At 64.6% G+C, this 115343-nt stretch carries 104 protein-coding genes and 8 pseudogenes (2 of these 112 running past the window's edge); 58 read left to right on the top strand and 54 right to left on the bottom strand.

Going from position 1 to position 115343, the window contains the following annotated elements; genetic code table 11:
- The 3 genes from ERC79_RS10880 to ERC79_RS10870 all read right to left on the bottom strand — a co-directional run.
- A protein-coding gene (locus tag ERC79_RS10880; protein ID WP_242676814.1) for a hypothetical protein crosses the window boundary here: on the bottom strand, positions 1 to 238 show its 5' portion. It extends 671 nt beyond the left edge of the window; 238 of the gene's 909 nt are visible here — the first part of the coding sequence; it begins with the start codon at positions 236 to 238; its stop codon lies off the left edge, out of view.
- Positions 225 to 923 (bottom strand): hypothetical protein, encoded by a 699-nt coding sequence (locus tag ERC79_RS10875; protein WP_131578082.1) that lies wholly within the window; start codon positions 921 to 923, stop codon positions 225 to 227. Before ERC79_RS10875 ends, ERC79_RS10880 begins: the two co-directional genes overlap by 14 nt.
- A 143-nt stretch (positions 924 to 1066) precedes the next feature.
- Positions 1067 to 2518 carry an Abi family protein gene (locus tag ERC79_RS10870; protein ID WP_165497091.1) on the bottom strand — a complete coding sequence of 484 codons (1452 nt, stop codon included), beginning with the start codon at positions 2516 to 2518 and terminating at the stop codon, positions 1067 to 1069.
- 497 nt (positions 2519 to 3015) lie between these two features.
- On the opposite strand from ERC79_RS10870, the gene ERC79_RS10865 reads away from it, so the two are divergent.
- The 3 genes from ERC79_RS10865 to ERC79_RS10850 all read left to right on the top strand — a co-directional run bounded on the left by ERC79_RS10865 (position 3016) and on the right by ERC79_RS10850 (position 7493).
- Positions 3016 to 5124, top strand: a complete 2109-nt coding sequence (locus ERC79_RS10865) for a hypothetical protein (RefSeq protein ID WP_131578078.1) — start codon at positions 3016 to 3018, stop codon at positions 5122 to 5124.
- A complete protein-coding gene (locus tag ERC79_RS10860) occupies positions 5124 to 5519 on the top strand; it encodes a hypothetical protein (RefSeq protein ID WP_131578076.1) in 396 nt (131 codons plus the stop codon). Before ERC79_RS10865 ends, ERC79_RS10860 begins: the two co-directional genes overlap by 1 nt.
- 720 nt (positions 5520 to 6239) lie before the next feature.
- Complete coding sequence (locus ERC79_RS10850; RefSeq protein ID WP_131578074.1) at positions 6240 to 7493, top strand: hypothetical protein; 1254 nt, start codon at positions 6240 to 6242, stop codon at positions 7491 to 7493.
- A gap of 256 nt (positions 7494 to 7749) precedes the next feature.
- On the opposite strand, the gene ERC79_RS10840 is transcribed toward ERC79_RS10850, so the two are convergent.
- Positions 7750 to 8109 carry a hypothetical protein gene (locus ERC79_RS10840; protein ID WP_131578073.1) on the bottom strand — a complete coding sequence of 120 codons (360 nt, stop codon included), beginning with the start codon at positions 8107 to 8109 and terminating at the stop codon, positions 7750 to 7752.
- A gap of 117 nt (positions 8110 to 8226) precedes the next feature.
- On the bottom strand, positions 8227 to 8457 hold the full coding sequence (locus ERC79_RS23440) for a helix-turn-helix domain-containing protein (RefSeq protein ID WP_242676872.1): 231 nt from the start codon (positions 8455 to 8457) through the stop codon (positions 8227 to 8229).
- Here ERC79_RS23440 and ERC79_RS23435 point away from each other — a divergent pair.
- The 3 genes and pseudogenes from ERC79_RS23435 to ERC79_RS23425 all read left to right on the top strand — a co-directional run bounded on the left by ERC79_RS23435 (position 8377) and on the right by ERC79_RS23425 (position 10043).
- Positions 8377 to 8580, top strand: coding sequence for a hypothetical protein (locus tag ERC79_RS23435; protein WP_242676935.1), 204 nt, complete (start codon positions 8377 to 8379; stop codon positions 8578 to 8580). The two genes, ERC79_RS23440 and ERC79_RS23435, sit on opposite strands and share 81 nt — an antisense overlap.
- A 58-nt stretch (positions 8581 to 8638) precedes the next feature.
- A pseudogene (locus ERC79_RS23430) lies at positions 8639 to 9523 on the top strand (MFS transporter); the annotation flags it as partial.
- Between the two features lie 172 nt (positions 9524 to 9695).
- Positions 9696 to 10043 carry a hypothetical protein gene (locus tag ERC79_RS23425; RefSeq protein WP_242676934.1) on the top strand — a complete coding sequence of 116 codons (348 nt, stop codon included), beginning with the start codon at positions 9696 to 9698 and terminating at the stop codon, positions 10041 to 10043.
- Between the two features lie 4 nt (positions 10044 to 10047).
- Here ERC79_RS23425 and ERC79_RS10825 read toward each other — a convergent pair whose 3' ends face one another.
- Positions 10048 to 10428 carry a hypothetical protein gene (locus ERC79_RS10825; protein WP_242676813.1) on the bottom strand — a complete coding sequence of 127 codons (381 nt, stop codon included), beginning with the start codon at positions 10426 to 10428 and terminating at the stop codon, positions 10048 to 10050.
- A 170-nt stretch (positions 10429 to 10598) separates the two neighbouring features.
- On the opposite strand from ERC79_RS10825, the gene ERC79_RS23080 reads away from it, so the two are divergent.
- Together ERC79_RS23080 and ERC79_RS10820 are read left to right on the top strand one after the other, a co-directional pair.
- Positions 10599 to 10760 carry a hypothetical protein gene (locus ERC79_RS23080; RefSeq protein ID WP_165497090.1) on the top strand — a complete coding sequence of 54 codons (162 nt, stop codon included), beginning with the start codon at positions 10599 to 10601 and terminating at the stop codon, positions 10758 to 10760.
- Positions 10761 to 10780: 20 nt separating this feature from the next.
- Complete coding sequence (locus tag ERC79_RS10820) at positions 10781 to 11098, top strand: hypothetical protein (protein ID WP_131578070.1); 318 nt, start codon at positions 10781 to 10783, stop codon at positions 11096 to 11098.
- A gap of 201 nt (positions 11099 to 11299) precedes the next feature.
- On the opposite strand, the gene ERC79_RS10815 is transcribed toward ERC79_RS10820, so the two are convergent.
- Complete coding sequence (locus ERC79_RS10815; RefSeq protein WP_131578068.1) at positions 11300 to 11650, bottom strand: hypothetical protein; 351 nt, start codon at positions 11648 to 11650, stop codon at positions 11300 to 11302.
- A gap of 352 nt (positions 11651 to 12002) precedes the next feature.
- On the opposite strand from ERC79_RS10815, the gene ERC79_RS23075 reads away from it, so the two are divergent.
- The 3 genes and pseudogenes from ERC79_RS23075 to ERC79_RS10805 all read left to right on the top strand — a co-directional run bounded on the left by ERC79_RS23075 (position 12003) and on the right by ERC79_RS10805 (position 14365).
- The gene (locus ERC79_RS23075) at positions 12003 to 12149 is read left to right on the top strand and encodes a hypothetical protein (protein ID WP_165497089.1); all 147 of its coding nucleotides are present in this window, start codon (positions 12003 to 12005) and stop codon (positions 12147 to 12149) included.
- 452 nt (positions 12150 to 12601) lie between these two features.
- Positions 12602 to 13592 (top strand): annotated as a pseudogene (locus ERC79_RS10810) (DUF1524 domain-containing protein).
- Positions 13593 to 13603: 11 nt separating this feature from the next.
- Complete coding sequence (locus ERC79_RS10805) at positions 13604 to 14365, top strand: helicase associated domain-containing protein (RefSeq protein WP_165497087.1); 762 nt, start codon at positions 13604 to 13606, stop codon at positions 14363 to 14365.
- A gap of 205 nt (positions 14366 to 14570) precedes the next feature.
- On the opposite strand, the gene ERC79_RS23730 is transcribed toward ERC79_RS10805, so the two are convergent.
- Positions 14571 to 14696, bottom strand: coding sequence for a hypothetical protein (locus ERC79_RS23730; protein ID WP_261340504.1), 126 nt, complete (start codon positions 14694 to 14696; stop codon positions 14571 to 14573).
- Between the two features lie 344 nt (positions 14697 to 15040).
- Between ERC79_RS23730 and ERC79_RS10800 the strand changes: the two are divergent.
- A pseudogene (locus ERC79_RS10800) lies at positions 15041 to 15253 on the top strand (SOS response-associated peptidase family protein); the annotation flags it as partial.
- A 129-nt stretch (positions 15254 to 15382) separates the two neighbouring features.
- Here the strand turns inward: ERC79_RS10800 and ERC79_RS10795 are convergent.
- The 8 genes from ERC79_RS10795 to ERC79_RS23070 form a co-directional block, all read right to left on the bottom strand.
- Positions 15383 to 17098 (bottom strand): hypothetical protein, encoded by a 1716-nt coding sequence (locus tag ERC79_RS10795; protein ID WP_131578061.1) that lies wholly within the window; start codon positions 17096 to 17098, stop codon positions 15383 to 15385.
- 200 nt (positions 17099 to 17298) lie between these two features.
- Positions 17299 to 17628: a hypothetical protein gene (locus ERC79_RS10790; RefSeq protein ID WP_131578059.1), complete on the bottom strand. Its 330-nt coding sequence runs from the start codon at positions 17626 to 17628 to the stop codon at positions 17299 to 17301.
- Between the two features lie 61 nt (positions 17629 to 17689).
- A complete protein-coding gene (locus ERC79_RS10785; protein ID WP_131578057.1) occupies positions 17690 to 18997 on the bottom strand; it encodes an IS256 family transposase in 1308 nt (435 codons plus the stop codon).
- 528 nt (positions 18998 to 19525) lie between these two features.
- Positions 19526 to 20578 (bottom strand): DUF4365 domain-containing protein, encoded by a 1053-nt coding sequence (locus ERC79_RS10780; protein ID WP_165497086.1) that lies wholly within the window; start codon positions 20576 to 20578, stop codon positions 19526 to 19528.
- 481 nt (positions 20579 to 21059) lie between these two features.
- Complete coding sequence (locus ERC79_RS10770) at positions 21060 to 22913, bottom strand: exonuclease domain-containing protein (protein WP_207390464.1); 1854 nt, start codon at positions 22911 to 22913, stop codon at positions 21060 to 21062.
- A gap of 101 nt (positions 22914 to 23014) precedes the next feature.
- Complete coding sequence (locus tag ERC79_RS10765) at positions 23015 to 24028, bottom strand: ImmA/IrrE family metallo-endopeptidase (protein ID WP_165497085.1); 1014 nt, start codon at positions 24026 to 24028, stop codon at positions 23015 to 23017.
- 4 nt (positions 24029 to 24032) lie between these two features.
- Positions 24033 to 24908, bottom strand: coding sequence for a hypothetical protein (locus ERC79_RS10760; protein ID WP_131578049.1), 876 nt, complete (start codon positions 24906 to 24908; stop codon positions 24033 to 24035).
- A 55-nt stretch (positions 24909 to 24963) separates the two neighbouring features.
- A complete protein-coding gene (locus ERC79_RS23070) occupies positions 24964 to 25137 on the bottom strand; it encodes a hypothetical protein (RefSeq protein WP_165497084.1) in 174 nt (57 codons plus the stop codon).
- A gap of 553 nt (positions 25138 to 25690) precedes the next feature.
- Between ERC79_RS23070 and ERC79_RS10755 the strand changes: the two genes are divergently transcribed.
- The 3 genes from ERC79_RS10755 (at position 25691) to ERC79_RS10745 (ending at position 28890) form a co-directional block, all read left to right on the top strand.
- Positions 25691 to 26947 (top strand): IS256 family transposase, encoded by a 1257-nt coding sequence (locus tag ERC79_RS10755; RefSeq protein WP_131578047.1) that lies wholly within the window; start codon positions 25691 to 25693, stop codon positions 26945 to 26947.
- Positions 26948 to 27182: 235 nt separating this feature from the next.
- A complete protein-coding gene (locus tag ERC79_RS10750; RefSeq protein ID WP_131578045.1) occupies positions 27183 to 28199 on the top strand; it encodes a hypothetical protein in 1017 nt (338 codons plus the stop codon).
- A 10-nt stretch (positions 28200 to 28209) separates the two neighbouring features.
- Positions 28210 to 28890, top strand: coding sequence for a hypothetical protein (locus tag ERC79_RS10745; protein ID WP_131578043.1), 681 nt, complete (start codon positions 28210 to 28212; stop codon positions 28888 to 28890).
- Between the two features lie 4 nt (positions 28891 to 28894).
- Here ERC79_RS10745 and ERC79_RS23420 read toward each other — a convergent pair.
- Positions 28895 to 29031 (bottom strand): annotated as a pseudogene (locus ERC79_RS23420) (IS481 family transposase); the annotation flags it as partial.
- A 79-nt stretch (positions 29032 to 29110) separates the two neighbouring features.
- Here ERC79_RS23420 and ERC79_RS10740 point away from each other — a divergent pair.
- Complete coding sequence (locus ERC79_RS10740) at positions 29111 to 29278, top strand: alpha/beta hydrolase (protein WP_242676812.1); 168 nt, start codon at positions 29111 to 29113, stop codon at positions 29276 to 29278.
- 649 nt (positions 29279 to 29927) lie between these two features.
- Entirely contained in the window at positions 29928 to 30743 is an 816-nt protein-coding gene (locus ERC79_RS10735) for an alpha/beta hydrolase (protein WP_165497083.1), read from the top strand.
- Between the two features lie 450 nt (positions 30744 to 31193).
- Here the strand turns inward: ERC79_RS10735 and dnaN are convergent, their stop codons facing one another.
- Complete coding sequence (gene dnaN / locus ERC79_RS10730; RefSeq protein ID WP_207390463.1) at positions 31194 to 32441, bottom strand: DNA polymerase III subunit beta; 1248 nt, start codon at positions 32439 to 32441, stop codon at positions 31194 to 31196.
- Between the two features lie 472 nt (positions 32442 to 32913).
- Between dnaN and ERC79_RS10725 the strand changes: the two genes are divergently transcribed.
- The 3 genes from ERC79_RS10725 to ERC79_RS10715 all read left to right on the top strand — a co-directional run bounded on the left by ERC79_RS10725 (position 32914) and on the right by ERC79_RS10715 (position 34872).
- Positions 32914 to 33423: a hypothetical protein gene (locus ERC79_RS10725; RefSeq protein ID WP_131578037.1), complete on the top strand. Its 510-nt coding sequence runs from the start codon at positions 32914 to 32916 to the stop codon at positions 33421 to 33423.
- A 64-nt stretch (positions 33424 to 33487) separates the two neighbouring features.
- Positions 33488 to 33976, top strand: a complete 489-nt coding sequence (locus ERC79_RS10720) for a hypothetical protein (RefSeq protein ID WP_131578035.1) — start codon at positions 33488 to 33490, stop codon at positions 33974 to 33976.
- A 137-nt stretch (positions 33977 to 34113) separates the two neighbouring features.
- On the top strand, positions 34114 to 34872 hold the full coding sequence (locus ERC79_RS10715) for a MerR family transcriptional regulator (RefSeq protein ID WP_131578033.1): 759 nt from the start codon (positions 34114 to 34116) through the stop codon (positions 34870 to 34872).
- 80 nt (positions 34873 to 34952) lie between these two features.
- Here the strand turns inward: ERC79_RS10715 and ERC79_RS10710 are convergent, their stop codons facing one another.
- Positions 34953 to 36149 (bottom strand): hypothetical protein, encoded by a 1197-nt coding sequence (locus ERC79_RS10710; protein WP_131578031.1) that lies wholly within the window; start codon positions 36147 to 36149, stop codon positions 34953 to 34955.
- A gap of 46 nt (positions 36150 to 36195) precedes the next feature.
- Positions 36196 to 36366 carry a hypothetical protein gene (locus tag ERC79_RS23065; RefSeq protein ID WP_165497082.1) on the bottom strand — a complete coding sequence of 57 codons (171 nt, stop codon included), beginning with the start codon at positions 36364 to 36366 and terminating at the stop codon, positions 36196 to 36198.
- 241 nt (positions 36367 to 36607) lie between these two features.
- Between ERC79_RS23065 and ERC79_RS10705 the strand changes: the two genes are divergently transcribed.
- The 5 genes from ERC79_RS10705 to ERC79_RS10685 all read left to right on the top strand — a co-directional run bounded on the left by ERC79_RS10705 (position 36608) and on the right by ERC79_RS10685 (position 42810).
- Positions 36608 to 37741, top strand: coding sequence for a helix-turn-helix domain-containing protein (locus tag ERC79_RS10705; protein WP_131578029.1), 1134 nt, complete (start codon positions 36608 to 36610; stop codon positions 37739 to 37741).
- 147 nt (positions 37742 to 37888) lie between these two features.
- Positions 37889 to 39190, top strand: coding sequence for an MFS transporter (locus tag ERC79_RS10700; RefSeq protein ID WP_242676811.1), 1302 nt, complete (start codon positions 37889 to 37891; stop codon positions 39188 to 39190).
- A gap of 2 nt (positions 39191 to 39192) precedes the next feature.
- Positions 39193 to 40440 carry a thiolase family protein gene (locus ERC79_RS10695; protein ID WP_242676810.1) on the top strand — a complete coding sequence of 416 codons (1248 nt, stop codon included), beginning with the start codon at positions 39193 to 39195 and terminating at the stop codon, positions 40438 to 40440.
- The gene (locus tag ERC79_RS10690; RefSeq protein ID WP_131578025.1) at positions 40437 to 41990 is read left to right on the top strand and encodes an AMP-binding protein; all 1554 of its coding nucleotides are present in this window, start codon (positions 40437 to 40439) and stop codon (positions 41988 to 41990) included. The genes ERC79_RS10695 and ERC79_RS10690 overlap by 4 nt, the downstream gene beginning before the upstream one ends.
- On the top strand, positions 41974 to 42810 hold the full coding sequence (locus ERC79_RS10685) for an SDR family oxidoreductase (protein WP_242676809.1): 837 nt from the start codon (positions 41974 to 41976) through the stop codon (positions 42808 to 42810). Before ERC79_RS10690 ends, ERC79_RS10685 begins: the two co-directional genes overlap by 17 nt.
- Before the next feature lie 93 nt (positions 42811 to 42903).
- On the opposite strand, the gene ERC79_RS10680 is transcribed toward ERC79_RS10685, so the two are convergent.
- The 5 genes from ERC79_RS10680 to ERC79_RS23415 all read right to left on the bottom strand — a co-directional run bounded on the left by ERC79_RS10680 (position 42904) and on the right by ERC79_RS23415 (position 47858).
- Positions 42904 to 44445, bottom strand: coding sequence for an AMP-binding protein (locus ERC79_RS10680; RefSeq protein ID WP_131578023.1), 1542 nt, complete (start codon positions 44443 to 44445; stop codon positions 42904 to 42906).
- Positions 44442 to 45683: a thiolase family protein gene (locus ERC79_RS10675; protein ID WP_131578021.1), complete on the bottom strand. Its 1242-nt coding sequence runs from the start codon at positions 45681 to 45683 to the stop codon at positions 44442 to 44444. Before ERC79_RS10675 ends, ERC79_RS10680 begins: the two co-directional genes overlap by 4 nt.
- Complete coding sequence (locus tag ERC79_RS10670; RefSeq protein ID WP_131578019.1) at positions 45680 to 46612, bottom strand: fumarylacetoacetate hydrolase family protein; 933 nt, start codon at positions 46610 to 46612, stop codon at positions 45680 to 45682. The genes ERC79_RS10675 and ERC79_RS10670 overlap by 4 nt, the downstream gene beginning before the upstream one ends.
- A gap of 43 nt (positions 46613 to 46655) precedes the next feature.
- Positions 46656 to 47447 carry a cyclase family protein gene (locus ERC79_RS10665; RefSeq protein ID WP_131578017.1) on the bottom strand — a complete coding sequence of 264 codons (792 nt, stop codon included), beginning with the start codon at positions 47445 to 47447 and terminating at the stop codon, positions 46656 to 46658.
- 165 nt (positions 47448 to 47612) lie between these two features.
- A complete protein-coding gene (locus tag ERC79_RS23415) occupies positions 47613 to 47858 on the bottom strand; it encodes a hypothetical protein (RefSeq protein ID WP_242676808.1) in 246 nt (81 codons plus the stop codon).
- A 46-nt stretch (positions 47859 to 47904) separates the two neighbouring features.
- Here ERC79_RS23415 and ERC79_RS10660 point away from each other — a divergent pair, with 46 nt between their 5' ends.
- From ERC79_RS10660 to ERC79_RS10650, 3 genes and pseudogenes are all read left to right on the top strand, one after another.
- On the top strand, positions 47905 to 48312 hold the full coding sequence (locus tag ERC79_RS10660; protein ID WP_242676807.1) for a TetR family transcriptional regulator C-terminal domain-containing protein: 408 nt from the start codon (positions 47905 to 47907) through the stop codon (positions 48310 to 48312).
- Between the two features lie 177 nt (positions 48313 to 48489).
- A pseudogene (locus ERC79_RS10655) lies at positions 48490 to 48591 on the top strand (zinc finger domain-containing protein); the annotation flags it as partial.
- Positions 48592 to 48730: 139 nt separating this feature from the next.
- Complete coding sequence (locus tag ERC79_RS10650; RefSeq protein WP_131578011.1) at positions 48731 to 49222, top strand: DinB family protein; 492 nt, start codon at positions 48731 to 48733, stop codon at positions 49220 to 49222.
- 177 nt (positions 49223 to 49399) lie between these two features.
- Here the strand turns inward: ERC79_RS10650 and ERC79_RS10645 are convergent, their stop codons facing one another.
- From ERC79_RS10645 to ERC79_RS10625, 5 genes are all read right to left on the bottom strand, one after another.
- Positions 49400 to 50473 carry a trypsin-like serine protease gene (locus tag ERC79_RS10645; protein ID WP_131578009.1) on the bottom strand — a complete coding sequence of 358 codons (1074 nt, stop codon included), beginning with the start codon at positions 50471 to 50473 and terminating at the stop codon, positions 49400 to 49402.
- 166 nt (positions 50474 to 50639) lie between these two features.
- On the bottom strand, positions 50640 to 51452 hold the full coding sequence (locus ERC79_RS10640; protein WP_131578007.1) for a BTAD domain-containing putative transcriptional regulator: 813 nt from the start codon (positions 51450 to 51452) through the stop codon (positions 50640 to 50642).
- 104 nt (positions 51453 to 51556) lie between these two features.
- Entirely contained in the window at positions 51557 to 52723 is a 1167-nt protein-coding gene (locus ERC79_RS10635; protein ID WP_207390462.1) for a cytochrome P450, read from the bottom strand.
- A 313-nt stretch (positions 52724 to 53036) separates the two neighbouring features.
- Entirely contained in the window at positions 53037 to 54002 is a 966-nt protein-coding gene (locus ERC79_RS10630) for a nitronate monooxygenase (RefSeq protein ID WP_131578005.1), read from the bottom strand.
- A 44-nt stretch (positions 54003 to 54046) separates the two neighbouring features.
- A complete protein-coding gene (locus ERC79_RS10625) occupies positions 54047 to 55609 on the bottom strand; it encodes an AMP-binding protein (RefSeq protein ID WP_131578003.1) in 1563 nt (520 codons plus the stop codon).
- A 92-nt stretch (positions 55610 to 55701) separates the two neighbouring features.
- Between ERC79_RS10625 and ERC79_RS10620 the strand changes: the two genes are divergently transcribed.
- The 8 genes from ERC79_RS10620 to ERC79_RS10585 all read left to right on the top strand — a co-directional run bounded on the left by ERC79_RS10620 (position 55702) and on the right by ERC79_RS10585 (position 65573).
- Positions 55702 to 56895, top strand: a complete 1194-nt coding sequence (locus ERC79_RS10620; protein ID WP_131578001.1) for a thiolase family protein — start codon at positions 55702 to 55704, stop codon at positions 56893 to 56895.
- 52 nt (positions 56896 to 56947) lie between these two features.
- Positions 56948 to 57889, top strand: a complete 942-nt coding sequence (locus tag ERC79_RS10615) for a helix-turn-helix domain-containing protein (RefSeq protein WP_131577999.1) — start codon at positions 56948 to 56950, stop codon at positions 57887 to 57889.
- A gap of 183 nt (positions 57890 to 58072) precedes the next feature.
- Positions 58073 to 59734, top strand: a complete 1662-nt coding sequence (locus ERC79_RS10610; protein WP_131577998.1) for an aldehyde dehydrogenase family protein — start codon at positions 58073 to 58075, stop codon at positions 59732 to 59734.
- A 2-nt stretch (positions 59735 to 59736) separates the two neighbouring features.
- The gene (locus tag ERC79_RS10605) at positions 59737 to 60933 is read left to right on the top strand and encodes a thiolase family protein (protein ID WP_131577996.1); all 1197 of its coding nucleotides are present in this window, start codon (positions 59737 to 59739) and stop codon (positions 60931 to 60933) included.
- 26 nt (positions 60934 to 60959) lie between these two features.
- Positions 60960 to 62699: a class I adenylate-forming enzyme family protein gene (locus ERC79_RS10600; RefSeq protein ID WP_131577995.1), complete on the top strand. Its 1740-nt coding sequence runs from the start codon at positions 60960 to 60962 to the stop codon at positions 62697 to 62699.
- 2 nt (positions 62700 to 62701) lie between these two features.
- Positions 62702 to 63229 carry a PaaI family thioesterase gene (locus tag ERC79_RS10595; protein ID WP_165497081.1) on the top strand — a complete coding sequence of 176 codons (528 nt, stop codon included), beginning with the start codon at positions 62702 to 62704 and terminating at the stop codon, positions 63227 to 63229.
- Positions 63230 to 63231: 2 nt separating this feature from the next.
- Positions 63232 to 64713: a carotenoid oxygenase family protein gene (locus tag ERC79_RS10590; protein ID WP_131577993.1), complete on the top strand. Its 1482-nt coding sequence runs from the start codon at positions 63232 to 63234 to the stop codon at positions 64711 to 64713.
- A 155-nt stretch (positions 64714 to 64868) separates the two neighbouring features.
- Entirely contained in the window at positions 64869 to 65573 is a 705-nt protein-coding gene (locus tag ERC79_RS10585) for an SDR family oxidoreductase (protein WP_131577992.1), read from the top strand.
- Between the two features lie 99 nt (positions 65574 to 65672).
- On the opposite strand, the gene ERC79_RS10580 is transcribed toward ERC79_RS10585, so the two are convergent.
- From ERC79_RS10580 to ERC79_RS10560, 5 genes are read right to left on the bottom strand one after another with little or no spacing between them, the layout of a single operon-like run.
- Positions 65673 to 67001 (bottom strand): MFS transporter, encoded by a 1329-nt coding sequence (locus ERC79_RS10580; protein WP_165497080.1) that lies wholly within the window; start codon positions 66999 to 67001, stop codon positions 65673 to 65675.
- Between the two features lie 38 nt (positions 67002 to 67039).
- Positions 67040 to 68524: a 4-hydroxyphenylacetate 3-hydroxylase N-terminal domain-containing protein gene (locus ERC79_RS10575; RefSeq protein ID WP_131577989.1), complete on the bottom strand. Its 1485-nt coding sequence runs from the start codon at positions 68522 to 68524 to the stop codon at positions 67040 to 67042.
- Positions 68521 to 69747 carry an FAD-dependent monooxygenase gene (locus ERC79_RS10570; RefSeq protein ID WP_131577988.1) on the bottom strand — a complete coding sequence of 409 codons (1227 nt, stop codon included), beginning with the start codon at positions 69745 to 69747 and terminating at the stop codon, positions 68521 to 68523. The genes ERC79_RS10575 and ERC79_RS10570 overlap by 4 nt, the downstream gene beginning before the upstream one ends.
- Positions 69744 to 70850: a monodechloroaminopyrrolnitrin synthase PrnB family protein gene (locus tag ERC79_RS10565; RefSeq protein ID WP_131577986.1), complete on the bottom strand. Its 1107-nt coding sequence runs from the start codon at positions 70848 to 70850 to the stop codon at positions 69744 to 69746. Before ERC79_RS10565 ends, ERC79_RS10570 begins: the two co-directional genes overlap by 4 nt.
- A 37-nt stretch (positions 70851 to 70887) precedes the next feature.
- Positions 70888 to 71763: an NmrA family NAD(P)-binding protein gene (locus tag ERC79_RS10560; protein ID WP_131577985.1), complete on the bottom strand. Its 876-nt coding sequence runs from the start codon at positions 71761 to 71763 to the stop codon at positions 70888 to 70890.
- Between the two features lie 71 nt (positions 71764 to 71834).
- Between ERC79_RS10560 and ERC79_RS10555 the strand changes: the two genes are divergently transcribed.
- Positions 71835 to 72806 carry an AraC family transcriptional regulator gene (locus tag ERC79_RS10555; RefSeq protein WP_131577983.1) on the top strand — a complete coding sequence of 324 codons (972 nt, stop codon included), beginning with the start codon at positions 71835 to 71837 and terminating at the stop codon, positions 72804 to 72806.
- 101 nt (positions 72807 to 72907) lie between these two features.
- On the top strand, positions 72908 to 73759 hold the full coding sequence (locus ERC79_RS10550) for an alpha/beta fold hydrolase (protein WP_131577982.1): 852 nt from the start codon (positions 72908 to 72910) through the stop codon (positions 73757 to 73759).
- A gap of 122 nt (positions 73760 to 73881) precedes the next feature.
- Here ERC79_RS10550 and ERC79_RS10545 read toward each other — a convergent pair whose 3' ends face one another.
- Positions 73882 to 75813, bottom strand: a complete 1932-nt coding sequence (locus tag ERC79_RS10545; RefSeq protein WP_131577980.1) for an FtsX-like permease family protein — start codon at positions 75811 to 75813, stop codon at positions 73882 to 73884.
- Complete coding sequence (locus ERC79_RS10540) at positions 75810 to 76514, bottom strand: ABC transporter ATP-binding protein (RefSeq protein ID WP_242676806.1); 705 nt, start codon at positions 76512 to 76514, stop codon at positions 75810 to 75812. Before ERC79_RS10540 ends, ERC79_RS10545 begins: the two co-directional genes overlap by 4 nt.
- A 154-nt stretch (positions 76515 to 76668) precedes the next feature.
- Here ERC79_RS10540 and ERC79_RS10535 point away from each other — a divergent pair, with 154 nt between their 5' ends.
- Together ERC79_RS10535 and ERC79_RS10530 are read left to right on the top strand one after the other, a co-directional pair.
- Entirely contained in the window at positions 76669 to 77949 is a 1281-nt protein-coding gene (locus ERC79_RS10535; RefSeq protein ID WP_165497079.1) for a histidine kinase, read from the top strand.
- Positions 77946 to 78647 (top strand): response regulator transcription factor, encoded by a 702-nt coding sequence (locus tag ERC79_RS10530; RefSeq protein WP_131577976.1) that lies wholly within the window; start codon positions 77946 to 77948, stop codon positions 78645 to 78647. Before ERC79_RS10535 ends, ERC79_RS10530 begins: the two co-directional genes overlap by 4 nt.
- Before the next feature lie 3 nt (positions 78648 to 78650).
- Here the strand turns inward: ERC79_RS10530 and ERC79_RS10525 are convergent, their stop codons facing one another.
- Positions 78651 to 79043, bottom strand: a complete 393-nt coding sequence (locus tag ERC79_RS10525; RefSeq protein WP_131577974.1) for a hypothetical protein — start codon at positions 79041 to 79043, stop codon at positions 78651 to 78653.
- 120 nt (positions 79044 to 79163) lie between these two features.
- Positions 79164 to 79511 carry a hypothetical protein gene (locus ERC79_RS10520; RefSeq protein WP_131577972.1) on the bottom strand — a complete coding sequence of 116 codons (348 nt, stop codon included), beginning with the start codon at positions 79509 to 79511 and terminating at the stop codon, positions 79164 to 79166.
- 190 nt (positions 79512 to 79701) lie between these two features.
- Between ERC79_RS10520 and ERC79_RS10515 the strand changes: the two genes are divergently transcribed.
- The 3 genes from ERC79_RS10515 to ERC79_RS10505 all read left to right on the top strand — a co-directional run bounded on the left by ERC79_RS10515 (position 79702) and on the right by ERC79_RS10505 (position 82323).
- Entirely contained in the window at positions 79702 to 80451 is a 750-nt protein-coding gene (locus ERC79_RS10515) for a TetR/AcrR family transcriptional regulator (RefSeq protein WP_131577970.1), read from the top strand.
- A 15-nt stretch (positions 80452 to 80466) separates the two neighbouring features.
- Positions 80467 to 81156, top strand: a complete 690-nt coding sequence (locus ERC79_RS10510; RefSeq protein ID WP_131577968.1) for a hypothetical protein — start codon at positions 80467 to 80469, stop codon at positions 81154 to 81156.
- A 195-nt stretch (positions 81157 to 81351) separates the two neighbouring features.
- Complete coding sequence (locus tag ERC79_RS10505) at positions 81352 to 82323, top strand: hypothetical protein (RefSeq protein ID WP_131577966.1); 972 nt, start codon at positions 81352 to 81354, stop codon at positions 82321 to 82323.
- A gap of 83 nt (positions 82324 to 82406) precedes the next feature.
- Here the strand turns inward: ERC79_RS10505 and ERC79_RS10500 are convergent, their stop codons facing one another.
- Positions 82407 to 82676 (bottom strand): hypothetical protein, encoded by a 270-nt coding sequence (locus ERC79_RS10500; protein ID WP_131577964.1) that lies wholly within the window; start codon positions 82674 to 82676, stop codon positions 82407 to 82409.
- A 646-nt stretch (positions 82677 to 83322) separates the two neighbouring features.
- On the opposite strand from ERC79_RS10500, the gene ERC79_RS23410 reads away from it, so the two are divergent.
- The 4 genes from ERC79_RS23410 to ERC79_RS10480 all read left to right on the top strand — a co-directional run bounded on the left by ERC79_RS23410 (position 83323) and on the right by ERC79_RS10480 (position 86172).
- Positions 83323 to 83703, top strand: a complete 381-nt coding sequence (locus tag ERC79_RS23410; RefSeq protein ID WP_242676805.1) for a M23 family metallopeptidase — start codon at positions 83323 to 83325, stop codon at positions 83701 to 83703.
- Between the two features lie 40 nt (positions 83704 to 83743).
- Positions 83744 to 84103 carry a BlaI/MecI/CopY family transcriptional regulator gene (locus tag ERC79_RS10490; protein ID WP_131577960.1) on the top strand — a complete coding sequence of 120 codons (360 nt, stop codon included), beginning with the start codon at positions 83744 to 83746 and terminating at the stop codon, positions 84101 to 84103.
- Complete coding sequence (locus ERC79_RS10485) at positions 84100 to 85047, top strand: M56 family metallopeptidase (RefSeq protein WP_131577958.1); 948 nt, start codon at positions 84100 to 84102, stop codon at positions 85045 to 85047. The genes ERC79_RS10490 and ERC79_RS10485 overlap by 4 nt, the downstream gene beginning before the upstream one ends.
- 192 nt (positions 85048 to 85239) lie before the next feature.
- The gene (locus ERC79_RS10480) at positions 85240 to 86172 is read left to right on the top strand and encodes a cytochrome c oxidase assembly protein (protein ID WP_131580985.1); all 933 of its coding nucleotides are present in this window, start codon (positions 85240 to 85242) and stop codon (positions 86170 to 86172) included.
- Positions 86173 to 86262: 90 nt separating this feature from the next.
- Here ERC79_RS10480 and ERC79_RS10475 read toward each other — a convergent pair whose 3' ends face one another.
- The 4 genes from ERC79_RS10475 to ERC79_RS10460 all read right to left on the bottom strand — a co-directional run bounded on the left by ERC79_RS10475 (position 86263) and on the right by ERC79_RS10460 (position 89251).
- On the bottom strand, positions 86263 to 86994 hold the full coding sequence (locus tag ERC79_RS10475) for a DUF305 domain-containing protein (protein WP_131577956.1): 732 nt from the start codon (positions 86992 to 86994) through the stop codon (positions 86263 to 86265).
- Positions 86987 to 87757, bottom strand: a complete 771-nt coding sequence (locus tag ERC79_RS10470; protein ID WP_131577954.1) for a DUF3105 domain-containing protein — start codon at positions 87755 to 87757, stop codon at positions 86987 to 86989. The genes ERC79_RS10475 and ERC79_RS10470 overlap by 8 nt, the downstream gene beginning before the upstream one ends.
- Before the next feature lie 127 nt (positions 87758 to 87884).
- Positions 87885 to 88694 (bottom strand): cytochrome c biogenesis CcdA family protein, encoded by an 810-nt coding sequence (locus ERC79_RS10465; RefSeq protein WP_131577952.1) that lies wholly within the window; start codon positions 88692 to 88694, stop codon positions 87885 to 87887.
- Positions 88691 to 89251: a TlpA disulfide reductase family protein gene (locus tag ERC79_RS10460; protein WP_131577950.1), complete on the bottom strand. Its 561-nt coding sequence runs from the start codon at positions 89249 to 89251 to the stop codon at positions 88691 to 88693. Before ERC79_RS10460 ends, ERC79_RS10465 begins: the two co-directional genes overlap by 4 nt.
- A 382-nt stretch (positions 89252 to 89633) precedes the next feature.
- On the opposite strand from ERC79_RS10460, the gene ERC79_RS10455 reads away from it, so the two are divergent.
- Both ERC79_RS10455 and ERC79_RS10450 read left to right on the top strand, forming a co-directional pair.
- Complete coding sequence (locus ERC79_RS10455; RefSeq protein ID WP_131577948.1) at positions 89634 to 90056, top strand: YciI family protein; 423 nt, start codon at positions 89634 to 89636, stop codon at positions 90054 to 90056.
- Positions 90057 to 90060: 4 nt separating this feature from the next.
- A complete protein-coding gene (locus tag ERC79_RS10450; protein ID WP_131577946.1) occupies positions 90061 to 91368 on the top strand; it encodes an RNA polymerase sigma factor in 1308 nt (435 codons plus the stop codon).
- 65 nt (positions 91369 to 91433) lie between these two features.
- Here ERC79_RS10450 and ERC79_RS10445 read toward each other — a convergent pair.
- A pseudogene (locus ERC79_RS10445) lies at positions 91434 to 92951 on the bottom strand (thioesterase domain-containing protein); the annotation flags it as partial.
- Positions 92952 to 93284: 333 nt separating this feature from the next.
- Between ERC79_RS10445 and ERC79_RS10440 the strand changes: the two are divergent.
- Positions 93285 to 94988, top strand: a complete 1704-nt coding sequence (locus ERC79_RS10440) for a cutinase family protein (RefSeq protein ID WP_131577942.1) — start codon at positions 93285 to 93287, stop codon at positions 94986 to 94988.
- A gap of 249 nt (positions 94989 to 95237) precedes the next feature.
- Here ERC79_RS10440 and ERC79_RS10435 read toward each other — a convergent pair whose 3' ends face one another.
- From ERC79_RS10435 to ERC79_RS10420, 4 genes are read right to left on the bottom strand one after another with little or no spacing between them, the layout of a single operon-like run.
- Positions 95238 to 96728 (bottom strand): NAD(P)/FAD-dependent oxidoreductase, encoded by a 1491-nt coding sequence (locus ERC79_RS10435; protein ID WP_131577940.1) that lies wholly within the window; start codon positions 96726 to 96728, stop codon positions 95238 to 95240.
- A 2-nt stretch (positions 96729 to 96730) separates the two neighbouring features.
- Positions 96731 to 98398 (bottom strand): AMP-binding protein, encoded by a 1668-nt coding sequence (locus tag ERC79_RS10430; RefSeq protein WP_131577938.1) that lies wholly within the window; start codon positions 98396 to 98398, stop codon positions 96731 to 96733.
- Positions 98388 to 99419 (bottom strand): SDR family NAD(P)-dependent oxidoreductase, encoded by a 1032-nt coding sequence (locus ERC79_RS10425; RefSeq protein ID WP_131577936.1) that lies wholly within the window; start codon positions 99417 to 99419, stop codon positions 98388 to 98390. Before ERC79_RS10425 ends, ERC79_RS10430 begins: the two co-directional genes overlap by 11 nt.
- Before the next feature lie 5 nt (positions 99420 to 99424).
- Positions 99425 to 100105 (bottom strand): TetR/AcrR family transcriptional regulator, encoded by a 681-nt coding sequence (locus ERC79_RS10420; protein ID WP_131580983.1) that lies wholly within the window; start codon positions 100103 to 100105, stop codon positions 99425 to 99427.
- 210 nt (positions 100106 to 100315) lie between these two features.
- On the opposite strand from ERC79_RS10420, the gene ERC79_RS10415 reads away from it, so the two are divergent.
- Positions 100316 to 100855 (top strand): MaoC family dehydratase N-terminal domain-containing protein, encoded by a 540-nt coding sequence (locus ERC79_RS10415; protein ID WP_242676804.1) that lies wholly within the window; start codon positions 100316 to 100318, stop codon positions 100853 to 100855.
- A 25-nt stretch (positions 100856 to 100880) separates the two neighbouring features.
- Here ERC79_RS10415 and ERC79_RS10410 read toward each other — a convergent pair whose 3' ends face one another.
- From ERC79_RS10410 to ERC79_RS10395, 4 genes are all read right to left on the bottom strand, one after another.
- Positions 100881 to 101594, bottom strand: a complete 714-nt coding sequence (locus tag ERC79_RS10410) for an ElyC/SanA/YdcF family protein (RefSeq protein WP_131577931.1) — start codon at positions 101592 to 101594, stop codon at positions 100881 to 100883.
- A gap of 7 nt (positions 101595 to 101601) precedes the next feature.
- Positions 101602 to 102081, bottom strand: coding sequence for a hypothetical protein (locus ERC79_RS10405; protein ID WP_131577929.1), 480 nt, complete (start codon positions 102079 to 102081; stop codon positions 101602 to 101604).
- Positions 102082 to 102182: 101 nt separating this feature from the next.
- Complete coding sequence (locus ERC79_RS10400) at positions 102183 to 103736, bottom strand: NAD(P)/FAD-dependent oxidoreductase (RefSeq protein WP_131577927.1); 1554 nt, start codon at positions 103734 to 103736, stop codon at positions 102183 to 102185.
- Positions 103737 to 103878: 142 nt separating this feature from the next.
- Positions 103879 to 104658, bottom strand: coding sequence for an enoyl-CoA hydratase (locus ERC79_RS10395; RefSeq protein ID WP_131577925.1), 780 nt, complete (start codon positions 104656 to 104658; stop codon positions 103879 to 103881).
- 253 nt (positions 104659 to 104911) lie between these two features.
- Between ERC79_RS10395 and pepN the strand changes: the two genes are divergently transcribed.
- The 7 genes and pseudogenes from pepN to ERC79_RS10365 all read left to right on the top strand — a co-directional run.
- A complete protein-coding gene (gene pepN, locus ERC79_RS10390) occupies positions 104912 to 107398 on the top strand; it encodes an aminopeptidase N (RefSeq protein WP_131577923.1) in 2487 nt (828 codons plus the stop codon).
- A 163-nt stretch (positions 107399 to 107561) separates the two neighbouring features.
- A complete protein-coding gene (locus tag ERC79_RS23725; protein WP_278249730.1) occupies positions 107562 to 107693 on the top strand; it encodes a hypothetical protein in 132 nt (43 codons plus the stop codon).
- A 175-nt stretch (positions 107694 to 107868) separates the two neighbouring features.
- Entirely contained in the window at positions 107869 to 108645 is a 777-nt protein-coding gene (locus tag ERC79_RS10385; RefSeq protein WP_131577921.1) for an ABC transporter permease, read from the top strand.
- A 76-nt stretch (positions 108646 to 108721) separates the two neighbouring features.
- The gene (locus ERC79_RS10380; protein ID WP_242676803.1) at positions 108722 to 110431 is read left to right on the top strand and encodes an alkaline phosphatase D family protein; all 1710 of its coding nucleotides are present in this window, start codon (positions 108722 to 108724) and stop codon (positions 110429 to 110431) included.
- A gap of 314 nt (positions 110432 to 110745) precedes the next feature.
- Positions 110746 to 111921 (top strand): IS30 family transposase, encoded by a 1176-nt coding sequence (locus tag ERC79_RS10375; protein ID WP_242676802.1) that lies wholly within the window; start codon positions 110746 to 110748, stop codon positions 111919 to 111921.
- Between the two features lie 655 nt (positions 111922 to 112576).
- Positions 112577 to 113917, top strand: coding sequence for a group II intron reverse transcriptase/maturase (gene ltrA, locus ERC79_RS10370; RefSeq protein WP_347563588.1), 1341 nt, complete (start codon positions 112577 to 112579; stop codon positions 113915 to 113917).
- Between the two features lie 131 nt (positions 113918 to 114048).
- Positions 114049 to 114504, top strand: a pseudogene (locus tag ERC79_RS10365) (IS30 family transposase); the annotation flags it as partial.
- On the opposite strand, the pseudogene ERC79_RS10360 reads toward ERC79_RS10365, so the two are convergent.
- Positions 114497 to 115343, bottom strand: a pseudogene (locus tag ERC79_RS10360) (IS256 family transposase); it runs 430 nt beyond the window's last position. The pseudogenes ERC79_RS10365 and ERC79_RS10360 sit on opposite strands and share 8 nt — an antisense overlap.

The raw sequence follows: 115343 nt of genomic DNA, 5'->3' as shown, positions 1-115343 counted from the left end.
TCCCGCTGAAGGTGGTCGCGCCGGTCTCGATGTGCAGGACCATGTCGACATCGACCGTGGCCCGGCCGATCGGCAGCCCGGCCCGGGCCGCGTGGACCTGCACCATCAACCCGCCGACCAGACTCCACTGCTGCGACGGAATGGCCTGCGCCAGTTCGGCGGCCTGCGGCCACGGCGGACCCCACCCACCCGGCGGGGCCGGAACCTGCCAGCGTGGGCGCGGCTCACCGGAAGTCATCGAGCAACTCCTGCAGGACGCGGGCGCCGGCACTGCGCTCCCGAGTGCTGAGCGACTCCATCAGATCCGCCGCGACCACCGCGACCGGCACCGCCCCCTCGGCGAGGACCGGGGACACCTCCGAGACGACCCGCAGCGTCACGTCGCCCTCGAGGTCGGGGACCAGGCCGAACGCGTCAGCCAGTGTCTCGACGTGCGCGGCGGGGACGTAGCCGTCGACACCCTCGTGGTGGCCGGTCGTCAGCCCGAACCGCTCCGCCAACCCCGGATCCACATCGAGCGCGGAGACACCGCCAGCGATCAGGACCGAGCCGGGGCCGGTCATCTCGCCGCCCCACCCACGCATCCGCAGGATGCGAGCCTGCCGGCGCCGGGCCAGGTAGGCGACCTCGTCAGCGGTCGAGCGCCGCAACCGATCCCGCAACCGGGCCCGGTGCGCCGACGGGAGCCAGTCCACCGACCCACCCGAGAGTAGGGCCAGCGCCCCCCACGCCGCCTCCTCGCTCCACGGCCGTCCCCGGCGACGGCCCATCTGCGCGCACCGGTGCACCGACGACGAATCGAGCAGCAGCGACCGCCCCACCCGACGCGTCACCACGACATCACCGGCCTGCGCGAGCCGCTCGACCTGCCGACTCGTCACCCCCAACGCAGCGGCCGCGTCCACCACCGACATCTCACTCATGCATATATGGTCGCATCAGCGACCATATATTCGCAATGCTCTTCACGGCCTGCCGGGCGTCTACGCGCACCCGCGGGCACCGGACACCCTGCCCACGACTACGTCGAAATGAGCAGGCAGGATCCGGAGCACGGTAGTGGGTTCTACTCGTCGTCCCGTCGCGCGAGTAGCGCGTCGAGCACTTCCTGCTTAAGTGCGCCGCTTTCGAGACCCTGTCGCGGACTGAGATTCTCAGGCATGAGGTTGCACGGGGCGTCCCACCACTTCAGTGCGGCCCAGCGTTCTTTCTCCGAACCAGCTCGCCCCTGCAGGAGACGTCGGTTTGCGATGACGGCGAGGGGGAAGAGATCACCGGTCTCTGCGTCGAACTGAAAAGCCGGGTACCGATGGGCTTCCACACCTGGCACGGACAGTACGGCGCCGTTCTTGCGGTAGTACCCCAGCCGTGAGGAACGTTCTTTGTGGCCTTCCTTGTGCCAAAGCCTGGCGGCCGCGTCAGATGCGTAAAGCAGCTCGACGCCACGTAACAAGTACGCTCGAGCGGCCAGTTCCTCATCCCGGGCGTAATCGACCTGCCAAATTTCCTCGGATTCCCAGCCATCCGGGAACCCCATATCCGACAGACGTGTCGTCCGCTCCGCCGCAAACGCTTCAATGAGCGCACGAATCCTGTCGCGCGTCTCATTCGAGTGGTTGATACGGGCGAGGAGATACGTGATCAGGACCAGGCTGCCGTAGATGCGGCTGGCTGGCCGTGAGACTGGCAGCGCCCCGCTGGCTCCATCGCCTCTCATATGCGCCATCTCCTTCACTGTGAACGGCATCGATAGCGGAGCCGTGTGGTTTCTGTTCCACAGTCGCCCATGATGCGCACAGAAGTTCCGGGTCTGGCGGAGGTGCTCCAACCAGTTTGAGAGTGCTCCTGCGTCGCCGTTCCCGTCTTCTTGGCAGAGGTCGAAGTCCACGGCAATCTGTTGGCGGTCGCGCTGGGTCATTCCACTGAACAGCCGATTGAGATCACCGAAGCTCATGACCTCCGTCGCTGTCCACACAGGCAATGGCTTGCCGTAGTTCGAGTCGAAATGCGCGATGAAGGCCTCATTCGAAACCTCCTCATTCCGCTCCTGCTTGCGCATCCACTCTTCGTGACCGCTCGCGGACCAGGTGCAGTCTGCTGAGCAGTTGGGGCCGTTTCCCTTACGTTCTTCAGACGTGGTCCAGCCGGAGTCAAGCTCCGCTGCCTCGTTGTGAGCGAAGGGACCTCGCCTGCCAAGTAGATGCCCGATCCGAAAGCGCATAGCCACCTCGATATGTGAGAGGGCATGAAGAATCTCGATCCTCAGTCGTTCATCAAAACGGTAGATCTCAAGGACCTCTTTGAGGGTCGCGCCTTCGACGAACTCCGACGGACGTTGCTCGCCCGGAGCCTTCGGCCGCTGCCGAAACGGGTACCAGTACCCCGATAGGCGGTAGTAGCCAATAGCCTGTAGCTCGCGGTACGCGAACTCACGGTCTTCGAAGACCAAGCCACGATCCCGTAGACGATCTAGTTGTCCATCGACGTCGAGGAACGGCTTGTCGTATGTGCTGGTCACATGGCCATAATAGGAAAACTGGCCGCCTCCCCTTGTCGGGAATGACGACCAGTCGTGATGGGCTAGATGGTAGCCGAAGCCGCGAACAATATCTAGTCCGGCTACTGAGCTGGCGGACGATAGAGGTTTCGACGACGGTTCACCAGAACGACGACGTGCTCCACTAGGAGCCTGCATGTTCGTTCGCTTCGGCGGTTGACAGATCCTGCCGGCACATAGATCTGCCTGAGCCAGCGGCCATCCGCGCCCCAGAGCGGTCGCGGGGTTCTTGAAGTAGACGCCGGCCGGGGGGAGCCGGTACGGCCGTACTGACGCTGGAGCTGGTGCGAGGGGAACGGAGTCAGTGGCACCGAAACACGGTGCGCCTCACAGGCCTGATCCGGCACACGGCATCCCGTTTCGCGCACGTTGTCCGCGCGGGCCACCTCTGGCGACACCCGTTCCCCGGGTGGTAGCTTTCGGCCAGCTGTAGCCTTCGGCCGGGGAGTGAGGTCATCATGCCAATCGACACTGCCATCAACGCCAATTGGACGCGAAAGCACGACGACCCGCGGGAGCCCCTTCTTGCGTCGGTGCCACGCACGATGTACCCGAAATCGCTCGAAGAGCTCATCGCAATCTGCCAGGACGAAAGCCTCGGCGCGCTCAAGGCTGCGGGCAGCCACTGGGCGTTGTCGCACGGAGCCATCAGCGACGAGACCTTCATCGAGACGCACGATCCTCACAGCATTCGTCGCGCCATGGGTCGAACACTGAAGGAGGTCGTGCCTCATTGCTTGCATCCGGAACTGCTTAAGCGCATGGCCGATGCAGACCGCCGCCGGCACAACGGGGCGCCCGTGCACGTCGAAGCCGGTAAGCGCGTGTACCAGCTCTACGCAGAGCTCGATCAGATTGACCCGCTCAACACCTCCCCTAAAGACGGGGTCCTCACACTCGGCGCGTACATGCTCAAGCATCACAACACCACGGCGTTCAAAGGACCGTGGGGAATGGTGACCGCCGGAAACGCTGGCGGTCAGACAATCGTCGGGGCCTTCTCGACGGGGACACACGGCGGTGACTTCACGGTCGGGCCGATCACCGACTCAGTGCTCGCAATCCACCTCGTCGCGGACGGCGGGAAACACTACTGGATCGAAAAGGTAGACGAGCGATACTCGCCGCAGCTCACTGACGATGAGCTGCTACGGGCACTGTACGACCCGATCGCGGGCCACGAGAATTTCGAGATCATCCGCGAGGCCGACAACACGATATTCAATGCTGCAGTCGTCTCGGTCGGGCGGTTCGGCGTCATCTACTCGGTCGTACTGCATGCCGTGCCGCAGTACGCAAGGTACGAGCGTCGACGGCTGCATGTCTGGCAGGACTTCAAGCATCAGATCCTGGATCCTGAGAGCCCGTTATACCGCGACACCGCCATCGTGCCGGGCGGGTACGTTCCCTCGGAGGATGTTGTCGGCCCGCAGCGCTTCCTACAGATTGCAGTCTCCCTCACACCGCATGCCAACTTCAATCGAAACCTCGCTGGCGTTACGAAGCAGTGGGCGATGAAGCTGCAGAGCGATCCGCCTGGGCGCGCGGAGCGTGTCGGCTCCGTAGCCACGACCTTCGACGATCGTATCCAAGGCCCGCGGTTCTCGAATGCCGGCCGTGCACACAGCTATCGGCACGATCCCGACAATCCGCTACAGGCCGAGGACGACACCGACCCGATCGCGCTCGCCTGCTCGAATGGCAGTTTTCTCGCGGGGGTCATCGAGGCCGCCATCGCTGAGCTCGAGGACTTCGTTGAGTCCAACGGCGCGGTCGTTGGTGCCAGCATCGCGGGTGTGGTCGCGCTCGGTGGCGCGGGTCTGCTGGCGCTCATCCCGGCGCTCGTGGCGATCCTGCTGATTCTGAAGGCCCTGCTCGAGGCATTCGACGCCGACGACCGCTTCGGCGAGCACATGGAGAAAATCAAGAACGAGCTACTAGATCCGAACGAGCCGGACCCGCTGAAGCGCGCAGCGGGCCTGTTCACGTGGCAACTGATCGTACTGATCGCCTTCCGTGGTCAGCAGGGCGACCGCGACTACGAGGCGATCAACTACGCCGTGCTCGACCAGAAGGACTACCGCAACATCAGCTGCGAGGTGAATGTTGACTCCGTCGAGGTGTTCTTCAACGCCCTCGACCACCGCCTACTCACGTTCGTCGACGCGCTGATCGCCTACGAGATCATGCAGGAGTTCCAGGGCAAGGCCTGCGTCGGCTACGCGTCGCTGCGGTTCATGGGGTCGACCGAGGCAACGATCGGGATGCAGCGGCACGGCCTGACGTGCGCGGTCGAGGTAGCGTGCTTGAAGGATGTTTCCGGCGGGCAGGAGATGGTCGACTACGCAGTCCGCCTCGCGCTCAATCCGAATATCGGGGGCATTCTGCACTGGGGGCAGCGCAACGATGCCACGGCCGCCGACATCCAGCGACTCTTCGGAGATGCCTCCGACCCTAGGAACGGCGACCTCGGGGCTTGGCGTCGAGCCTTGGATGTCCTCACTGCGTCGGGAACGCACAACCGCTTCAGCAGCGACTTCACCCGACGCACAGGTCTGGAACTGTGATGGCCGAGACCTTCTACGGGCCGTGGCGGATCACCCTGCTGAACGCGAACTCACACTTCGCACAGCAGATGGTGATCGAAGGCTCTGACAACGCAGACGGCGGGTACGACATAGCCTATGGCGAGGCTTTGGACATCTCGGTGACCGGCGCCGAGTGGCGGCTGCGGACCGAGTACTTCCCGTTCGGAGGGCCGGCGTGGCTAGAGGGTGACACGCGCGCGATGAGCCGGTTCGAGCCGGGGGCCGGACTGCTCATGCAGATCGACGGGGCGGCGCGGCCGCCCGGAAGCGGCGCCCCGCTCAAGAACCTGCGGCTGCTGTGCAGTTGCCTCGACCCCGAGACGAACCCGATCCCGGCGCCCAACCCTTTCGACTTCACAATTCCGGACCGGTGACGAGGAGAAGCCGCGTCTCGCTGACCTCCCCCCTCGGCTCCCAGTCGGCTCACTCGCCCTGACCGGAGTAGGCCACAGCGAGGGCCGCGCCCTCATGATCAAGTCGCCGACAACCAGGGACACCATTGCGACGAAGGCGTCGACCCCGAGTCCAGCTTCGCTGGCGCGGAGGAAATTTGGTTTTCTAGCGGGATGGATGAGGACTACGACTTTCGCTGATCGAGAAACTACTCGACCACGAAACCCGACCTTTCCACTACTGGGTGTCTGGCCTGCAGATATCCGGTCATCGCGGCCTGGAACAGCGGCGATGCTCAGGTAGACTTTGTTTGCCGATAACCTATATTATGTCATTCAGGCTGGTAGACAGCAGGTTTGATGGTTCACCACATCGCAAGCTGATCGTCGCCGTCCCCCGACCGGCGTCGCCGTTGCGGCCTCTGTGGCGGCTCGGCGACGGGACCAGTGAGGTCTCCGGTATTCGGGTAAGCGACCAAAAAGAAGGCGGGTCGACCGCCGAAGTGGACGAAACGCCAGCTCATCAACGGGATCCGGTGGAGAACCCGTGCCGGGACACCGTGGCGAGGGGTTTACCCCGCATCGCGCACGGCGATCGCCCGCCCCTGCGCCACCAGACCTGGGCAGCGGTTCCGGCCGGGGAACGACGCAGCTCGGCCAATATCAAGCAACCGCTTGGTTCGTTCGAGTAGATTCTCGCGCATGGGTTTTTGGGGCGGGATGTTCGGCTCTGCGAAGCGCGAACAAGGTGAACGTGAACAATTCGGAGCACAGGCGCTGGCGATGGTACGCGCGCAATCGGCGGTCGCCGCGGCGGACTTCGACGCCGAACAGTTCGAGATCCACTACGCGACACACAGCGGGATTCGCGGCCGGATCGACCTGACCACCGCGTTCCGGCGGTGCAGCAAGGTGTCCCCGCGCGAAGCTGCGCACATACTCTTCGAATTCGTCACCCTCGGTCCAGAATTGGGCGGGACCGAGGAGACCGCCACCGGCTGGGACGCTGTTGCCCCGAACCTGCGCCCGCTCATCCGTCCGGCGGGCGAACTCGCCGTGCGCGTCGAGGGCATGCGCGCCGGCGACCACATGCTGTGGCGGCCGATCCTGCCCTGCCTGATGGAAAGCATCGTCCTTGACCTGCCGACCTCCATGCAGAGGGTCCATCCGACCATGCTCGCCGATTGGGGTGTCGACGCCGCCACCGTCTTCGCCGCCGCCCGCGCGAACATGCTCACTTACGCCCACGACACCGTCGCCCGCTACGACCCGAATGCCAAGGACGGCATCCTCCACATCCCCGACACCAGTGGCGACCGCTACGCGGGTTCCCTCCCACTGGTGGACGGCTGGCTGGCCGGCATCGGTGCCAAAGCCGGCGCCCGCCCCATCGTCTTCGTAGCCGAGAACGTCGGCGTCCTCGTCGGCGCCGAATACTCCGAACGCCATGTCCAATACCTCGTGAACGCCGCCCGAGAACTCTTCGACAACGCGGTCCGCCAGGTCTCCCCGGTCCCGTACACCCTCGACGCCACCGGCCGCCTGACCCCCTACCAGGTCCCCCGGAACCACCTGGCCTGGCAGGAAATCCGCTCCGCCGAAGCCACCCTCGCCGCCAACGTCTACGGCCAGCAATACGAAACCCTCCGCGCCGAACTCGACGAAGGCACCCTCGACGACTACGCCGCCAAGCTCCTGCACGCCCGCAAACCCGACGGCATCGAAACCACTATCACCCCCTGGACCGACACCGTCCCCACCCTCCTACCCCGAGCCCACAACGTCACTCTGACCAACCCCACCACCGGCGCAACCTTCGGCGTCCCATGGGAAACCCTCGCCGCCGCCATAGACCTCCACCCGGTCGAAGGGCTCTACCCCACCCGCTACCGCGTCGAACACCACCCCGCCGAACCGGTCATGTCCACCCTCCGCGCCCGCGCCAAAATGATCTGACCTCGCGCGGGAGTCGACGCGCAATGGGCGCGGCTCATTCCGTTTCTGCCCCGGGGAAAGAAGGCGGATCGACCGCCGAAGTGGATGAAACGCCAGCTCATCAAAGGGAGCCGGTGGAGAACCCGTGCCGGGACACCATGGCTAGCAACTTACCTGACACCACGAGCACCTGCCGCCAGGGGCTTCCAGCAGTGACTTCAAATTGCCGATAATTTACCTTGTGTCAACTAGGCTGGTAGAAGGCGTTTTTGACGGGTCACCACATCGACAGTTGATCGTCGCCGTCCCCTGACCGGCGTCGCCGCTGCGGCCACTGTGGCGGCTCGGCGACGGGCTCGCCGGCGAGGATCCCGGCACGCTGGGCGCGCTCGAGCTCCGGGCGCGGATCTACCCCGGCGGCCGCCGCGATCGCGACCTTCACCCGGGTCCGGTGCGCGAGCTCGGCGCGACCGGCCTCGGTGTCGCGGGCGGCCCACGCCTGCTGCCACGCATCCGAGCCGGGCCGCGGTGCTCCCAGCACGGTGTCCGTGGCTCGCTCGAGCAGCACGTCGATCTTCTCCGCGACCGCATCAGCAGCCTCGGCGATCGCCTCGGGTGGCACTTCCCTCGCGCCCATACCGCGCAGTGTAGGACTGCATACCGACTCTCGCGAGCATGCCGAGGATGCCGCCGAGCAGGTCGCACGCCTTGACACTGCAAGAAGGATCCGAGCCCCTCAATGCACGGTGCGGTCCTAGTGCTGCCCGAGGAGGTCGCCAATGTACTCGCGCCCCCACCGGTTCAGCTCCGTCACGAACCCGCGCAGACCCTGGCCTGCCTCAGTGAGTGAATACTCGACGCGTGGAGGCACTTCCGCGTACGCCTGGCGGTGGACGATCCCATCTTGCTCGAGATCACGAAGCTGTCGGGTCAGGACTCGGGGCGTCACATCACCTACTCGGCGGCGAAGCTCGCCGTAGCGCAACGGCCCATCCAGCAGGTGCTTGACGACAGTCATCTTCCAGGCGCCACCGAGGACAGCGATGCTCACTTCGACAGGGCAGACAAGCATCGCGCGTTGAACCGGTTCCCGGATCTCACGTTCTGACGTACCCATCTCCCTCTCCCCTCTGGCGCTCACCTGCAAAGGTATCCGAAGTGTCCATATGGACGAAGAAGTGCATACTTACACCACTGCTCCTTGGAGGCTATACCGGATACGACGTTGTCCTCCGGCGTACAGCCCGCGTTCTGGGCGACCGCCGCGAACGCGAGGGAGTCCGGTGCTGAGTGTCGACGGAGGCCGAATCCGAGCGGTGGGGCCGACGCGCCGGAGAGTGCATCCGGCCTGGCGGATGGTGGCGGTGGCCGCCTTCGCCCTCATCGCGGCGGGCTCGTTCACCACGATCGGTGGCCTCGTCACCAGTCCCCTTGTCGACTCGCGTGAGTGGAGCCGAACGGGAATCGGAGCGGGCGTAGCCATCAACATGGTTCTCTACGGGGCTGTTGCGCCCTTCAGCGCAGCGCTGATGGACAAGTACGGACTTCGCCGCATCACCTCGATCGCCCTCGCGCTTCTCGTCGCGAGCTCACTACTCGTCGTCTTCCTGAGCCCGACCGTCTTCTGGTTCGTGATCTGGTGGGGCTTCATGGTTGGAGTCGGAACCGGATCGGTAACAATGGTTTTCGGAGCAACCGTCGCGAACCGCTGGTTCCACCAGAGAATTGGCTTTGCTACGGGACTACTGACCGCCGCCAGCGTCGTCGGACAGTTCGCGATGCTCCCCCTGCTGTCGATCGTCCTCGACAGGTCGGATTGGCGAGGCCCAATACTGACGTGTGGCGCCCTGGCTGTTGCCGCCCTTGTCGGTGTTCTGCTGTTACTCAAAGACCATCCCCGATGCATCGGCGCGCGGCGCTACGGAGACCTGGCCGAGTCGCCGGCCAGCACAGTTGGACCACCGAGCAATGAGTTCGCCCACCCATTTCGGCGCACCATCAATGCACTCGTCGTCTGCCTGCGTGACTCCCGTTTCTGGGTTCTGGCCTTGATGTTTGCACTCTGCGGGGCGACGACGAACGGCTTGATGTGGAGTCATTTCACCCCCGCCCACACGACCACGGCATGCAAGCGACCGCCGCATCAGGTCTGCTCGCCATCATCGGCGTCGCCAATATCCTCGGCACCGTCACCGCTGGATCTCCCAGAGGGGACAGCACCTCATGCGCAAAGCACTCGCGCTGCTCGGTATCGCGGCCGGACTCATCGTCTACGTCGCCGCGTTCTTCATCAACGCCCCCATCGAAGTGTGCATCGTTCAGCCGACTCCACCGTCCGCCATCCCGCCCGGCGCCGATGGGGTGGTGGCCTCCCCTGCGATCTCCAGCAAGGTCTGGGTCGTTCTCGTCGCCTCCCGCTGCGAGCTGACCTACCCCGCCACAGGCATCCACACCTCCGACCTCATCGTCGAATGGGGCCCGTCAGCGATCGCTATCGCAGGGCTCCTCGGGGCAGCATCAGCCCTCTGGGTCTGGCGTGGCTACCGGGCCGAAGAAGCGGACCACGCCTGACCACTCAGCGATCGGATCGAGGACCGACTCCTTCCAGACGGTAGGTGGGTCCGTCTTTCAACTGGTCGACGGTGAAGGACGGCTGCCGGACGTTGTTACCCACCCACAACTCGTAGCTTCTCTGGTTCGCAGCGATCGCCTCGAAATATGCGGAGTAGGTGCATGTCCCAGCCCCATTGTCGGGATGCGCCTCGATCGATTCGACCCTCAGGGGCGCACTCGATGTGGTCACAGCGGATCCAGCAGAGATGGACACCACGTAGCCCGGCACAAGATGCGCGGCACCGGCCCAGACGCACTCACCGGAATCGACCCTCGCCTCGTCGGCGTCACCAGTAATCGTCACGGTCGCAGCGAACGTCGCCGGCGTATCCACATTGGTCACACAACCAGACAGAGCCCCTGCTCCCACAACTGGCGCCGCCACGGCCGCGATCAGCCCCCGCCTGCACCCCATAGCAACACCATAGGCAGCACCACCGCCACAACTCACGACATGCCGCGTGAGCGTCCCGCGCCCTCCCGACCCGGTCGGCAACGGCGCTCCGGATCGCAGTGGACCAGTTCTTCGTCGCGATGGCCGAACTCCGGCTGGCCGGTGCACCGTTCGACCTCGAAACCGCCGTCAACGCGGAGATATTCAACGGCGAAGCGAGCCGTGACCGGCTGATCCGGCGACGCCGGCGTCTGGAAGCTGCACGCCGCGAGGCGAACTGACCTCGTGTGACAATCCCCAGGTGACCACGACAACCCGCCGAACCCTTGCCGGCCTCGCGGCCGTGGCCATAGTCCTCATCGCTGGTGGGCTCCTGTTCGACCGCCACGAGACCCAGTCCTATTCCGAGTGCATGAACGGCCCGTGGGCGACCTTCAGCGTCGGGCCCTATCCGCCTGACGCGTCGAACGACCTTGTCGTGGACACCGTCTATGCCTTCGGCTGCGAGGATGCGAACCGCGGCGGCCTGATCGCAGCTGGGATCAGCGCAGCCGCACTCGCCGCCTCGGCCATCATCTGGTGGCGGCGTTCGGCGCAGACCCGCCCCGGCGGGCAATGACTACCCCTGCAGAGTGACGCGGCGAAGCCGTCGCCTACAGCTCGATCCCGGTGTCGGGGCTCCGCGGCCCGAGCCCCGACACCTGCCGCTGATCGGCGACGACATACGGACTGAACAAACCGGAAACTGAGACGCGAGAACGCCCGCACCGAAGAGAATCTCGGGGCGGGCGTGCTTTCGGTCACTCGTAGTGGTAAGACTTCACCGGATCCGCTCGTAGTGGCCGAAATTCACGAGATCCGGATTGTGCAGCGGTCCGTAGATCCTGACTGCGGCACCGCCGTTCCCGGGTACGGCAGCCAGGTCGATGGACACCTGGGCCGCGTCGCCCGTGCGGAGCCCGCCTGCGTACACCAGGTGCGGGTACACCAAATTCAGAACTGGACCGGCAATGCGTACCTGTGAGAGCGCAACGGCCTCACCGTGATTGATGTCGATCTGAGTGCCGCCCGCGATCGGCTGCACCGTGAACGCCGACGCGGTGCCGGCGCCGAGCGTCAGTGCCGCGCACGCGGCCGCCGCCGTAGCCGCGATCTTCAATGTCGTCTTCATAGTCCCCACCTGTGAATCCTCCTATCCCCGCCGCCGCGAATCGACGGCGAACTCCTGACACCACCACGCCCGCGAAACTAAAAGCAATCCGACAAGATGGTTTGTGACATGGGACACACCAACTCGCTCGTTGGGCAGGCGGCACGCGACCGACACTCGAATCAGGGGCGGCGAGCTCCAACGGGGCGGAACAGACTAGCTGCTCAGGCCGAGTCGAAGCGCACAGCCACAGTCAGTCAGTCGTCTGGGTGAGTGAGCGACGATAAATGTAGTCGGCGCGAACGCATATGGAACTGCGGCCTCTATAGCGGAAGTACCGGAGCAGACCTTGCCTACTCCTTCTGGAGCGCCCATGGACACCGCTGATTGGGAGCAGGATCCCCCGGTCGTTGGGCAAGAACCCACGATGATCGAAGACTTCGCTCGTGACGCCTACGACTCGTCCGAGATTGGTCGTGAGCCCGCAGTCGGCGGACAGGCCTTTTCGCTGCCCAGCTGATTTCAGCTCCCGATCTCAAGCATCATGACGCCGGCTCCGGTGAACGCCATTCTCGGTCAGGCGATGCAGGCACCGGGCGTCCCGAGTTCACCGTGGCCACCTGCCGCCTCCACCTCGACGCAAACGGCGTACCGATCCGAGGCCCTATCCAGCTACTCACGATGCACCACTACTGGGTCCTGCCCTTGGTATGAGCCCTGTCGCGCGGCCTGCCGGGGTGTCCGGCTTGTCGGGGCGGATCACCTGGTAGACAGAACAGTTCGTGTCGGCGTCGGGGGCCGGCACGGTCTATTCGCATCCGGGTCAGTGCGCCGCACAGGCCCCTGCTTGCAGAAGGAAATGCTGTGTCGCTTGCTCTGACTTCGCTCCGCCCACGTTGGGCCGCTGTCCGTCGTACCCGCACCGCGTTGATTGCCGGCGCAGCGGCAGCGGCAGCGGCGGCGGTGGTGTCGTTGACCGCGTGCGAGGACGCTGACGCGCAGCCGGATGTGGCTGCCGCCTCGTCGGCGCCCGCGAGCATCACCAGCAGCGTGGAGGTGTCGTCGGAAACCGCGCTGCCGCCGCCCACTCCCCTGCTCAAGGCCAGCGACGAGGACGCCCTGCGGGCGGCCGCCGCCACCTTGGACGCGATCCCGGTCAAGGGCAGGGCCCCGAAGACCGGCTACGACCGGGCCCTGTTCGGGCAGGCATGGTCCGACGACGTCACCGTCGAGGGCGGGCACAACGGCTGCGATACCCGCAACGACATCCTGCGCCGGGACCTGGTCGACATCACGATCAAGCCAGGGCCGGGACCTGGTCGACATCACGATCAAGCCAGGATCGAACGGCTGCACCGTCCTGACCGGAACACTGAACGACACCTACACCGGCCGGTCGATCGCGTTCACCCGCGGTGAGGGGACCTCGAACGCGGTGCAGATCGACCACATCGTCGCCCTGTCGGACGCGTGGCAGAAGGGTGCCCAGCAGCTCGACGAGCAGACCCGCCGGAACTTCGCCAACGACCCCTTGAACTTGCAGGCCGTCGACGGCCCCACAAACGGGCAGAAGAGCGACGGCGACGCCGCGACCTGGTTGCCGCCGAACAAGGCGTACCGGTGCACCTACGTCACGCGCCAGTTCGAGGTGAAGCTCAAGTACGGGCTGTGGATGACCCAGGCCGAGAAGGACGCGATCGCACGCGAACTCGCCTCCTGCACCGGCTCCCCGGCACCCGCACCGGCGCCGGTGGCCGCTCCTGCGCCGACCACCGCGGCCCCCGCGCCGGCGCCGCCGGCCCGCCAGCAGGCACCGGCCCCCGCGCCTGCTCCGAGTGGGGCGGGTGTCTCGTACGCGAACTGCGCTGCAGCCCGTGCGGCCGGCGCGGCACCGATCATGCGCGGCGAGCCCGGCTACAGCAGCAAACTCGACCGCGACAACGACGGCGTCGCATGCGAATAGCATCCCAGCCCATGACCTCCACGGATCCGGCAGCGGTGCCGGCCCGCCCGGACCGGCGAGCCGGGAAGACACCCGCGCAGCTGTGGGCGGACGGCATCGCGCACCTCGAGGCGTACGTCGCCGAACACGGGCACGCCCGTGTCCCGGGGACATTCGTGTGCGCGGACGGGATGCGGCTGGGCTCGTGGGTGATGCACCGCCGCGAGGACCGTCGCCTCGGCGCCGACCGCCTCACCCCCGAGCGGATCGCGCAGCTCGACGACCTCGGGTTCGACTGGGCTCCACCCCGGCCCGGCCGATCGGTCGACGACTTCGCGCAGCAGTGGGCGGCCACTATCGAGCGCCTGGTCCGGTTCCGGGATGAGCACGGGCGCCTCGATGTGCCGCACCGGTGGGAGTGCGAGGACGGATTCCGCCTCGGAGCGTGGGTGAGTCGACGTCGCACCGATCGACGACGCGAGACCCCGACGTTGACGCCGGAGCGGATCGCCCAGCTCGACGCGATCGGCTTCGACTGGGGACAGGCCAATCGCGGCACGTTCGAGCAGCAGCGGTGGGCGAACGCCGTCGCCCACCTCGCCGGCTACGTCGCCGAGCACGGGCACGCCCGTGTCCCCCACCGCTTCACCTGCCCCGACGGATTCTGCCTCGGGCTGTGGGTCACCACCCGCCGCGTCGACCGCCGCCACGGCCGGCCGTCACTCACCCCGGAGCGCATCACCGAACTCGACAACCTCGACTTCGACTGGGGCACCACCCGATCGAAACACTGACGGTCAGGGCACCATCCGCCAGCGCCGGCAGCATCAGCCCCGGCCACGCGGCGAGCACGATGTCCGACGGTGTCGCGGCGGCCACGGCCGATTGTCGCTCTGGTCCTACCAGGGAACCGCGCCGTAGTTCAGCCATGCCAGGAACACGTCGATGGCTACGCCGAGCGGACCGAGCCACATTCCGTACGGGGTCATCACTCGCGTCCTAGCAGCGCTTCCACGTGTTGCCGAGCCAGCACGGCACGTTGGCCAGCGCCCAGCCCCGCTGCTCGTCATTGAAGAACGGCGGATACATCAGCCAGATGAACCACGGCCAATCCATCGCGGTCACCTCCTCAACACGGCGGGATTCCCCACAGCCAGAATTGGTACCGACCCCGGCGCAGGCCGACGATGCACGCCAGCCTACGACCGCAGATCAGCAGGCCACGGCGCTTTCGGAATAGGTCAGCCGGTATGGGCGTTGTGCCTGCTGGATCGGTTGCGTTCCGTGTCCCCCGGGCTCACACCCTTGCCCTCGCAGAGTTCCGTACGGCTGGAGCTGCGTTGCGCCGATCGCCGAGAGGCGACCGAACGCATCCGGTCCCTTTTTCATGTCCGCAGCGCGGTGCCGCGCTGGTGTCGGTGACCACAGTTATCGCGCGGCGTGTACCTGCAACGACGGGAGACGCCAGCGTGTGTGGACGGTATGCCTCGACCACGACCGACAAGGAACTGCGCTCACTGTTCGACGTAGTCGACTCCGTGGGCGCCGAACTGCCGCCGTCGTACAACGTCGCCCCCACCCAACAGGTACGCGTGGTGCTCGAACGTGCGCCCCGTGAGGAGCCGACAGCGGGCGCAGAGCAACAGCTCCGGACCGTCAATTGGGGCTTTTTACCGGACTACGAAGTCCCACTTCGGACCATCTCTCCAATCAGGTAGGCGCAGTGCCGAGTTGAGACACCCGAGCTCCAGACTGGACGGACTTCGAGAGGACCGATCGGCAGAAATGGCTTGTCGCAGTCGCGGGCGTGGTCATTCACAACGATGTACCGGCTGGTCGATACCAGGCAAATCCCACGCTGTGGGTGTTTGGAGTCGCATGGCATCTGACATCCGAGACGCCAGCGCGAGGTTGAAGTATGCGTCGTCGCCAGGGCGGAGGTGCACCTTCAGTCCTGCGGCGCGGCCAGCGTCCAGCGCTTCGAGCGCCTCTCCCCCGTTGACGGGGGTCGCGTGAGGGTGAAACGCGTACACATCTCCGAGTACTAGGTGCTTGCCGCAGAAGACGAGTGTGAAGTTGCGTTGGGTGAGCCTGATTTCGGCGCTTCGGCTGAGCAGTGCACGCAATTCAGGTGTATCGGTGCCGGTCAGAGTGACGAATCCGGTGGGCGCTTCTGGAGATGCGACAACGTGTCCCTCGATCAACAGTCGTGCCACTCGCAAGTTGATCCGATCGAGCGGCTCCACTTCGTCGGGCATCACGAACGTTGTCCGACAGTGTGTTTGAACAACTTGGAGGTCGTGAGCGAGGGATTCGATGAAGTCGAGATCCTCATCAGATGCGGAACTCGAGGCAACCGATGAATCGTCGTTCGCGAGCGACATCAGTTCGTTGGCTTCGACGAAGACCTTGAATGTGCCCTGGCGCCGCAGCAGCCTGAGAAGCGACACCACACCTAGAGCGTCCCCTGGTCGGATCCGTCGGAAGTTGTAGCTGATCTTGCCTTCGCCCGGTAGTCCGCGGTCGTGTGGGAACAACAACTCGACGTGGAGGTGCTCGTAGAAGCTGATCTCGAGGGCGAAGCCGTCTGTGCCACGGTTCATGTGGGTGACTTCACCCTCGTGGGTGGCCATCAGAAGTCCGTCTCCGTCGAGAAAGTGCAACTCAGATCGTGACCCGATATATGGACTCTGGGTGAGTCTTGCCAGCCGGACTTCCACGTTCTCATGTCGCCCAGCGAGCAGTGCCGGCCCAGAGATCGCCACACTTCTCACGGTCTCTGCAGGCAGAACCACCGTGCCAGATGCGCCGAACTTCACCGCGCGGTCCATTGCCCGCCGCGCTGCTGAGTGCTCGGGACCGAAAGCACCTTCGAGTGTGATGACGATTGGGGTTCGGACGTGGTCTTGCGGGTGCTTGGGATACACAGAACAGCTGACGCCATCTTGTGTACGTGAGAACTGCACGCCCCAATCGAGATCGGTGGAGTCAGCGATACTTCCTAACTCCCCGATACGCTTCGTGAGATCACCGATACCGCCGAACAAGCTGTCGATCTCACGGTTGTACAACTGTGCGTTCTCACGCATCTGATCGCGTTCGAGGTACCGGTACACGTCGGGGTAGTCACATGCCAGGACATCGAGATCCAGCCGATCGTGGATGGCGATCTTCGGGCCCTCCGTGGTTTCAAGCCCCTGTACGAACTCGCGTTCACCAGGTGTCAGCTTCGACGGGACGACGAGAACCCACTCGGCTACCGGCGGGTCCAATCGAAGCGCAGCTAGGTAGGAATTCCGAACCTGCCGTTGCCGAGTCGACTTCTTGTCTCCCGAGAATCCATCGACGAAGTACTTCAGTTGGTAGATCCTCCGACGGCTTCCGTGCCGTACCTCGATATCGATTCCACCGTCCCCACCACGACCATCAGGGGAGACTACTGTCGCGATGTCGCGCCACTGACGCGCGATCAGAATCTCGACGACTCGGTCGAACTGCGCCTGACCGAGCCGATCCCAACTAATCACCGAGTGGCTCCTTCTGTGGCTCGATACCGATCAGAGCGTATTACCGCAATCGACCAATCCGGTCGACTCCCAGCTACCTGGGCGGTCGCGTCCAGACAGAGAAATAGTCAAATCTTGTGGATCAAGGATCGTCAGGAGGCCTCGGCGCCCGGACTTCACCGATCAGGATCTTGCGGCCCTGAGTTCGTCGCTGGCCTCGATCAAGCCTGTTCGCGGCGCGGATCGGCGTCATCCACGGGATGGGTCGCGCTGTGGTGCAGGTAGATGACCCCGCGATCGGTGTCGAGTGAGAACGGTGACCCGTCGGCGCTGTGGGTGAGTCGCGTCGTCTGCAGTCGATGCTGCTCCTCGACGATATGCCTGGTGGACGGCGTGATCAGTTCTTGTGCGGCGTTGAACATTCCAGCCCCGCTGCTGCCTCCACCCATCCGGCGCCAGTGGATCCAACCACGCTTCTCCGCCCACACCCCCACCTGATCGAGCACCACGCAGAACGCGACGATGCAGACCATGCCCAATAGAAACCCCATGACTCCTCCTTACCAGAGTTCCGAAAGTGGTGAACCGGCTTAACGTCCTGCGCCGCCGTCATCAGGCAACTTCGGACACGGGCGTGTCCGGTGACGGCTGCGGGGTGATGTCGACGGGTCGTTCGAGGAGCTTGCCCTTGTGGAACAGGGCGCCGGCCCGGACTAACGCCACCAGGTGCGGGGCGTTGACCGCCCGCCACCGGGACTGCGCGGCCTCGATCAGCTTGTAGGCCATCGCCATCCCCGCCGCCCTCGACCCAGGACCCTTCGTGACCTTGGTTCGCAAACGCACTGTCGCGAAAGTGGATTCGATCGGGTTCGTGGTCCGCAGGTGCACCCAGTGCTCGGCCGGATACTTGAAATACTCGAGCAGCACGTCGACGTCGTCGGTGATCTTCACGACCGCCTTCGGGTACTTCGCGCCATAGTCGCGACCGAACGCGATGATCGCCAGCTGCGCCTTGTCGATGTCCTCGGCGTTGTAGATGTCCTTCATCGCCGCCAACGCGCCCGGGTGCGCGGACTTCGGGAGCGCGGCAAGAACATTCGCTTGCTTGTGGAACCAGCACCGCTGCTCCCGGGTATCGGGGAATACCTCCCGCAGTGCCTTCCAGGACCCCAACGCGCCGTCGCCGACGGCCAGCGTCGGTGCCCACATCCCACGCCGGCGGCAGTCCCGCAGCAGGTCCGCCCACGACTCGGAAGATTCCCGGAATCCGTCGGTCAGGGCGACAAGTTCCTTCCGGCCGTCGGTGCGGACCCCGAGCATCACGAGCAGGCACAATTTCTCCTGCTCAAGCCGGACTTTCAAGTGGATGCCGTCGACCCACAAGTAGACGTAGTCGACCTGCGAGAGGTCCCGCTTCCCGAACGCGACAGCTTCGTCTTGCCACTGCGCGGTCAGCCTTGTGATGGACGCGGTCGACAGGCCGGCTCCGGTGCCGAGGAACTGCTCCAAGGCCTGGCCGAAGTCGCTGGTCGAAAGGCCGTGCAAGTACAGCAGCGGCAGCACCTCGGACACCTGCGTCGATCTGCGGGCCCACGCTGGCAGGATCGCTGAGGAGAACCGCCTGCGCTCACCCGTCTCGGGGTCGGTGCGTCTGTCGTTCACGCGCGGCGCCTTCACCGCCACCGCGCCTGCCGCAGTCACGACCTCACGTTCGGCGTGGTAGCCGTTGCGCACGACCAGGCGGTGCCCGTTCTCGTCGACCTCACCGGCATGCCGGGCGATGTAGTCGGCGACCTCGGCCTGCAGGGCCGTCGCCAACATTCGCCTGGCGCCATCGCGGACGATCTCGTCGAGCAACGAACGGCCAGCACCACCCGCCTTGCCAGACTCGTCGTTGTTGTTGTCCACTACCGTGAGCAAGGCGGTGCCTTCCCGCCAGCGCGCCAACGCTGGTCTTGATCAGAATCCGGATTCCTCGCAGATCATCTTCCGGGAGGGCACGCCCTCCCGGGATCCACAGGTTCTGATCATTACTCCCACGAAGTAGACACCCGTGGACAGCGCCTTGATACGCATGGAGTCGTTCGTGCCGAAGAGGATCCGACCAGAACTGCTGGAGTTGGCCGGCAGGGAACCAGATCTGATGCACTGGACCTTCTAACTACTCGAGATGTCACCACCCGGGTGGGGTGCTACTTCTCCTCCGGAACCGAAATTGCGTATGGGGATAATGTGTTCGTCGACGATCGTCCATCCGCTTCCAGGCTGGACGCAGTAGTCGAGTCTTTGTGCTCGACGTTGGAGATGTGCTGTGTCGGCACACAAGTCCCAGCTGCATCGCAAGACGTCCCTTAGTTCGGCCGTGGCCGACTCCTCCAACGCCATGATCAAGGGTTTCTTAGACTTAGAGAACGAGATTGCTCCAACCGTCGGCGGCAGTGGAATCCATCAGTAGCGGTAGTTGACAGTCTTGAAGGACAGATCCGGAGCCAGATCGAGATAGACGAGGGTCGCCGCCAGGACAAGACTCGTGAGCGCTTCAGTGCCAAGCATACGCAGCTCTCGGGGGCGCTTCAGCTGAACTTCTTCCCGGAGGAACTGGCGCCATACTCCGCCCGTCCCACTGAGATCTTTGCCGAAGAAGAACAACACAACCGGCGCCTTCGACTTCGTGAGTTCACTGAGCAACTTCATGCGCTCGACCGACGACAGGCCCGCACGGTTGGGCTCGGAATCGAGGACCATGACCACCTGCCCATGCACAGACTCGACTGCGGGATCATCGCGGAAGCCATCGTTCGATCCACGACCGAACTCTGCGAATGCACTCGACTGCCAAACCATCGTGTCGAAGAAGCACCCGTTCATCAACGTTATGTCGGACGTAATGGGTCGCCTCGGCGCGGTTTCCCTGAACCGGTGCTCGCTGAGCAGCCGCTCGACGATGCGAGTCCAAAGCTCACGTGTGTCGATTGCCAGTTCGGACCGAAGCGGGTCGAATCGGTGACCCAGAGGACGGCCTTGAAAAGCAGGACCGTCGATCCGCATGCTCCGGTGATCGAGCATGGCCTTGATCCGACGTTCATCCAAGACGGCGGCCTTGCTCAAGTGAACCGTTACAGTTGTCTGCTTCTCTGTGGCCTTGTAGAAGTCGCCATCGGGCCACGCTCTGTCGACGATCGCGCGTACGTCCTCCGCGATGAACACTTCTGTGGACTCAACGAATACGACCAGGTAGACAGGCTCTGGAGCGGCGTACCAGTAGCGGAGGTGGTCAACTTCAACCGGTGTACTCACTGACGACGCCGAACGGAACTGCTCTGCTGAGAGTGTCTGTGCTCGCTTTCCCTTGGCCTGAAACCAGACACGAGTTTGGGATGCCGAATAGTCCGCATTTGCACCCTCTACGAAGAGGTGCAGACCTGTGTCGATCGCAGCCCGGTCCTGTTCGTACTCGATAGGGACGCCGCAAGCGGTCAGCAGCATTTTGAGCTGCGACATGTAGACCTGTTCAAATCGGTCGTGTCTACCTTGCCTGGGCATACCAACACAATGACATGCGCTGAATGGATGCTGCGATCTGGTCATCAGGAGCGACTTGCGGCAGTTCCGGGATGTCGCGTGGATCCGCAAAATCCCTGTGCGCTCGGGACGCCAGCCCTCAGTCGACCTGTCAAGACCGACAGCTCGACTTCTTCCAGGTCGCAGCATCCCAGAAGCTGGGTTCATGCCGAGTCCGCATCGAACGTATGGCGGCCACGTTGCGCAACGTCTTTTGATGAGGCATCGCGACGGCGAGCCCGCGACAAGGCGTCAGGCATCGTCAACGACCCGACCTACATCGTCGACCTCATCAAGCGAGTCACCACGGTAGCGGTGGAGACGACGAAGATCGTCGACTCACTCGCATGACGGGGTGGAGGCCAGCAGTTCGTCTGCTGCCCTCCATCGTTCTGTCCACTGCCTGCGGCGGTATTCGTGGTCAGCGCAGGGACTTGTCCAGCAGGATCTGGGCTTTCGCCTTCCGCTGCACGATCGGGTGGGTGTCGTCGACCGGTGAGCCGTTGCGGTAGGCGGCGTCGATCCAGCGCTGCAGGATGGCGACTTCGGCGGCGTGGTTCTTCTGCTTGCGGTAGATGATCGCGGCTTGTTCGGTGTACCAGGGTGCCGGTGTTCCGCCGACGCAGTTCTCGGGTCGTTCGACCACTGCGATGACCTCGAGGAGCAGTTCGAGGGCTTCGTCGAGTCGGTTGTCGCGTTTGAGCTGCTTGACCGGCTCGCTCCACGCGCCGTAGTGCCGGCCGCGGACCTGCTGCAGCGGATCGTGGCGATTCTGCGGCGCGATAAGGCTGTCGTCGGCGAGGGCGTAGGCGTCGACTGCCGGGGCTGCCGTCAAATCGGGGAGGTCCACCGACCGGTCACCGGCCAGCAAGGATTCCATCTGTTGCTGGTCGATGATCGCGATTTGCTGTTCGGCGCCTTGTAGGCGGAGGGCTTCGGCCTGCTTCTCCGTCATCTGGGATTGGCCGGTGATGTCGGACCACGTACCGGTGACGAGGATGGTGGTGCGGCGGGTGACGGTCTTGTTCACCCGGGCACCGCATTTCGCGAGCTGGGACCAGGCTTCGTCACGGCTGAGCCCGGACAAGGTTCCGGTGAGCACGACCGTGTGTCCGTGGAGGGGGTGGTCGGGGTCGGCGTCCGGGTTCGGAGGCGGCGGGGTCGCGCTCGCCCGCACCGCCGCCCAGGACGGGACCCCGGGTCGGTTGACGTTGCGCGGACCGGTGACGCCGTCGACGGTGGCGCGGCCGAGAACGATCCCGGTGGCGGTCACGTAGGTGTCCACGGTCGGGGCACCTCGGCGACGCATCAACTCGAGTGCGATCTCGGCTGTAGCCGTAGCATCGGCGGAGGCGTCGTGATGGCGGAGCAGGTCGACCCCGAGCGCCCGGGCAACGGTGGGGAGCTTGTGGTTGACCAGATCCGGCAGGTCGTTGCGGGACCAGAGCAGGGTGCACCCGTAATCCAGCGGCCGCCATGTCACGGCCTCTGCGAGGGATGCCTCCCGCAGTGAGCCGATGTCGAAGGCGGCGTTGTGCGCGACTAACGGAAGATCTCCGACGACGTCGAGCATTTCGGACAGTCGCTGTCGGAAGGTCGGTTGTGTGGCGACGTCATTCGGGGTGATCCCGTGAATGCCGATGTTGCCGGCATCGAACCGGTCAAGACCTGCAGGTGGCCGGCACAGCCACGAGTGGGTGTCGATGACCCGTCCGGCGCGAACCACCGTCAAACCGATCGCGCAGATACTCCCACGGGAACCGTTGGCGGTCTCGACATCGAACCCGACGAAACTCGGCCCGCTGGACACCTCCACCTGCACCTGCGGTGCAGAGGCGGGAAGGTCGGGGACCTGCACCCGCGGAACCTCAATGGTGGTAGCGACGCCTGGCATGCCACGCGTCACCTCGATCTCGGGAACGACAGGATGCGGAGTCGGCACTGACTCCTGCGCCCGGCGGTGATTGAAGTCGACGACCTGCTGCAGGTACTGCAGCAAGGTCCCCACCTGATCGCGCTGGTTGCGTTTGAACAGCACCGTGTGCGGATCGCTCGGCGCGGCGCCGCGCCCAAGTTCCGGACGGATACCGCCGACGCACAATTGAATCCATCCGTTGACCAGGATCGACGGTTGCTTGACGTGGAACCCGACTACGTCGCCGAGCGAAACCACCTGACGAGGACCAACTGTCCGCGCCAGCAGGCCGCTGCGCTCGATCACTAGATGCTGATCAGTGACGGTGACGGCTGCACCATACCCCTGCCAACGAGACAAATCACCCTCCCCGGATCGTTGCCGGGAGGCTATACGAGTCGTGCGAAAGTCGATCTACAGGGCCCGGCAATCCGTCTCGGTTCTGTGCCCGGTATCTGGCATCAGAAGCACTCGTGACTGCCAGATGTCATCTCCGCGGGCGTGTAAGGCATGAAGCATGTGGTGCATAAGGTGGGGCGTTCCAGCACGGTGCACCCACATCGCTGACAGCGCGAACATTTGAAGTCTTGGCAGGTCTCACAGCGGTACGCGGATTCCCTCGACTCAAAGGTCGCCTCACACACTGGATTGGAGCAATCCTGCAGCGGGTAGGTCCTAGTCCCCGACCCGTTCACGGTGGTCGGACGTAGCGCGAGGAAGACGTACCGCTCCTCGAAATCCAGCGCCGCTTCCACACGCATGTCGTCGAGCACCATCCCGGTTCGATATTCGATTCCCTCGTGGAACTCCCGCCTCACGACAGATTGCATCGCCTCAGCGGCAACCTGCTTGAATCCCCTCTGCGGAAGGCCTTTCGGCGGTGGTGCATCGCCATAGGTGGTGGCCGATGTACTCACGATCCCATCGCCGTCAGCGATCGCGAGAATCCAGCGGGACCCGGCGGGGAGCATTTCTCGCACACGCTGAAGAGTGGCAGAACGGGAAGCTCCGGAGCGCGCGAAGAGTCCCGCCATGACATCGGCGGGATGAAGTGACGTGGCGTGGCGATCGGTGTCGCTCACTGGCATGAGGACCTGGGCGGCGAACTGATCGCACACTGCTTCCTCGATCGTGCGCCTGCCAGAATCAGACATGTCGAGGAGCAGGTATCCCCACTGGTCGTGCCACTGCTGGAGGTGGTGTGCGAGTTCGTGGAGAAGGGTGAAGTTGTCCCGGCGCGACGTCGCTGGATGAAGGTGGATTGTGGGCGGGGATGGGCGGTAGTAACCGCCTCCGCCGCAGCCGGTGTCCACGAGGTCGCCCTCGATCGTCACGGTGATCTCAGGGCTGTGCAATAACGTCCCGAAGGGATCATTGCTCAGGGCAGAAAGATTGAACGTGCTGCATTCCTGGATGATTCGAGCGGCGATCGCACGTGCATCTCCGCTTGCCGCGAGTTCGTCCCACCCATCCACCTGGCTACTCCCCGTTGCGTCCGGCTCGTGCGATAGCGTCGCGCAACTTGGTTTCCCGCAGAGCGGCGCCATCGTTGCGTGCTGCAAGCGCGAACTCGCGGCGTGCAGCACGGCGGATCGCCCGTTCGCCGACGCCAGTCTCCAACGTTCGCGCCACGATGTCCCGCTTGAAGTGGGGCATCGCGAGGTCGTGCACGACCTCGGCGAGAGGGTCAGCTCCCACGAGTGATTCCGCCTCGGCGGCGAGTTGGCGGGCGATGGTGGAGAGCTGTTCCCCGGTGACCGGAGTGATACCAGTCAACAGTGGGCGCACTTCCTGTGGGCCGGCACCCAGCGCTGTGCCGATATCCCTCGCGGATCCGCCCGCCAGCTGAATCTTTGCTGCATCGAGAAACAATCCCTCCTCCGTGCCGCCGGTGTTGAAGCACAGCTCAGTCCAGTGGTCGATCATCAGACGGTCAGCGTCGGTGTTCTCCACGTCCTGGGCCGAGCCTGGCGCGAAGGAAAGTCCTGGATCGGCATCGTCATCGAGCGCCCAGGAGATCGGGCGTATTCGTTCGGGCGCAATCAGTCGCCCGAGGCTGCGGTCGAGCAGGTGGTTGCCGATACCGGTCTCCCGAGTCGCCCACACTGTTACCGGTACTTCGAGGGGTGACTCGTCGATGACCAAACCCGGCGCGAAGGATGCTTCGCCGGGAAGGGTGACGGGCCATGCAAGCACGTAGCCGCCCTTCACGGCCGCGATCACGGCGAGACCCGCAATCTCGCCGTTCCAGGAGAGAATCCAGAGATCACCCGCACGGATCTGCGTGTCCGGCAACCCCTCGTCCCACAGTGGGTAGGTGAATTCGGGGATACCCGGCGGGCGTTCGCCGACCACTTTCGAACTCCTTCAGCTGTCGAAAATCAAAGATTGGCCAGAGTACAGGCGGCGCTCAATCGAGGCGACTCCGGTAGACAGCCCTTGCGATGTCCAGCTCGTCCGTGGGTAGCTTGCCCAGGTAGTCGCACATTCCGGCAACCCCGGTGACATTCTTGTGAACCGGATGTATGTAGCGCGCCGTCCACCACCCTGCTTGCCCGAGACGTGTCACGTGAATCTCAGGCATGGCGCGACTCGATTGGTCTCCCGGCTTAGCATCGCTCGTGACACGGGGAAGCCCCGACCACGCCGTGTCATGACGACGCTCCGCCATGCACGTCATCGGACGCGCAGGCTTTCCGACACGCGCGGGGTTCTCAGTCGCGTCTTTGCTCACCCAATACGCATCTCCGAACTTGGCGTCTCGATCAGGCATGGGCGGCATACTACAAGCGCGCACAGACAAGTTCCGCCGACGCCACCAACTGGCTCGCAGTGTCCGACCAGCCAATGAAGAACCGGACTCCCACTCAGGCGGAGCAGGCTCGCGATGGTCACGTTCCGTCCCATTTCCCTCATTGTGGGACGAACCCCGGCAGGCGGGCATCGTGGCGGATCAACCCAGCTCACACCGTCCCACAAGCTGGTTCCAGAAACAGGGTGCCGAAACGGTTGCGTCCATGAGGATGGTGTACGAGCCGGAGCCGATCGAGATGGCCGGCGTGTCGTAGCCGAACGAAAGACGGTCACCGCGTGATTCTTCGAGAGACCTACCAAGTCGACTCGAACAGGACCACACGATGACCACTGCCCACGATATCGACCTGCGCCAGCTCGTCGAAGACCGACTCACCGGAGCAAGTCCGGACCTGCTGCGCGAACTGCTGCGCGAGTTGCTCACGATGTTCATCCACGCGCTGATGGGTGCCGAAGCCGACACGCTGTGCGGCGCCGGCTACGGGCAACGCTCCGATGAGCGCACCAACTCCCGCAACGGGTACCGGCACCGCGACTTCGACACCCGCGTCGGCACCCTCGACGTCGCCATCCCGAAACTGCGGTCCGGCAGCTACTTCCCGGATTGGCTTCTCGAACGCCGCAAACGTGCTGAACGTGCCCTGACCACGGTCGTCGCCACCTGCTATCTGCTCGGGGTGTCGACCCGCCGGATGGAGAAACTGGTCGACACGTTGGGCATCACCTCGCTCTCGAAGTCCCAGGTCAGCATCATGGCGAAGGAGCTCGACGAGCAGGTCGAGGCGTTCCGCCACCGGCCCCTCGATGCCGGCCCGTACACATTCGTCGCCGCCGACGCCCTCGTATTGAAAGTCCGCGAGAACGGGCGCGTGGTCAACGTTCACGCCCTGGTCGCGGTCGGGGTCAACGCCGACGGCTACCGCGAAATCCTGGGCGTCGACGTCACCTCCGCCGAGGACGGCGCCGGCTGGCTCACCTTCTTCCGCGGCCTGGTCGCCCGCGGCCTGTCCGGGGTGAAACTGGTGACTTCCGACGCCCACGCCGGCCTGGTCGCGGCGATAGGCGCCACCCTGCCCGGCGCCTCGTGGCAGCGTTGCCGCACCCACTACGCGACCAATCTGATGTCGGTCACCCCGAAAACCTCGTGGCCGTGGGTGAGAACTCTGCTGCACTCGGTCTATGATCAGCCCGATTCGGAATCTGTTCACGCACAATATGATCGGATCATCGACGCCCTCACCGAGAAGCTCCCGAAGGTCGCCGACCACCTCGACGGCGCCCGGGCCGATCTCCTCGCGTTCACCGGATTCCCGAAGCAGATCTGGCGGCAGATCTGGTCGAACAACCCGCAAGAACGGCTCAACAAGGAGATCCGTCGGCGCACCGACGTCGTCGGCATCTTTCCCGACCGCACCGCCCTGATCCGACTCGTCGGCGCCGTGCTCGCCGAACAACACGACGAGTGGATCGAAGGACGCCGCTACCTCGGACTCGACGTCCTCGCCACCGCCCGCGGCGACAAGCCCGCCGACACCACCACCGAACCCGCCGAGGAGTTCACACCAGCCCTGACCGCATAACCCGACGAGGAATCACGCGACGACCCCGATACACCACGCCCCTGGACTTGACCATTTGCAGCGAAGATCAGCGAAACGCGACGCTATTTCAACTAGCGCGGTTTGGCTCGATTCTGGTCGCTACCTGCGATATCTACGTGCCGCTACCGCGATCCGCAGCACGCTCCATGGCGATCCAGAGCTACGACAGATACGATTAACGAAAGACGTAGCTGACGTACTCAGGCGGTCAAGGATGAACACTGAATCAACGACCTGGAGTTCAACCCGGAACCGAGATCTCGACGACGAGATTTCCGTGGTGGTTCTGGCGGTCGTAGCCAGCGACGGCTTCTATACGCGATCGACAGAGCTGATTGGCAGCATCACCGCATTTGATGCTCCTGCCACTTCGGCGCTGTTCGGCGCGCAGTCAGCCGCCTTCAAGAAGGCCGTCGCCGCTGCGGCTGAGTTGTCGTCGACAGCCGCACCGTTCGCCGCCGCCCTCGATCACTACCGAGCCGCGCTCCCCCGCCACTCATCGTGGTCGCTTTGGGAGAAGAACCACGGGCATTCCGTGGTGAGTCCGACGGGGTACGGAGCCAGCAAGCTGCGAAACTACTCCCGGTCCCTGCTATTCGATCCCATGTACGCCCGACCCGCTCTGATGCAGCACGGTACGGCAGCACAGCCACCTGGGCAGGTTCCACCGCTTCCGGACCAGGCGCTGCGCTGGTTGTTCGAGTTGCTCTCGGAGAAGTTCACCGCCGCGGAGTTGGCCGAAGCCATTGCCGGCCTGCCGACACAAAAGCGCTTGGAGATCGTCGAGCAAATCGTCGGAATGATGGCACACGGAGACCGGGGTGCCGACAGAGCGCATACTCGCGCCGATCAGCGCCAGTCGGTCATCGACAGGCTGGAGACGGTCAAGTCTGGGGTGGCTGGCGCAATCTTGGCGCCGCACGCGAAGGAGACCCGCAGTGCCGTGCAGAAGCGTCGGCAGTCGGGAGAGCTCATCGGCCTGCCAATCGGCACTCGACCCGACTACGTGTATCCACTCTTCCAGTTCGATCGTTCCCGGCATTCGGTGAAAGACCTTGTCGCGTACGCGAATAAGATGCTCGATGCCGCCAATGATCCGTTCGGCGCCGCAAGTTGGTGGCTGACACCGTCGAGCACTGTCCTCGACGGCCACACCCCGCTGGAGGAGCTCGATGCCATGACGCTGACGGAGATGGCGGTCGACAACCTTCTCGAGACACGCGGCATGTGACCCTGTGAAGATGTACAACGGCGTCCCTGCCGACACAGACGTTCTGCTGGCAGGGACCAGGATGTGGCGCATCTACGAGGACGGGAAGCCGTATTCACCGGACAGCTTCAACCCATGCAAGCGTGACCTCGTCGATGCGCGAAATCTGGACCTTCGGAAGGTGAAGCGACCGGATCAAGGCCGCTTCGACCCGGTGCACGATCCGGCGGTTTGTCCCGGTGGCGCGGCGCTTGGAAAGTTTCTGTATGTGGGTCTGGGTCCGGGTGCCGTTGTTGGCGAGGGGATCCTGCGTGACCGGGACATCCCCGTTGGTCCGATTCCTCGGGCCTGGGTGCACGGGCTGGGGCTCGTGGAGCTCGAGGTCACTGTCGCTATCACCGTGGCCGTGCTCGACGATCAGGCGAGCTTGCTCAAGATCAACCAGGATTCGTCCTTGACCAGCTACGACTCTGCCGACTACGCAGCAACGCGGGTGACGTGCACGAACCTTCTGGTCGAGACTCCGACCGCCTTCGGGGTGCGCTACCAATGCCGTAACGGCCTCGACGAACGTGCCGCCATGCTGATCGACCGCGGAAGTACGGAGATGCCCATCCGTATCGTCAACCGTGGATGCATCGACGAGCCTGGATGGGCTCAGGAAACGGTCGAGAAGGGGCTCTTCGAGAGCTACGGGCGGGTCTTTGACTAGAGATGTATGAGCTTACGACGTTCGTGACGCCGGTGTGGAGTCGGGTCGCTGGTGGCCGGTTCCCGGTGGCAGTGCTGGCTCGACGATAAGTCGGTAGTTGTAGTGGACAAGTCCGGAGGCCGTTCGAGAGGTCTGCTGTGAAGCGGCATTCGCCTGCGCGAAGGAAGCACTGAACTATCGGCCCGGAATCGGCTGGGCGCGGGTGCTCAAGGACGACGAGGTGCAATCCATCACTGTTCCCGCACTGGTGATCTACGGCGCCGAGACAGTGGTTGCCACCCCCGAGCTCGCTGCGGCACGTGTCGCCGACCTCCTGCCTCGAGCGGAAGTCCAGGTCTATCCCGGCGCCGGGCACGGCATCCTCGGACGGATCCCCTCGGCTTCCTGATGGAGTTTCTCGCGGCGGCGGAACCTTGCACCGAGTTCCTGTGGCGGCCTCGGTTCCGGCGCTCGGGGTCATGGAATGGTGACGGTGGAGAACGAGAGTTTGCGTGGCCGCGGTCATCGGGCACCGACTCGGCCCGGAACTGAGGAAAAGGATACCTTTGCGCGGAATTTCGAGGACGAGTGTTGCAGAAAATATCGAGATCGAGGTATCTCGGACAATTCGACCCGGAACCTACATTTTTTCACGGTCATTTCCCGACCCAGCTGGCCGTCCTCGAGTGCTTGTACCTGGCGACCCGGTCATCGGGTTCCACCGGCCGCGTTAGGGGACTAGTCAGTCAGGTAGAAGCTTGCACCGAACGCCTTCGCCATTATCTTCGAAGGACGCATCAACTAACCGATGCCAAGCTGGATCCACCGTTTATCGGACGTTCCCGGAAATTTTTCTCTGCGCATAGCGATATTGATCCAGGAATCACTGGCTACATGACTGGAAACCATTTCTGAGCGATGTATCCCGCTGACGTCATGACATTCATCCAACTATAGCTGCAGTAGCTCAGGATCTCTGGGGAGTTCCCTGGTAGGTTGCGCTGCAAAGCGTGACACAGAGGGCACACCGAGTGCGGTTCACTATAATGGGGGGTTACGTGCCGTACATCGAGACTGAAGGCGGTTCGGTCTACTACGAGGACTCCGGCGGCGACGGCCCGGTGATCATCGTTTCCCACGGGTTCCTGATGGATCACCGCATGTTCGATGCGCAGGTCGAGGAATTGAGCGACTACCGGTGGATTCGGTGGGATACGCGACATCACGGTCGGAGCCGGACGGCCGCCACCTCATACAGCTATTGGGATCAGGCGCGCGACGGGCTGTCGATTCTTGAACACCTGAACATCGAAGAGGCTGTGTTCGGTGGGCATTCACAGGGTGGGTTCATCGCACTCCGGATGGCGCTACTCAGCCCGAAGGCGTGCTCGGGCCTGATGTTGTTCGGTACAGCCGCCCGCGCATACTCGACCGAGGAGAAGGAAGGGTATAGCAAGGTCTTCTCGGAGTGGCTCAAGGGTCCGACAAGCCCTTCATTCGAGCCCATCGCGCGTTCCCTCGCGACGACGATGATCGGCGGAGACCGTGACCAGCAGAAGCCATGGCGGAACCGGTGGCTCGAACGTAACTGGTCGGACTTCGCACCGGCAGTCGACTGCTTGATCGAGCACGACTCGGTGGAAACTCTCGCGACTGAGATCATGTGCCCGTCGATCATCATTCGGGGTGCCGCAGATCAGGCCTTCTCTGACAAGGACGTCCACGATCTCGCGTCACAGCTCGGCGGCGACGCCGTTGTTCGCACTGTCGACCAGACGACCCACGCAGCGAACATGACGGATCCGGATCTCGTCAATCCGCTGTTGCGCGAGTGGCTAGGTCATGTGTCGAGCGGAACCCCTACCCACACGTAAGCATCCGAGACTGGGAAGCGCTGGTAGTAAGCGCTTATCAGCGGGATGACCACTCGTGTTTGGTAGTCACGGATCCACATCGTCTCAGCCGGCTGCTTGTTCGCGTGGAGCAGGTTCACGTGACCGTCGAAGAGCGCCATCCGCGTTTTGTCGCGCCGGCCATCGAGAAGATGGGTATAGAGCTGTTGGCTGAGGGGCGAATCTGCTTGGGCCGGCGATCGGTCTTGCAGAGTTCTCCCGGCAAGCATGTAGAGGGTCCTCCGGGTCTCCGAGTCGAGTTCGAAGACGTCGGCAAGCTGAGCTGGAACCGTTTCGCTGGGTGGTCCCGTGCGCCCTTGTTCGAGGGACGGTGCCTGGCGCGGGTTGTCGTTCCACGTATCGATCGAGGCGCGAATGTCGGCGTTGAATTCACGGATCGGTGAGCGGAGCGGAGCGGCGGAGCTTCGAAGGCTAGAGCCGCATCGGCATCAGCACATACAGACGCCGTCCAGATGCCTGGTCCGCGTCCCCGGAATCATCGACAGACCGCAAGGTGGCGGCGCGGATCGATCCGTTCATGACGATCTCGACCTTGGTTGCACGTGCTGCGCCGAGGCCATCCATCAGATACCGCGGGCTGAATGCGATGGTCAGAGGTTCACCCTCGAACTCACAAGCAAGCGTCTCCTCGCCACGTCCTTCACCGTCGCTGCCAGCGGAGAGATGGACGGCATCGTCGGAGAACGAGAACAGGATCTTCGATCCCCGACTGGCCAGGAGCGACACTCGCTTGATGGCTTCGATGAAAGGAGCTGGGTCCACGACTGCTGTGGAGGTGCGTTCATGGGTCAGGTAACGCTCGTAGGGTGCGAACGGTGAGTCGAGCAGCCGCATGATGCTGTGTTGGTTGCGGGACTGCAGGCCGAGGACTTGTTGGCCAGGAGCGCTTCCGATCTCGATCTGTGAGCCAGTCATGGTCTTGGTGGCGGCGGCAAGCGTCCGAGAAGGGACGAGTACCGAAGAAGGCTCCGTACTGGTAGACGGTTTGATCGGGGTCCAATCCAGTTCGCGAATGGCGATTCGGAAGCGGTCCGTGGCAACCAGTCGAATGAACTTGTCGTGGAACTCGATACTGATGCCGGTCAGAAATGGCAACGTATCGTCGCGTCCGGCTGCGACCGCGACCTGAGCGACAGCAGCCGAGAAGGCTTCCCGGTCCACGACACCTGTCGTGTCAGGCAGGGTTGGGAGCGGGGGGTAGTCCATCACGGGCATCAGCGGCAGTGCGAACCGGCTCTGTCCGCAGGCGAGGTTCAGATTGGTGCCGTCAACGGAGAAATCGACCGAATGAGGAGGGAGCAGTTTGACGATCTCGGTCAGCAGCCGACCTGACACCAGCGCAGATCCTGGTTCCGCGACCGCTGTCGTTGGAATGCTGGACTGCGCGGCAAACTCGTAGTCGAACCCTGACAGCCGCACGGACTCGTCGCCGGCTTCGAGGAGCACACCGCCCAGCGTCGGAACAGGTGGCCGTACTGGCACGCTTGGGCCGACAATGGATAGCGATCGCGCCAATGCGTCCCGCTCTATCCGCAGCTTCATGCGTGTTCTCCATCCTGATCGCCTGTCCGGTATTCGAGACGATGAGCCAGGGAACTCGCTCGAGCGTGACATGCCTGTTTGGATCGAAATCCGAAGGTCTGAGCGACGACGGTCCAACTGTGCCCAGCTTCGCTCGCCGCGCGCATCAATTGGAGCTCTAGCCGATCGAGGTCGCTGCGCGCAGCGGACAGGGTAATTGCGCACGAACTGAGGACATCCAGCGGAAGCTCGGTTGCCTCTTCTTGGTGAACAATTTTCAGCACCTCACGGACAAGGTGAGCCTTGTCCTTAGGAGGCGCATCTCGACGAGGAGGAGTGGCGTTCAGCCAATGGCGAAGGACCTCCTCCTCTGGGCGGTCTGAGGTCGGCACGATTCGAAGCATACAACAGACGTCAAAAAATTTTTGACGATCCTGAGGTGGGCCACAGCGGGCAGGTTCCATGCGATGACCTCGTGCGGGCGGACGGTGTTGCACATGGGGATGTTGCGTCGAGTCGTCTCGGTAGTTCGCACTGTGCGAACAGGGCATCGTCTGCGACCGTCATTGTCACCTTGCGGAGGGACACGCGACGGCACAGTATTCCGGGCATGGGATTTTCGCTGATCTTCGTCCGTGTTCAGGGAGACGAGCAGTGCGACGCGGATCGCGATGCCGTCGCCGCCTTCCTCGAGGCGCGCCGCCTGCGCGCGGTGGGCAGCGACGGCCAAGACGGCCAAGGTTCGCTTCTCGTCGATGCGGACGGGCAGGCGCTCTCGTTCGACGGCCACTGGACTGACCTGTATCTCGACCCGCTCGATCAGGAGGAGCCGCTGAGCGGTGGGATCGATCACGCCTCGCTGTCGGAGGAGGAGACGACGTTCATCTATGAGCTGTGCGTCGCGGCGGGATTCCTCATCGCCAATCCGCAGGGCAACCCGACCTATATCGTTCCCGGCGCCAACCATGCCCCGGAAGATGTTCCGGATCCGGAGGACATGGATTGGGTGAACAGCCCTGCCGAGCTGCGGCAGGCGCTCGCCGGCAAGTTCGACGACTTCCGCGAATGGCGTGACCGCGTGGTGGCGCAGTACGCGGACGGGCGGGCCGACGGCGAGTAGCGTGCGCCGAATCGGCGGTTACTCGATCCGGGGAACCGTCGTCCCCGGTCGCTAGGCTGTCGCAATGTCCATGAACTTCATGCTGGGTTTCGTGCCGAACACCGACCTTTCGGCCTTCGGAGCTGACGCCGGATCGACCATCGACTTCGGCGAAGCGAGCCGCAGCACCGCAGCCGGTCCGTCGGCCGCGCAGGTTGGCGCGCACGTGGTGCTCGTGGATCCCGGTCTCGATCTTCAGCAGCTTCCGCAACTCTCCGAGCCGCCCGCGGGAACGGTGCTGGTCACCCTCGGTGGCACGAGCGACGTCTACGTGGTCCGGTCGTTCGGCGACGACCCCCGCCTCCGAGTGCTCGCCGAGCGCGAGGTCGCCGAAGACCTCGGCGCCCCGATAGACGCCGAGGCGGTGTTCGAGATCGAGGACGACCCGGAGGACGCGCACCTGGAGTTCGTCTGCCGCCTTGCCGGGATCACGGTCGAGGAGCTGTGGAACCTCGAGTGGGCGCCGCTCGCGCCGGGCAGGGGCGGGTTCTTCGGTCGTCTCTTCGGTCGCTGAGGCTCAGCTCGGATCGCGCTCAGGCACGCGACCGGCGGCTGTGGTTCGGCGCACTACCGTTTGACCTTCACGTAGCGGCAACTTCTACGGTCGAAGACGAGGCCGGACGGACCGGCCTCACGGAAGATGGAAGCACCATGAGCTGGTCGATCGCGGACGTGGCGAGGATGTCGGGCGTCACCGCCCGCACCTTGCGGCACTACGACGACATCGGACTGCTCGAGCCCGCCTACGTGGGCACCAACGGCTACCGCTACTACGAGGATGCGCAACTGCTGCGCCTGCAGCAGATCCTCGTCCTGCGCGAACTCGGCCTGGGCCTCGCCGAGATCGCCGAGGCGGTCGACTCCGAGCCGGACACGCTCGCCGCCCTCAAGCGCCAGCACATCCGCCTCCTCGGAGAGCGCAATCGCCTGACGCGGATGGCCGACACCGTGGCGCGCACCATCGCCGAACTCGAAGGGGCGACGGAAATGACAGCAAAGATCAACCGCCCGGAGAACCTGTTCGAGGGCTTCGACCACACGCAGTACGACGACGAGGCCCGTGAACGCTGGCCGGAGGAGTTCGAGCAGTCTCGGCGCAACACCGCGACGATGACTGCCGAGGACGTCGAGCGTATGCAGCGTGAGCTGACCGCGGCGATGATCCGTATGGCCGAGTTCATGGCCGCCGGCACCCCGGTCGGCGACGGGGCAGTCCAGGCCGAGATCCACACGCAATACCAGGGCATCTGCCGCATGTGGACCCCGAACCGGGACGCGTACAAATGCCTGGGGCAGATGTATGTGGACGACGAGCGGTTCAAGGCGAACTACGAGCGGATCGCCGAGGGCCTGGCCGAGTATCAGCGGGACGCGATGGTCGTCTACGCGGACGAGCGGCTCGGCGAGTAGTCCTCGGCCCGGAAGCCTGATGGAAGGCTTCCGCCCAGGCGGATCAGCTCGCCCGCCACGTCTGGTCGCGACCGTTGGCTTCACTCATCTACGGTCCCGTCGTTGAGCAACAACGTGATTGCGTGTCGGTCGTACGGCAGGCCGACGCGCATGAGCGCCAGACCTGCATTGCCGATGTTCGTTCCCCACAACTTCTCGTTCGCCACCAAGGCTGCGAGCAACTGTCGCTGAGGCGCGCCGATGTTCTCGGGCACCGGCGGGTACTCGCCCGGAACGAACTCGACCTCGGGGAACGCGGCACGAAGCAACGGTCCCCAGTCGCTGTCGGCCGTGTACGCAGTCGAAAGCTGCGCTATCGCAACGGCCGCCGGTAGGATCGCGGCGAAAGTCGTATCCCGTTGCAGGAGCGAGTTCAGCAGCGTGAACCGGACGTGCATGCGAAGGCTGTTCGGCTTCCGTTCGAACCACTGGTCGACCTCTTCCGGCTGGGTCAGCGCACGAACGAGTTCTTCCGTCGCCTGTCCGGACGACGGCAGATGCAATGCGGCACAAGCGCGGATCGCCGGATCGGCGTCGGCGAGCCAGCCGCTGACGTCGGCTCCGGCGGTACCGAGAGCGAGAACAGCCGCGGCCCGGTCGTCACGTTCGGTGGCGCTGTCCGCGAACGCAGACTGCGCCGCGGCGACCCGGTGCCGATACGGGGATGTCGCGGTGCCGTTCCACCGCGCCAGTGCACTCACGGTCTCCGCCTTGTGGCCGAGAGCATCTGATTCCATGAGCTGAAGCAGCCCCTCCAGGACCGGGTCCGTGTGTTGCCGGAGCGCCGGGACAGCGAGTGTCATCAATGCGCCCGCCACGGGCGACTCCCACGCTTCCTCCGCTTCTTCTTCGTCGTCGGACGCCAGCGTCTCGAAGAACTCGCGTTCCTTCTCGGCCGAAGGCGGCACGACCTCGGCTCCGTCCGCGAACAGCTCCCCGGCCTGGGTCAGACTGTCACCCGCGGCATCGAGGAAGTCCACCAGCGCAGGCAGGCGTGTCGACGCGGTTCTTCGGTCCGCATCGCCACTCCAGAACGAGACCGCTTGTGCAACAGCGGCAACCGCGGGCCCCGTTGCCGGGTAGATGGTGCCCTGATGCAGCACCGCGCTGTACAGATGCTCCATCGCCGTCGAGAACGCCGTCTCGTCGGGCCCCACCAACGCCTCCAGATGAGCCGGTGTGTCAGTCGCCAGGGCATACGCGTGGAAGAGGCGATCCCAGTTGTAGGTCTCGCTCACGCGACGCCCTCCATGCTCGCCACGCTGCGCCTGATCACGACCCTCGTCACTCATCCCCGGTCTTCGTCCGATTTCGATCAATGTACTCCTCGGCCAGTGCAAGAGCGGTGTCGTCGAGCGCGTGACCTGGCAGGAAGTACGTGGCCTTACCCGTGATGTTCCGAAAGACGATGCCGTTCTTGATGCGCACCGCGCCGGAGAGCGAATTCCACGGCACGCGATGATCCGAACTGCCATCCAGCCCCGAAGCTGCTCGGCAGACGCTGTATCCGCTCCGTCGGCCGCCGCGCTGAAGATCCTCGCAACGCGGAGTGGGCCGACAGTCCCACCTCGGTGCATCCCTGAGGATGTGTCGTCATACCCCTCGTGCCTCTTCCTCATCCTCGTCCTATTGTTGTCGACACCCGGGCTGATGCAGTCTCTACGCTGATGTCGTGAGAATGGACGGGCAGGAATAGATGCTTGACGAGCGCGCACTACGTGTTCTGGCCGAGGGCGCGTCGATGATGCGACGTGATGTCGACAGCATCACGGAGGACTGCATCGACCGCGGGATGAATGAGATTCCCTCGTACCGGGCGATTCCTGTCGATGACCTGAGGAGCTCGCTGCACCGCAACGTGATGCGTTCGGCCGAGGTCCTCGAGCGCGGAGACGTTCCGGCTCCAGCGACGGTGGCGGAGGCTACTGGTACGACCGCGAAGCGGGCCGCGCAGGGAATCCCGATCGAGGACATCATCCGCGGTTACCGATTGTCGATAACCGTGATCTATGAGCGGTTCAACGAGTGGGCAGCCCGGGAGCAGGTCGATCCAGCCCAGGTGCTCGCTGGTGCCCGCCTGCTCTGGCGCCTCGGCGACCACTTCATCAGTCAGGCCGCGGTGACATATCAGCGTATCGGTATCGAGAATGCGTTGGAGGAGGACAGGGCGCGGACGAACTTCATTCGCGATGTGGTCACCGGCTCGTTCGGTTCGGTGATTGCCTCGGAGCACGGCCTGTCCCCCACCAGCTCCTATCATCCCCTCATCGCACAACCGATCGACGGTGTCGGCCACCATGCTTTGCGGCAACGTCTCGAATCGACGGGACGAAGCGGCGATCGTGCGGCGCTGACCTGTGTGTGGGAGGAGCGTTGCATCGGGTTGAGCCCCCGAAAGCCCGACCCCGATCGGCTCGGTGTTGTTGCTCTCGGGCCACCGTGCGAGCCCGCCTCTGCCGCAGCAGCGATGCAGATCGCCGAGCTGGTGTACGCGGTGGCGGCACCTCGCGGCATGCCGGGGGTGTACACGCTCGACGATGTGACCTGGCGGGCAGCTGCACGGTGTGCCCCCGTGGTTGGTGAGTGGCTACGTGATCGATATCTCAATCCTCTTCGGGCACAAGATCGTTCATCCAGAGAGCTGGAGGGCACGCTCGCGGTCTTCCTCGAGCATCGCCGCAATATCCAGTCTGCCGCTGCCGCCCTCATGGTGCACCCGAACACGCTCCGGTACAGGTTGAACAAGATCCAGACACTGCTCGATGTCGATCTCGAGTGCACCGATGTGATCATCGGGCTCAGCTGGGCGCTCGAGATCGGCATCGATTGACAGCGATGGATTGTTCGAATCTCCAATAATTTTCGGACCGACGTCCGTCGACTAGCGGACTGTGTCACCCCATGCTTGTTCAAGCGAACATGACCGTCATCACAGGTGGCGGCTGTCATGCGTACTCGAGCTTGCGGAGGCATGTGTATGAAATCGAAGATCGCCGAGGAGTCCCACGTCGCGGCCGTGGAACGCCCGTACAGGCAAATCGCTGCTGCTGTCGTCGGAAATCTCATCGAGTGGTACGACTGGTACATCTACTCGTTGCTCGCGGTCTATTTTGCCGAGCAGTACTTTCCCAGTGACAGCGAAGGCAGTCTCGTCCCGCTGCTGGCAGCACTCGGGGTCTTTGCGGTCGGCTTCTTCATGCGTCCGCTCGGGAGCTTGTTCCTCGGCCGGCTCGGTGATCGCTACGGGCGGAAGAAGGCACTTCAAACCACTGTTTCGTTGATGGGGGTGGGCAGCCTGCTGATCGGGCTGTCTCCTACGTACGAGCAGATCGGCCTTCTGGCTCCGGTGATCCTCATCGCGGCGCGGTTGCTCCAGGGCTTGTCCACGGGCGGCGAATACGGTTCCGCTTCGGCGTTTCTCGTCGAATCGGCGCCTCCGAACCGGCGGGGGTTCTTCTCGAGCTTCTTCTATCTGGGCGCGACGGCCGGCAATGTTGCAGCCGTCGGGTCTGTTGCTCTGCTCTCGGGGATCCTCGATCAAGCTTCGATGGAGTCATGGGGATGGCGTGTACCGTTCCTGATCGGCGCCGCGGCGTCGTTGTGCGCCATCTGGATTCGCCGTAGCAGCGTGGAGACCCTCGCCATGAGTGAAGCGCCGTCGGGGAGCGCTCCGAAGTCTGGAATGTTCGACTTTGTCAGGCAGCATCCCCGTCAGACTCTGCAGGTGGTCGGGATGCAACTCGGACCATCTGTCGCCTTCTACACCTGGGTTGTGTTCTTGCCGACGTATGCGCAGATCACGGTTGGTTTCGATCGGGCAGAGTCGATCCGTATCGGACTGATTTCCCTGATCTTCTTCTGGGCTGTCGTCCCCGTATGTGGATGGGCATCCGACAAGGTCGGCCGTAAGCCCTTCTTGTATGCCAGCTCCCTCGCCTTCACCGTGGGCACGGTGCCGTTGTTGGGGATGCTGTCGAACAGCTTCTGGAGCCTGCTTGTCGTGCAGTGTGCCGGCATGGCGGCGCTGGCGTGTTTCGCGTCCATCGCGTCAGCGGTCCAGGCCGAGCTCTTCCCCTCCCGGATTCGCGTCCTCGGTATCGGATTTCCTTATGCGCTCACCGTGGCGATCTTCGGTGGAACAGGCCCCTACATCGCTACGTGGCTGATCGACTCGGGCCGAACCTCACTGTTCAGTTGGTACATCGCAGCCCTGTCCGCCATCACCTTCTTGACCTTCGTCTCCATGCCGGAGACCGCCCGCAAACCTCTCGAGGACTGACCGTGACCACTGCTTCCAACTGTGCTTCCGTTCAGATAGCCGGCGCAGGCATGACTACCTTCGGCCGCCACCGGGACCGCTCCGTGGCCGACCTCGCCGCTGAGGCTGTGCACGCGGCGGTCGCTGACGCTGCTCTCTCCCTGTCGGATATCGACGTCGCGTTCTATGCAAACACCACGCAATCGCCGCTGGAAGGTCAGCACATGATTGGCGGACAGATTGCCCTGCGCAGACTCGGCTTGGGAGGAATCCCGATCTTCAACGTCGAGAATGCCTGCGCCAGTGGAACAAGCGCTTTCCACCTAGCGGTCGCTCACGTCAGGGCAGGGCTCGCTGATATCGCGCTGGCCGTCGGTGCGGAGAAGATGAATGTCGGTGATCGTGCCCGTGCGATGGCTGTGTTCGACGGAGCGTACGACACCTCGAGGCCCGAGACCCTCGCTGAGGCCCTTACCGAACTCGGCGGTGACATCGATGACTCCACCATCGGTCAGCGCTCCGTGTTCATGGATATCTATGCTGCAGTTGCGCGCGCGCATATGCGCGAGTTCGGCACGACTGAGGAGCAGATCGCTGCCGTCGCCGCCAAGAACCACCTGCATGCCGTTCACAACGAACGTGCCTTCTACAGAACAGGGATGACGGTTCGCGAGGTGCTCGCCGCACGTCCTCTCGCGCCACCGCTGACGGTACCGATGTGTGCCCCGCTCACCGACGGCGCAGCAGCGGTTGTGGTGGGAAGCGCCGAGGCTCTCCGGAACCTCGGCGTCCCCGACCCCGTCGATGTGATGGCCAGCGTGGTGGTGTCCGGTCAGGATCGCGATCTCGGTGACTGGAATCGACACGTGACCCGTGTTGCGGGGCGCGCTGCCTACGAACAAGCAGGTGTGGGTCCGGGCGATGTCGATGTCGCAGAGGTACACGATGCGACCGCATTCGCAGAGATTCTGGTGAGCGAGATGTTGGGTTTGTGTGAGCTCGGCAGCGGAGGAATGGAAGCGGCGAGTGGAGCAACCGCCATTGGTGGGCGAATCCCCATCAACCCATCAGGCGGGCTCGAATCGAAAGGACACCCCCTGGCCGCGACCGGACTCGGTCAGATCTTCGAACTCGTCGAACAGCTGCGTGGCCGAGCGGGAGTCCGGCAGGTCTCCGATCCTCGGATCGGCTTGACCGAGAACGGAGGCGGATTCCTCGGGTACGAGGAGGCCGTCGCCGCAGTCACCATTCTCGGAAGGATCGATTCGTGAGTGTCATCGACATGTTCGACCGCGGTTGGCGTATGGGCGGACACCGCATCGCTTATGTCAGCGAGCGAGGAACGTGGACCTACGACGAGGCCGGCGAACTGTCCTGCCGGATCGCGCATGCACTGCTCGACACTGATCTGCCTGCCCAGGCGAAGATCGGGGTCATCGCCCCGAACGACCCACTGGCCTGGATCGCCGTCCTGGGTACGTGGAGGGCCGGAATGGTCTGGGTTCCCTTGAATCCGTCAAGCTCGCAGGACGTTCTGGCCGATCTCATCGATAGTTTCGACTGCACCGTACTCTTCGTGCACAGCACAATGATCTCGATCGTCTCCCGGATCCGTGCATTGGGGAAGGTTCGTCTGGTGGTGTGTATCGACGCACCGCTCGGCGACGAACCTTCGCTGATCGATTGGTGCTCGGAGAAGCCGAAGACAGCGCCGCCCATACATGTTCGACCCGACGATGTGGTCTCCATCTCGGCAACCGGAGGAACCACCGGAAGGCCGAAGGGCGTTGTGAACACGCATCGTTCCTTCGGCGTCACGTTCGCTCACTTCATGCTGGGCCTGACATACGACGCCGACGAACCGGTGGTCAATCTCGCCGCCGCCCCGCTGACGCATTCGGCGGGCATGCTCAGCCTGCCGGTGTCCGCTCGTGGCGGAACGGTGGTGGTGATCGAACGGGCGGAACCGAGGGCGGTGCTGTCCGCTATCGAGAGGTTCTCCGTGACAGAGGTATTTCTACCTCCGACGGTCATCTACCGGTTGCTCGAAGTGGTCGAGGAGAAGCACTACCGCCTTGAGTCTCTTCGCTATCTGATCTACGGTGCGGCGCCGATGTCCGAAGAGAAGCTACGTCGTGCGATCGAGGTCTTCGGCCCGATCCTCATCGAGTTCTACGGCCAGACCGAAGCCTTCGGTGCCATATCTTTCCTACGGCCTGAGGAGCATCTTGTCGACGGACGCCTGCGCACCGATGGCATCCTTGCATCCTGCGGCCGCCCAGGACCGCTTGTGAACGTCGAAATCCGCGATGACAAAGGAAATCCACTACCGGTGGGGCGAAGCGGCGAAGTTTGTGTGGCCGGAGACCTCGTCATGGAGGGCTACTATCGCGAGCCTGCGAAGACTGCCGAGACTGTCGTCGAGGGCTGGCTTCACACTGGCGACATCGGCCACCTGGACAATGCCGGCTACCTCTACATCACCGACCGCAAGAAGGACATGATCATCACCGGCGGACTCAACGTATACCCGAGCGAGGTCGAACAAGTTCTGTGGTCGGATCCTGCGATCCAGGACTGTGCGGTAGTTGGTGTGCCGCACGAAGATTGGGGAGAGCAGGTGGTAGCAGTCGTCGAGCTCAACGAGGGCGCCGCTCTCGACCGTCAAGCCCTGATTCGGCGATGCAAGGACAAGCTCGGCAGCTACAAGGCCCCGAAAAGGATCGACGTAGTCGATCGGCTGCCACGCAGCTCGAACGGAAAGGTACTGAAGAAGGATGTGCGTGAATCCTACTGGAGTGACAGTGCACAGCGAATCTGAACCTGGCATGCTCGATGGCCGCTTGTCGGGCAAAGTTGCAGTCATCAGCGGCGCCGGATCGCGTGGGCCTGGAATCGGAATCGGCCGTGCCTGCGCTGTCCGGCTCGCCCAGTCCGGGGCCCATGTCGTTCTGGTCGACAACGTCGGGGCGAATCTCGAGGGGACCGTCCAGATGTGTGCCTCTCTTGGGGTGAACGCCTCAGCGGTCGTCGCGGACGTCGCTGATGACTCGACCTGCCGCAGCCTTGCCGCGGACGTTCTCGAGCAGCATGGCCGGGTGGACATTCTGGTCAACAACGTGGGTGTCACCGGCCCGGCGGGAAGCGTGGTCGATATCGACCTGGATGCTTGGCGAATGTGTATGCGCGTCAACGTCGACTCGGTGCTTCTACTGTCCAGATATTTGATTCCTGCAATGGCCGGCAGCGGAGCGATCGTCAACATGGCCTCGGTCGCAGGGCTGCGCGGCGGTCACCCGTCCGTCGCGTACTCAGCCAGCAAGGGCGCCCTGCTCAGCCTCACCCAAGCCATGGCCGCGATGCACGGTCCCGACGGGATCCGGGTCAATGCCGTCGCCCCAGGCTTGGTGCACACACCGATGATGGACGCACAGGGGCTGGACGAGCATGTGCGTCGTCTCCGGGCCGAGGCTGCACCGCTTCGGACCGAGGGCACGGGATGGGATGTGGCAGAAGCGGTTCGATACTTGGCAGGACCGGAGTCTCGCTGGACTACCGGAATCGTTCTTCCAGTCGATGCAGGACTCACAAGCGCCATCGACCCCGGTAGAGCGCCCACCGTTACCGCGAAAGGACACTAGCTGTTGCGCGTCATGGCGTTGTCGGCGCCGGCCCGCCCCGGTTCGAGGCGCGGCCGGCCAGAGCCCCGTCATGACTCGACTCGGCAAGGTTGTCTACTGCGCCGGGGCTTCCCGCACCGGATGCGTGTGTCGGAGAGCCTTCTTGTCGATCTTGCCCAGCGCTGTCGTCGGTAGGGCGTCGCACACGTCGATGCGCTTGGGCGCCCAGACCGAGCCCTTTGTGGCGCGGACGTGTTCGGCGAGCTCCCGGGGGCTGGCGGTGTGGCCGTCGTGGAAGACAACCGCGGCGGTGACAGCCTCGCCCCATTGCGGATCCGGTAGACCGTAGACTGCGGCCGCCGCGACTGCAGGGTGAGTAGCGAGGGCGTCCTCGACTTCGCGTGGATAGACGTTGAAGCCGCCGGTGATGATGATGTCCTTCGTGCGGTCGACGATCGTGATCAGCCCGGTGTGGTCACGCCGTGCGACATCACCGGTGTGGAGCCATCCACCCTCGAGCGCCGCCGCGGTCTCTTCTGGCTTGTTCCAGTAGCCGTCCATCACCAACGGGCCTCGGGCGCATAGTTCCCCGGCTGCGCCCGGCGCAACTTCCTCGCCGGACGAATCGAGTATGGCGATCTCGACGCCCGGCATGGCGCGTCCGCAGCTGCCGAGTACAGCTGGGTCGTCGCGGTGCTCGCCGGAGTCGAGCACCGTCAGCGCGTTCGGGGCCTCGGCCTGTCCGTAGTGTTGGCTCAGGATCGGTCCGAACAGCTCGCGCGCTCGGGCGATACGCGCGGTGTCGGCGGGTGCGGCCCCGTAGAGTAGCCAGCGCAGCCCTGACAGGTCGGCGTGGGCGGCACGCGGATGGTCGAGCAGCGCGTACAGCATCGTCGGAACGAGGAATGATGCAGAGACGCCGTCACGTTCGATTGCGTCGATGACCTTGTCCGGGTCGAAGGATGCGTGCACGTCGAAGCTTGCACCCCGGAGCAGACCGGGAGCCACGAACAGGCCCGCCGCGTGAGACATCGGTGTGGTGATCAGGAAGTTGGTGTCCTGCGGCCACTCCCAGGTGGAACAGGCGAACGCATTGGCGACGAGTGACCGGTCGCGCAGCATCACGCCTTTCGGTTCTCCCGTTGTCCCGCCCGTGTAGAAGAGGTACAGGGCCGGCCCTCGGGGGTCCTGCGGGCCTGGCTGTGCGTCGGCGACGCGGCGGTTCAGTGCAGCCATCGTGATGGCTTTCGTGCCCGCCTGGTCGGCTCGTGTGGGGAACTGGGAGTCGTCGACGACGAAGAGATCTGCGGCGCTGTCCCTGAGGATGACTCGGTCCGCTTCAGCAGTTCCCAGCGGGTGCAGTGCTACATATCGCAAGCCCGCGAGACATGCGGCAACCATGACGGTGAATGCTTCCGGTCGAGGGCCGGACAACAGCGCCACACCGTGTCCCGGGGTCAGGCCGAGTTCCCCGAATACGGTGGCTGTCCGCACGATCCGCTCGGCAACCTCGCGATAGGTCCATGCTCGCCGGTGACCCTGGTCGTCGGTGAAGCGGAACGCGACACGATCCGGTTGCCGTCGCAGGGTGGTCAGAATCAGTTCCGCATACCCCGGATCGATGTTCGGATTCGATTCTTCCGCAGAGTATTTCATCGATCTCCTCCGAGGAGAGTGACCGCGGCTACTGCCTCTTCGATGCCGTAGACGCCGCCGCCATTCTCGGCGATCGCGATTCGTGCGCCGGGCACTTGGCGTGCACCTGCGCTGCCGCGAAGCTGGGTTACCAACTCGAACACCTGCGCCAGACCTGTGGCGGACACCGGATGCCCGCGGGATTCGAGGCCACCGGACGGGTTGACAGGGAGAGAGCCGCCCAGGGCGCTGGTGCCCGAGGCCGACCATGGTCCGCCGTCTCCGATCGGGCAGAAGCCGAGATTCTCGACCTGTTGGATCTCGCCGAATGCAGTCGCGTCGTGCACTTCAGCGACGTCGACGTCCCCCGGCCCAAGCCCCGCTTCTTCGTAGGCGGCGAGGGCGGCTCGACGTCCGATGTGGTTGTGTGCGTCTTCTGCGGCTCGGTCGGTGCCCGAGACCAGCACACTGCTGAGGACCGCGACCGCGCGGTCACTCGAGGCGGCCCGGCGTGCGAACTCGGCGCTCGCCACGACCACTGCCGCGGCGCCGTCGCTGACGGGCGAGCACATCGGGACGGTCAGTGGCCAGGCGACGCGCCGTGCGGCCAGCACCTCGTCGACAGTGAAGGATCTGCGGAACTGGGCACGAGGGTTGTACACCGAATGGGCATGGTTCTTGGCGGCGACGGCGGCCAGTTGCGACTCGGTGGTACCGAACCGCTCCATATGCGCGCGGGCGAGCGCCGCATAGACCTCCATGAAGACAGACCTGTCCCCCGGCGCGGTGTCGAGCTGAGGGGGGAGAGGGCCGGCGAGTGCCCCCAGAGTCGTGAGAACCTCGTCGCGGTTCGCAACGTCGAGCGCACCATCGAAGACCGCCAATCCCCGCGCGGGGTCAGCACATACGAGCTTGTCGACACCGGTGGCAAGTGCAACTTCGGACAGCCCGGCACGGACGTGAGCGATCGCCAACCAGAGCGCAGTCGCGCCGCCGGCGCAGGCATTCTCGACGTTCACCACCGGGACCCCGACGAATCCGTGTGGGCGCAAAGCGACTTGGCCCGGGATCATGTGCTGGTGATCGAGCGCCTTCTGGCTGACGGTTGCATGGAAGATGGCACCCACATCGGAGCGTTCGATGCTCGCATCGGCCAGCGCGTCAGCCGCGGCGGCGCCCAGCAGGTCGGAGGCGGTCTTGTCCGGGTGTCGGCCGAAGGGGGTCGCGCCGACGCCCAGCACCATCACATCGCTGGTCACACGATCACCCGGTTGCGCAGTACGCCGAGGCCGGTGACCTCCAGCTCGACCACATCCCCGGGCTCGAGGAAGCGCCCGTGCTCGAGTCCGCAGCCCGTCGGTACCGTGCCCGAGCACAACACCTCGCCGGCGTGCAGCCGGGTCGAGCTGGAGGCGAACGCGATCATGTCCGCGAAAGTGTGATGCATGTCTGCACTGGTTCCGCGGCTCACCTCCTCGCCGTTGATCCGGGCGACCATCTGAAGCCGATACGGATCGTCCAGCTCGTCCGCAGTGACGATCCACGGGCCCAGCACGTTGGAATCCGCGAAGTCCTTGCTCTTGCTCAGTCCGAGTCCGGTCGAGATCTCCTCGAGCTGGGTGTCCCGGGCACTGAAGTCGTTGAAGATGGTGTAGCCGAAGATGTGGTCGTGGGCATGCTCACGGGAGATGTCCATTCCGCCGCGGCCGAGTACGCAAGCGAACTCCAACTCGTAGTCCCTGAGCGTCGAGTAGGCCGGCCACCTCACGTCCACCTCGTGACCGGTCACCGACAGCCTGTTGGCGACGTAGTACAGCGGGCGCTCGAGCTGAATTGCGGGGAGCTCGACCTCGCTGACCGGGATGCCCTGAATTCGCGCCCTGGCGTTGCGGAAGTGATCCATGAAGCATCCGAAGTCTCGGATCTGCACAGGCTGGGGCAGGGGCGACATCCAGCGAACATCTTTCGCCTCGACGACGGCCTGGTCCGGTGCCGCGGCGGCGATCCGATCGAGCTTCGCGCGTACGGGGGCGCCGCCGTCGATGATGCGCTGCATGGTGGACAGCTCCGGGGCAGGCTCCCCCGTCATCAGGGCATGTGCGCGGCCGAGCAGAAGGAGCTTTTTGCCGTCCTCCAGCACGAGCGCGGTCTGTTCGGATTCCTCATACTCAACGGTTGCCAATTTCATTGGTGATCAATTCCTTTCGTCTTCCGAGCTACGGTGCTGGGCCTCACACGAACGCGACGACACGAGCGGGTGCGGCGCTGGCGCGGGCGATCTTGATGGGGAAGAACGCCACCCGGAACCCGGACGGTGGCAGCGCGGCGAGATTCGTCATCTGCTGGACGATGAAGACCTCGCGCTCGCGACCGGCCCGGTGGCCGTCCCACAACACCGAGCTGTCGCCGGTTTCCGCGAACTTGCGCGCCATCACCGCGAAGCTCAGGTCCCAGCCGGCTGCGTCGGTCCCGAGAACCTTGGCGCCGCGCTCGGCGAGAAACAGGGTGCCCTCGCGGCTCATTCCCGGGTACTGGAAGAACTCCGGGTCGGCCAGTGTGAATCGCTCCTGCCCGGTGCGCAGCAGGACTGCGCCACCGGCCGGGATCTGGGCCCCGTTCTCCGCCAGTGCAGCTTCGAGCGCGTCGACCGAGATGGCGGTGTTCGCTGCGCAGCGATCTCGAAGGTCGAGAACGATTGCCTCGCACCACAGCTCATCGAGGGAGATATCGGTGATCGTGCGGGAAGGCTTGCCTTCACACGTTGATCCATAGTGCAGCGGCGCGTCGACGTGGGTACCGAGATGCGTGTTGAAATCAGTCAGCATCTCCGAGCCCCACCCCTCACCTTCGGGTAGATCCTCGACCGAGCATCGCATCGCCGCCGCGAACTCGTCCCGGCCCGTCCCGGCCGGATGTGCGTAGTTCACCGTAGGTGCGACGACCGCGGCCAACGGTCGTAGCTGCTCCGGCAGCAGATCGCGGTCCGCCGGGTCCAACGTCCGCGTCAAGTCGATCAATTGCATGATCACTCACACCTTCCAACTAGTTATTGGACGGTCAGCATAGAACTGGACGACCGGCATAGGCAAGGTCTGGTGCCAGGAGAATTCCGGAACCTCAATGCTCGAACGGTCCTTTTGCGGTGAACCGACCAGAAGTCTCGACATGCGCGACGGCGACCAGGACGGCTAGCCGATCATTGGATCGATAACATAGATATCCGTGCCGGTCGGGAGCTCCGCCACGCGCACAGGCTCAATCCAATGCACGCTCCCAGCGATCGAGAACGAGGCAGAAAAGACGATGGCATCGACGCGCAAGCAGGAGATTTCCGAGGAAACACGTCGGCGACTCATCGCCGCCGCCACCGAGCTCGCGGCCGAACGAGGGGCGAGAGCCATGTCCATCCAGGCCGTCGCCGAACTGTCGGGCATCAGCCGTGGCTCGGTCGCGTGGCACTTCGGATCGAAGGACGGACTTGTGCGCGCCGTGGTCGAAGAATCGTTCCAAAAAGCGATGAGCCACCTGCGAGACCACCTTGCGGCCGCACCGGAGCAAGGCGTCGAGGCACTCATCGAAGCGAACTTCGCTGTGATGTCACAGCCTAACGCGCGGATCTTCGCGACGATCCTCCTCGAAGCTGTGGGCGAGGATTCCCCGGTTCGCGCCGCATACGCTGAGCAGTATCGAATCCTGCGCCGCTCCTACGCCGAATATTTGCGTTCGGTTTCGGCGCCAGTCACCGATCCTGACGCGGTGGCTGTGGCGCTGTTGGGCGCAACTCTAGGTATCAATATCCAACACCGCCTCGATCCGGAGCATGTGGATCGGCGAGCCGCGGTGACCGCACTCGAGTCGGTCTGCACCCGCGCGTTGACGGAACGATGATCACACAGCTTGACGATGTGTCGCTCTCGGGGGAGTGAGCGAACCATGGGAAACGGGCTGATCGACGTCGCAGTGATTCGCCAGGACTGCGGTGTGCCGGGCGATCCGCTAGTTCGGCGGCCCCCTCGTGCGCCGGAGAGCGCGACGTAGCGGAGTGCTCTTTGTCCAGCAGGGTTGCTGGATGCTCATGGCCGCACTGGCGAGCCATGCCCGCGCTGCGGTACGCCGATCCGCCTGGCGGCGTTCATGAACCGCGCGTCGCACGTCTGTCCGCGGTGAACTGTCGTGAGTGTAGGTACAGGGCTGGAAGGCAATTGAATCTGCCTGTTGCCGCGATTGCAGGCTGCCCGCCGATGTGGAGCAAGACATTGACGGAATCGCTGCACGGTCTGCCCTCGGCATCGACTACCGTTCGCGCATGGCACTCTACGACCACACGATAAGGACGACGACCGAGGATCGCGCCATGCTCGAGCGAATGCTCGACGTCCAACGTGCTGAACTTCTGCACTTGGTCGACGGGATGAGCGAGGCGAATGTGCGTCAGCGGCTGGTACCGTCGCTCACCACTCTTCTCGGGTTGGTCAAGCACGGCATTTTCGTCGAAAAGGTGTGGTTCCACCACCGCATTGCCGGGCGACCCCGGAGCGAGGTCGACATCCCAGATGACATCGATGAGAGCTTCCGTCTGACCGACAGTGATTCCATCGAGAGTGTGTCGGCTGCCTTCACTGCTGCGTGCGCACGCTCCAGAACAGTCGCCGCGGACCACCCTGATTTGGCCGAGACCATCTCCTGGCACAAAGGCGACGTCACTCTGCGGTTCATATTCACGCATTTGATCCAGGAGTACGCCCGGCACGCGGGCCAAGGTGACATCCTGCGCGAACAAATCGCCGCGACTTCTTGACCGTCGACCGGCAAACCGCCACCGCAACAAGCGTGGTCGGCCACGCAAAGACCGAGTTCTCGAGCCGAAACCGGTTGTGCCAGCTGTGGCCTGACAACAAAGTGGCGGGGATGTCCCCGGGCCGTATCCATTCCCGTGCCTGCAGCCGGTGGGCCATGAGCGCGGAGCATGTCGACATCAGGGTCGCCAATTGTCCAAGCCGAATCTGACGAGGTCGGTCATTGCCCGGTAGCCCGCGTACACATCCCGTCTCGGATCGAGTTCGTCCTTCTCATGCCCGCTCGTGACGCCAATGGCGTACGGATCGGTGCCCGCGAAGTACCAGAGTGGCCCGCCCGACCATCCATCCGAGACATGGTGCACCGTCTCGTACTCTCTGCCGGGGCTGTCATTGTCGATATCACGGATGCCAAGAGCGAAGTTGACGGCAGGACGGCCTCCGAAGGTATCCGGGTAGCCGGACGATGTGTAAGCACGACTCTCGATGTCACTGTCCCCCGCGCTGCGCGTGCCCATCCATCCGAGTGAGTTTCCGAGCGGTTGGAACAGCCTGCACACGGCGTAGTCGTAGCCGAAGACCTCGCCGCCCTGGGGTCGATATCCGCGAAACTCGGACACGTACGACCAGCCGAATGGTGTCTGGTTCGGGTCGCCAAAGCGATACGCGGGGATAAACTGCACCCACCAGTTAGCTTGGTCCCATGGCATGACATGTCCGGCCGTCAGGACGAGGTTCGGGCCGACCAGGAACCCGGTCCCGCCTCCTGTCGGGGTGTACACCTTGCCGATCGTGCGCCACGGGTACGGGAACCGCTCCGCCTCGGAGGCGAAGGGCTCCAGGAACATCCGATTCTTGGCGAGGCCGGACTGCTGGGCGGTAAGCGGGTACGGCGCGAGTTCGGGAAGGTATCGCTGCTCGACCCACGGCGGGCGATACCCCTCGATGTCGGCGTCTTCGTCCAGCGATGCTGCATCAGGGTCGAACTCGAGTTCGGTCTGCGCGAGTCCCGGAAGGGTGGACCTGATCTGACCGTCCGACTCGAGGACTCGCCACTCAGCGGTTGCTCCGGGTGAGTCACCGACCTGGAACGCTGTTTCCGGGGTGTAGTTCGATCGGATGTAGATTCCGCTGTCCGGCTTGATCAGCGCGGCCATGTCTGGCGGCATCGTCACTGTGGCCGGAATGGGGGCGGCCGCACGCATCTCGTCGAGAGTCAGCCCGGGCGCCAGAGCGGTGGTGGGTGTGATCATCGGGTCCTCCCTTGCGATCGACACAGGCGCGAGTGCCTGTGCTGCGAGTATGAGCGCGCGGCGGCACCCGCCCGTCCCGCTCGCGTCGCTTCGACGTCATCCACACGTCCCGGTGGTCAGGCGGTGTCCGCATTCCGCGGTTGCCCGAAAAGGCGACCTCCAGCCGTCACGGCAAGGTCTCTTCTGGGTTCCACCATGGTTTCAGGAGATCATTCAAGGCTCTGGTCGGGACGAGCCCGAACGTATCTCGGAGCAATGCGCGGTATTCGCAGTATTCACGAATAGCCTCCGTGACATTGCCTTGGGCGATCTGTACCTGCACCGCCGCGCGCCGCGGGCTCTCCCGCAGCGGGTCTGCCTCAATCGCGGCGCTGGCGGCCATCAGCGCCTGTCGTAGCTTGCGGGTCGACACCAGGGCGTGCGCGGCGCTTTCGAGGGCTTGCAATCGTGTCAGCCTGTAGCGCTCCCGGTCGCTTACGAGCCATTCGTCGCCCCAGTCGGGGAGCAGCTCGGCCCTCGCGATCAGGAGCGGTAGCCGTGCCAGCGTCTCTGGTTTCGGCTCCTCGATCAGCCGATAGGCGAGGGTTTCGAGTTCCGAGAAATCGGTGCGCACTTCGGGATTCAGCGACAGTCGATCATATTGGGCCATCACCAAATTCAGACCATCACCGTGCAGGCGCCACAGCACGTTTCGCAGGCTCTTCGCCGCTCGCTGAGCGGAACTTGTAGGCCAGAGACTTCCCGCGATGCGGGGGCGTGCCACCGAGCGGCCGGCCAACGCCAGGTAGGCCAGGACCCGCTCGGCCGCATGCGGGATGGCCAACGACCGTCCCGCTACAACAAGCTCGAATTCGCCGGTCAGCCTGAGCGTAGCGGGATCCGAAGGGCTGCCGCCGGCATCCAATTCACGGCCAAAACCCACAGCCCGTCGCCCCCTTGACCGAACGCCTTCCTGAGCGGACGTGCTCGCGATGGTCACCAGCGTCGATTGCAGACACACATCCTCGAGGTCCGGCTCACACTCGAACCATCATCCCACGGTGGGAGCGGCTGGCCGGTCCGGCGGCTCGGGATGCTGCCCGACTACGCGGACTGCGTCGCCGCAGACGGCGCACGGACCGGTAGGTGACGGGTCCCGAGCACGATCTGGTCGAAGTGGCGCAGGCGGTCGTCGTCACGGTCGACAACCAGCCTGCCGTATCGGGCAATGATCTCTTGGAGCGCGATCTGGCTCTCCAGGCGTGCAAGCGGTGCACCGAGGCAGAAGTGCACACCGTGTCCGAATGACAGTTGTGCGGCGCCACCGATCTTGCGCGATGGGTCGAACCTGTCGGGCTCCTCATGCGCTTCGGAGTCGCGGTTGGCCGAGACCACCCAACAGTTGACCATGACATCGGCCGGGATGGCCACGCCGCCGATCTCGGCAGCTTTGGTAGTAGTGCGCTGCATCTGCGGGAACGGCGGGCGGTAGCGCAGCACCTCTTCGATGATCGAGGGAATGTGTTCCGGATCCTCGGCGGCGATGTCCCAGTAGGCCGGGTGCTCATCGAGGGTACGGACGACATTGCCGAGCAGGACTGTCGTGGTGATGTGGCCGGCCAGCAGCAGCGCGGTCGAGAAGTTGCCCGCCTCTTCGTCGTCCAGGGCGCGGCCGTCCACCTCGGCCAGCACCAGCCGCGAGCACAGGTCGTTGCCCGGCTCGACACGACGTTCCCGGCAGCGGTCCTGCAGATAGGACGTGAGCGGGTTCAGGATCTCCATGATGCGCTCGACAAGAGCCGGGTCGGTCGGGTCGTCCATCTGGATGTCGACGAGGGCTCCGGACCAGTCCCCGAACCGCTCGTGGTCCATCCGCGGCAACCCGAGGAGCTCAGCGATGATCGTCACCGGCAGCGGGAAGGCGAGCGCGTCGACCAGGTCGAAGCGGTCACCCGCGTCGGCCAGCAGCGACCGCGTCACCTCACGGATACGCGGTTCGAGATCGGAAATGGTGCGCGGGGTGAAGGCGCTGCTGACCACCTTGCGCAGAGCGCGGTGCTCCGGCGGATCGATCTCGTGGATCATCCCCGGCGTAGGGTTCGCGCCTTCGATGACACGGTTCGGGTCGGAGGAGAACGTCCCGGTGTCGTGTAGTACCTGCCGGACGTCGGCGTGCCGGAAGACGTGCCAGACGCCGTACTGGTCCTGCCACACCGGGTGCTCGGCGCGCATGGTCGCTAGCCAGTTGAGCAGCGCGTCTTCGTCGGCCATACCCGGAATCTGGTCTACGGATGTCAACATTCCCCCTACGAAATATGTTGGCCGCATGGCATATGTCCGCGACCTCGAGCCTGGGTCGAGCGTCGTACACATTCGGCAGTCTAGCCTCGCGTTGGCACACTGATTGAGCGAAACCCCGTGTCATGAACGAAGAAAGATGCTCCGAACTCCAGGCGTACAACTTGTCCAGAGGCATGTTCGTACGAGTTCGAGGAGCAGCTTTCCCTTCGGTCAGCTCGACGCCGACTCCGGAGACCAGCGAATTCCAGTTGCGCGAGATCGCCCACGCAACCCATCTCTCGACTCAGCGCCCGGCGGTCGTGATCAACTGACCCGCCCGTTGCAGCGCCGCAACGTACTCCGTCTCGATCGTCTCGATGATCGTGCTCACCGGTTCGATCGCACGGATGGGAGCGAGGCCCTGGCCGGCGGCCCAGACATCCTTCCAGCGCTTCATCGATTCCGCGCCCGCGGTGTAGTTCTTCTCCCCGGCCGGACGCGTCAGATTGTCGGGATCGAGTCCGCAGGCGACGAGGCTGGGCTTGAGCCAGGAGGCCGGGGTGCCCGTGATCGCGGAGCTGATCACGAGGTCGTCGGGTCCGTGGTCGACGACCATCTGCTTGTAGCCGTCCACGGCCATGCTCTCCGCGGCTGCCAGGAACCGGGTGCCCATGTAGACCAGGTCGGCGCCTGCGGTGATCGCCCCCGCGACACCGTGACCGTCGCTGATGCCGCCGCCGATGATGATCATCCCGTCGAAGAACTCGCGGACGGCGGACGTGAACGCAAAGGGCGACAGGTGGCCCGTGTGTCCGCCTGCACCCGCCGACACGCAGGCCATGCCGTCCACGCCCGCGTCTGCTGCCTTGTGCGCGAGGCGCAGGTTCACGACATCGGCGATCACCGCGCCGCCGTAGCCCTTGACGATGTCCATCACGGGTTTCGGGGACCCCAAGGCGGTGATGACGATCTGCGGCTTGTACTCGGCGATGAGACGCAGGTCGTCCGCGAGTCGGGCATTGCTGCTGTGCGTGATCACGTTTGCCGCCCACGGGGCGACCGGGCCTGCGGTGGTGTCTGCCGCGTGGAGCTGATCGGTGATCGATCCCATCCAGGTGTCGAGATCCGCTGTGGTGCGGCAGTTCTGGGTCGGGAAGGAGCCGACGACGCCGGCCGTGCAGGCGGCGGTGACGAGTTCCGGGCCGGATACCAGGAACATCGGTGCCGCGACGACGGGCAGGCGAAGGGTGGTCAGGAACGAGTCGTTCATGGTGTCCTCTATCGAAATCGTTCGGTGTACGTGGCTGCGCGAGTTCATGATGCGGCGCGGACGAGAGCGTCGAGCAACTCAGTGGCCGCGGCCCGATCAACCTTGCCGAGCGCGGTCAACGGGAGCCGGTCGACACGGTGCGCGGCTTTGGGGCGTTTGTAGTCGGGCAGACTCCTGCGGCTTTCCGCCAGCACGGCGCCGCCATCGACGCTCTCCCCAGCCACCGACGTGTACGCGGCGACAATGCGTTGCCCCCACACCTCGTCCGGCAGTCCGACGACGACGACATCGCCGACGCCGGGGATTGCGGAGATCGCCTCTTCCACCTCGCGGGGATAGACGTTGTATCCGCCGGTGATGATCATGTCCTTGCTACGGCCGGTCAGATGGATGTAACCGTCCGGGTCGCGGTAGCCGAGGTCGCCCGAGTGCAGGCAGCCGTCGATGTGGCTCTTGCCCAAATCCTTTCGCGTGCCCGCATTGTGATAGCCGGGGCTGACCGCGGCGCCTGCGACGACCAGCTCGCCGACTTCCCCGTCGGTGTCGGTGTCATCGGGAGCGCGGAACGTGATCTCCGCCCCCGGACAGGCCCGTCCCACCGAGCCGAGCAGGTCGGCATTCTCGAGCACCCCACGTCGATGGTCCGCTGCGGTCAGCACAGTGAGGGGTGGGATCGCCTCGACCATTCCGTAGTACTGCACAAGATTCGGCGTGATGCGGTGGTATGCCTGCCGGATGTGCTCGACCGGCATCGGGGCACCCGCATACGCGAGCATGCGCATGCGCCGACGCATCACCGACAGCCGATCGTCGTCGAAGTCCAGCAGTCGGGCGATGACTGTGGGCACCAGCGCGGTGTGTGTCGCGGAGTGGGCCTCGACGGCGTCGATCAGATCCGCCGGGCCGACGTGATCGAGCAGCACCTGTCGCCCGCCGGCCTCGAGGAAGGGCAGCACGAACAAGCCGCTGGTGTGAATGACGGGGCCCGCGTGCAGGAAGACCGCCGGCTCGGCTCCGTCGAGGGTGCCGGCGAGCACGTGGTCGCGCATCGCGCCCAGCGAGGCCAACCGGTTCGCGTGGGTCCGCTGGGCCCCCTTCGGAATCCCGGTGGTCCCGGACGAATAGTGCAGCGCGCACAGCGAGTTCGGCTCGGGTGTGGGTAGCGGGGCGCGGCCCGCGACACCGGCCGCCAACTCGTCGAGCGATGGCCCTGCCGGCGAAGCTCCGTCGACGGTGATCACGGTCGAGGTGGTCGTTCGGGCGGCGAACTCGGCCGCGCCGTCTATCCGTGGGTCGACGATCAGCGCGTCTGGTTCACAGTCGCGGACGACGCGCTCCCAATCGATCTGACCCACACGTGGATTCAGTGAAACCCGGACGAACCCGCCGATCGCCAGTGCGAGATCGACCTCGACTGCGGCGGCGGAGTTGCCGAGCAGGACCACGACCCGGCTCCCCGCCGCGATGCCGAGACCGTGCAGGCTCCCGGCGAGCGCGTGTGCCCGATCGGACAGTTCGGTGAACGTTCGAGACTCGCAGCTGTCCTCGATCGCGATCGCGGGCCCGTACCGATCGGCTGCGGTTCGAACCACGTCGGCTATGGACATCGGACGCCCTCCATTCGCTACAGTTATTGAAGTAGACAACGGCGGACGTAATTCCGCAAGGGCCGCGCCCCGACCACCCAGGAGGAGTCCCCATGATCCAACGCCTTTCCCCGACTGACCGACACACCCCGTGGGTGATCGATGCGGTCCGGACCCCGTTCGGTGCGGCCCGAGGGGCGCTCTCTCACATCCGGGCCGACGACCTGGCCGCTCTTCCCATCGCTGAGCTGGTGCGCAGGCATCCCACTCTCGATCCCGGCCGCATCGACGACGTTGTCTGGGGAAACGCCAACGGCGCGGGCGAGGACAACCGCAATGTGGCCCGGATGGCGGTGCTGCTCGCGGGGCTCCCGCACACGATTCCGGGCGTCTCGGTCAACCGACTGTGTGGCTCCGGCGCCGAGGCGGTGTTGTCCGCGGTCAGGCGCGTTGCGGTCGGTGACGCCGAGATCGCGATAGCCGGAGGCTCCGAGAGTATGAGCCGCGCTCCGTATGTGCTTCCGCCGGTGGACTCCGCGTTTCCTCGGTCGATGGAGCTGATCCCCACCACTGTCGGGTGGCGAATGCCGAACCCCCGATTCCCGGCTGCCTGGGTCGAGACGCTCGGCAGATCGGCGGAACGGGTGGCGGAGCAACTGGGCGTCGGGCGGGCCGAGCAGGATGAATGGGCCCTGCGGTCCCATGAACTGGCCGGTCAGGCTTGGGAGGACGGCGTGCACGACAGTTTCGTCGCGTCGCACCCGAACCTCGGCCGCGACGAATCGATCCGAGAGACCGACTCGACGACACTGGCAGCCCTGCGCCCGGCCTTCTCCAGCGGCGGCAGCGTCACTGCCGGAAACTCGTCTCCGATCAGCGATGGAGCGGTCGCGGCGCTGGTGGGCACCGGGGCCGTTGCGGATGATCTCGGTGTCGAACCGCTCGGCCGGGTGCTGGCTTCGGCTGTGGTCGGCACCGAGCCCGACAGATTCGCGCTGGCGCCCGTGGCCGCCATCTCGAAGGCGCTCAGCCGTGCGGGTCTCGGGCTCGCCGACGTACGAGTACTCGAGCTCAACGAGGCGTTCGCCGCGATGGTCCTGTCCTGCCTGCGGGAACTACCCGGTATCCCGGCCGATCGGGTCAACCCCTTCGGCGGCGCCATCGCCCTGGGTCATCCGCTCGGCGCCTCGGCTGCGCGGATGGTGGTCGATTGCCTGCGCCATCTGCGCCGGCGCGGCGGAGGCATCGGGGTCGCGGCTGCATGCATCGGCGTGGGGCAGGGCATCGCTATTGTGTTGGAAGCCTGACGGACGATCCGTAGGACGCGATCGTGGCAGGCAGTACGGGGAGGTGGGTGACGTGGCAGAATCCGGCACCGCCGCACCTGCGAGCCCGGTTGCCCAGACGATCGACCTGCTCGGCGACCGGCTGACCCTCGCCATCCTTCGTGAGGCCTTCGTCGATCATGTGCGTCGCTTCAGCCAGTGGATCGAGCGAACCGGCGCGCCGCCGGCCATGCTGACGGCACGACTGAATGCGCTGGTGGAGGCTGGCCTGATGGAGCGCCGGCCGCAGCCGAACAGCGCCGACCGCCACGACTACCTGCTCACCGAACTCGGCCTGGCGACCTGGGAGATCCTGGCCAGCGTCTGGGCCTGGCAGCGCGAATGGTCCCCGGAGGGGCTCCTGCAACCCGAGCTGGTGCACATCGACTGCGGCCATCGGGGACCACCGTCGATGATGTGCAGGCACTGTAACGGCGCTGTCGGCACCCGCGATGCGCAGCTCGAACTGGACCGCGAATCGCTGGTTCTCGTCGCACGGAGCGGACGAAGGCGATCGACACGCAATGCCCCGTCGGTGAGCCGAGTCGACCTGCAGTTCACCGAGGTCATGGAGGCGATCGGCGACCGTTGGAGCGCTATGGTGACGGGCTTGGCGTTGTCGGGAGTTCGCCGCTTCGGTGAGTTCCAGTCGATCCTGAGCATCTCGCCGACGACGCTCACCGAGCGGCTGGGGCGGCTGTCGGAGGTGCAGATACTCACCCGGAGCGAACACGGTGGCGGGCGCGACTACGTGATGACCCCGCGCGGCCGGGGACTCTTCCCGATCTTCGCCTTCCTGCTGTCGTGGACGCAGGTCGCGCATCCCGACGAGCTCCCGCTCGGTCCGAAACTCCGCCACCCCGACTGTGGGTCCTGGCTGCTCCCCGCGCTGCGCTGCCGCGGATGTGAGACCAGGCTGGAACGCACCTCCGTGCGCTTCGAGCCCTTCCCGTTCGGCACTCAGCTTCCGAGCTAGCCGAAGCACGCTCACCCTCGAGCGGTCCGACGTCGTCGACCGTTGACAACCCACTCTGTGCCCTGGTTCACTTCAATAACAGTAGTTACTTCGGTCAAAGCGGACGCCCGCCCGCGTCCGAACATCCCATCCCGATGACTGACTGATCTCGCCACAACTCTGTTGACACAGGAACGAGCGTCCATGTTCTTCGAAACCCACCTCGAACTGCTGCAGGCCGCGGCAGAGGCCAACCGCACCCGCACCGCGTGGACCGGCTATGCGCCCATCGCCCCTCCCGACGCCGCGCAGTCCGATGCCCTCGTCGGCGCCTATGACGGCGCTACCCTGGCGCTGTCGTCCCCCACCAACTCGGTGATCACCGCCGACGAGGTATCGCCGTACACCGGGAAGGCGCTCAACGTCAGCTACGGCGCGCCGTCCGTGGACGAAGCGCTCGAGGGGGCGGCCGCCACCGCCGCCGCCCTCCGCGACGCGGCTGTCGAACTGCGGGTCGGCGTGTGTCTCGAGGCGCTGCACCGTATTCACCACCGCGGCCAGGAATTTGCGGCGGTCACCTCGCACACCACCGGGCAGAGCCTCAACATGGCCTGCAGCGGTAGCGGGACCAATGCGCTCGACCGCGGTCTGGAGGCGGTCGCCATGGCCTGGTCGGCCATGGCCCGAGTTCCCGAAAATGTCACGTGGCAACAGAGATTCGGCAAATCGAATGTGACGCTGCGGAAGCGGTTTCGCACGCGCCCGCTCGGCACCGCACTCGTCGTCGCCTGCGCGTCGTTCCCTGCCTGGAACGCCTATCCGGCGATCCTCGCCAACCTCGCGACGGGAAATCCGGTCCTGGTCAAGCCGCACCCTCGCTCGGTGCTTGCGACCGCGCTCGCGGTGGGCGTGATGCGCGAGGTCCTGGCCGAAGCGCAACTGCCCGTCGATGCCGTTCAGCTCGTCGTCGACACCGCGGCTGCCCCGGTCGCGGCGAAGCTGGCCACCAGTCCCGAGGTGCGGATCGTCGACTTCACCGGCAGCCCCACGTTCGGGTCGTGGCTGGAACGCAACGTCCCGAACACCCTGGTATTCACCGAGACCGCGGGCGTCAACACCGTCGTCCTCGATTCCGTGTCCGACCTGTCGGAGGCGATGCGCACGCTCGCCGGCGGTCTCTCGCTCTTCAGCGGCCAGATGTGCACCACTCCGCAGAACATCTACATTCCAGACGCGGGCGTGCGCACGGACGACGGCGTGATCGCACGAGATGACGTCATCGCCGCCCTCCTGTCGGCAATCGACGACCTCGCCGGCGCACCTCGCCGCGCCGGAGCTGTCTGTGGCGCACTGCAGTCCGAGGCGACACTGCACTCGGTCACCGCCCTGGCCGACGCGGCCGAGGTCGACGGGACTCTGCTCCGCAGGCCGGTGCCGTACGCCCATCCGGACTACCCCCAGGCCCGAGCGGTGACTCCGCTGGTGATCCGGGTCGACCCGCGTCGGGGCGAGACGCTTCCCGACGGCGAACAGTTCGGCCCGGTCGCGTTCCTCGTCGACGCCGCCGACACCGCCTCGGCGGTGGAGCACGCGACAGCGAGCGTCCGCAGCCATGGCGCGATCAGTTCGTACCTCTACTGCACCGACGACGCCGTCGTCGACGAGGTCGCCGACGCGTACGCCGATGCCGGGGCCTCCCTGTCGGCGAATCTGGTGTCCTCGATGCCCATGCAGTTCGCGGCCGCCTACAGCGACTACCACGTCACCGGTCTCAATCCGGCGGGCAACGCGACCCTCACGGACGAGTCCTTCATCTCCGGACGATTCCGAATCGTCCAGGATCGTCGCCAGGTTGAGGGGGAATGACCATGTCTCAGTTCACATCCGGCGTCTACATCTACGACGCGGTTCGCACGCCGAAGGCCCGGGCCCGGCGTCAGGGCGGCACGCTCGCCGCCGTACCCGCGCACGAACTCCTCGCCCAGTTGCTGTCCGCCCTGCAGGACCGCGGACTCCCCGCCGAAGCGGTCGACGATGTCATTGTCGGCACCAGCACGGCCGCCGGTGAACAAGGCGGCAACGTTGCCCGCGCCGGAGTGCTCTGGGCGGGCTGGCCGGACCAGGTCGGCGCCGGGGTGGTCTCGCGGCTGTGCTGCTCGGGGCTGGACGCGATCGAGTCCGCCTCGGCCAAGGTTGCCTCCGGCATCGCAGATGTCGTCGTCGCCGGAGGCGTCGAGTCGATGTCGCGGGTGCCGATGCTGTCGGACCGGCCGGCCTTTGTCGATGACGAGGAACTCGGGGACCGCACGGGCTACGTGACCATTGGGGTCTCCGCGGACCTCACTGCATCCGAATACGGTTTGACACGAACGGATCTCGACGCATACGCGGTGACCTCTCACCGGCGTGCCGCCGCTGCCCCGGCGTCCCGGTCGGTGATTCCGGTCCGCTCCGGCGCCGCCACCATCCTCGAGTCGGACGAGGGACCTCGACCGGACGTCACCCTCGAATCACTCGCCGAACTCGCCCCGCTGTTCGGGGAGGATCCGTCGTGGAGCAGGGTGGCGATGCGTCTGCCCGCGGTCGGGCGTCCGGATGGCGGGCTCCACACTGCCGCCACCGCCCCGCAGATGGCGGATGGCGCGGCGCTCGCGCTCTTCGGGTCCTCCGCCGCGCGCCATCGGATCGGCCACGAGCCGATTGCGGAGGTGGTGGGCGTTGCCCAGGCCGCCGTGCGCTCACCGCTACTCACGGCATCGGTCGCCGCCTCCAGGCGCGCCCTCGAGAACGCCGGGATCACCGCAGGACAACTCGACGTGATCGAAGCCAACGAGTCCTTCGCCGCGTCCGTCCTGGTGATGACCCGGGAGCTGGGACTCGATCCGAACAAGGTCAATCCACTCGGCGGATCGCTCGCCACCGGCCACCCACTGGGCGCAGGCGGTGGGGCTCTCCTTGTCAACGCCCTGGATCAGCTCTCCCGCGTGGACGGCGAGTACGCCCTGGTGACCATTCCGGCAGCGCTCGGGCTCGGTGCCGCCGTCGTTGTCCGCCGCCTCCGTTGACCCATAGCACCGCACGAAAGGACGCCATGAACGCCATCTCGGAAGGCCACGCGGCCAACCGCTTACGCCCGTGTCATCCCGATCAGCGTGTCGAGGACTACCTCGAACACCACTGGTGGTCGCCGCTGACCGTGCTGGACCTCCTCGACGACCAGATCCGGAGTCGCGGTGGCGCCCCGGCGGTGACCGATCCGATGAACCTGCCCGCGTTGTGCGGGATCGAACCGGAGTCGTTGACCTGGCAGGAACTCGACGCACGCATCGACGACCTTGCCGCCAAGCTGCACGAATCGGGAATCGGCCCCGGCGATGTCGTCGCGGTACTGATGCCCAACTCCGTCGCCTTGACCGCGATCTACTTCGCCCTGTGGCGCATCGGGGCGATCGCGGCCCCCATGCCTGCCTCGTACCGACGGTACGAACTGACCCGAATTGTCGAATCCGCTTCGGCCGTTGCGGTTGTCACCGTCAACAGCTTCGGCGACCGGACACCGTCCGAGGAGGCGCTCAGCCTGATCGGCGAGTTGCCCTCGTTGCGCACCGTGTTCACCTTCGGCGCACCTGCATCGAACGGAGGACTGCCGTTGGACGCGGTCCCCGCCAGCGCCGAAGCGCTCGATGCCGCGCACCGCGTCGGCGCGGCCCTGCCCCGATCGGTGAACGACTGCATCACGATCTGCTGGACCAGCGGCACGGAGGCCGCACCCAAGGGCGTGCTCCGCTGTCACGGTGATTGGATTGCGGTCGGGCAGGCTGTTCAGGACGGTCTGGAGACTGACGCGGCGTCCGTCATGCTCAACCCCTTCCCGATGGTCAACATGGCAGGGTTCGCGACATCGCTGCTGCCCTGGTTGCTCGGCGGTGGCCACCTGGTCCACCACCATCCACTGGACCTCGCCGTCTATCTCGATCAGCTACAGCGCTACCGCGTCACTCACACGAGCATGCCACCGGCGATTCTCACCATGCTGCTGCAGCGAGAGGACCTTCGGGCCGCGCACGATCTGTCCGCGCTCCGCCGGGTGGGGTCGGGCGGTGCTCCGCTGCCCCCTGGCGTCGTGCGTGACTGGCAATACTCGCTCGGCGTCGAGGTGCTCAACTTCTTCGGGTCGAACGAGGGCGTGTGCCTGCTCGGAGCTCCGTCGGACACACCGGATCCGATGATCCGTGCCGAGTACCTGCCGAACTACGGCGCACCTGCCAGGTCGTGGGCCACCGGTGTGGCCAAGCGCACCTCGGTGCGACTGGTGGATCTGGCGACGGGCGAGCAGGTCACGGCGGTGGGCGGGCGCGGCGAGCTCCGATTGAAGGGGCCGACGGTCTTCGCTGGCTACCTCGAGGGAACCGCTGCGTCGAGCCCGTTCGACGAGGACGGATACCTCTGCAGCGGAGATATTTTCGAGCTGTGCGGAGAAGGCGGCGAGTACCTCAAGTTCGTCGACCGGAGCAAGGAGATCATCATCCGCGGGGGAATGAACATCGCTCCCGCCGAGATCGAGGGAATCCTCATCGACCACCCCGCAGTCGCCGACGTAGCCATTGTCGGGTATCACGACGACGTCCTCGGCGAAAAGTGCTGTGCGGTAGTGGTTTCCAAGGATGGTGAGGCGGTTGCACTCGAGGAACTGGTCGAGTTCCTGCGGGCAAAGGACGTCGCGTCGTTCAAGCTGCCGGAGCGGCTCGTCACGGTCGACCAGCTTCCCCGGAACCCGGTCGGAAAGCTGCAACGCCGCGATATTCGCGGCGCGGTCGCGAAGGTCGGCTGACCATGGGATCACCAGATGTCGACGGCGCTCCGGTCGGCAGGCCGCGCGAGACACCGACCGGGTCCGGCGAGAACATTGCCGACGAGATGACCACGATGCTCGCGGGCAGGTTCCCCGGCCTGGTCGGAATGCGCATCCTCGAAGCATCGGCCGCGGCGGTCACCGGCGAACTGGCCGTTCGCGAGGAGTTGTTGGCGCCGAACGGATATCTGCACGCGGCTACCGTCGTGGCCTTGGCCGACACGGTGTGCGGTGTCGGCGCACGGCTGGCGCTGCCTGCGGAGGCGTCGGGATTCACCACACTCGAACTCAAGACCAACTATCTCGGCACTGCCCGGTCCGGGACGGTCACCGTCGCGGCGACTCTCATCCACGGCGGGCGGCGCACCCAGGTGTGGGACGCGACGGTCCGTGATGAAGCCGGGATGGCGATTGCGCTCTTTCGCTGTACCCAGCTGGTGCTCTATCCCCCAGCACCCGAAAAGCATTCATCTGATCGATCAACCCCCAACGACACCGAAGCGGAGTAGGCATGACTTCCAATCAGCCCCGAGCGAATGGTGATCCCATCGCTGTCGCTCGCCCGGTCGACGCCACCGACGCTAATCCGTACACCGTCGGAGTTTTCGCGCCGGTCAGCGACGAACTCGTTCTGGACGAGCTCACGGTCATCGGTGAGATCCCCAAAGACCTCAACGGCGTGTATCTCCGGAATGGCCCGAACCGGCAGTTCGAGGCGCCGGGTCGCTATCACATGTTCGATGGAGACGGCATGATTCACGCCGCGCACTTCGAGAACGGGAAGGTGCGGTACCGCAATCGGTACGTTCGGACGAAGGCATTCCACGAGGAGTCCGATGCAGGCCGCGCCCTGTGGACCGGACTCATGGAGAACCCGAAGGGCAATCCGTGGGGCAATGGGCACGGTCTCGGGATCAAGGATTCCGCCAACACCGACGTCATCTACCACCGCGGGCAGGTCCTGGCGACGTGGTATCTCTGCGGAACGCCCTACAGTGTCGATCCATTGTCTCTGGAAACACTTGGTGCACAGGACTTCCTGGGCACATTCGCCGGTGACATGATGGCCCACCCCAAGGTCGATGAGGCCACCGGAGAATTGATCTGGTTCGACTACGGGCCGGACCAGGACTTTCTGCGCTATGGCATCATCGGCGCCGACGGTCGTCAGACGCACCTCACGCAGATCGAGCTACCTGGTCCGAGGCTTCCGCACGACATCGGGATCACCGCCAACTACTCGATCCTCATGGACTTGCCGCTGGTGCAGGACCACGATGCGCGCCGGGCCGGCAAGTACCGGATCTTCTACGACCAGGAGTTGCCCGCTCGATTCGCGGTCATTCCCCGTCACGGAAACGGCAGCGACGTGCGCTGGTTCGAAGTGAAGCCCTGCTACATCTACCACGTGGTCAACTCGTGGGAAGAGGGCGACGAGATCATCATGGACGTGTGCCGGGTGAAGAACCCACAGCACCAGACGACTTTCGCCTCACCCCTGTCGAACATGCTCGCGTACATGCGGCTCGATGCACAGCTCTACCGGTACCGTTTCAACCTGCGCACGGGCGCCACCGTCGAGACCGAACTCGACAACTCCAACATCGAGTTCCCCAGCGTGGATTCGCGGGTCATGGGCCGGTCGCACCGGTACTCGTACAGCATGAGCCTCGGCAACGAGCCGACGCTGCTGTTCGACGGGCTCGTGCGCTTCGACTCACAAACGGGCACCAAGGAGGAGCACAAGTTCGGCTCCGGGCGTTGGGGTTCGGAGGCACCGTTCGCGCCGCGCGACGGATCGACGGGCGAGACCGACGGCTACCTGGTGTGCTTCGTGAACGACGAGGCCGAGGATCGGGGAGAGATCAACATCTTCGACGCAGAGGATGTCGCGGCGGGACCGATCGCGCGGGTGTTGCTGCCGCGCCGGGTGCCCTCAGGATTCCATGCCACCTGGGTGCGCGCCGATCAGTTGGCCGAGGCGCGTACCTAGAGAAGCCGCCCCTCGGCCCGCGGTGCGGACTGAGGGGCGGTTCGAAGGTCGTCTGCGCGCAGCGTTCCGAAAGCCATCGTCCAGGAGGCTTGGTACAAGTCCGCTTCGGGGCTGAACTAGTGTCTACCGGCGAGGTTTGTCGAAAGGAGGGCAGCGTGGCGCGGGTAGTCGTCGTCGGAGGGAGCCGGGGGCTCGGTCGAGCACTGGTCGACGGGTTGAGCGGCGACGGGCACGACGTGCTTGGCGTATCGCGTCGATGTCCGGGGCCGCACTACGCGCGCTCATGGATCGAAGCGGATCTCGGCGACCCGCTCATTGCGGCCGAGACGGTCGATCGATCACTCACCGGACCCGTGGACATTCTCATCTACAACATCGGATTGTGGGAGGAGAGCGCCTTCGGCCCGGACTATCGCTTTGTCGAGCAGTCCGACACCGAGACGATGTCGCTGATCGATACGAACATCACCGCAGCCATTCTGCTCCTCAAGCGGCTCGTCCCCCGGATGATCGGACAGGCTCAGCCCCGAGTGTTCCTGACTGGCTCGACATCCGGGCTTTCACGCAGTGGCAGGCCAGAAGTCGCGTTCGGTGCGTCGAAGTTCGCGCTCAACGGAATCGCCGATGCGCTCAGAGAAGGATTCCGTGCAGACGGCCTCGCGGTGACGGTGCTGCAATTGGGCTATCTCAACACGGACGACGGACTCGATGTGCCCCGCGAGACCGCGGTAGCACGGGGTGGCGGCACGTTGATACCTGTCCACGACGTCGTGGACATCGTGCGGTCCATCATGTCGCTTTCGAGCGCGTCGTCCGTGCGGGAGCTCACTCTCACTGCGATACGGGACGAGCGGTTCTGAGACTGCAGCGGTGCCGGTCTGATGTCTCCAGCGCGCTGGGCGGGGGCGTTCTCGTAGGCATTCGCGCGGCCAGGGCGAACTCCGGGGCCGGGCGTGTGTTCAAAGCGCACGAAGCGCGGCGAGCATGGCCGCGATAGCCGCGACGCTGGCTGCGGTGAGGAATGCGGTGTCGTACCCGGACGAAGAGGCCGCAATCGCGGGGAGGGCAGCAAGGCCCATTGCGGCCCCGAATTGTTGGGCCGTGGTGAGCAGTCCGGCGGTCAAACCGGGCTCGATGGCTGCTGTCGCAGTCTCTGCCGCCGCGGCCGCGGCCAGGTTGGTGGTGATCGCGATCGTCGGAACACCGAGGCCGACGAGCAGAGTGGGACCGAGGACCGAGGTGAGGTAGTCGGCATCCGGATGCAGCATCGTCAACCAGAGCGCTCCGGCAGTGGCGGCGACGAAGCCCGCGAGCATGAGGGTGTGCACGCCGAACATCTGAATCAGGCGGGGCAAGGTCGGTGCGATCGCGACGATGAGTAGGGACATCGGCAGCAACACCAATCCTGCTGCGGCCGGGCTGTACCCCATGGCCTGTTGTGCGTAGATACTGACCAGGAGAAAGATCGGGGTGATCACGAACTGCCCTGTGCCGGCGAGGGCCAGGGCCGACAGGAGTGCGGGATTGCGCCACACCTGGCGGGGAATCACCGGCCGTGGGGCGCCCCATTCCGCAGCGACGAACGCGATTACTGCACCGATGGCAACGGCCGAGCCGATGAGCACGTGCGGAGATCGCCATGAATGATCGGTCATAGCGGTGACGGCATACGCTGCGGCGGCGAGCGCGATCGTCATCGCTATCGATCCGGATCGTCTTTGCCGGTGAGCTGTGGTGCCGACTTCTCGGGGCCCGTCCTGAGGAACCGTTCGCTTCACCGCGACGAGGAGCAGTACGGCGGCAACGACGTTCAGTGCGAACAGGGAACGCCAGCCCAGGAGTTCGGTGGCTGTGCCGCCGACGATGGTGCCGGCTACGCCGCCGACGCCTGCCATCGTTGCGAAGAGAGCCAGCACCTTTCCTCGGTCTGGCCCGGTGAACAATGCGAACACGACCGACATCGCAGCGGCACCCGCGAGCGCTCCGCCGACGCCTTGGACCGCACGGCTGACGATGATCATCGGGCCGTTCACAGCGACGACTCCGAGCGCCGCTCCGACAGCGAGGACACTCAATCCGGTGGCGAGCACCTTTCGGCGCCCGATTCGATCGGCTGCGTAGCCGGCCGCGAGGAGAAGTCCGGCGAAGGGTACGACGAATGCATTGATCACCCAACCTTGTTCGGCCTGTGAGAGGCCGACCCCGTCGGCGATGTGCGGAACGGCCACGTTCAGTACTGCGGTGTCGAGAATGAGCAGAAACTGAGTCAGTGCCAGAGTCCACCCCACGGCACTGCTGATCCGACCGGGCGCCGGAGCGGTAGCCCTCATCGTGCTGTGACCACCGCAGGATCTGCAACATGTAGTGCAGTGGAGGCATACTCGGCCATTGCGGCGGCATTCGCGGTTCCTGCGAGCTGGCCCAGATACACGTGGGGGGCTCCTTGGTAGAACTGCTCGTAATGCGCATGGCGGATTGCGAATTCGGAACCGGTGACGTCCCATACCAGTTTCATCAGGCGGATCCGGTCCTCTGCCGTCTGTCCGGCGGTTCGGCTGTACCGGTTGAGTAAGTCGCCGATCACTGGTGCCGACAGGTCCTCGATCGATACGGGAAGCTGGGTCAGACTGCCGCCACACAGCATCCGTAGTTGGTGGAGTACCGCCGGATAGGCCTCGGCGGCAAACTGGCGCTGGGCAAAAATGATCGCTTGATTGACACGCACAGCACCGTGGTCGCCGGGATCGACTTCGTAAGCAGACGCCGCTCCGAGGGCGATTGCCTGCGCGGTGTGCGCGTATCCGGCGAGACGGCCGAGCTCCGCACGCACGGACGGATTGCGGGCCCCTCCATTCTCTTCGGCGATCACCATTGCCAGTCCGGCGAGGAACTCGAGTTTCACCGCGAAGCGTACGGCGGCCTGGTGCGCCATGTTGGTGTATGCGGGTGTGCCCCACCAGATTCTGCCGGTCGCCTCGATGTCACGATAGGTGAGGACGCGTTCCCAGGGGACGTGCACCTCTTGGCACACCAACAGTGCGTCATTCTCGTCGAAACGGTGCGAGAGTGGATTGTCGGCGGCGCTGGTGGCAGTGGATTCGTAGCTGGTCCGAGAGATCAGGTGCACACCCTCGGCGGTGGGATCGAGCGTGAGAGTGAAGGCGTACGGCTCGTCTTCACTTCGAAGCGGCTCGATGGTGCCGACGATGATGTCGTCGGCGAACACGGCACCGGTTCCTATGGTCTTCGCGCCGCTGATGACGATACCGTCCGCGGTTTCCCTGTCGACGTGCATCAGGAGGTCACCGGCACCCTGCGCGTCCACGGATATGGCCCTGTTCGTGGAGGGGTTGGTGATGGTGAAGGCCGCGAACAGGTCATTGTCACGCAGCCGCTGGTACAGGGCCGCGGCGTTGGCGGCACCGTCGAACGCCGGAGAGGTGAAAGCCTCTGGGCGTGTTGCCCAGCCGGCTGCGCCGGCCGCCATGTAATCCGGGGACCTCCCGAGGAATCCGAAGCTCGGCCGTGCCCATGCGTCATGGGCGTTGTGTTTGGCCGTCAGGTCGGCATGGTTGTGCGGGATACTGTATGCACGCAGTGCCGGTGTTCCGTCGCTGCGCGCATTGTCAGGGTCTCGGAGTACCGATGTATCGGTATCGACAGCCGCCTGATCGTAGAGTGCCGCGATGGACCGGGCAGTGTGCGCGAAGGCGGGATGGTCGGTGATATCACGAATATGCTTGTCGCCGAGCCAGACAGATCGGGGGCGGTTGGCGAGATCACGTAGGTACTGGTCGCCCGTACGGGTCATGAGTGGCTCCTGATGGGGGTTGGGGCGCCGGTCGCTGCGGCGTAGCGACCGGCGATGTGTTCGAGCTCGCCAGGGGCGAAGACATCAGACAGTTCGGTGAATCCGTGAGGGGCGCGCTCCGCGGCGAGATCGATGACCACCTCGGGGCCACGAGCTCGGTTCGCCTTCTGGATCTCAGTGGTTGCAGGTCGACGCTCGGATTCATAGCGAGCCAACCCTTCTCGGGGGTCGATCCCGGACGCGAGGTGGCCGGCGAGGACGGCCGCGTCGATCACGGACTGCGTGGCACCGTTGGATCCGATCGGATACATCGCGTGGGCGGCATCGCCGATCAAGGTGATCGGACCTCGGGTCCAGGCGGGGAGTGGATCGATATCGACCATCGGGTATGCAAACGGAAAGTCGGTGCTGCGCATCAGATGCTCGATGTCGACGCCGTGTATGTGCCAGCCGGAGAAGTGACCGGCGAACTCTTCGGCGGTAGCGGCGGCGTTCCAGTTCCCCCTCTCGCTGTTCCCGTCGCTCTCCGGAGTTGCAGCAGCCCAGTTCATCAGGCATGTTCCGTCGTCGTAGTGCGCCAACGGATAGAACACAACTTTGCAGCGGCCGTCTCCGGCGATGACCATAGTTGCGCCGTCCGCGAAGCTGCTGAATCGCGTCACTCCGCGCCAGATGGTGGCACCGGCGAATTGCAGCTCGGTCGCCCCACCGCGCACCGAGTTTCGCGTTACGGACCGGATACCGTCCGCGCCGACCAGTATGTCGAAGGTCTCCGTCCGAGTGGAACCATCCGGTTGAGCGAACGTCGCAGTCCTGCAGCGAGAATCGACATCGATCAACCGAGCGCCGGGGATGATCGATGCCGGCCCCAGCCGCTCTCGCACATGTTCGACCAATGTGCTGGTGAGCCAACCTCGGTGGATCGATAGCTGAGGCGCCGTGGAGTCCGGTCCTCCTCCGCGTTGCTCGCTCCACAGGATCTGTCCCCGTGCAGTGGCCAGCTGCATGGTCGAGGTGGCAATGGCGACGCCTCGTAGGTCGTCGAGGATGCCGAGGTCAGCGAAGTGCCGGGTGGCCTGCGGCATCAGATTCACCCCAGAACCCAATGGCCTGACCTGCGGCGCCTGCTCGAATACGGTGACCTTACACTCCCCCTGCGAGTGTAAGGCCAGCGCACATGTGAGGCCCGCGATCCCGGCACCGGCAATCAGAATGCGAGTCATCGTGCCGCCGCAACCGGCCGGTGCGATGTGGTGGGCTTGTTCAACAGAGTTTCGTTCTCTCGTGTCAGGTCGAGAATCTCCTTCAGTAACGCGACCGGTGCGCCGCCACTACCGTTTTCGTACAACCGAACATCATCGGCGTACGCCTTCTTGGCGATACCGATATGACGACCGCGGAACGTCTTGAGAGTCCGGAGCAACCGAGCGGTGGCTTCGGCGGATCGCTCGAGGTCGGCATTCTGCGGTTCTGCTGCGAACCCAGTGGTCAACCGCGTGACAATCGACGGATGCCGGTGGTGCGCATCGTGAAACGCGCGCCAACTGGGTAGCGCGTATGGCAGTGAGTCGTCGAGAAACTTGCGGTATCCGTCGGCGTTGCGGTCGGACGCCCACAAGCACAGATCGACCAACCACAGCGGGACCTGCGCTGCTGCCGGGCCGAGGTAGGTAGTGCCGGCGATGGTGATTTCCTCGAAGTACGGTCGCAGTACCTGAGCGAAGAACACCGGTGAGACACTGCGAACGACGGTGTCGATCGTGGTCACCATCGACACCGTGATTCCGTCGAGGCATGACATCAACGGGGCGAAACGTGAGTCCCGCGGATCGAGTTCCGACAGCTCACTGCTGATTGTCAGCGACGCGCTGAGCTGTGGGAACACAGTCGAAACGGCGTCCTGGAGGTGTTGCTCTTGTGGGTCGTCGGTGTATCTGCGTCGACGTTCACCGCGAGGGTTCCACGCGGTGTAGTGCTGGACGGTGTCGCGCGGAATAAGACCCGTCTGCCAGCCGAGGGCGAGCAGTGCCGGTGACAGATCCGGTGTCACTTCCAGTGGTTCGGTGCCGTGGCGTTTGACCGAACCGAGGACGATGCCGATGTCGCGCATCACTGCGAGGGACTCGACGCCAGAGAGGCTGCGCGCTGCTAGGAGCGTCAGCGTGCGGTGGGTGAGCTCACGTTGCAGAGCCCACAGGGCGGTCGTGTCGGCGCGCTCGTTCATGGCGGCCAGGTCGGTGAGGAGAACGTCGGCATTCAATGGATCCGCGGCTTGCACGGCAGCGCAGAGGTAGTGCGGATCCGGAAGGGCTTTGATGCCGGTCATGAGCTGGGAAGCTCCGCTGTAGGGCATGGTCACTGGATCAGCCCTTGGAAGCGACGGGCTTCAGGAAATCGGCAGCCCAGGCTGACGCCGTGGCCGGTTGAGGCATCCAGGCCGGTTGCTCGGCCGGCGCCGCCATAACCGTGCTACCTGGGTTCGCGGTGAGCCACCGATAGATCGATGCAACCCCTGCTGCGGCGTTGGGACCCGCGACCGCTGCCAGACCCTGTTCGAAGAGAGCGGGATCGAGCGCTTCGAAGCGCACCGACGTCCCGATCGCGCCTTCGATCGCGCCTGCAAGCTCCTCCGGCGTCAGCGGGGCCCGGCCCGGTCGAACGACCTCGCCGCCGCGTCCGTTCAGGCAGGCTGCGGCCACGGCACGACCGAGATCCGACGCGGCGAGCCATGACACGGGAAGTCCTTCCGGAATCGGGTATCGCAGTACAGATCCGTCGCGGCTGTGTGTCAGCACGCCCGGGGCGAGCAGGTTGTCGAGGTACACGGCAGGCTCGATGATCGTCACCGGGACTGCACCGGTCTCCAGCGTGATCCGCGCAGCACGCCTTGTTTCAAAGCCTGGTGCATCGGTGATCTCGTCGGGGATTCGGGTATTGGTGTTGAACACGATGCGCTGGACACCGGAGGCAGCCGCGGCATCCGCGACATTGCGAGCGAAATGCGCTGCTTCCGAGGAGAAGTCGAGCGGCAGGGTCAGTACCGCGACATCGATTCCGGATAGTGCTGCCGTCAGTGCGCCGGTGTCGCGGAGGTCGGCGGCCGCCGTTCCGGAGCCATTGCCGGTGCGTGAGATTCGGCGGGTCGGGACTCCGGCGGCGTCGAGTGCGTCGGCGATTGCGGAGCCCTGCGCGCCGGCTGACCCCAGGACCGCAACGTGGACAGTGTCAGGTGAATTCATTCGGCTGACATTGCCGGGTTGATCCAGTGGTAACAATAAAGAATTCAACCTCGACGCTATGATTATCACTCATGGTGGATGTGGGGGAACACAACGCAGACGTTCTCAGCTCGATTCTCTCGCCCTTACGGCTTCACGGTGCTTACCATTCCGATTGGCACTTGCATCACGCCTGGGCGGTTCAGGGTCGTCCTGAACCCCGCGCCTTGATTCACTACATGCTCATCGGCACCGCCACGATCACGTTCGGCACAGGCGAGCGGCATCATCTCGCGGCCGGTGACTTGGCGATGTTCCCTCGCGGTGCGGCACACGTGGTCTCAGGCGTGCCGTGCACGAACGCGCCGTACATCAGTGATCTGCTGCCCGAACGTGCGCCCGGCTCGGCGGCCGTTCTCACCCTCGGTGACCCTTCGACGCCACAGATCGGCCGAATGCTCTGTGCGGGACTCGACTACGACTCCTCTGGGGAGTACCTGCTGTACCGGATGCTGCCCGACGTCTTGATCGTTCGTCGAGACCGAATTGCCACCCAGCCACTGCTCGCCCATCTGCTCGACGGAATTCTCGCCGAAACCAATTCCCCGGGAAACGGGACAGAGGCCGTCCAACTTCGCTCGTTCGAGCTCGCGTATCTGCTGGGACTGCGACTTGCGCTGCACGACGACATCGACACGCACGTCGGACGCGCACTACGTCATCCACGGCTCGGTGACGCGTTGATTGCGATCAACATGCACTACAGCCGCCCTTGGACCGTCCAATCTCTCGCCGACCTGACCGGCCTGCCTCAGTCGACATTCGCGCGCGAATTCACCACGACAATCGGTCGCACACCGGCTTCGTACCTGCGTGATCGGCGACTTCTCGAAACCCGCCGCCTCCTCGAGTGCAGCGCCGACTCGCTGGAGAGGATTGCGGTGGCTGTCGGTTACGGCAGCACAATTGGGCTCCATCAGGCATTCACCCGAGAGTTCGGTGTTACACCGGGGCAGTACAGACGGACATTTGATGAGTCGGCCGACGATGAAACAACCCTTTAATCGATTCTGCTCCATAGGTGTAGGCAAGCCGTACCGCGTGCAGCGTGACCGCGGGAACGATCCCAACCCCATTAAACTGGAACGTGTTCTAGTGTGATGGGGTGGACGCGACTTACGAGGGGACCAAGAGGGAGATCACCACCGACAAGGGGGTGCTGCGCTACCACGAGGCGGGCGAGGGGCCGCCGCTGCTGTTGTTGCACGGCTCCGGAATCGGAGTCAGCGGCTGGCGGAACTACAGAGGAAACCTGGACGTCTTCGCCAAGCACTTCCACTGCTACATCCTCGAATTCCCGGGATTCGGCGTGAGTGACCCAGTCGCCGGGCACCCGGTCCTGACCGCCGGCTCTGCGGTGATCCGCTTCATGGACGCCCTCGGCATCGATTCCGCGGCGATGATCGGTAACTCGATGGGAGGGGTGGTCGGCGTCAATGTGGCCATGAAGCATCCCGATCGGGTGACCAAACTCGTCACTATTGGTGGCGTAGGGCCGAACATATTCAGTCAGAACCCGAGTGAGGGCACCCGGCTGCTGCAAGATTTCGCCGACGGGCCCAGCCGCGAGAAATTGGTGCGCTGGCTCGAATGCATGGTCTACGACCGCGTGATCATCACTGAGGAACGGATCGAGGAACGCTGGGAGACGGCCAACGATCCCGAGTCGCACAAGACGCTCGCCGCGATGTACGGCTCCAAGGCATTCGAGGCGCAGCAGCAGGCGATGTCGGACTCCCGTCTGCCTCCGTATTGGTCGATGATGGGCAACGTGCAATGCCCGACCTTGCTGACGTGGGGCCGTGAGGACCGGCAGTGCCCTCCGGACATGCCGATGATTCCGATGCGTCTGATTCCCAATGCCGAACTGCACATCTTCCCCAACTGCGGGCACTGGGTGATGGTCGAAGCCAAGGAGGCGTTCGAGCGGATCGCCCTCGAATTCCTGCTCAGATGACCTGACCCCGCCAGCCTGCTGATGCTTGGCTGCTCCCCGGAGAAATGGTCGATATCCGGGACCTCGTCGCATGAATGAGAAGTCGGCAACCACACGAACATGGCGGCTGGCTCGAGCCCTGTTCACTCCCGGTTTCCCAGTGCCTGGATGGCCGGGGTCTTGATCACGAATCGCGTGGCCACGACTGCTGTGATGGTGGTGAGCGTGGCCGCAAGCATGGTGATGGCGCCCAGGAGGGTCCAGGGGATCGCGATCACCGGCGTGCCGTAGACGCGGTACGTCGCGGCCCAGAGGCCTACGAGGGCGAGGACGGCGGCGACCGCGCCAAGGATGAGTCCGATGGTCGTGGCGGCGAGGGCTTCGACGACGGTGACGCTTTGGATTTGACGCCGGGTGAAGCCGGTCAGTCGTAGTGTCGCCAGTTCCGTCCGCCGTTGACCGATAGCGATCGCGATAGTGCTGAGCACGCTGATGAGCGCGTACAGGCTGCCGAGTCCCACGATCGCGGCCATCACTGCGCGGTTCTCACTGTCCTTGACACTGTCTCGTTCTCCGGAAGACTCTGCGGGCGTTTGCACGGTGGTCGCTCCCGCAGCGGCGAGTTCGCGTTCGACCGCGCCGGTGTGGGCTCCGGGCTCGAGTTGGATGAGGACGGTGGTGGGTCCGTCGAGCATGTCGGTCGGCAGGATGGAGCGGTCGATGTAGAAACCATCGACCCCGGCGAGGGTTTCTCCCATGCGGGCTGCCTCATCGAGTGTGACGATGTCGCCGTCGATGGTCAGCGTGATCTGGTCGTAGTGGCTGCGGAGCATCGTGCTGTCCAGACCGGGGCCGAAGACGATGCTACCGGAAGCGAATTCGCCGATGTCACCGCTCGCTGGGCGTTGAAGGTGAGTGGCGCGGAAGGCATCTGGATCGACGGCGACGACCGTGCCCGGAGCGTCCGTGGCGTCGCCGCCCCGGGCGAGTACAACGGTGAGGGGAACGACGGTCTCAGGTGCCGCCAGCGAGACACCGTCGATGGCGTCGAGTGCTGCGAGGTCGATGCCGACTCCTGTCGCGATCAGATCAGCACGCAGGAGTTGGGTGGCCTCGGTGGCCGTCGCTCGCGTCTGCGTATCGAGGATTCCCTGTAGACCCATGACGAGACTGACGAGCACGATCATCGGTGCGGCAGACGATGCGGTGCGGCGAACGGCATCGCGCAGGTTCGCGACAGCGAGGTCTGCGACCGGTGAGCGGCGCGCCCAGGGCGTGAGTGCTCGCGCCGCAGCCGGCACGAGTAGTGGCGACAGGCGACTCATCGCCACCGAGGCGGTAATGACGATTCCCATACCGAGTAGCAACGGGATCAGCATTCCGCCAGCTGTCGCCGAGAAGTAGGTCTGGACCGCGGTGAGTGCGATGGCAAGGACCGCGACGATCCACCGGCGGGTGGTCATCACTTTCTGCTCGCTGGTGCTGCGGCGCAGGGCGTCCAGCGGACTGAACTTCGTGGCCCGTCGAGCGGCACCCCACGCGCCCGCGAGACACACCGTGACCGCGACCACGAGATCGAGCACCAGAACGGCTGGCTGGACCGGGGTGGTCAGCCCGTCCGGAAAGGTACCGAGCCACGTCAGGATAGTGCGCTGCAGGGCGGTGACCCCGAGCCCGAGCAGAGCGCCCGCCGCGGTGCCGACAAGAGCAATAAGGACCGCCTCGGCGAGCAGCAGCCTTCGTATCTGGCGAGAGGTGACACCGCCAAGTCTCAGGACCGCGAGGTCGCGTCGACGTTGATCGACGGCGAAGTTGAAGGTAGAGCCGACCACGAAGATCGTCAGGAATGCTCCGAGCGTCACCGTCATGCCAGTCAAAGTGCTTGCACCGCTGGCAGATTGCCGAAACCGCTCGACCTGCTCAGGAGTCGAACCTCCCGGCGCCCCGGCATTCTCGACTCCGAGGATGATCGTCATTCCGGCGTGGACGATGGCGACACCGGCGGTTACGGCGAGGACTGTCCCGGCGAAGAGTTGCCAGCGGTCGAAGAAGGTGCGGACGGCGAGACGAGTCATCGCAGACTCTCCAGATCCGCTAGGGTCGAGGCGATCTGATTGGCACCCGCGCCGTCCAGGGTCGTGACGAGGCGGCCATCGCGGAGGAAGGCAACGTGGTCGGCGCGCGCCGCGGCATGGGGATCGTGGGTGACCATCAGAATCGTCTGTGCCTGCTGGTCGACAAGTGCACGAATGAGGTCCAGCACCGTGGCGGCGGATCTGCTGTCCAGCGCACCGGTCGGCTCGTCGGCGAAGAGGATGTGCGGCTTGGTCGCCAGGGCTCGTGCGATGGCTACCCGCTGTTGCTGGCCGCCGGACAGCTCACGTGGCTTGTGGTGCATGTGCTCACCGAGACCGAGGGTGTTCAGGGATTGTGCTGCGATAGCGTCGGCGCCCTTGTGCCCGGCCAGCCGGAGCGGGAGAGTGACGTTCTGTGCCGCAGTCAGGGCATCGACGAGGTTGAACTGTTGGAAGACGAAACCAATTGCGGTGCGCCGCATCCGGGTCAGTACGTCATCGCCCAAGCTGGCGATGTCACGGCCGTCGAGGAAGACCTGTCCCGAGTCCGGCGTGTCCAGCCCGGCGGCGCAGTTCAGCAGGGTGGACTTGCCCGACCCGGACGGACCCATGATGGCCGTCCACGAACCCCGGCGGCAGCCGAGTGTGACGCGGTCGAGTGCCGTGAGAGTGGACTTCCCGGACTGGTAAGTGCGTGTCACGTCACGGAGCTGTAAGAGGGTGCCGTGCGAGGCTGGTTCGCTCATAGCATCCAGCACATCGCATGCACCGGTATGGCGCAGTAGGGCCGGACCGTCGAATGACGGTATGGCTGGCTCTACCGCGTCGCCGCCAATTCGTCCTTACGATGGGCAGGTGAGTCGTGTGGAGTTGCAGCAGGAGGTGCTACCGATCGTCAAGCGGTGGCGGGGTGTGCTCTATACGGCGGCAGTCGTAGCACGGGCACTGACTGCACTAGGCGGTGTTGTGTTGCTGGGCAGGCTGATCGCCCTCGCACTCAACGGTTCTGGCCACAGCACCGGCGGGGTGGGAGCCATCCTGGTTGCGGGCTTGGGGCTGCTCGGTATGGGTCTTCCCCTCCTCTCGGTCGCCCTCGCGCGAGCAGATTGGAGTGGAGCCGCCGCCCTGCTCGACCGGGCTGCAGGAGGAAGACCCGAGACCCGGCTGAGCGAGCCGCGGACCCTGGTCAGGCCTTTGGCCTACACGGTCGTCATGCTGACGCTCGGTGGTGCCGTCGCCGTCCTTTCTGCCTTGGTAGGCGTGGGCTCCCTGGTCGCGTTGGTCAGCCCGTTCCTGGTGGCGATCGGTGACCAGGCGGTCATCGGGCCGTTCACGGTGAACACTGTGTCCCAATCCTTGTTTGCAGCCGTCATCGCAGTGGCCTTGCTGGCAGGTCTCGTCTTCGCGTCGCCTGCCGCTGCTCGGGCTCACGCCTCGTTGGTGTTTCAGGTGCTGACCCGTCCGGAACAGCGGTTACAGCGCGACCTGAGCATGACCGCGCAATCGCGCGCGCGTCTGGTGCGCGCCTTCGATGTCGAGCGTCGTCGTATCGAAAGCGATCTGCACGACGGTGTTCAACCGCAACTACTGTCGGTGAGCATGACCCTGGGACTCGCCCTTGCCGCGATGCCGGCCGATGCACCCGGCCGCGCCGACGTGGCCCGCGCCCAAAGCCAGGCCCGTCAGACCTTGGAGGCTCTGCGCCGCTTCGTGCGCAATATCCATCCGCAGGTACTCATCGATCACGGCCTTGGTGCAGCGGTCGGCGAACTGGCCGACTTGTTCGCCATCCCGATCACCATCGACGATCAGCTCGCCGACCGCCTGCCCGCCGATGTCGAAACCAACTTGTACTTCTGCGTCGCAGAGCTTCTCGCGAACGTTGTCAAACACAGCGGGGCCAGCCAGGCCGACGTCATTCTCCGTCGGCTCCAACCCGAAACCGAACTCGTCGAGATCAGCGTTCGCGACGACGGCTGCGGCGGAGCCGGTACGCGCCGACACGAGAACGGCGGGCTCGACGGGATCGCCGACCGCGTCGCTGCACTCGACGGAGACCTGGTGATCGACTCGCCTCTCGGCGGACCGACGATCGTCACCATCACGCTCGGTGTGCTCGAGGGAGGCCGCAGATGACCGAAGCTGTCACCAGGACGGCTGCGTCGTCTCCGCTTCCGGAGCCTCTCCGCGTCGTCATTGCCGAGGACAACACACTCCTGCGCGAAGGGCTCGAGGTCCTGCTCGAGCGCAACGGATTCGTCATCGTCGCTGCGGTGGGCACAGCCGAGGAGCTGATCGCCGCGGGACGGGAATCCGATCCGGACCTGGTAGTCACCGATGTGCGGATGCCGCCGACCTATCGATCCGAAGGTCTCGCCGCCGCGGTGATCCTGCGCAAGGAGCGTCCTGCTCTTCCCGTGGTGGTCCTCAGCCAGTATGTCGAACAGAGCTACGTCGCCGAGCTTCTCGACAGCGCCGACGGGGCAGGGATCGGATACCTGCTCAAGGATCGGGTCAGCGACGTCAACGAGTTCGCAGACACGCTCCGCCGCGTCCATGCCGGCGGCACAGCGGTAGACCCCGCAGTGATCAGCCAGATGATCAAACGTCGCCGCGACCCGCTCCAACGACTCACCGCACGCGAGCGAGAGGTCTTGGCGGTCATGGCCGAAGGCCACTCCAACTCTGCCATAGCGCGGCGTCTGGTCATCTCCGAAGCGGCGGTCGTCAAGCACATCGGAAACACGATGATGAAGCTCGACCTGCCGCCCAACGACGACCAGAACCGCCGTGTCGCAGCGGTTCTGGCTTATCTGCGTGGACAGGAGGGGTGACGATCAACCGACTGTCGTCGGCCGACCGTTGACCATCACCTCGGTTCCCGCGGGAACCCGGATCGAATAGCTCGCCTCGCAATACCCGACGACGCTGCCGGCGCACGGGGTGCCGATGTCCAAGGTGTCATCGGTCAACGACCAGGCCGGAGTCTCTGGGCTCTGTCCCAAGGTTTGGGTCTGGACCTCCACGATCACCTGACTGCTTTCCTCGATTGCGACAGTGTGCGCCGACACCGTGACGGGCATGTTGGCGTTGTCATGGATCACGTTGAGCGTAGTGCCAGCAAATGCGAACGACTCCTGCTCGGAGTGCTCGCTCGACGAACACCCCGACAGGGCAAGGCATGCGACGAGAACCGTTGCGCTGGAGAGGCGGTGAAGAATCTTGTTCATACCCACCATTCCAGCGAGGATCGGGTACGAGTGCCATACGCTGAACCCGAGTCTTCCTGGTAGGGCCAGCCCGACCTCGACGACCTCAAACCACTCAGGATCGGGCCGGGAGGCGGCATGTCACAGACGCGAGATTCGCTCAAACGGATAAGCGGCCACCATGCTGACCACCATGCCGTATGCGGCGAGGGCTACGAGTTTCCAGGTGGGGAGCGGGATCTGAAACTCCGAGAAGACACTGGGTACCAACGCTGCCGCCGGGATCAGATAGAGAACCGATGCCACAGTGCACCACCGGGCGACGAGAGTGTTCGCGACTCCGGTCAGTTCCGGGCTGGCCCGCACCTTGGACGGAACTTTGTAGCCCTTCGCGGGATCAGTGACCCAGCCCTGGGCGCCGGTGTATGCAGCAAGAGCGCACATGCCGGCGCCTGCCAGGAAAATCATCGCCAGTACGGCGTCTTCCATCGTTCAGTCCCGCCTGAAATCTCCGTTTCGCAACGGTAGCAGTGTTGAGACTGCCTGGTTGGGTCCGCAGGAAGCCTGTCGCCAGACCAGTAGCCAGATCACAGGAGCCGTCGAGTCGGTGCCACCCACGTGCGAATCATGACCGCAGGGGGCCTGATGACTGCAATGGCGGATCAATCAGAAGAGAACGATGAAGGAGGCCGAACCCCAGCGCTGGAGTGCGAGGGAAGATGCCACCTTGTCATCTACTAGTTGCCCATATAGTATTTTAGTTATGCGTACAGCATCTGCGGATGGGCGGGCTCGCACTTCGTTCATCGAAGCTGCCAGGCGCGCACAGATCATCGATTCGACGATCTCTGTTGTCGCCGAGAGCGGCTACAAGGCAGCATCATTCACCCGTATTGCGAAACACGCATCGATCAGCCCCGGGCTGATCACCTACCACTTCGAAAAGAAGGAAGCGCTGATGCGGGCAGTGCTCGAGACAGTCGAAGCGCGACTCGACGCGGCGATGGCTGAGCCGTCGGAGGCCGGCCACGACGACAGTTACCCCGCCGCGCTCGAAGGCATGCTGACCCGCTTCGTCCAGTACTGCGCGCGCGACGGCGATCAGGTCAGCGCAATGACCGAGATACGCAGGCAGATTCAGGTTCCGGAAATTCATGAGGCAGTTGCAATCAGCGGCCGATCTGGCACCGCGGAATTGGTCAGCTTTGTCGAAGAAGGTCAATCCTACGGCCAGTTCCGCGACGTGGATGCTGCTCTCTACGTGTCGGTTCTGACATCAGGGATGGGCGAAGTACCGGGACTCCTGCGGGGCCGGGAGCCGGATCAGATTGATGCGTTCGCCGAGCAGTGGTCCTCACTGTATGTCCGCGCCATCGTTGCGGCCGATACGGCAACTGCTCCCGCGGGCCGTCGGCCTGTCGACAAGTGACGAGGGGGATCAGACATGAGCGCCACTCTCGACAAGACAACGGTCCGTCACTCCACAGTCCTGCACATCGCACTATGGACGATGTTGCCGATCTTCGGCGCCCTGGTTGGCCTCGTCTTGAGCCGAGTTCCTTCCTGGTTGGCGGCGTTGGCGTGGTTTCCGAACCAGGACAAGATCACCGAGCTGGCGGATGTCATCGGATTCAAGGTGGCGCTGGTCGTCGCCATTGTGGGTCTTCTGGCCGGCTGCTTGCTCGCGGTCATGGCCTACGACCACATCGTGTCGGTCACGGTTGACGATCAGAACGTCACGATCAGGCGGAGCGACGAGGTCACGATACTCTCTGCGGCTGAGGTGAACTGCGTATTCGTCGACGAGGGCCATCTGGTCCTGTTGGGTTCGGTAAGTGAGGAACTCGCGCGGGAAAGAACGGGCCTGTCACTGGACGCGCTCGAGGTTGCCTTCACTTCACACGGCTATTCGTGGCGTGGGCGCGACCCGCACGCCGATTCGTTTACGCGATGGATCGATGGAGCATCCGGCCTGTCCCAGGATGCCAACGCGATACTGAGAGCCCGCCAGGACGCTATGGACAGCGGAGACTCGGAGGATCAGCGCGAGCTGCGAAGCGAGCTGGCGCGCCATCGCATTGTCGTTCGCGACAGCGGCAAGCGTCAGTACTGGCGCCCTCTGAACTGCAACTGATCGGGCATGCGGCCCGCGATCCGCAACAGAATGGTGCACAGCATTCCATGCAATAGACAAGAAGCACAAGAGTTTTCACAGAATGCCAAGCATGAGCGCACGTTCACTCCTACGCCCATCTCCAGTAATCGCGGTGGAGCCAAACGTGCGCCACGGCGAAGCGATCACTTTCTCACGGCAGTTCGGATCGTCGCATTGGCGGTGCTCAGTGCGGTCAGCGCCGAGTTGCTGTCGGCGTATGCGGACAGCACCGGTCGCGTGGGGCCGATCTTGTTCGAAGTGGTGTTCTTCGCTGCCCTCTACGGCGCACCTGCCTTGCTGGCGCGCGAGGCAGTCCGCCGGGCTGGATGGGGTTGGGATTCCTTACTCATGATCATGTTGGCCTTGGCAATTGCGCAGGCGTGTCTCATCGATCAGTCCCTCTTCAGCGAGAACTACCACGGCTACGACGGATGGGCCGTGACGTACCAGGCAACACTCATTCCAGTCTTCGGGATCAGCGCGTCCAGCGCATACAACTTCATCCTCGGACACGTGATCTTCAGCTTCGGCGCTCCGGTCGCCTTGGCAGAGGCATGGCAGCCGGAGCGCGCCCGAGAGGGATGGCTGGGGCGGACCGGCCTGATCATTGCCACCGCTGCCTATGTCGGAGCGGCAATGATGATCATGAGCGATCCGGAATCCCGTAACGCTTCTGCTCACCAGTTGTTCGCCTCGGGCGCTCTGGTGATCGTCTGCCTCGTACTCACCTACCTGCTCGGCAGGCGATATCGGCGAAAGGCGAAACGTGAAGTCGCCGAATCCGATCCCGCTCCGGTGGTCGGTGCAGTGTTCGCTGTGATGTTGACGCTCGCGTGTTTACGCAACTTCGCAGGAGAGAATTGGAGCGGATTCTTACTGGGGGTCGGAGTCACCGTGGGCGCGGGCGCGCTCATTCTCATCGGTGCCCGCAGGCCGGGATGGGGCATTCGCTGCATCTCCGCAGTCGCTCTCGCCTTCCTCATCAGCCGGGGCGTCTTCGCGTTCACCTACGACCCGCTGATCGGAACGGTCGCACCGATCCCGAAGTACGTTCACAACGTCATCATGCTCGTGATTGTCCTCGTTGCTGGTTGGTTCGCCCTCAAACGCTCGAAGTCGGTACCTCCCTCAGGCCTCACTGGGTAAACGGCGAAGGGTAGTTTCGACGCCCATCACTTCTGACGCAGAGGCGGATTCGGAACTGTCTCACCACTGCGCTCGTTGCCGTTTCAGACACAGAAGAGTGCGCCCACTCCTAGACACCACCACGTGTTCGACAGGGCGCGGGCCGCGGTCCAGACGAGCAACGGAACGAGCCACACCCAGAGGTGATTCCATGTGAACGGCGAGGCGACCGCGGCGGTGAGTCCGGCGACGGCGACCGCGTGCAGTCCCATGGATCGGATAATCTCGCCCTGCATCACCGCGGTCAACGGTCCGCAGAGTAGACATGCGACAGCACGGGTGTTGGGCGCATCCTCCTTGGAGGGCTTGCCCACGTCCGCGTCCGCGCGCTGAATCCCCTGGTAGCGGGCGTCCCACCACGCATAGTGAAAAACTATGCAAGATAGTAGTAGGGTGGTCGCTGTCCGTCACCATTTCGTTATGTTGCAGCGAGCAAGGAACATGATCTTGGCACGTCACTGGAGTATCGAGACTGCCCACGCGCATGAGACCAAGGACCATAGACACACTGCTTCGGGGCTCACCATCGGTGGGCATCGAGACCGCCGAGACTCGCACAGTGACACCACCCGGCGGCGGCGCGGCGGCGCTCATCGTCGGCCGACGTCCGCAGGGCCGGGTGGTCGGGTCATGGTCTTGTCTGTGGCCAGCGGTGCCTTGATCGCGGCGGGTTCCTCGACCGGGCACGCCTCGCCAGCCGATGCGGCGCCACAGACGGGGGTCGTCCAGAACCCGTCGGAGGGCTTTGCGACACCGCTCCTGTCTGCGTCGCCGCAGATCTTGCAGATTCCGAAGATTCCGGACGCGAGTGAGTTCGCGGAACAGCTCGGCAAGGCGCGACAGCGAGCCGAAGAAGCGGCCAGGCAGTTGAGTGAACAGGCCGCGCGCGAGTCCGCGGTCCGAGCCCAAGATGCCGAGCTGACATCGCCTCCTCGGTCGTTCGGAGGGACGATGGCTCCGGTGAGCGGGACGCTCACCTCGAGTTATGGCGCGCGTTGGGGAACGACACACTACGGACTCGACATCGCCAACGACATTGGTACACCAATTGTGTCCGTCACCGATGGAACAGTCCTCGAAGCAGGTCCAGCGTCCGGCTTCGGACTGTGGGTGCGAATACTGCAGGACGACGGCACTATTGGCGTTTTCGGACATATCAACGAAGCGCTCGTCACGGCAGGGCAGAAGATCAGGGCAGGCGAGCAGATCGCGACGGTCGGAAATCGGGGGCAATCGACCGGTCCGCATTTGCACTATGAGGTCTGGCAATCCGACGGTACGAAGATCGACCCGACGGCGTGGCTTCGGGCGCGTGGCGTCAACGTGACATCATCTGACTGACGGACCGGGAACGGATTTTCGGCATGTGATAGGGAGAGCCATGAAGGGACTCGGTGGTCTCGAAGCCGAGGTGATGGACGTCCTGTGGTCGGCTACGGAGCCGATGTCGGTGCACGACCTACTGGCCACGCTCAGCGAGCGCAAACAGTTCGCGTACACCACCATCCTCACGGTGGTTACCCATCTCCACGAGAAGGGCTGGGTCGATCGAGAGAAGCGAAGTCGCGCCTACTTCTATCGACCTGCACGCACACGAGAGGAAGCGACCTCTCAGGCGTTGCGTGAACTACTCGACAGCAGCAATGATTCCGCGGCAGTCCTGCTGCACTTTGCACGCACCATCTCCGACGCCGAACGCGAGGCATTGCAGCGCGGGTCGCGGAAGAATCGCCGCACGTGACTCTCGCGAGCGTCCTGCTGGTCGGTGCCGTCCTGATGGCGATGCTCGCCGCACCCGTCCTCGAGCGCCTGCCCTACTGGGGCGTTCGCCCGAACGTCGTACTGGTCTTCTGGCTCGCCAGTATCGCGACGGCGCTGTTCTTCGCCAGCTCAGCCGTGATTACCCTTGCCTGGCCTGACCATGCACCCGCCGAGGGGATCGCCGATGCCGTCATGCGGTGCTTCTCCACCGTTCAACACACCTTCCAGCCGTGGATCACCGGACTCCTGGCAGTCATAGGCCTCGTCGGCGCCGCCGGTCTGGTGGTCCGAGCTGCCATCTACGCGCGTAAGCAGTCTGTGGCTCGGTCGCGGGTGCAGGATCTTCACCGCGACGTCATCGCTGTCGTCGCAAAGACCGAACGTGCCGACAGGGACGTGATGTGGCTCGAGCACCCGGTGCCGATGGCCTATTCGGTGTCCGGCCGCCCGGGTTTCGTCGTCGCTACAGAAGGTTTGTCGTCCAGCCTCAGCAGTATCGAGCGAGACGCTGTCCTGGCTCACGAACGTGCTCATCTGAACGGACATCATCATCTGATCGTCAGCGTCTGTGACGTCCTCGCGAGCGCCTTTCCTGTCGTGCCGCTCTTCGTCCGCGCCCAGCACGCAGTCCACACAGTGATCGAGCTTGCGGCCGACCAGCAAGCTGCCCGCGCCACCAGCCCCGCCGCGGTCAGCTCGGCGCTCTCCGCTGTCGCCGGCGCCTCTTCGCAGACGCCGGCGTGGACCCTCGGGTTGGGGAGCGACATGGATCTGCGCCTGTGGCGACTGCGCCGGAACCCGCGCAGTCGATTTCCGCGACTCGCGTGCTGCGCGGCAGCGGCGTTCACTGTCACGGTGCCTACTGTCACCGCGCTCGCGGTCGTTTCGGCTACGACGATGGCAGCGTGCATCGTGTTGACCTGAATCGGTTTTCGAGCATCGGACCCGTCGAGTAACTTTAAAACTATCCTGCATAGTATTTCAGCTAAGCTGTCGATGACTTACTGATCGCGTTTCGACAGGAAGCGGGCACCCGATCATGACCGCCATCCCCGCCATCGACAGATCGTGCGAAAGGGCCCTACGACGGAACCGGAGTAGGGCGTGACGTCGGCAATGGACTGGGTCAGTAGGCCTGAGTTGCCGCCCTCGTTGGGAGCCATGGTCTCCTGGAACCCCCAACCCCTTCCACTGCTACCGCTGGCAGGTCTCGCCCTGGCGATCTGGTACTGCTGGGCGGTTCGGCAAGTATGCCGAAAGGGCCGACAGTGGCACTGGTTTCGCACCGTCAGCTTCCTCTGTGGATGCCTGCTTCTGATGCTGGTCACCGGCCTGGGCATCGAGGGCTACGGGTTCGAGATTTTCAGTGCCTGGATGTTCCAGCATCTGACGTTGTCGATGGTGGTGCCGCCGCTACTCGTTCTCGGCTGTCCCGGAACGTTGCTGTTGAGGTCGACACCGCACACCGGCTGGGGAGTTGCGGTTCTGCGCTGCGCTCTCGGAGCGCTCCGCAGCCGCACCGCCCGAGTGGTACTTCATCCAGGAATCACCATTCCGCTGTTCCTGTTCAGTTACTACGGCATCTATCTGTCACCGGTATTCGACATCGTCTCGCGGTCGTGGGCTGGGCATACAGCACTCGAAGTGTTCTTCATCGCCACGGGAATCTTGTTCATCGTCCCGGTGCTCTCCACCGGTCCGCTTCCCGTCCGGCAGAGCTACCTGGGCCGGTTCTTCGACCTGTTCGTCGAGATGCCGCTGCATGTCTTCATCGGAGTCATTCTGATGATGGCCACCTCGCCACTACTATCGACGTTCGCTTCTCCCCCAGCGGACTGGGGCGTGGACCTGATGGCAGACCAGCAGTTGGCCGGTGCGCTGGCCTGGTCCTACGGTGAGCCGGTCGCATTGTTCGTCGTCGTGATCTTCGCCATCCGTTGGCGTCGTGACGAGGAGCGTGTCAATGCCTTGGACGACAAGCGAAGCCAGCAGGGCGACGCTGCTCTCGCAGAGTACAACGATTTCCTCAAGTCTCTCCACCGGGGCTGACAGGCCGGATTGCGGTCCTTCTCGTACTCCGAATCCGTTGTGCAGTAAAACCATCGGAGCGAGGGGCATCGCAGGAAATCAGACAGGGCCTCAGTTCATCGGAAGTGGCGCGGCACCTTTCGAAGCCAGCATCTGCTCGATGGCGATTGATTCCGCCTGCTGAGTATCGACCATCTGCTCCGCGAGCGACGAGACAGCAGGCACCGTCGCAGCCTCGGCGCCATACTGCGCCATCGGAATACCGCCCTGGTGATGGCGAAGCAACAGTTGAAGGTACCGAACGTCGAATGCGGGTCCGACGGTTCGCCGAAGCTCGGCCAACTCTTCGGTGGTCGCCATGCCCGGCATTCGGGACGGCTCCGTCGCCATCGCGTCGTTCATCCCCGGCATCGAGTGATCCATCGATTCGGAAGGCTCCTCGGCGGACATCCAATTCATCGGCGCACCAGTAGCACTGGGCGACCGATTCCACAGCGTCAGCCAACCCTGCATCGTGCCGATCTGGCTCTGCTGGGTAGTGATCACATCGTAGGCAAGGGTCCGTACGGCCGGATCATCGGAGTTCGTCAACGCCATCGCCGACATCTCCACTGCCTGGCCGTGATGAACCGACATGTCCCGGGCGAAACCGACATCGACAGAATCCGGAGGCGGTGGTGCAACCGCTTCGCCGGCGAGCCACCTCTGGCCCGCTGCTCCGACGAGCAGTCCGGCCAGGACGGCGAGAGCTACCGCGAGCACCGTTCCAACCCGCGAGAATCCTCGTCGGGCGTCGTCCCCGCTGCCGGTGATCGGGGCATCGTCGCCGCGGGGTTCAGCCATTTCCATCCCCGGGTGGTACGGCAGTGGGACGGCCTTGCGGTTCGGCGGGAGCTTCTGCGACCGGGACACTGTCAGGACCGGACGCAGGCGGCGCGAACGGTGGTGGGTTGTCCGGGTCAAAACCCCCACGCAATGTCGAACAGCTCGCACCCGCCTCGGGGTGGGTGTTGGGATTCTGTCTCAGGGCGGTGATGAACTGTCCGATCCGCTCGTCCCGTGCATCGTCGAGTTTGAGCTGACGGCCCCAGGATTGGAGAGAGATCGTCGTATCGAGATCAGGGTAGGGCGACATCAATGAGTACGGTTCGCCGTCGACCTTCGCGGCGAGCGCTCCGATGTCGTCGGAGCTGATCCTGTCCGGATTGTAGGTAAGCCACACTGCGCCGTGTTCGAGCGAATGGACGGCGTTCTCACTGCGAATAGGCTCCGGGTAGACGACGCCGGTGCATGTGGCCCAGTACTGGTCGTGCGCGCCTCCGAACGGCGGAGTCTTGTCGTAGGCGACTTGCTGCGGTGCTTGGACGTGATTCCCAGCGGGGTACTCGGCCTCGACCACCCCGGCAATGTCCGTGGACGGATCCGGATTATCCGAGCTGGGCGCATACCGTTGGGCCTCAGCCTGTTCCAGGGCCCGAGGCACCGTGTTGTATGCGATGACCGCGACCAGTCCCAGAACGACCGTGACTGCACCGATCAGTTGCCAGGGAATTCGCCGCGTGCCAGGGATGCCGCCTGACTTGGTCTTCTTCCGGTTGTCTGTCATCGCACGAACCCGTGTCCTCTCGTCCGGTCCCGACCCTCAGGGAATTACTACGTACAATAGTATTTCAAGGCTTTGCTGTGCGGGCAGTCTTCCCGGCTTCCGTACGTTCGACGGCGATCGGTCTCGGTCAGATGGGCAGCACTACCGCAGTGACGAACTCATTGCGCAGCCAACCGACGAAGATTTCCCACATGCCACTGACCAGGGCGACGCCCACCACGATCAGCATGAGGCCGCCGGCGATCTGGATCACCCGGGAGTATCTGCGCATCCAGCCGATTCCCCGCAACGCCTTGGCGGATCCGAATCCGAGTGCGACGAAGGGTAGTCCCAGTCCGATGCAGTAGGCGACAATGAGCACCACGCCGCGAACTGCGGTGATTCCCTCGGTACCGGCCGCGACCGACAAGACTCCCGCAAGTGTCGGGCCCAGACATGGCGTCCAGCCGAGCCCGAAGACGCCGCCAAGTAGCGGAGCTCCTGCAAGAGAAGGTACTCGACGCGGAGTGGGCCTGGAATCCCTCTGCAGCGCAGGAATCAGCCCGAGGAAGGCCAGGCCCATCACGATCGTGATCACCCCGCCAACCCGCTGGAGTAGATCCTGGTTCAGCCGCAATGCACCGATCACGCCGAAGACCGATGCCGTGGCCAGGACGAAGACCACTGTGAATCCCGCAACGAACAGCGCCGCGGCCCCGGCTACTCGCCATCGATCCCGAAACGGCGCACGGGGGGAATCGGGGGTCACCGCTGGAGGAGTGTCGGCACCCGCGACACCAGCGAGGTAGGACAGATATCCAGGCACCAGAGGTACGACACACGGTGACGCGAACGACACCAGGCCAGCGAGAAGGCAGGCACCGAGAGCAAGGAGGAGCGGCCCAGTGGCGGCAGCATCCTGGAAGTCTGCGCCGAGGCCCTGAGCGAGGACCGTCACTGTTCGGCTGCCAAACGTTCGACCACAGGTTTCAGGTCCTCGACCAACAGGGCGCGTAGAAAGACAGCAGCCACACGATGCTGACGGTCGAGCACCAGCGTCGAGGGGATAACGCTGGTGGGATAGTTGCCACCCAGCGCGATCAGGGTGCGCATCGGCGGATCGTAGACGGAGGGGTACGAGACCTTGTTGTCGATCACGAAGTCCTGGGCTTTGTCACGCTGAGGATCGCGCACGTTGATCCCTAGGAATTGCACGCCAAGGGCTTTCGTTTCTTCGTAGACCCGCTCGAGGTCATCTGCTTCGGATCGGCAGGGCGCACACCACTGCCCCCACAGGTTGATCACGACAACTTGTCCGCCGTAGTCGGCCAATGACACGGTTCGCGCGTCATCCATGAGGTCGGGGCCGGAGATCGCCCCGATCTTCCCTCGGCTGCTCGGCGGGTCGTAGAAGATGTCGATCTGGCCACCCGGCGAGACGAAGTCGAAAGATCCACCCAGCGCCACGGCATCGGATCCCGTAGAGCAGCCGGCGAGGGCGACAACGGCGACCATGCCTGCCGCAAGCGCGAGAGCCCGAGGCCGGCCACGGCGCTCAGGCCGCGATCGCGGAGCCCAACTTCGAACCGTTGGCACGGCGGTCCGACCTCGCTGTCGATCGACCCGGCCGCTCCGACCCGGGCCGGATTCGGCGCATGGACAAGAAACCTCAGTCCGCACTGGCGTCCCTTCATGCAGTAGCTCGATCCGAACCCCCCAAAAAACTACGTTACATAGTATTTCTCTCTGCGGCATCTATCGAACCAGGTGAAGATTGCGGCGCCGATGCTCTCGCGGTGTCCGAAAATCAAATCTCGAACCGTGTCGATCCGACGTCTTCCCGTTCGACGTCTTGGATGAGAGGGTCGAGATACGGCCCGACAGAAGGAGTGAACCAATGAAGTACATGCTGATCATGCGCGCGACCGACGAGGCTGTCGAGGCCTACAAGAGCGTCCCGTTCGAGCAGGTCATCGAGGCAATGGGCAAGTTCAACGAGTCGATGATCAAGGCTGGCGTACTGCTCGCCGGGGAGGGGCTGGCCGACGCGGACGAGGGCTTCGTCGTCGACTTCTCCGGGGACACCCCGCTCGTCACCGACGGTCCGTACGGGGAGACCAAGGAACTGTTCAACGGATTCTGGATCCTCGAGGTCGCGTCCAAGGAGGAAGCGGCCGAATGGGCCAAGCGGGTGCCGGTGGGCCCGGGCTCCAAGATCGAGGTTCGCCGGGTGACCGGGGTCGAGGATTTCCCACAGGACAATGAGTGGATTCAGAAGGAAGAGGGCTGGCGTGAGGAGCTCGAGGGTCGCAGGGCCTGATTGCATGTCCGACGCCTCCATCGAGCGCCGGGCGGATTCCACCGAGGAGTCCGCGCGGCGTTCCGTCGCTGCGGTGTGGCGGATCGAGTCTGCCCGCATCGTCGCGACGCTGACCCGCACCGTGGGCGACTTCGGCCTGGCCGAGGACCTTGCGCAGGAGGCCCTCGTCGATGCGCTCGCGCAGTGGCCGCGGGCGGGTGTCCCGGCGAATCCCGGGGCCTGGCTCACCACCGTCGCGAAGCGCAAGGCGATCGACGGCTGGCGGCGGCAGGAACGCTACGACGAGCGAGTCGCCGCCATCGCGCGTGACCTCGAGACCGAGGACACGGCAGTAGCATCTGCCGAACTTCCTTGGGACCCGGACCGAATCGACGACGACGTGCTCCGCCTCGTCTTCGTGTCATGCCATCCGGTGCTCTCCCGGGAGGCGCAGGTTGCGCTGACGCTACGCGTAGTAGGTGGGTTGTCGAGTGAGGAGATCGCGCGCGCGTTCCTGGTGTCGACGGCGACCGTGCAGCAGCGGATCGTCCGTGCGAAGAAAACCCTTGCAGCAGCGAAGGTACCGTTCGAGGTACCTCCGCGCACCGAGTTCGGCACTCGACTCGGTGCGGTGCTCGGCGTGCTGTATCTCGTGTTCAATGAGGGGCACGTGTCGAGCGCGGGTGATGAGTGGATGCGTCCGGAACTGAGTCGCGAGGCAGTCCGGCTCGGACGCATCCTGGCCGAGCTCCTGCCGCGCGAGCCGGATGTGCACGGACTCCTCGCGCTGATGGAACTGACGGCGGCCCGGTTCCCGGCGCGGCTCGATGCGAACGGTGATCCGGTGCTGCTCGCCGACCAGGACAGGCGACGCTGGGATCGGGGCTGCATCACCCGGGGACGCGCCGCGCTGGCCCGAACCGACGCGCTCGGGCGCGGACGCGGCGCGTATGCCTTGCAGGCAGCCATCGCGGAGTGCCATGCGGTCGCATCGTCCGTGGACGAGACCGACTGGGATCGGATCGTGCTGCTCTACGAGGCGCTCGGGAGGCTCGCGCCGTCGCCGATCGTCGAGCTGAATCGTGCTGCGGCGGTAGCGATGGCGTCCGGTCCCGACGCGGCGCTTCGCATCGTCGACAGTCTCGTCGACGGCGGGCGCCTCGTCGGCTACCGGCTGCTACCCGCGACCCGCGGCGAGCTTCTGTCGCGAATCGGTCGAAACAAAGAGGCACGCAAGGAATTCGAGGATGCTGCCCGGATCACTGGCAACGACCGTGAGCGGAAGATGCTGTTGGACAGGGCGGCGGCGCTATCTCTCGAACCCGATCACTGAAACCATGAGTGTCCAGGCCCGTGCAACCGGCGCTCGTCGAAGACCAGATCCTCAGCGGATGCCGTTCAGCCAATCCGCACCTCGGACTCGATGGCGCCCAGCTTCTCGGCCAGATCGGCCGCGACCTTCGAGATGTACGGTTCGTCGACGATCTGGATGTGGTCGCAGCTGACGTGGACGACCTCCAGGGCCTGCACTGCCTCGCCCCATCCGCCGTCCGGCTGCCGGGTCGCGAATGCGGGCTCGAGAGCGATCTGGTCGTCCAGGTAGGCCTCGGCCATGTACAGCACGACTGCGCCGTCGTAGGTCCCGAAGTCGGTGGACGGTACGGCCCGGTTGTCGAGCCACGACGTGCGCTGGTGCTCGAGGATGCCGCTGGGGATCTTGGTGCCGCTCAACCTCAGCAGGTCCATGAGGATTCGGATTTGTTCCTCGTCGCTGTCGGCCGCGGCGAGCCGGTCGTACGGCAGCGGCGCGTCGACGTTGTACGTCTTCTTCGCGAACGCGGCATATCGCTGCCACCGTCGACGGATCTCATCCGGGGAGTCCTCGACCTTCTCGCCGGGCATGACGGTGTCGATCAGCCCGACGAGCCGGACATCGGCGCCGTCCCGGCGTAGCTCCTTCGCCACGGCGTATGCCAGGGCGCCACCGAACGACCACCCGTACAGCACGTACGGCCCGTCGCCCTGGATCTCGCGCAGCAGCGGGACGTATGCCTTGGCGCGCTCCTCGAGGGGGCCCTCGACGCGCTCGAGTCCGAACATCGGGGTGTGCGCGGGCAGACGTCGGAGTAGTGGTTCGTACGCCACCGTCGAACCACCGGCCGGGTGGAACACGAACACCGGTACCGCATTCGACCCCTCGGCGCGCGGACGCAGGGTACGGACCAGGCCGTCGATCTTGATTCCATCCTCGAGGTGCTGACGGACGACCTCGGCGAGCTGCTCGACGGTCTCGGCGCCCAGCACGTCGTTCACAGTGATCTCGCCGCCGGCGCGCTTGGTGAGTCGCGCCGCGAGCTTCTCGGCGGTGGTGTCGTCGACCACGGGGAGTGTCGCGAAGATGCTCTTTGCGGACTTGCCGGTGACCACCGCCCACGTCGCGAACGTCAACCGTTCGGCCGCATCACGGGGCGGGACATGGATATCGCTGGACCCGGTGGGTGTGCACTGCGCTTCGATAGCAATCGCGCCGTCCGCGGGAGCTTTGTCGATCGGTGAAATCGACTGCGCGGGTCCGCCAATCGAAGTTCCCGGCGCCGGGACGGCATCGCCCGACGAGACGACGGCTTCGAACAGCAGCGCGAAGCCCGCCGAAGTGACGCGGTGTGTGGCGTTGGTGTTCGCTTTGCCGTGCACCTGTACCGAGGCTCCCCCGAGGTGCGGCACCAGTGTGGTGGTGAGGGCACCGTCCGACGGCACATTGCCGTGTGGGACTCCGGCGGTCAGCGTGACTGCGGGAAGTACCTGCGCGGCCGCGGCGATGACCAGCGCATCGAACCCGGATACTCGGCACGCCTCAACCTCCCAGGCATGCCGGCCGTCGGGAAGGGTGACATGTACGCCAGGGATTCGGGCGTCCGTCTCCTGATTCGTCCTGCGTTGTCCATCCGACACGTGGTGCTCCCTTCTATGACGTCGCACATACCCCGGAGGTACCGCTGCGCCCGTCCTGTTGGTGCAATGGAATCTTGGAGATCGGACCCCGGGCTGCACGACCCAAATGCGAAGGATCATGACACGCCTGTCGGCACTCCGTGTCGAGTCGAGGTGAATCCCCCTCGGGATCCGCAGCGCGGGTATCCGCTGTAACGCTTCCGCCCCACGCCGCGACGTCAGTGGTGACGTAACGCGCGGTAGGGGGGTCTATCCGCACGTGGTTCCTGTTTGGTTGGTTGGGGTTTGGGGAGCGACATGACTTTTCGTGGTTTCACCGCGCGACATCGGACGGCTGCAGGTGTGCTCACGCCCGTGGCGTTGGGGGTGGCGGTACTGATCACGCTCGCGTGGGCGCTGTGGTCGCCGGCTCCGCGGACGATCGATGCCGCGTTGACAGCGTCGACCACGGAGTGCCACGACATGGTCACCATCTCGGTAGCCGGCCGCGGCGATACTCCGGTGGCGGGTACGACGAAGATGCTGGTAGACGCCGATGGCAACGAGCTGCCCGCGGCGATGTCGAACGACTTCGGCAGCCCGCACATGCAGCAGGTCGTCAACGCGCCGAACGGTTCGGTCACGCCAGGCTCTTACGCCGCGCTCTACATTGCCTACCCGGCGAACATGGCCGACTACGAGAACGCGGTGACGACGGGTGTGACGAACACCCAATCGGTGATGCGGGAGATCCGCGTATCGTGCCCGAACACCAAGTTCTCGATCGTCGGCTACAGCGAGGGCGCCGATGTTGCCCGGCGAGTCGCGATGAATATCGGGCACCAGGAGGCCGGAGTCGACGGCGGATTCGGGATCGTCGATCCCGCGAATGTTGTCGGAGTCGTCATCATCGCCGACGCGGGGCGCACGGCGGGGCAGGGTGCGTTCCCCGGTTCGAAGAATCCGTTCGGCAATCCGGACGGATTCGACACGGTGTATCAGGACGGAAAGAAGCCGGTATCAGGAGCGGGTGTCCTGCCGGACACGGCGGGCGGGTTCGGTGCGCTGAACGGGAAGATCGCGTCGTTCTGCTCGGAAGGCGACCTCTTCTGCTCTGCACCCCAGAATATTTCGCTGTTGCAGCTGATGGTGAACGTGGGTCGGCAGCTGAACGTCGACGCATTCGAGCGCGAGGGCCTCACGCTGGCGACCGGCCAGGACGTCGCCGTGGTTCTCAGTCGTATCGCGCTCGACGCGTTCGCGGAGATCGACTCACAGCCGAACTGGATGCAGAGCGACCAGACGTTTCTCGAGGTGCTACTGAAGGTGTCGAGTCCGTCGTACACGCCCGGGCAGCCGGCAGCGACAGTGACCACGGCGCCGACAGCGACGCTCGAGCCGATATCGGCACCGACACAGGCGGACTCGATCCGGACAGAGGATATGTCCCCGTTGGCCTATCTGCCACAGAAGGTGCTCAAGGAGATCATCGGTCTCATCCTGACGAATCAGAATACGATCCCGGTGATCATGAGCGATCCTTACCAGCTGACCTTGGCACCAGGGGTTGGACACCACTTCGACTACTGGAGCGACGCGGACGCCGCCGCGGGTAAGCCGCTCACCTCGGCCGAGTATGCCGCGGCCTGGCTGACCTACCTCGCGAAGCAGGCGCAGAACGGGCAGGCGATCAACCCGGCGGCGCGGCCCGGTGCGGCCGAACTGGTTGCCGCACTGAATGAGTTGTCGACGGCTGTGACGCCGATACCCACGACCGGCCCGTCCGCGACGTCGACGCCTTCGGCTACGACGTCGGAGACTCCCTCGGAGTCCGCGGCTCCCCCCGCATCCTCGCCGCAGACCCCTGCGCCGTCGACGCTCGCCCCGACGACGGACCTGGCGGGTGCGACCGAGACGCCAACACCGGGGTCGCCGTCGACGTCGATCGCGCCGGGCACGTCGGCGCCTGCGACCACGACCAAGGTCAGCACCACCACGGCGGTTCCGAGTCCCGCCGGGTAGGAGGGGCTCCCGATCCGCGACCTGTCGACAGTGGAACCTGTTGAGGTCGAAATGGTTCGGGCGGTGGTAGCAGGATCTGCAGCTACCACCGCCCAGCCGCGGCCCGTCTGGTCGGGGGTCCACCGGACCGCGGTCGTCGTTCGAACACGTCGAGCAACACCTCGAACGCTAGCGGCGTTCCATTCCTCAGGGTAGGGGGATTTGCCCCCCCGGGTGAGTTGAAGCCATGGCGGCGATCTCGGTCGCAGCCTATGTCTGAGTGGGTGCTGCTCGATCTGCCCTGGTGATCAGGAAGTCCTGATCCTCGGGCTCGGTGAGCAGGTGGGTCATCGTCTTGCGGTCGAAGGGCCATAGGTCGATGGTCTGCTGGTCGGTGAAGTACCAGGAGTTGCAGCCGGTATTCCACACCGTCGGGCCCATGGCTTCGGCGACGGAATCGTTGAAGCGGGTTGTCGCGTCCTCGGTGACCTCGACGGTGTCGAATTCGCCGGCCCGGAAGCGCTCGAGCCAGCGGGTGATGTAGCGGGCGGTCAGCTCCGCCGAGTATTGCAGCGAGATCGACCCTGTCGGCGAGTTGGGGCCCAGCACGGTGAAGAGATTCGGGAACCCTGGGATGGCGGTCATTCGGTACGCCACTGGACCTTTCGCCCACGCCTCGTCGATGGTGAGACCGTCGCGGCCACGCAGGTTCATCGGGCGCATGTAGTTGTGCGGATGGAACCCGGTAGCGAAGACGATGACATCGACCTCGTGCTCGACTCCGTCGGCGGTGCGGATACCGGTCGGGGTGATCTCGGTGATCGACTCGGTCACCAGCTCGGCGTTGCCCGCGGTGATCGCCCGGAAGTACGTGCCGGAAAGCACCTGGCGTTTGCACAGCGGCTGATAATCGGGGGTCAGCTTGTTTCTCAGCTCGGGATCGCGGACCTGTGCCCGCAGGGACCAGCGGGCGAACCGTTGCACCAGGCGGCGTCTCCACGTCGGGTGCAGGACGATATCGGCCAGGATCCCCGAGGCCCACAACCCGCCGTCATAGATCCGACGATGCAGACCCGGCGCCGACGCCAGTAGCCGTCCGAACAGCTTCGGTTGCGGTATCCACATGGGTGCCCACAGCACCCACTGTGGCGTACGGGTGAACTGGACCAGTTTCGTGGCCTCGGGTTGCAGGGCCGACACGATCTGGACCCCCGTCGATCCGCTGCCGATGACCGCGATCCGCTTGCCCGCGGTGACGATCGAATCGTCCCAGCGAGCGGTGTGCACCAGCGGTCCGGCGAAAGTATCGCGTCCCGGGATATCCGGGGTGAAGGGGTGATGCAGCACACCGGTTGCGGCGATCACGAAATCGGCATGCAGAGCGCGACCGTCGGCCAGCGTCAGCGCCCAACCGTCCTCACCGTGGACGGCATCGGTGACCTCGCTGTCGAGCATCAGGTGTGATTCGAGCCCGAACTGCTTGACGACGTCACGGTGATATTGCTGGATTTCGCTGCCCTCCGCCCAAACTCGCGTCCAGTCCGGTTTCGGGGCGAAGGAGAACTGATACACCTGAGAGGGCACATCACAGGCCAGGCCGGGATAGCGGTTCCAATGCCAGACACCGCCGACATCGGATCCCTTTTCCAGGATGACGAAGTCGTCGAATCCCGCCTGTTTGAACGTGACCGCGGCAGCGATGCCGGCGATGCCGGCGCCGATGATCACGATCGATGGGTCACGGGAAGGAGTGGTTTCCATCGTTATGCCTCTCTGGGGCGCGAGGAACTCGCATTGTGGGCGTGCAGTGCCGCGCGCAGAACTTTGCCACTGGCGTTGCGGGGGATCTCGTCGACGACGATGAACCGTTTGGGTACCTTGTAGCGTTCGAGGCTCTCGCGGACAAAATGTTTGAGCTCGGTGTCGGAGGGCGCGGCCCCGGTATCGGTCGTGACGACGAACGCGTGCAGAATCTGTCCGTATTCGGGATCCGTGACCCCGAGAACGACAGCGTCGGACACGCGCGGATGGGCGGTGAGGCACGCTTCGACCTCGCCGGGGAACACGTTCTCCCCGCCGGAGACGATCATGTCATCGGAGCGGCCGTCGATATAGAGTCGCCGCGCCGAGTCGAAGTGGCCCATGTCGCCGGTGTTGACGTGGCCGTCGATGATCTCTTTCGCAGTTGGGCGGGCATTGGTGTCGGGGGTGTAGCCGGCGTAGTCGAGACCGCTGCGAACGAAAATCAGTCCGGTCTCCCCCGCGGCGGCCTCGGTACGGTCCGCGCCCAGGACGCGCACCGACACTCCCAGTGCTGCACGGCCTGCAGTGTCGGGTGCGACGATCAGATCGGCGGGAGTCGCGATCGTGACCAAGCCCGCTTCGGTGGAGCCGTAGCCGTTGACCAGGATCGGGCCGAATGCGGCAATCACGGTGGAGACCGTGTTCGGGGTGATCGGCGCGGCGCCGGTGACGATGATCCGTAATGATCGCTGTGCCACCGCCAGGTCCAGGCCTGATGCGAGAAGCCGTTGCAGCATCACCGGCACTCCCATCAGCACCGTTGCCTCATGGCGGGCGATATCGTCCAGCATTTGCGCCGCATCGAAACGGCGCCTTGCGATCACGGTTCCACCCAGGGCAAGCGGTCCGAACAGGGCGACGAGCCCGAAGCCGTGGAAGAACGGCGGCGCTGCGGCGACGACATCGGAGGAGCGCAGCCGTATCGTCGCCATCGCCGTCGTACACAGCAATGCGATCGCGCGTAGCTTCATCGCTCGCGGTACACCTTTGGCCAATCCCGTGGTCCCGGAGGTGAGCAAGGTTATCTTCACCGCGCGCCGCACCCGTGGTGGCCGCGGATGTTGTTGGACAGCAAGGTCGTCCAACGTCGGAATTCCGGTACTCGTGGCGGTGTCTTCGCGCCAGGCCAGCACCCGCAACCCCGTGTATCCGGCGTCGTCGACCGTGGCTTCGTACTCGTCGTCGAAGATGAGGATGTCGGGATCGTGGCGGATGATGATCGCCCGCAGCTGCTGCGGTGGGAGTTCGGTGTTGATGAAGATCAATTCGGCGCCCAGTTGCGCGCCCGCGGTGAGGGCTTCGACGAATCCGCGATGGTTGCGGCACACGATGCCAACCGACCGAGGGGCCGACGGTGCCAGCGCGTAGAGCGCGGCCGCGATCGCCTCTGCTCGGCGCTGCAGTCGCCGATACGTCAAGTGCCCGGTGTCATCGATCACCGCTACGCGATCCGGGTGTCGAATTGCGCTGGCCGCCAGCATCATCGCAGGGGTGGGACCGTATCGGCGCAGGCTCCGCGCCAACCTCACGGCCGCCCGCGGCCCGACAGGGGTCAGTATCCCCGAGGACCCGATCGCCGGCACGGCCTGAGTCCACTGCTGGATCTTGTGCCGGAAGTCAGAGGTCACGCGTGCTCACCTCGCCCTCGCTGAGGGAATCAGCGACCGGGCCCATCCCGGCACGTGCGATCGACCCGTTGGGTGCCCGGTCCGCGGTGCGTTCGGCGGAGCTTGCCGCCACCCGCGCGAGCGACACCGGGGTGTCTCCGAGTCGGCGGTAGATGGCGCCGATGACGATCTCGAGTGGCAGCCGCAGCAGCGGAACCAGGATCGCCGAGGGGTGCCCGTAGATCGGGGTCATGGTGCGTGGCTTGTTCACCACCGCCCGCGCGATCACCTTCGCCGCATCATCTGGAGTCTGGCCGGGCAGCATCCGCATCCAGCGGCTCGGCGCACTCATGCGGGTGTGCATCAGGCCGGCGTAGAACGTGGTCAGGGTGACCCCGTCGGTACGTGCCTCCATCCCGACGGCGCGCAACCACCAATCGAAGGCTGCCTTCGACGACAGATAGAAGCTCCACTTGGGCATCACCGGGAACATGATGCCGACCGTCGACACGTTGACGATGTGCCCACGTCCTCGTGCCCGCATCCCCGGCAGCAGCGCCAATGTCAGCCGCATCGGACCGACATAGTTCGCGCCGGTGGTGGCGGTGACGTCCTTGGGCCGGTCGTAGGAGAGGTGGATCGACCGGCGAAGCGATTTGCCCGCGTTGTGGATCAGGTAGTCGATCCCGCCGAAGTCGTGGAGCACCGCGGCGGCGAAATCAGACACCGACGCCTCGCTGGTCAGATCCAGCGGATAGGCGGAGGCCTGCCCGCCGTCGGCCACGATCCCTTCAGTGACCTCACGCAGACGGTCGATCGACCGTGCCGCGAGCACCACCCGCGCGCCCGCTTTAGCGAACAGGGCCGCGGTTGCTTCGCCCACGCCGAACGAGGCGCCAGTGATCACCACGACCTTGCCTTCGACTTCGTGGCGCAGCTTCGCACTGTTGCGGAGTCCGCGCGGGCCGATAGCCCATGCCCCGGCGCGGGCTATCGGGTGATGCACCGCCCGGGAAGGGCCGGAAGGAATGTGTATCGACATTCGAATCACTCCAGGTTGCCGGTGGATCGGGTCGCCAGTTCCGCGCCGACGAACAGGGAGAGGATCTGTGAATCCGACATCACCGCATCCAGCACTCGCTGGGCCAGCTCGATATCGGGATCGGCGCGCACCGCTGCGAGTACGGTGCTGAAGAAGTTGGCCAGGATCAGCTCACGTACCTGCTCACGCGAGATCTCCCCGGTGTGCATCCAGTGCAAGACGATGCCCTCGATGAACGACAGCGACCCGCTGATCGCCGCGCGCAGCACCGCAGTGGAATCGGTGCCGGTGATCTCGACCGCCAGGGCGTGCGCGACCTGTTGCCGATGCTGTTCGCGGATGGCCCGGACCTCGGCATCGGCGACGTCGGCGATCAAGGCTTCGAATGCACGGGGCTCGCGCTCGGCGCGGTCGAGGAACTTCTCGACCCCTCGGGTCAGTCGCTCCAGAGCTGGGCCACGCATCTGCAACAACTCGCTCCAGAACTCCTGCGCGGCTTCCTCGACCACCGCTAGATAGAAGCCGCGCTTGCCGCCGAAGTGATAGCTGATCGACCCGGCCGCGACCCCGATCGAGCGGGCCAGGTCCACGATCGAGACTTCCTCGTAGCGTTGCTGACTGAACGCGGCCCGCCCCGCCGCCAGCAACGTCGCCTTCGAAGCGTCACCACGCCGATTCCCGGTCACAGCCACAGCCCCTCCGTTTTTGAATCAGATTCAATTTCGACGATATAGCCACTCCCCGAATCCCGTCAACAAGTGTCCGAATTGGATTCAAGTTGGCATGCCCCGAGGATGTCGCGGCGGCGACAGGTTCGGGTGTTTCGCGACTACTCTGCGGATGCGGCAAGTTACATTCGAGTGGTCGATCTTTCGCAGGAATCAAAGGGGGAGCCAGTGGTTTCGTTGAGCCCGGACCTTCCCGGCCGAGTATTCCGTACCCGCGACACATATGTCGTCGGCCAGGAAAAGGTGCGAGAGTTCGCCCGCGCCGTGCTGGCCATGGATTCCGTTCACCATGATGTGGTCGCAGCCAGGGCGGCCGGCTATCGCAATATCGTCGTACCAACCACTTTCACGGCCCTTCTGCTCGCCGAGGTGGTCAACGATCTCCTTGCTGTGCTGGGCATGGGTATCAGCCTCGAGTCCCAGGTCGTTCTGCACACCACAGAGAAGCTGACTTTCAGTCGGCACATCGTTGCCGGTGACGAGCTCATGACCACACTGACGGTCGTCGGTGTCACCGAGCGCGGTGGTGCCGCATTCGTGAACACCCAGGCCGAGATTCGGCATGTTGATGGTGAACTCTGCGCGACGGTAACTTCGTCCATCCTGCTGGCTGACAGGGACGAGACCCCTGGTCCCGACTCAGTCTCGGCGGCGGCGTTGTCGATGTCGGCGAACTCGGCACCGGAGCCGGGCGGCAGCAAGGTGTGAGCGCGGTTTCACCGAGATCCGTCCATCAGCCCGCGGACACCGTGGCGAGTGATCCGTCCGGCGGCGAGACCACTGCCGGATCGCGTCCGGACAGCAGATCGAGGACGGCCTTCGGTCTGGCCAGCCATTCGCGAGCGTAGTTGCGTACCACTGCCAACCGGTTGCACTCGCATGCGCCTTCTACGCCGTCGACGTCGATACCCGCATCGCGGCACAGCGCCACCGCGCGGGACACGTGCAGGCCCTGGCTGACGATCAGAGCCTTCGTCACCCCGTACGTCTGCACCGCCCGCGCGCACGTGTCGTAGGTGTCGAGGCCGTATTCGTCGCCCACGATGCGGTCCGGATCGACTCCCGCCGCCACGAGGTACTCGGTCATCGCCTGAATCTCGTTGCCGGAACGGCCGTTCGCATCGCCGGATACCAGCACGGCCCGGACCTTGCCGTCCTGTACCAGTTGCACGGCAGCGTCGAGGCGTCCGGCCAGGAACTTCATCGGCTTTCCGTCCCGAACCTGTGAGCCGAGCACGATCACGACCGGGGCTTCCGGTGCGTCGTCGGCGTCGTAGAGATGCCCGGCTGCGGCGATCGAGACCCAGCTGGCGGAGACGAGCACGATGGCGCCAGCCAGCGCGACGAGGGCAGTAGACCACCGGATCACGCGCAGGGTGATCTGCCGCGTTCTGCTCGCTGGTTCCTTCTCTGATTGCGGTGCAGTGTCTTTCGATGCAGCATCCATGCCGGCGTCAGAGTGAGATGACGGCTTCGATCGGCGGTGCCGATACGTGCGGGGTGTCGGTGGTCAGCCAGAACCGCACGCGGCCAAGGCCTGATCCGACATAGGCGGCGTTCCCGGAGGTCTGGTAGTTGCGGGGGTGCCGGCTGTCCATCGGGTAGACGGTGCGGCTGCCCACCACTCCGGTGTCGAGGTTTTCCCAGTGGACCGTCACCGGAATAAGACAGTTGGTCAGGCGATGCGTCAGGTCGGGGCCGTAGAACTCCGGCGAGAGCAGGATGTATGCCTCGGCGCCGGGCCATCCACTGCTCAGGCCCACCCTCATCGGGATCCGGACGATTCCACACTTGGCGACATCCTCCGACAGTGCCCACGTATCGAAACCCTGCACCGGTACCGGGGCGGCCTGCGCCGGTGAGGTGCCGAGTGCAGTGGTAGCGGCCAGCGCGGCTAGTACGACCGCGATACGGCCTCGGCCAAGTCTCCTCATGGTGTCCCCCTCGAGCTCCCGGCGCGCGGCAGCGCCTCTACCGACTGCCCCCGCGTCTGATGAATCCTCTCGGATGAGAATCATCCTTTGTGGGCGGAACGTTACCCGGCCTTTGGATTTGTCGGCGTGGTTGCTGAATCGCCGCCGGATTCGGTGGGCGTACGCGCCGGTTCTGCATGGCTGAACGTGAGGGTGCCGTCATCGACGGGGGTGTCCCGGAGCACGACCACGTCCTTGTAATAGTCCATCGGCAGGTTCCACGGGTCCCTGGTTCCAGCCTGCGGCCACAGGTCCAGCGACCGCTGGATGTAGCCGGCGGCGAAGTCGAGCAGCGGACGGGTCTCCATGGCTGGCTCGTTGTTCTCGGCGACCGCGACGCGTGCGCCGCGCCGGTCCATCTCGTCGAACAGCCGACAGAGGTAGTCGGCGACCAGGTCGACCTTCAGGGTCCAGGGTGCGTTGGTATAACCGACGGCGAACGAGAAGTTGGGGACGTCGGAGAGCATGGTGCCCTTGAACGCGAGCCGACCGGTGATGTCGATGTGTTCACCGTCCATGCGAAGGTCGATGCCGCCGAGGGCGAGGAGATCCAGTCCGGTTGCGGTGATGATGATGTCCGCGTCGAGGTGTCTTCCGGAACTGAGCACTATGCCCTTCTCATCGAACGTTTCGATGGTGTCGGTGACCACCGACGCCTCACCCTTCGAGATGGCCTTGAACAGGTCGCCGTCGGGGACGACACACAGGCGCTGATCCCACGGGTCGTACCGGGGGTTGAAGTGGGTGTCGACATCGAACCCGGCCGGCAGCAGCCGGGTGTTGAGCCGGCGGATGAGGGCCCGTACCTGCTTGGGGAAGCGGCGGGAGAGCTTGTAGATCCAGACGTTCTGCGCGATGTTCTTCTTGCGGGTGAGCCGGTAGCCCCGCTGCTCCCCCAGCACCCGGCGGAACACGTCGGAAAGCACGTCCTCTGCCGGCAGCGGGATGACGTAGGACGGTGAACGCTGCAGCATCGTCACGTGTCCGACGGTGTCGGCCATCGCCGGGATGAGCGTTACGGCAGTGGCGCCGGAGCCGATCACCACCACGCGCTTTCCGGCGTAGTCGAGGTCTTCCGGCCAGGCCTGCGGATGCACGATCCGGCCGGTGAACCGTTCGGCGCCGGGAAACGTCGGGGTGTAGCCCTTGTCGTAGTTGTAGTAACCGCTGGCACAGAACAACCAGTTCGCGGTGAATGTCGCGGTGTCGCCGCTGGCGCCGAGCTGAGCGGTCACGGTCCAGCGGGCAGTCTCCGACGACCATTCGGCGCGGATCACCTTGTGGTTGTAGCGGATATGGCGTTCCACGTCGAACTCGCGGGAGGTCTCGCGGATGTAGTCGAGGATGTCGGCGGCAGGCGCGAGTGTCTTGCGGCCCTTCCAGGGCTTGAAGTCGTACCCGAAGGTCTGGACGTCGGAGTCGGAGCGGATGCCCGGGTAGCGGAAGAGGTCCCATGTGCCGCCGGAGACGGCGCGACCCTCGAGGATCATGAAGGTGCGGCGGGGATGGATCGTGTGGAGCCTGCTGGCTACGCCGATGCCCGACAGCCCGGCACCGACAATGAGGACGTCGACGTGCTCGGGTACGGCAGAACCGCAGGGTCGTTCGGGGCTCATGGAACCTCCCGGTGCGCATGTGCTGGTGGACCGCGTCTGTAATGCACGGTATCCCGCTGGGTGTGGCGCATGTGTGGGGAATCCGCAGTCTGATTTGGGCGGTGGCCGCGCCTCTTGACCGGACCTCTTGGTCGGACTGATCTCATTCGTTCTTCCACACGGGCGTTCGCTTCTCGAGGAAGGCGGTCATCCCCTCCTGGGCATCGCAGGTGACGGCGTTGGCGGCCATGGTCTCGGCCATCAGCTTGTACGCCTCGTCCTGCGGAAGGTCGATCTGCCGGTAGAACGCCTGCTTGCCGATCGCGAGTGTCAGTGGGCTGGAGGCGGCGATCTTGACGGCCAGCTCGCGGGTCCGGGATTCCAGGTCTTCCGGTGCGACGACGATGTTCACCAGCCCCCAGTCGGCGGCGGTGTCGGCGTCGATCGTTTCGCCGGTGAGCAGCATCTGCATCGCGCGCTTGCGGCCTACAGCGCGGGTGACCGCGACCATCGGAGTGGAGCAGAACAGCCCGATCCGTACGCCTGGTGTCCCGAACACCGCGGCCTTCGACGCCACCACCAGGTCGCAGGATGCGGCCAGCTGGCACCCGGCAGCGATCGCAGGGCCCTGCACGGCGGCGATCACCGGTTGCGGAATCGCCTGCACGGTATCCATCATCTCGGTGCACACGTCGAAGACCACGCGCTCGTCCTCGATAGTGCGGTCGATCATCTCGGAGAGGTCATGGCCGGCGGAGAACACCGGACCGGACGCGCGCAGTACGACGACCCGCACCCTCTCGTCATCGGCCATGTCCCGAAGAGTGGTCGTCACCGCGCGCATCATGTTGGTGGACAGTGGATTCCGTTGATCCGGGCGATCCAGGAGGATGGTGCCGATACCCGTTTTCGGGTCGATCTCGATTCTGACGCCATCGTTCATCACATGTCTCCGTCACGTCGGGGCCGCGGTGGCCCGATGCTACCCGCAACCGCGGCGCCGGGCGCGGTCGCAAATGCCGGATCCGGTGAATGCTGCACGGCATCAGGATCCCCCAGACCGCCGCCCACACCAGGTCCGCCACTGCACCGAAACCAACAGTTGACAGTCGCTCGTGAAAGGCTTCACGAAGTGGAACAGGTGGACACCCTCCATGATGTGCACTGGCGGTGCCGCGGCTGGCAGGATCCCGATGGTGAGTACCGCGAACCTGACCCGTGCCGAGACCGCCGCGCGATCCGCGGCCGTCACCGTCCGTGACTACCGCGTCGAGCTCGACGTGTCGGCTGCCCCCGACCTCTCCCGGGCGGATTTCGTCACCACCACGATCGTCGAGTTCGACGCGACAGTCTCCGAGACGTGGCTCGACTTCATCGGTTCCTCGGTGGAGTCGGTAACCGTCAATGGCGAGACTGTCGACGTGGAGTACGACGGCGCCCGCCTTACGGTTCGCAACCTTGGCGCGTCGAATGTGGTGGTCGTCGAGGCCACCGCAGCGTACAGCCGCTCTGGTGAGGGTCTGCACCGCTTCCACGACCCGGTCGACGGTCAGACCTACCTCTATACCCAGTACGAGCCGGCGGACGCACGCCGCGTGTTCGCGTGCTTCGAGCAACCGGACATGAAGGCGCCGTTCACGTTTGTCGTCACGGCTCCCAGGGAATGGGAGGCGGTGTCGAACCGGCCGGTCGAACTCCGTCACACCGACGACACCCGTCAGGTCGTCGAGTTCTCCCGCACTCTGCCCATCTCCACCTACATCACCGCGATCGTCGCCGGCCCCTACTATCGAGTCGAATCAAATTGGAGGAGGGGTGATCTCACGGTTCCGCTCGGCGTGCTCTGTCGCGCTTCGCTAGCGGGGCACCTGGATGCCGACACCGTCTTCGCGGTGACCGTGCAGGGGCTCGACTTCTTCGCCGAGCACTTCGACTACCCGTATCCATGGGGCAAGTACGACCAGGTGTTCGTGCCCGAATACAACCTGGGCGCGATGGAGAACCCGGGTTGCGTCACCTTCACCGAGGCGTACGTGTTCCGGGGTGCGGCCACTGCTGCGCAGTACGAGGGCCGGGCCAACACGATCCTGCATGAGATGGCCCATATGTGGTTCGGCGATCTCGTGACAATGGTGTGGTGGGATGATCTGTGGCTCAAGGAGTCCTTCGCCGACTACATGGGCGCGCTCGCGAGCGCCGAGGCAACCGAATGGACCGATGCGTGGGTCGCCTTTGCGAATCGTCGTAAGGCGTGGGCCTATTCGCAGGATCAACTGCCCACAACGCATCCAATCGTCGCCGATATCGTCGATCTGGAGGCAGCCAAGCTCAACTTCGACGGCATCACCTACGCCAAGGGCGCGAGCGTGCTCAAACAGTTGGTCGCCTACGTCGGGCGCGATGCGTTCTTCGAGGGGGCGAGACGCTATTTCCGGACACACGCATTCGGCAACACCACGCTCTCGGACCTGCTCACCGAACTCTCGGCGGCGTCGGGGCGCGACCTCGCCGGCTGGGCCCGCGCCTGGCTGCAGACGTCCGGAGTGTCCACGCTGATGCTCGACGGTGCCGAGATCGTCCAGACCGATCCGCGCCCGCACCGACTGGCATTGGGACTCTACGATTTCGACGACACAGGCGACCTCGTCTGCCGCGATCGGGTGGAGCTGGACATCGTCGCCGAGCGGACGCCGGTCACGATGTCACCGGCTCCCCTGCGCCTGCTCAACGACGGCGATCTCACCTACGCGAAGGTGCGTCTCGACGCGGGCTCGCTCGCGACGATCGAGCGCTCGCTTGACCGCGTCGTCGATCCGCTGGCCCGCGGACTGATCTGGTCGGCGCTCTGGAACGCCACCCGCGACGGCGAACTCGACGCGGGACGGTACCTCACGATGGCCTGCGCGTTTGCGCCCGCCGAGACCAACATGGCACTGCTCGCCGCGGTCCTGGCGAACGCATCCTTTGCCGTTGGCCACTACCTGGCTTCCCCCGCGCAGGAACGCTGGCGCGGCGACTGGCTCGAATCCTGCTGGACCGCGATGTACGCCGCCGAGCCCGGGTCCGGTTCCCAGTTGGCATGGGCCCGCGCAGTCGCGTCGGCGGCCACAGCCGACGACCGCCGGGCGCCCGAGATTCGCGCGATCCTTGACGGTGCGCGGCCGACGCCGGACGGTCTGGCACTGGACCCCGATCTGCGCTGGTCCCTCTGGACGGCACTGGCCGCCACCGGCCATGCCGCCGCAGCGGAACTGGACGCCGAGCTCGAGCGGGACGGCACCGCGTCGGGTCGAACCGCCCACCTGCGCGCGCTGGCCGCCCGGCCGGAGGCCGATGTCAAGGCTCAGGCTTGGGCGTCGGCGCTCGAGGACGCGGCTCTGACGAACGACCACCTCGACGCCGTGATCGGCGGCTTTCGTGCCGGTGAGCACCGTGAGCTGATCAAGTGCTACGACGATGCCTATTTTGCCGCGATCGGGTCGGTGTGGGCCGAGCGGAGCATCGAAATTGCCCGCCGGATCGTCCTGGGGCTGTTTCCCGCGGCCGATTCGCTCGATTCGGTTGATACGTGGCTCGCCGTCAATGTGGAGGCGCCGGGTGCTCTGCGCCGTCTGATCGTGGAACAGCGCGCCCACCTGGCCCGAGATCTTCGGGTGCGGGCCCTCGGTGTTAACGCCACATGACGCAATTTTTACGCTAAGGCACCTGGGCGTTTCATTTTTGTAATGGATTGCCATTCAACGCATTCACGGCTTGGAATCTGTTTCGGTCGTCCGCTACACATGCAGTGGCGCCGAGAACGGCGATAGGGCGAAGCACCGCTTCACTGGCAATAAGGGGTATGACATGGGTTCGCAGGAGATCGGTACTGCTATCGGGTCGGTGGACTTCGATCAGGTCGTCGCAGGTGCGGAGGCCGTGGGCGCGTTCGCCGCACTCATCGCAGCCCTTGGCGCTTTCGCTGCACTCGTTGTCTAGAGGTTAAGCGCCGAGCAGTCAAGCGCCCTCGGGCCCGAAGCCTTTCATAGGCTTCGGGCCCGAGTTGCGTCTACGGCCGTTGCTGCTGTGGAATTTGGTGGCGGACGGCGCGCACGTATGGATCGAGCCTTCGGCCGTCGACCGATCGGACGGACCCGGCAGGAGGCGAGCGGCTGTGGGTACCTCGGTGGTGACCCCCGGTCTCCCACTGTTCGTGCTGTGCGCGGTGATGGCGGCGGCCGCGGCGGCGGTCTACCTGGTTACCGGCCTCGGTAGCCCCCGTATTGTTCCGTCCGCTTCGATCCGCGGAGCGCTCCAACTTGCTGCGGTGTCACTGATCCTCGCGGCGGCGCTGGCCCGTTTGTGGTCGTCGCTACTCGTCCTGGCGGTGATGTTCGTGGCCGCAGTCTTCACCTCCGCTAGGCGCGCGGACGCCGGCCGGTCGGCAGCATGGCTGACGATGTCGCTCGCCACCGGGATCGGCGCGGTTGTGCCGTTGATGCTGGTCAGCGGGGTGGTGCCACTCGAAGGCGTCGCCGTGGTCCCGATCGGGGGGATCATCCTCGGAAATGCGATGACCGCGACGTCGCTGGCCGCCCGCCGCGGCCTCGACGCTATCGAGCAGCGATGGGGAGAGGTTGAAGCCGGACTCAGTCTCGGGCTCAGCGATCGGGACGCCCGCATGGAGGTGGTCCGGCCCGCGGCGACCGATGCACTGATTCCGGGGCTCGACCAGACCCGCACCGTGGGACTGGTGACGCTCCCGGGCGCATTCGTCGGTGTGCTGCTTGCGACTGGGTCGGCTGCCCAGGCAGGTGCAGTTCAAATCCTGGTCCTGGTTGGAGTGCTCCTCGCTCAGACATGTGCGGTCGCGGTCACCATCGAGCTGGTCGCCCGAGCGCGGGTCCACCGACCACATTTTCGGTTGCGACCCAAGTGGAACTCTGGGTGAACAGTTCGTGATTCAGCCGAACTGAGTTGACCATTCGGCCGAACTCGGTTGTGATTCCGTGGTGTTCGATAATCGGTTGCTGAAGGGTGCAGTGAACGAGATCGGTGGGCTCCGTCCGGAACTGAACCGACGCACACTGCTCCGAGGGTCGGCGGCGCTGGCCGGCGCCGGTCTGGTGGCCGGGGCGTCGGGGCGGGCGTCGGCGGACACGGCGACGCCGGGATTCGTCCACGGCGTCGCGTCGGGTGATCCGCTTCCCGACCGGGTGATCATCTGGACCCGCATCACACCGTCCGCCGCGGCCCAGCCCGGTACGGGTGTAGGAGCTCCAGTGGCGCTCGCCTGGCAGGTCGCGACAGACGAGGGCTTCGAAACGGTCGTACGCAGCGGTGCCGTCACTACCGGCCCCGACGCCGACCACACCGTGAAGGTCGACGTCACCGGCCTGCGCCCGGGGACGTCCTACTACTTCCGCTTCACCGCTCTCGGCCAGATTTCGCCGGTCGGACGGACTCGTACCGCACCTGCCATCGATGCCGACCTCGACCGTCTGCGCTTCGGGGTGGTGTCGTGTTCCAACTGGGAGGCAGGCTACTTCGCGTCGTACCGGCACCTCGCCGAGCGCGACGACCTCGACGCAATTCTGCACCTCGGGGACTACATCTACGAGTACGGTCGCGGCGAGTACGGTGCCCGCAACGGACCGATCCGCCTGCACGAGCCGGCGCACGAAATCGTTTCGCTCGCGGACTACCGGATTCGGCATGCGCAGTACAAGACCGATCCGGATCTCATGGCGTTGCATGCCAAGGTTCCGTTCATCGCGACGTGGGACGACCACGAGTCCGCGGACAACTCCTACAACGGCGGCGCCGAGAATCACGACCCGGCCACCCAAGGCGACTGGGCCACTCGCAAGGCCAGTGCCACGCGTGCTTACTTCGAGTGGATGCCGGTTCGTGTCAACGGAACCGGAACTGACGCGGCACTGTATCGGCGCTTCAGATACGGCTCATTGGCGGAGATCTCGATGCTCGATCTGCGCACGTACCGCGACGAGCAGGCACCGTCCGGCGCAGGCTGGCGCAAGATCGATGCTCCCGATCGCACCATCGCAGGGCAGACTCAGATGGACTGGCTCACTGCCGGAATCGTCTCCTCCCCCACGCGCTGGAAGCTGGTCGGAAACCCGGTGATGATCACGCCGTGCGTGTTTCCGCCGCTCGATACCCAGACCACCGCAGCAATCACCGAGATGATCGGCCTGCCCGACGCCGGCATCCCGTTCAACACCGACCAGTGGGACGGGTACACAGCCGACCGGCGTCGCCTTTTCGATGCGATCACCGCGGCGGGTGTCCGCAACACCGTCTTTCTCACCGGCGATATCCACACATCCTGGGCGTGCGACCTTCCGGCCGACGCGGCGAACTATCCCGGCGCGGGCACGGTGGGCACCGAGTTCGTGGTCCCGTCGGTGACTTCGCCGAACATTGACGACATGCTGAAGGTTCCACCGCGCACCGCGACCATTGCTGCCGAAGAGGCGTTCAAGTCCATCAACCGTCACGTGCGGTACGTCGAACTCGACTCGCACGGGTACGGGGTCTTCGAGGTGAGCAGGCAAGCAGCACAGATGGATTGGTTCTATGTCAACGATCCTGTCGATCGACACGGAACGGCGCGGCACGCAGCGAGCTACCGGGTCGCGGACGGCTCGCAGCAGGCACATCCCGTAGGTTCGCCACTCGACCCTGCTGGCCATCGGCCTGGGGTACGCGCGTGAATGGAGTCAGCCCTCGTTCGTGATCCCGAAGTGATCCGGGCGCCATCGTGAGCAGCCAGGCTTGCGTCGAGTACTTCCACATGGGCTGCCCGTAGCGCTCCCTGTACCGCCGTGGGAACTGTTGTGGCCGTGATGGTTACCTTCAGGTGTCGGCCACGGCGCTATGCCGCGTTTGGTCCGGCGCGGTTGTGGGCTGGGATGGGTTTCTTGTAGGGGTCGACTGTGCTGGGTGGTGTGAACCTGGGGGTACCCCCTGCACGAAGGGCGGGTTCACATGATCGTCGCAACACTCTCAACGAGAGGTTGCGACGATCATGTCGTTTCAGGAGGACTGCGTCCGGTTCGGTGACCAACTCACGCGATTGGTCGATGCCGGGATTCCGGTCAAGGAGGCTGCGGCCGCGATCGGGCTTCCGCGGCAGCGGTGCTACGCAATCTTGCGGGCGGTCGGCCGGCCGGTGGGCAAGTCTCGCGGCCGGGCCGGCACCGCCGACCCTCAGCTGATCGTGACGGTCTACGGCGAGACCGGCTCGATCAGCGCAGCGGCGAGGGCGTCCGGGGTGGCGCACTCGGTGGCCCGCCGGATCCTGGTGGCCGAGGGCCTGGTCGGCAGCGAAAGAATCCGACCGAAGGGCAAACCCGAGGCGAAGCGTCGCTGTCTGGAGTTGATCGCGGAGGGTTGGTCGACGACACGAGCGGCGCGTGAGGTCGGTGTCAACGAACGCACCGCGCGGGACTGGCGTCAGGGAATCCGGCATTCCAGCAACAGGCGGATCCACCCGGACGGCCGGGTCGTGGACTACACCCGCCACACCGTCTACAAACAGTCGGTGACCAGTGCGACCTGTGATGACACCACGCGACCGACGATCAGCGACCGGTACCTGTCGGTCGAGGACCGGATCGCGCTCGCCGACGGCCTGCTGGTGAAGGACTCGCTACGGACGATCGCAACCCGGATCGGCAAGAACGTCTCCACCGTCTCGAGGGAGATTCGTCGCCGCAGCATCGACGGCCGGTATCTGCCGTATCAGGCGGATCGGGCAGCCTCCGCTGCCCGGGCGCGGCCGAAGCAGTCCAAACTGGTTCGGAACACGGTCCTGAGGGAAGCGGTCGAGGAAGGCTTGTCGCGGAAGCTGTCGCCGGAGCAGATCTCGCATCGCTTGCGTCGGGACTTCCCCGACGACGAAAGCATGCGGGTGAGCCACGAGACGATCTACCAAGCACTGTACTTCCAGGCCCGTGGAGGATTGAAAAAGGAAGTGCAGCAAGCACTTCGAGCTGGACGCGGCCGACGCAAGCAGCAGTGGAAACCGGACGAGCGCACCCATCGGTTCGTCGATCCGATGATCATGATCAGTGACCGTCCCGCCGAGGCCCTGGACCGGGCCGTGCCCGGGCACTGGGAAGGCGATCTGGTGCGCCACGAGGCGCTGTGTAACCGAGCGGAGGTGAGAGACCTGCGCCGTTGTGCTGTCGCAGCAGCATAGCGAAGCTGGGGGCAGCCCGATCCGGGAGACGCCGGTGAGGGTGGCAAGCAGCCCCGACAACGACGGGACAGGCCAGCACTACCGGATGGTCTGGGTCCGGCAAGCATGAGGAGAAGGTGTACGCGAGGAACCAGTGTTCTAACGCCTCTCAAGTCTCCCGCCAGCTCTAACCCGGTGGATTCGGGCTGGTCTGCGATGCGCACCAACACCACTCGCGTTTCGGTGTTGGGAACTTCGGGGTCGGTTTAGGTCGTCGGCTCCGAAGGCCATGGTGAATGCCTGCGGCGTAGCCGTGGCGATATCGCAGGGGCATAGCTGGGCACCTCACTCCTCGAGCGGTTCACGGTGAACGTGGGAACCACCGCGAGGCTCCCGAGCATCGGCCTCATCCTGAGGTCTGTGGTTCGGGTTGACGCGTCGTCTGTCGATGGCCACGCGGTGGGGCGGAGGGGCCGTAGTAGTCCGAGCGGGGGAAAGCCTCGTACATGGCGAAGGGCCCCAGCGGAATTGATGCAGCACGCACGACACGAACTTCAGGCGCTGGTGAATACCGGTGAGCTGTCATGGCCCGATCCCGATCGGGCGGCATGGCGGGTACGACAGATGCAACGCAAGCTGCACCACTGGGCGGTCGACGATCCCGACCGCCTGTTCGATGATGTGTTTGGGCCTCGTCCACCACCCGGACTTTCTCACCGTCGCGTGGGAACGGGTGCGGGGCAACAAGGGCGCACGTTCGGCCGGTGTCGACCGGCTGGCACCGGTGTCCATCATGGGTGACGCCGAGGCGGTGGCATTCCTGAGTCAGGTTCGAGACCAGCTGAAGTCTCGGACGTTTGTTCCACTTCCGGTGCGGGAAAGACTCATTCCCAAACCGGGGAGCGGCAAGCTCAGGCGGCTGGGTATCCCCACCGCGATGGACCGCACGGTGCAAGCGTCCCTGTTGCTGGTGTTGGAGCCGATCTTCGAGGCGGATTTCGAACCGGTCAGTTACGGTTTCCGCCCCAGACGTCGTGCTCAGGACGCGATCGCTGAGATTCACGCCCTCGGGTCCCGGAACTATCACTGGGTGTTCGAGGCTGACATCGCAGCGTGTTTCGACGAGCTGGCCCATTCCGCGATCATGGAACGGGTCCGGCTGCGGGTCGTCGACAAGCGGGTCCTGGCCCTGATCAAGGCGTTCCTGAAGGCGGGCATCATGTCCTCCGACGGAACGGTCAGGGAATCCGATACCGGCACACCCCAGGGCGGCATACTCTCACCGCTGCTGGCCAACATCGCTCTGACGGTGTTGAATACACATTTCTGTGCGAAATGGGATGCCCATCGGACATCCCAGCGGCGAGATGCACACCGCAAGCGCGGCGGGGCCACCTATCGGATCGTCCGCTATGCGGACGATTTCGTGATCATGGTGGCCGGGACCGAAGCGCATGCGGACGCATTGTGGGACGAAGTCGCGGACGTGATAGCCCCGCTGGGGCTGCGGTTGTCCGTGGAGAAGTCCCGGGTATGTCACCTGGACGAGGGGTTCGATTTTCTGGGGTTCCGCATCCAGCGGCGCCGCAAGAAGGGCACCAACAAGATGAGCGTCTACACCTATCCGTCGAAGAAGGCGTTGCTTTCGATCATGGCGAAGGTGCGGGCGCTGACGAAGAAGGCACGTCATCATGGCCTTGCTGATCTACTCGGACGGCTGAACCCGGTGCTCCGAGGGTGGTGTGCGTATTTCCGTCACGGCGTGTCGAAAGCGACGTTCGGTTACCTCGATGCCTTCGCCTGGCACCGGGTCACCCAATGGCTGCTCAAACGGCACAAACGGATCACGTGGGCGGATCTCTATCGGCGGTTCCTGACCGGCAGGCCAGGTAATCGTCCGCAAGAGAACGGGATCATCATGTTCGACACCACCACCGTTCCGATTACTCGGTATCGGTGGCGGGCGAGCAATATCCCCACACCGTGGACCAGCACGGGAGCTTCGGTTCCCGCATAGCAGTGGCAGTTCCGTGGAGCGCCGGATGCGATGAGAGTCGCACGTCCGGTGCGGAGGGCGGGCCGGGGAAACGGGCCAGGAGCAATCCCGGCACCGCGCCCTGGTCCGACCCCTACATCACCGGTGAGCGGAACAAGTCCGCGATCGGCACCCTGGTCGAACGCACCACCCGCTACACGATGCTGCTGCACCTGCCGACCGGGCACGACGCCGAATCGGTGCGTGACGCGCTCATCGCCACCATGACGACCCTTCCGGAGCACCTGCGCGGGTCGCTGACCTGGGATCAGGGTGCCGAGATGGCCCGACACAAGCAGTTCAGCATGGCCGCCGACATGGCCGTCTACTTCTGCGATCCGGCCAGCCCGTGGCAGCGGGGCAGCAACGAGAACACCAACGGGCTGCTGCGGCAGTACTTCCCGAAGGGCACCGACCTGAGTGTCTACGGTCCCGAGGATCTCGAGCATGTCGCTCAGGAACTCAACGGCCGCCCACGCAAAACGCTCGGCTGGGATACCCCAGCCGAGCGTCTGCGTGATCGGGAGTGTCCGATAAACGGTGGATCCGGATCGGCATCGGTTAGTTGATACGTCCTTCGAAGGTGATTGCGAAGGCGTTCAGTGCGGGCTTCCACCTTGCCGCCCATCGTGCCCTACCGCGGCCGGTGGGGTCCAGTGACCGGGTCGCCAGGTACAGGCATTTGAGGGCGGCCTGGTCGGTCGGGAAGTGCCCTCGGGCGCGGATCGCGCGCCGGTAGCGGGCATTGACCGACTCGATCGCGTTCGTCGAGCAGATCACCCTGCGGATCTCGACGTCGTAGTCGAGGAACGGCACGAACTCCGACCATGCGTTCTCCCACAGCCGCACGATAGCCGGGTATTTCGGTCCCCACTTTCCGGCGAACTCGACGAACCGTTCCTTCGCCGCAGCTTCCGTCGGCGCCGTGTAGACGGGCTTGAGGTCGCGCGCCATCTCGTCCCAGCACTGGCGTGCCGCGAACCGGAAGGTGTTGTGAATCAAGTGGATTACGCAGGTCTGCACGATCGCGAGTTCCCACACTGTGTTGATCGCATCGGGCAGTCCCTTCAGTCCGTCACAGACCACGATGCACACGTCTTCCACGCCACGGTTCTTGATCTCGGTGAGCACCGACAGCCAGAACTTCGCGCCCTCGCCGCCGTCGCCGACCCACAGCCCGAGGATGTCTCGTTCACCGCCCACGGTGACCCCGATAGCCACGTAGACGGGCCGGTTGGTGACCTGCCCGTCGCGGACCTTGACGTGGATGGCTGGGGGCACCTCCCACGGAGTGGGGGACGATGAACACCACCGGGTAGACGCGGTCCAGGGGCCGGTTCTGCCACTCGGTCATCTCCTCGATCACCTTGTCGGTGATGCGGGAGATGGTGTCCTTCTTTCGCCGTTG

This window comes from Rhodococcus sp. ABRD24 (assembly GCF_004328705.1).
In the GTDB taxonomy this organism is placed as follows: Bacteria; Actinomycetota; Actinomycetes; order Mycobacteriales; family Mycobacteriaceae; genus Prescottella.
Note: the sequence above shows the minus strand (reverse complement) of the source record. Positions and strands in the feature narration are given on the sequence as shown.

Bases quoted from the DNA above. Each gene is read 5' to 3' on its own strand.
- ERC79_RS10875 (WP_131578082.1), bottom strand. From the start codon at position 923: ATGAGTGAGATGTCGGTGGTGGACGCGGCCGCTGCGTTGGGGGTGACG.
- ERC79_RS10865 (WP_131578078.1), top strand. From the start codon at position 3,016: ATGCCAATCGACACTGCCATCAACGCCAATTGGACGCGAAAGCACGAC.
- ERC79_RS10860 (WP_131578076.1), top strand. From the start codon at position 5,124: ATGGCCGAGACCTTCTACGGGCCGTGGCGGATCACCCTGCTGAACGCG.
- ERC79_RS10850 (WP_131578074.1), top strand. From the start codon at position 6,240: ATGGGTTTTTGGGGCGGGATGTTCGGCTCTGCGAAGCGCGAACAAGGT.
- ERC79_RS10840 (WP_131578073.1), bottom strand. From the start codon at position 8,109: ATGGGCGCGAGGGAAGTGCCACCCGAGGCGATCGCCGAGGCTGCTGAT.
- ERC79_RS23425 (WP_242676934.1), top strand. From the start codon at position 9,696: ATGCGCAAAGCACTCGCGCTGCTCGGTATCGCGGCCGGACTCATCGTC.
- ERC79_RS10815 (WP_131578068.1), bottom strand. From the start codon at position 11,650: ATGAAGACGACATTGAAGATCGCGGCTACGGCGGCGGCCGCGTGCGCG.
- ERC79_RS23075 (WP_165497089.1), top strand. From the start codon at position 12,003: ATGGACACCGCTGATTGGGAGCAGGATCCCCCGGTCGTTGGGCAAGAA.
- ERC79_RS10805 (WP_165497087.1), top strand. From the start codon at position 13,604: ATGACCTCCACGGATCCGGCAGCGGTGCCGGCCCGCCCGGACCGGCGA.
- ERC79_RS10790 (WP_131578059.1), bottom strand. From the start codon at position 17,628: ATGGGGTTTCTATTGGGCATGGTCTGCATCGTCGCGTTCTGCGTGGTG.
- ERC79_RS10780 (WP_165497086.1), bottom strand. From the start codon at position 20,578: ATGTCGCAGCTCAAAATGCTGCTGACCGCTTGCGGCGTCCCTATCGAG.
- ERC79_RS23070 (WP_165497084.1), bottom strand. From the start codon at position 25,137: ATGCCTGAGATTCACGTGACACGTCTCGGGCAAGCAGGGTGGTGGACG.
- ERC79_RS10755 (WP_131578047.1), top strand. From the start codon at position 25,691: ATGACCACTGCCCACGATATCGACCTGCGCCAGCTCGTCGAAGACCGA.
- ERC79_RS10750 (WP_131578045.1), top strand. From the start codon at position 27,183: ATGAACACTGAATCAACGACCTGGAGTTCAACCCGGAACCGAGATCTC.
- ERC79_RS10745 (WP_131578043.1), top strand. From the start codon at position 28,210: ATGTACAACGGCGTCCCTGCCGACACAGACGTTCTGCTGGCAGGGACC.
- ERC79_RS10725 (WP_131578037.1), top strand. From the start codon at position 32,914: ATGGGATTTTCGCTGATCTTCGTCCGTGTTCAGGGAGACGAGCAGTGC.
- ERC79_RS10720 (WP_131578035.1), top strand. From the start codon at position 33,488: ATGTCCATGAACTTCATGCTGGGTTTCGTGCCGAACACCGACCTTTCG.
- ERC79_RS10715 (WP_131578033.1), top strand. From the start codon at position 34,114: ATGAGCTGGTCGATCGCGGACGTGGCGAGGATGTCGGGCGTCACCGCC.
- ERC79_RS10705 (WP_131578029.1), top strand. From the start codon at position 36,608: ATGCTTGACGAGCGCGCACTACGTGTTCTGGCCGAGGGCGCGTCGATG.
- ERC79_RS10700 (WP_242676811.1), top strand. From the start codon at position 37,889: ATGAAATCGAAGATCGCCGAGGAGTCCCACGTCGCGGCCGTGGAACGC.
- ERC79_RS10680 (WP_131578023.1), bottom strand. From the start codon at position 44,445: ATGAAATACTCTGCGGAAGAATCGAATCCGAACATCGATCCGGGGTAT.
- ERC79_RS10670 (WP_131578019.1), bottom strand. From the start codon at position 46,612: ATGAAATTGGCAACCGTTGAGTATGAGGAATCCGAACAGACCGCGCTC.
- ERC79_RS10665 (WP_131578017.1), bottom strand. From the start codon at position 47,447: ATGCAATTGATCGACTTGACGCGGACGTTGGACCCGGCGGACCGCGAT.
- ERC79_RS23415 (WP_242676808.1), bottom strand. From the start codon at position 47,858: ATGCCCGACAGTTCGGCGACGGCCTGGATGGACATGGCTCTCGCCCCT.
- ERC79_RS10650 (WP_131578011.1), top strand. From the start codon at position 48,731: ATGGCACTCTACGACCACACGATAAGGACGACGACCGAGGATCGCGCC.
- ERC79_RS10645 (WP_131578009.1), bottom strand. From the start codon at position 50,473: ATGATCACACCCACCACCGCTCTGGCGCCCGGGCTGACTCTCGACGAG.
- ERC79_RS10635 (WP_207390462.1), bottom strand. From the start codon at position 52,723: ATGGCCGACGAAGACGCGCTGCTCAACTGGCTAGCGACCATGCGCGCC.
- ERC79_RS10630 (WP_131578005.1), bottom strand. From the start codon at position 54,002: ATGAACGACTCGTTCCTGACCACCCTTCGCCTGCCCGTCGTCGCGGCA.
- ERC79_RS10625 (WP_131578003.1), bottom strand. From the start codon at position 55,609: ATGTCCATAGCCGACGTGGTTCGAACCGCAGCCGATCGGTACGGGCCC.
- ERC79_RS10620 (WP_131578001.1), top strand. From the start codon at position 55,702: ATGATCCAACGCCTTTCCCCGACTGACCGACACACCCCGTGGGTGATC.
- ERC79_RS10610 (WP_131577998.1), top strand. From the start codon at position 58,073: ATGTTCTTCGAAACCCACCTCGAACTGCTGCAGGCCGCGGCAGAGGCC.
- ERC79_RS10605 (WP_131577996.1), top strand. From the start codon at position 59,737: ATGTCTCAGTTCACATCCGGCGTCTACATCTACGACGCGGTTCGCACG.
- ERC79_RS10600 (WP_131577995.1), top strand. From the start codon at position 60,960: ATGAACGCCATCTCGGAAGGCCACGCGGCCAACCGCTTACGCCCGTGT.
- ERC79_RS10595 (WP_165497081.1), top strand. From the start codon at position 62,702: ATGGGATCACCAGATGTCGACGGCGCTCCGGTCGGCAGGCCGCGCGAG.
- ERC79_RS10590 (WP_131577993.1), top strand. From the start codon at position 63,232: ATGACTTCCAATCAGCCCCGAGCGAATGGTGATCCCATCGCTGTCGCT.
- ERC79_RS10575 (WP_131577989.1), bottom strand. From the start codon at position 68,524: ATGACCCGTACGGGCGACCAGTACCTACGTGATCTCGCCAACCGCCCC.
- ERC79_RS10570 (WP_131577988.1), bottom strand. From the start codon at position 69,747: ATGACTCGCATTCTGATTGCCGGTGCCGGGATCGCGGGCCTCACATGT.
- ERC79_RS10565 (WP_131577986.1), bottom strand. From the start codon at position 70,850: ATGACCGGCATCAAAGCCCTTCCGGATCCGCACTACCTCTGCGCTGCC.
- ERC79_RS10560 (WP_131577985.1), bottom strand. From the start codon at position 71,763: ATGAATTCACCTGACACTGTCCACGTTGCGGTCCTGGGGTCAGCCGGC.
- ERC79_RS10555 (WP_131577983.1), top strand. From the start codon at position 71,835: ATGGTGGATGTGGGGGAACACAACGCAGACGTTCTCAGCTCGATTCTC.
- ERC79_RS10545 (WP_131577980.1), bottom strand. From the start codon at position 75,813: ATGACTCGTCTCGCCGTCCGCACCTTCTTCGACCGCTGGCAACTCTTC.
- ERC79_RS10530 (WP_131577976.1), top strand. From the start codon at position 77,946: ATGACCGAAGCTGTCACCAGGACGGCTGCGTCGTCTCCGCTTCCGGAG.
- ERC79_RS10525 (WP_131577974.1), bottom strand. From the start codon at position 79,043: ATGAACAAGATTCTTCACCGCCTCTCCAGCGCAACGGTTCTCGTCGCA.
- ERC79_RS10520 (WP_131577972.1), bottom strand. From the start codon at position 79,511: ATGGAAGACGCCGTACTGGCGATGATTTTCCTGGCAGGCGCCGGCATG.
- ERC79_RS10515 (WP_131577970.1), top strand. From the start codon at position 79,702: ATGAAGGAGGCCGAACCCCAGCGCTGGAGTGCGAGGGAAGATGCCACC.
- ERC79_RS10510 (WP_131577968.1), top strand. From the start codon at position 80,467: ATGAGCGCCACTCTCGACAAGACAACGGTCCGTCACTCCACAGTCCTG.
- ERC79_RS10490 (WP_131577960.1), top strand. From the start codon at position 83,744: ATGAAGGGACTCGGTGGTCTCGAAGCCGAGGTGATGGACGTCCTGTGG.
- ERC79_RS10480 (WP_131580985.1), top strand. From the start codon at position 85,240: ATGGACTGGGTCAGTAGGCCTGAGTTGCCGCCCTCGTTGGGAGCCATG.
- ERC79_RS10475 (WP_131577956.1), bottom strand. From the start codon at position 86,994: ATGGCTGAACCCCGCGGCGACGATGCCCCGATCACCGGCAGCGGGGAC.
- ERC79_RS10470 (WP_131577954.1), bottom strand. From the start codon at position 87,757: ATGACAGACAACCGGAAGAAGACCAAGTCAGGCGGCATCCCTGGCACG.
- ERC79_RS10460 (WP_131577950.1), bottom strand. From the start codon at position 89,251: ATGGTCGCCGTTGTCGCCCTCGCCGGCTGCTCTACGGGATCCGATGCC.
- ERC79_RS10455 (WP_131577948.1), top strand. From the start codon at position 89,634: ATGAAGTACATGCTGATCATGCGCGCGACCGACGAGGCTGTCGAGGCC.
- ERC79_RS10450 (WP_131577946.1), top strand. From the start codon at position 90,061: ATGTCCGACGCCTCCATCGAGCGCCGGGCGGATTCCACCGAGGAGTCC.
- ERC79_RS10440 (WP_131577942.1), top strand. From the start codon at position 93,285: ATGACTTTTCGTGGTTTCACCGCGCGACATCGGACGGCTGCAGGTGTG.
- ERC79_RS10435 (WP_131577940.1), bottom strand. From the start codon at position 96,728: ATGGAAACCACTCCTTCCCGTGACCCATCGATCGTGATCATCGGCGCC.
- ERC79_RS10425 (WP_131577936.1), bottom strand. From the start codon at position 99,419: ATGTCGATACACATTCCTTCCGGCCCTTCCCGGGCGGTGCATCACCCG.
- ERC79_RS10410 (WP_131577931.1), bottom strand. From the start codon at position 101,594: ATGGATGCTGCATCGAAAGACACTGCACCGCAATCAGAGAAGGAACCA.
- ERC79_RS10405 (WP_131577929.1), bottom strand. From the start codon at position 102,081: ATGAGGAGACTTGGCCGAGGCCGTATCGCGGTCGTACTAGCCGCGCTG.
- ERC79_RS10400 (WP_131577927.1), bottom strand. From the start codon at position 103,736: ATGAGCCCCGAACGACCCTGCGGTTCTGCCGTACCCGAGCACGTCGAC.
- ERC79_RS10395 (WP_131577925.1), bottom strand. From the start codon at position 104,658: ATGAACGATGGCGTCAGAATCGAGATCGACCCGAAAACGGGTATCGGC.
- ERC79_RS23725 (WP_278249730.1), top strand. From the start codon at position 107,562: ATGGGTTCGCAGGAGATCGGTACTGCTATCGGGTCGGTGGACTTCGAT.
- ERC79_RS10375 (WP_242676802.1), top strand. From the start codon at position 110,746: ATGTCGTTTCAGGAGGACTGCGTCCGGTTCGGTGACCAACTCACGCGA.
- ltrA (WP_347563588.1), top strand. From the start codon at position 112,577: ATGATGTGTTTGGGCCTCGTCCACCACCCGGACTTTCTCACCGTCGCG.